Origin of the sequence: Streptomyces sp. NPDC046870, assembly GCF_040704595.1 — a bacterium.
GTDB lineage: Bacteria > Actinomycetota > Actinomycetes > Streptomycetales > Streptomycetaceae > Streptomyces > Streptomyces argyrophylli.
In genome coordinates, this window is sequence record NZ_JBEYXM010000012.1 from 115,343 (window position 1) to 226,104 (window position 110,762).

At 73.9% G+C, this 110,762-nt stretch carries 107 protein-coding genes and 2 pseudogenes (1 of these 109 cut by a window edge); 56 read left to right on the plus strand and 53 right to left on the minus strand.

Annotation, left to right across the window (positions count from 1 at the left end; translation table 11 throughout):
- Positions 1-137, plus strand: partial view of a nitroreductase family deazaflavin-dependent oxidoreductase gene (locus tag AB0946_RS24745; RefSeq protein WP_171150489.1) — the final stretch only. 313 nt of this gene lie to the left of the window's left edge; 137 of the gene's 450 nt are visible here — the last part of the coding sequence; the start codon falls outside the window, past its left edge; its stop codon occupies positions 135-137.
- Positions 138-215: 78 nt separating this feature from the next.
- Here the strand turns inward: AB0946_RS24745 and AB0946_RS24750 are convergent, their stop codons facing one another.
- Positions 216-1,142, minus strand: a complete 927-nt coding sequence (locus AB0946_RS24750) for a cation diffusion facilitator family transporter (protein ID WP_366762956.1) — start codon at positions 1,140-1,142, stop codon at positions 216-218.
- 530 nt (positions 1,143-1,672) lie between these two features.
- Here AB0946_RS24750 and AB0946_RS24755 point away from each other — a divergent pair.
- Together AB0946_RS24755 and AB0946_RS24760 are read left to right on the plus strand one after the other, a co-directional pair.
- On the plus strand, positions 1,673-2,689 hold the full coding sequence (locus tag AB0946_RS24755; protein WP_366762834.1) for a glutathione S-transferase C-terminal domain-containing protein: 1,017 nt from the start codon (positions 1,673-1,675) through the stop codon (positions 2,687-2,689).
- A gap of 28 nt (positions 2,690-2,717) precedes the next feature.
- Complete coding sequence (locus AB0946_RS24760; RefSeq protein ID WP_225810607.1) at positions 2,718-3,020, plus strand: DUF4235 domain-containing protein; 303 nt, start codon at positions 2,718-2,720, stop codon at positions 3,018-3,020.
- Positions 3,021-3,128: 108 nt separating this feature from the next.
- Here the strand turns inward: AB0946_RS24760 and AB0946_RS24765 are convergent, their stop codons facing one another.
- The 4 genes from AB0946_RS24765 to AB0946_RS24780 all read right to left on the minus strand — a co-directional run bounded on the left by AB0946_RS24765 (position 3,129) and on the right by AB0946_RS24780 (position 6,037).
- Positions 3,129-3,521 (minus strand): VOC family protein, encoded by a 393-nt coding sequence (locus tag AB0946_RS24765; RefSeq protein ID WP_366762835.1) that lies wholly within the window; start codon positions 3,519-3,521, stop codon positions 3,129-3,131.
- A 52-nt stretch (positions 3,522-3,573) separates the two neighbouring features.
- Positions 3,574-4,038, minus strand: coding sequence for a pyridoxamine 5'-phosphate oxidase family protein (locus AB0946_RS24770; RefSeq protein ID WP_366762836.1), 465 nt, complete (start codon positions 4,036-4,038; stop codon positions 3,574-3,576).
- A 127-nt stretch (positions 4,039-4,165) separates the two neighbouring features.
- Positions 4,166-5,020, minus strand: a complete 855-nt coding sequence (locus tag AB0946_RS24775) for a hypothetical protein (protein WP_366762837.1) — start codon at positions 5,018-5,020, stop codon at positions 4,166-4,168.
- 60 nt (positions 5,021-5,080) lie between these two features.
- Positions 5,081-6,037, minus strand: a complete 957-nt coding sequence (locus AB0946_RS24780) for a helix-turn-helix domain-containing protein (RefSeq protein WP_366762838.1) — start codon at positions 6,035-6,037, stop codon at positions 5,081-5,083.
- Positions 6,038-6,108: 71 nt separating this feature from the next.
- Between AB0946_RS24780 and AB0946_RS24785 the strand changes: the two genes are divergently transcribed.
- The 3 genes from AB0946_RS24785 (at position 6,109) to AB0946_RS24795 (ending at position 8,399) form a co-directional block, all read left to right on the plus strand.
- Positions 6,109-7,059, plus strand: a complete 951-nt coding sequence (locus AB0946_RS24785) for an NADP-dependent oxidoreductase (protein ID WP_366762839.1) — start codon at positions 6,109-6,111, stop codon at positions 7,057-7,059.
- A 127-nt stretch (positions 7,060-7,186) separates the two neighbouring features.
- Positions 7,187-7,567: an anti-sigma factor antagonist gene (locus AB0946_RS24790; RefSeq protein ID WP_366762840.1), complete on the plus strand. Its 381-nt coding sequence runs from the start codon at positions 7,187-7,189 to the stop codon at positions 7,565-7,567.
- Between the two features lie 181 nt (positions 7,568-7,748).
- A complete protein-coding gene (locus AB0946_RS24795; RefSeq protein ID WP_366762841.1) occupies positions 7,749-8,399 on the plus strand; it encodes a DUF4230 domain-containing protein in 651 nt (216 codons plus the stop codon).
- Here the strand turns inward: AB0946_RS24795 and AB0946_RS24800 are convergent, their stop codons facing one another.
- The 6 genes from AB0946_RS24800 to AB0946_RS24825 all read right to left on the minus strand — a co-directional run bounded on the left by AB0946_RS24800 (position 8,400) and on the right by AB0946_RS24825 (position 12,241).
- Positions 8,400-10,166, minus strand: coding sequence for a complex I subunit 5 family protein (locus tag AB0946_RS24800; RefSeq protein WP_366762842.1), 1,767 nt, complete (start codon positions 10,164-10,166; stop codon positions 8,400-8,402).
- A complete protein-coding gene (locus tag AB0946_RS24805) occupies positions 10,166-10,513 on the minus strand; it encodes a sodium:proton antiporter (RefSeq protein ID WP_366762843.1) in 348 nt (115 codons plus the stop codon). The genes AB0946_RS24800 and AB0946_RS24805 overlap by 1 nt, the downstream gene beginning before the upstream one ends.
- On the minus strand, positions 10,513-11,259 hold the full coding sequence (locus AB0946_RS24810; RefSeq protein ID WP_366762844.1) for an MnhB domain-containing protein: 747 nt from the start codon (positions 11,257-11,259) through the stop codon (positions 10,513-10,515). The genes AB0946_RS24805 and AB0946_RS24810 overlap by 1 nt, the downstream gene beginning before the upstream one ends.
- Entirely contained in the window at positions 11,256-11,516 is a 261-nt protein-coding gene (locus tag AB0946_RS24815) for a hydrogenase subunit MbhD domain-containing protein (protein ID WP_366762845.1), read from the minus strand. Before AB0946_RS24815 ends, AB0946_RS24810 begins: the two co-directional genes overlap by 4 nt.
- Before the next feature lie 81 nt (positions 11,517-11,597).
- Positions 11,598-12,050 (minus strand): MrpF/PhaF family protein, encoded by a 453-nt coding sequence (locus AB0946_RS24820; RefSeq protein WP_366762846.1) that lies wholly within the window; start codon positions 12,048-12,050, stop codon positions 11,598-11,600.
- Entirely contained in the window at positions 12,047-12,241 is a 195-nt protein-coding gene (locus AB0946_RS24825; protein WP_366762847.1) for a hypothetical protein, read from the minus strand. Before AB0946_RS24825 ends, AB0946_RS24820 begins: the two co-directional genes overlap by 4 nt.
- Before the next feature lie 231 nt (positions 12,242-12,472).
- Between AB0946_RS24825 and AB0946_RS24830 the strand changes: the two genes are divergently transcribed.
- Positions 12,473-13,081 (plus strand): VanZ family protein, encoded by a 609-nt coding sequence (locus AB0946_RS24830; RefSeq protein ID WP_366762848.1) that lies wholly within the window; start codon positions 12,473-12,475, stop codon positions 13,079-13,081.
- A gap of 134 nt (positions 13,082-13,215) precedes the next feature.
- Entirely contained in the window at positions 13,216-14,448 is a 1,233-nt protein-coding gene (locus AB0946_RS24835) for a family 16 glycosylhydrolase (RefSeq protein ID WP_366762849.1), read from the plus strand.
- Positions 14,449-14,466: 18 nt separating this feature from the next.
- Here the strand turns inward: AB0946_RS24835 and AB0946_RS24840 are convergent, their stop codons facing one another.
- Genes AB0946_RS24840 through AB0946_RS24850 form a run of 3 tightly spaced genes read right to left on the minus strand, consistent with a single transcriptional unit; the run spans position 14,467 to position 16,617 of the window.
- Entirely contained in the window at positions 14,467-14,712 is a 246-nt protein-coding gene (locus tag AB0946_RS24840) for a hypothetical protein (RefSeq protein ID WP_366748885.1), read from the minus strand.
- A gap of 35 nt (positions 14,713-14,747) precedes the next feature.
- Positions 14,748-15,773, minus strand: a complete 1,026-nt coding sequence (locus AB0946_RS24845; RefSeq protein ID WP_366762851.1) for a DNA topoisomerase IB — start codon at positions 15,771-15,773, stop codon at positions 14,748-14,750.
- A gap of 40 nt (positions 15,774-15,813) precedes the next feature.
- A complete protein-coding gene (locus AB0946_RS24850; RefSeq protein WP_366762852.1) occupies positions 15,814-16,617 on the minus strand; it encodes an SDR family oxidoreductase in 804 nt (267 codons plus the stop codon).
- Positions 16,618-16,780: 163 nt separating this feature from the next.
- On the opposite strand from AB0946_RS24850, the gene AB0946_RS24855 reads away from it, so the two are divergent.
- From AB0946_RS24855 to AB0946_RS24870, 4 genes are all read left to right on the plus strand, one after another.
- Positions 16,781-17,848: a PHP domain-containing protein gene (locus tag AB0946_RS24855; protein ID WP_366762854.1), complete on the plus strand. Its 1,068-nt coding sequence runs from the start codon at positions 16,781-16,783 to the stop codon at positions 17,846-17,848.
- 55 nt (positions 17,849-17,903) lie between these two features.
- Positions 17,904-18,560, plus strand: a complete 657-nt coding sequence (locus tag AB0946_RS24860) for an HAD family hydrolase (protein ID WP_366762855.1) — start codon at positions 17,904-17,906, stop codon at positions 18,558-18,560.
- A gap of 319 nt (positions 18,561-18,879) precedes the next feature.
- Entirely contained in the window at positions 18,880-19,911 is a 1,032-nt protein-coding gene (locus tag AB0946_RS24865) for an SDR family oxidoreductase (protein ID WP_366762856.1), read from the plus strand.
- A 45-nt stretch (positions 19,912-19,956) separates the two neighbouring features.
- On the plus strand, positions 19,957-20,196 hold the full coding sequence (locus AB0946_RS24870) for a hypothetical protein (protein ID WP_366762857.1): 240 nt from the start codon (positions 19,957-19,959) through the stop codon (positions 20,194-20,196).
- A 77-nt stretch (positions 20,197-20,273) separates the two neighbouring features.
- On the opposite strand, the gene AB0946_RS24875 is transcribed toward AB0946_RS24870, so the two are convergent.
- The 3 genes from AB0946_RS24875 to AB0946_RS24885 all read right to left on the minus strand — a co-directional run bounded on the left by AB0946_RS24875 (position 20,274) and on the right by AB0946_RS24885 (position 25,263).
- Positions 20,274-21,563, minus strand: a complete 1,290-nt coding sequence (locus AB0946_RS24875; RefSeq protein WP_366762858.1) for an ROK family transcriptional regulator — start codon at positions 21,561-21,563, stop codon at positions 20,274-20,276.
- Between the two features lie 93 nt (positions 21,564-21,656).
- A complete protein-coding gene (locus AB0946_RS24880; protein ID WP_366762859.1) occupies positions 21,657-22,061 on the minus strand; it encodes a hypothetical protein in 405 nt (134 codons plus the stop codon).
- A 22-nt stretch (positions 22,062-22,083) separates the two neighbouring features.
- Positions 22,084-25,263, minus strand: a complete 3,180-nt coding sequence (locus tag AB0946_RS24885; protein ID WP_366762860.1) for a cytochrome P450 — start codon at positions 25,261-25,263, stop codon at positions 22,084-22,086.
- A gap of 170 nt (positions 25,264-25,433) precedes the next feature.
- On the opposite strand from AB0946_RS24885, the gene AB0946_RS24890 reads away from it, so the two are divergent.
- A complete protein-coding gene (locus AB0946_RS24890; protein WP_366762861.1) occupies positions 25,434-26,081 on the plus strand; it encodes a PAS domain-containing protein in 648 nt (215 codons plus the stop codon).
- 608 nt (positions 26,082-26,689) lie between these two features.
- On the opposite strand, the gene AB0946_RS24895 is transcribed toward AB0946_RS24890, so the two are convergent.
- Positions 26,690-27,583, minus strand: a complete 894-nt coding sequence (locus AB0946_RS24895; protein ID WP_366762862.1) for a DUF3626 domain-containing protein — start codon at positions 27,581-27,583, stop codon at positions 26,690-26,692.
- 81 nt (positions 27,584-27,664) lie between these two features.
- Here AB0946_RS24895 and AB0946_RS24900 point away from each other — a divergent pair, with 81 nt between their 5' ends.
- The 4 genes from AB0946_RS24900 (at position 27,665) to AB0946_RS24915 (ending at position 32,042) form a co-directional block, all read left to right on the plus strand.
- Complete coding sequence (locus AB0946_RS24900) at positions 27,665-28,159, plus strand: FBP domain-containing protein (RefSeq protein ID WP_366762863.1); 495 nt, start codon at positions 27,665-27,667, stop codon at positions 28,157-28,159.
- A gap of 80 nt (positions 28,160-28,239) precedes the next feature.
- Positions 28,240-29,490, plus strand: a complete 1,251-nt coding sequence (locus AB0946_RS24905; protein WP_366762864.1) for an aromatic acid exporter family protein — start codon at positions 28,240-28,242, stop codon at positions 29,488-29,490.
- Between the two features lie 112 nt (positions 29,491-29,602).
- A complete protein-coding gene (locus AB0946_RS24910) occupies positions 29,603-30,682 on the plus strand; it encodes a hypothetical protein (RefSeq protein ID WP_366762865.1) in 1,080 nt (359 codons plus the stop codon).
- A gap of 244 nt (positions 30,683-30,926) precedes the next feature.
- A complete protein-coding gene (locus tag AB0946_RS24915) occupies positions 30,927-32,042 on the plus strand; it encodes a lactonase family protein (protein WP_366762957.1) in 1,116 nt (371 codons plus the stop codon).
- Here the strand turns inward: AB0946_RS24915 and AB0946_RS24920 are convergent.
- Positions 32,010-32,735 carry a DUF2470 domain-containing protein gene (locus AB0946_RS24920; RefSeq protein ID WP_366762866.1) on the minus strand — a complete coding sequence of 242 codons (726 nt, stop codon included), beginning with the start codon at positions 32,733-32,735 and terminating at the stop codon, positions 32,010-32,012. The genes AB0946_RS24915 and AB0946_RS24920 overlap by 33 nt on opposite strands.
- A 298-nt stretch (positions 32,736-33,033) precedes the next feature.
- Complete coding sequence (locus AB0946_RS24925; RefSeq protein WP_366762867.1) at positions 33,034-33,330, minus strand: GYD domain-containing protein; 297 nt, start codon at positions 33,328-33,330, stop codon at positions 33,034-33,036.
- A gap of 136 nt (positions 33,331-33,466) precedes the next feature.
- Here AB0946_RS24925 and AB0946_RS24930 point away from each other — a divergent pair.
- Positions 33,467-33,613 (plus strand): annotated as a pseudogene (locus AB0946_RS24930) (HEAT repeat domain-containing protein); the annotation flags it as partial.
- 163 nt (positions 33,614-33,776) lie between these two features.
- On the plus strand, positions 33,777-33,944 hold the full coding sequence (locus AB0946_RS24935) for a hypothetical protein (protein WP_366762868.1): 168 nt from the start codon (positions 33,777-33,779) through the stop codon (positions 33,942-33,944).
- Positions 33,945-33,975: 31 nt separating this feature from the next.
- Here AB0946_RS24935 and AB0946_RS24940 read toward each other — a convergent pair whose 3' ends face one another.
- On the minus strand, positions 33,976-34,584 hold the full coding sequence (locus AB0946_RS24940) for a TetR/AcrR family transcriptional regulator (RefSeq protein ID WP_366762869.1): 609 nt from the start codon (positions 34,582-34,584) through the stop codon (positions 33,976-33,978).
- Between the two features lie 120 nt (positions 34,585-34,704).
- Here AB0946_RS24940 and AB0946_RS24945 point away from each other — a divergent pair, with 120 nt between their 5' ends.
- Positions 34,705-36,279: a cytochrome P450 gene (locus AB0946_RS24945; protein ID WP_366762870.1), complete on the plus strand. Its 1,575-nt coding sequence runs from the start codon at positions 34,705-34,707 to the stop codon at positions 36,277-36,279.
- On the opposite strand, the gene AB0946_RS24950 is transcribed toward AB0946_RS24945, so the two are convergent.
- From AB0946_RS24950 to AB0946_RS24965, 4 genes are all read right to left on the minus strand, one after another.
- On the minus strand, positions 36,241-37,083 hold the full coding sequence (locus AB0946_RS24950; RefSeq protein ID WP_366762871.1) for a pentapeptide repeat-containing protein: 843 nt from the start codon (positions 37,081-37,083) through the stop codon (positions 36,241-36,243). The two genes, AB0946_RS24945 and AB0946_RS24950, sit on opposite strands and share 39 nt — an antisense overlap.
- Before the next feature lie 146 nt (positions 37,084-37,229).
- Positions 37,230-37,544, minus strand: coding sequence for a hypothetical protein (locus tag AB0946_RS24955; RefSeq protein WP_366762872.1), 315 nt, complete (start codon positions 37,542-37,544; stop codon positions 37,230-37,232).
- A gap of 442 nt (positions 37,545-37,986) precedes the next feature.
- Positions 37,987-39,288, minus strand: a complete 1,302-nt coding sequence (locus AB0946_RS24960; RefSeq protein WP_366762873.1) for an alpha/beta fold hydrolase — start codon at positions 39,286-39,288, stop codon at positions 37,987-37,989.
- Between the two features lie 162 nt (positions 39,289-39,450).
- Positions 39,451-40,482: a LacI family DNA-binding transcriptional regulator gene (locus AB0946_RS24965; protein WP_366762874.1), complete on the minus strand. Its 1,032-nt coding sequence runs from the start codon at positions 40,480-40,482 to the stop codon at positions 39,451-39,453.
- A gap of 484 nt (positions 40,483-40,966) precedes the next feature.
- Here AB0946_RS24965 and AB0946_RS24970 point away from each other — a divergent pair, with 484 nt between their 5' ends.
- From AB0946_RS24970 to AB0946_RS24985, 4 genes are all read left to right on the plus strand, one after another.
- A complete protein-coding gene (locus tag AB0946_RS24970) occupies positions 40,967-41,722 on the plus strand; it encodes a (Fe-S)-binding protein (protein ID WP_366762875.1) in 756 nt (251 codons plus the stop codon).
- Complete coding sequence (locus AB0946_RS24975; protein WP_366762876.1) at positions 41,719-43,197, plus strand: lactate utilization protein B; 1,479 nt, start codon at positions 41,719-41,721, stop codon at positions 43,195-43,197. Before AB0946_RS24970 ends, AB0946_RS24975 begins: the two co-directional genes overlap by 4 nt.
- Positions 43,194-43,835, plus strand: a complete 642-nt coding sequence (locus tag AB0946_RS24980; RefSeq protein WP_366762877.1) for a lactate utilization protein C — start codon at positions 43,194-43,196, stop codon at positions 43,833-43,835. Before AB0946_RS24975 ends, AB0946_RS24980 begins: the two co-directional genes overlap by 4 nt.
- A gap of 74 nt (positions 43,836-43,909) precedes the next feature.
- Positions 43,910-45,064 (plus strand): ATP-binding cassette domain-containing protein, encoded by a 1,155-nt coding sequence (locus tag AB0946_RS24985; protein ID WP_366762878.1) that lies wholly within the window; start codon positions 43,910-43,912, stop codon positions 45,062-45,064.
- Between the two features lie 6 nt (positions 45,065-45,070).
- Here the strand turns inward: AB0946_RS24985 and AB0946_RS24990 are convergent, their stop codons facing one another.
- The 4 genes from AB0946_RS24990 to AB0946_RS25005 all read right to left on the minus strand — a co-directional run bounded on the left by AB0946_RS24990 (position 45,071) and on the right by AB0946_RS25005 (position 48,604).
- Positions 45,071-46,012: an ABC transporter substrate-binding protein gene (locus AB0946_RS24990; protein ID WP_366762879.1), complete on the minus strand. Its 942-nt coding sequence runs from the start codon at positions 46,010-46,012 to the stop codon at positions 45,071-45,073.
- Positions 46,009-46,680 (minus strand): ABC transporter permease subunit, encoded by a 672-nt coding sequence (locus AB0946_RS24995; protein ID WP_366762880.1) that lies wholly within the window; start codon positions 46,678-46,680, stop codon positions 46,009-46,011. The genes AB0946_RS24990 and AB0946_RS24995 overlap by 4 nt, the downstream gene beginning before the upstream one ends.
- The gene (locus AB0946_RS25000; RefSeq protein WP_366762881.1) at positions 46,677-47,357 is read right to left on the minus strand and encodes an ABC transporter permease; all 681 of its coding nucleotides are present in this window, start codon (positions 47,355-47,357) and stop codon (positions 46,677-46,679) included. The genes AB0946_RS24995 and AB0946_RS25000 overlap by 4 nt, the downstream gene beginning before the upstream one ends.
- A gap of 674 nt (positions 47,358-48,031) precedes the next feature.
- Positions 48,032-48,604 carry a TetR/AcrR family transcriptional regulator gene (locus AB0946_RS25005; RefSeq protein WP_366762882.1) on the minus strand — a complete coding sequence of 191 codons (573 nt, stop codon included), beginning with the start codon at positions 48,602-48,604 and terminating at the stop codon, positions 48,032-48,034.
- Between the two features lie 136 nt (positions 48,605-48,740).
- Here AB0946_RS25005 and AB0946_RS25010 point away from each other — a divergent pair, with 136 nt between their 5' ends.
- The 3 genes from AB0946_RS25010 to AB0946_RS25020 all read left to right on the plus strand — a co-directional run bounded on the left by AB0946_RS25010 (position 48,741) and on the right by AB0946_RS25020 (position 52,046).
- A complete protein-coding gene (locus AB0946_RS25010; RefSeq protein ID WP_366762883.1) occupies positions 48,741-49,598 on the plus strand; it encodes a MoxR family ATPase in 858 nt (285 codons plus the stop codon).
- Positions 49,595-50,950 (plus strand): VWA domain-containing protein, encoded by a 1,356-nt coding sequence (locus AB0946_RS25015; protein ID WP_366762884.1) that lies wholly within the window; start codon positions 49,595-49,597, stop codon positions 50,948-50,950. The genes AB0946_RS25010 and AB0946_RS25015 overlap by 4 nt, the downstream gene beginning before the upstream one ends.
- 121 nt (positions 50,951-51,071) lie before the next feature.
- A complete protein-coding gene (locus AB0946_RS25020; RefSeq protein ID WP_366762885.1) occupies positions 51,072-52,046 on the plus strand; it encodes a D-cysteine desulfhydrase family protein in 975 nt (324 codons plus the stop codon).
- A 78-nt stretch (positions 52,047-52,124) separates the two neighbouring features.
- Here the strand turns inward: AB0946_RS25020 and AB0946_RS25025 are convergent.
- A pseudogene (locus AB0946_RS25025) lies at positions 52,125-52,259 on the minus strand (cupin); the annotation flags it as partial.
- A 157-nt stretch (positions 52,260-52,416) separates the two neighbouring features.
- Between AB0946_RS25025 and AB0946_RS25030 the strand changes: the two are divergent.
- Positions 52,417-53,016: an HD domain-containing protein gene (locus AB0946_RS25030; RefSeq protein ID WP_366762886.1), complete on the plus strand. Its 600-nt coding sequence runs from the start codon at positions 52,417-52,419 to the stop codon at positions 53,014-53,016.
- Positions 53,017-53,146: 130 nt separating this feature from the next.
- Here AB0946_RS25030 and AB0946_RS25035 read toward each other — a convergent pair whose 3' ends face one another.
- Complete coding sequence (locus tag AB0946_RS25035) at positions 53,147-54,292, minus strand: LysR family transcriptional regulator (protein WP_366762887.1); 1,146 nt, start codon at positions 54,290-54,292, stop codon at positions 53,147-53,149.
- A 140-nt stretch (positions 54,293-54,432) separates the two neighbouring features.
- Here AB0946_RS25035 and AB0946_RS25040 point away from each other — a divergent pair, with 140 nt between their 5' ends.
- The 6 genes from AB0946_RS25040 (at position 54,433) to AB0946_RS25065 (ending at position 59,594) form a co-directional block, all read left to right on the plus strand.
- The gene (locus AB0946_RS25040) at positions 54,433-55,128 is read left to right on the plus strand and encodes a type 1 glutamine amidotransferase domain-containing protein (RefSeq protein WP_366762888.1); all 696 of its coding nucleotides are present in this window, start codon (positions 54,433-54,435) and stop codon (positions 55,126-55,128) included.
- A gap of 172 nt (positions 55,129-55,300) precedes the next feature.
- Positions 55,301-55,747 carry a hypothetical protein gene (locus AB0946_RS25045; protein ID WP_366762889.1) on the plus strand — a complete coding sequence of 149 codons (447 nt, stop codon included), beginning with the start codon at positions 55,301-55,303 and terminating at the stop codon, positions 55,745-55,747.
- Positions 55,748-55,810: 63 nt separating this feature from the next.
- A complete protein-coding gene (locus AB0946_RS25050; protein WP_366762890.1) occupies positions 55,811-56,473 on the plus strand; it encodes a SigE family RNA polymerase sigma factor in 663 nt (220 codons plus the stop codon).
- Positions 56,470-56,811, plus strand: coding sequence for a hypothetical protein (locus AB0946_RS25055; protein ID WP_366762891.1), 342 nt, complete (start codon positions 56,470-56,472; stop codon positions 56,809-56,811). Before AB0946_RS25050 ends, AB0946_RS25055 begins: the two co-directional genes overlap by 4 nt.
- Positions 56,812-57,091: 280 nt before the next feature.
- Positions 57,092-57,937 carry an alpha/beta hydrolase gene (locus AB0946_RS25060; RefSeq protein WP_366762892.1) on the plus strand — a complete coding sequence of 282 codons (846 nt, stop codon included), beginning with the start codon at positions 57,092-57,094 and terminating at the stop codon, positions 57,935-57,937.
- A 436-nt stretch (positions 57,938-58,373) separates the two neighbouring features.
- On the plus strand, positions 58,374-59,594 hold the full coding sequence (locus AB0946_RS25065) for an alkaline phosphatase (RefSeq protein ID WP_366762893.1): 1,221 nt from the start codon (positions 58,374-58,376) through the stop codon (positions 59,592-59,594).
- Between the two features lie 31 nt (positions 59,595-59,625).
- On the opposite strand, the gene AB0946_RS25070 is transcribed toward AB0946_RS25065, so the two are convergent.
- Both AB0946_RS25070 and AB0946_RS25075 read right to left on the minus strand, forming a co-directional pair.
- Positions 59,626-61,308: an ATP-binding SpoIIE family protein phosphatase gene (locus tag AB0946_RS25070; protein ID WP_366762894.1), complete on the minus strand. Its 1,683-nt coding sequence runs from the start codon at positions 61,306-61,308 to the stop codon at positions 59,626-59,628.
- 130 nt (positions 61,309-61,438) lie between these two features.
- Positions 61,439-62,515, minus strand: a complete 1,077-nt coding sequence (locus AB0946_RS25075; protein WP_366762895.1) for a PP2C family protein-serine/threonine phosphatase — start codon at positions 62,513-62,515, stop codon at positions 61,439-61,441.
- A 291-nt stretch (positions 62,516-62,806) separates the two neighbouring features.
- Here AB0946_RS25075 and AB0946_RS25080 point away from each other — a divergent pair, with 291 nt between their 5' ends.
- The gene (locus AB0946_RS25080; RefSeq protein WP_366762958.1) at positions 62,807-63,034 is read left to right on the plus strand and encodes a hypothetical protein; all 228 of its coding nucleotides are present in this window, start codon (positions 62,807-62,809) and stop codon (positions 63,032-63,034) included.
- Here AB0946_RS25080 and AB0946_RS25085 read toward each other — a convergent pair.
- Complete coding sequence (locus tag AB0946_RS25085; protein ID WP_366762896.1) at positions 63,012-63,665, minus strand: response regulator transcription factor; 654 nt, start codon at positions 63,663-63,665, stop codon at positions 63,012-63,014. The genes AB0946_RS25080 and AB0946_RS25085 overlap by 23 nt on opposite strands.
- A 178-nt stretch (positions 63,666-63,843) precedes the next feature.
- Between AB0946_RS25085 and AB0946_RS25090 the strand changes: the two genes are divergently transcribed.
- Positions 63,844-65,232 (plus strand): HAMP domain-containing protein, encoded by a 1,389-nt coding sequence (locus tag AB0946_RS25090; RefSeq protein WP_366762897.1) that lies wholly within the window; start codon positions 63,844-63,846, stop codon positions 65,230-65,232.
- Positions 65,233-65,251: 19 nt separating this feature from the next.
- On the opposite strand, the gene AB0946_RS25095 is transcribed toward AB0946_RS25090, so the two are convergent.
- The 7 genes from AB0946_RS25095 to AB0946_RS25125 all read right to left on the minus strand — a co-directional run bounded on the left by AB0946_RS25095 (position 65,252) and on the right by AB0946_RS25125 (position 75,130).
- Complete coding sequence (locus AB0946_RS25095) at positions 65,252-65,653, minus strand: STAS domain-containing protein (protein ID WP_366762898.1); 402 nt, start codon at positions 65,651-65,653, stop codon at positions 65,252-65,254.
- 215 nt (positions 65,654-65,868) lie between these two features.
- On the minus strand, positions 65,869-68,790 hold the full coding sequence (locus AB0946_RS25100) for a hypothetical protein (RefSeq protein WP_366762899.1): 2,922 nt from the start codon (positions 68,788-68,790) through the stop codon (positions 65,869-65,871).
- A gap of 77 nt (positions 68,791-68,867) precedes the next feature.
- Complete coding sequence (locus AB0946_RS25105; protein WP_366762901.1) at positions 68,868-70,682, minus strand: peroxidase family protein; 1,815 nt, start codon at positions 70,680-70,682, stop codon at positions 68,868-68,870.
- A 55-nt stretch (positions 70,683-70,737) separates the two neighbouring features.
- Entirely contained in the window at positions 70,738-71,127 is a 390-nt protein-coding gene (locus AB0946_RS25110; RefSeq protein WP_366762902.1) for a hypothetical protein, read from the minus strand.
- A 110-nt stretch (positions 71,128-71,237) separates the two neighbouring features.
- Positions 71,238-72,401: a catalase family protein gene (locus tag AB0946_RS25115; RefSeq protein ID WP_366762903.1), complete on the minus strand. Its 1,164-nt coding sequence runs from the start codon at positions 72,399-72,401 to the stop codon at positions 71,238-71,240.
- A complete protein-coding gene (locus AB0946_RS25120) occupies positions 72,398-73,831 on the minus strand; it encodes a Dyp-type peroxidase (protein ID WP_366762904.1) in 1,434 nt (477 codons plus the stop codon). Before AB0946_RS25120 ends, AB0946_RS25115 begins: the two co-directional genes overlap by 4 nt.
- Before the next feature lie 24 nt (positions 73,832-73,855).
- The gene (locus AB0946_RS25125; RefSeq protein WP_366762905.1) at positions 73,856-75,130 is read right to left on the minus strand and encodes a hypothetical protein; all 1,275 of its coding nucleotides are present in this window, start codon (positions 75,128-75,130) and stop codon (positions 73,856-73,858) included.
- 853 nt (positions 75,131-75,983) lie between these two features.
- Between AB0946_RS25125 and AB0946_RS25130 the strand changes: the two genes are divergently transcribed.
- Entirely contained in the window at positions 75,984-78,386 is a 2,403-nt protein-coding gene (locus tag AB0946_RS25130) for a SpoIIE family protein phosphatase (protein ID WP_366762906.1), read from the plus strand.
- A 61-nt stretch (positions 78,387-78,447) separates the two neighbouring features.
- Here the strand turns inward: AB0946_RS25130 and yicI are convergent, their stop codons facing one another.
- On the minus strand, positions 78,448-80,718 hold the full coding sequence (gene yicI, locus AB0946_RS25135; RefSeq protein WP_366762907.1) for an alpha-xylosidase: 2,271 nt from the start codon (positions 80,716-80,718) through the stop codon (positions 78,448-78,450).
- Between the two features lie 281 nt (positions 80,719-80,999).
- Here yicI and AB0946_RS25140 point away from each other — a divergent pair, with 281 nt between their 5' ends.
- From AB0946_RS25140 to AB0946_RS25160, 5 genes are all read left to right on the plus strand, one after another.
- Complete coding sequence (locus AB0946_RS25140) at positions 81,000-82,274, plus strand: sugar ABC transporter substrate-binding protein (RefSeq protein ID WP_366762908.1); 1,275 nt, start codon at positions 81,000-81,002, stop codon at positions 82,272-82,274.
- An 11-nt stretch (positions 82,275-82,285) separates the two neighbouring features.
- Positions 82,286-83,239, plus strand: a complete 954-nt coding sequence (locus tag AB0946_RS25145; protein ID WP_366762909.1) for a sugar ABC transporter permease — start codon at positions 82,286-82,288, stop codon at positions 83,237-83,239.
- A 5-nt stretch (positions 83,240-83,244) separates the two neighbouring features.
- On the plus strand, positions 83,245-84,072 hold the full coding sequence (locus AB0946_RS25150; protein WP_366762910.1) for a carbohydrate ABC transporter permease: 828 nt from the start codon (positions 83,245-83,247) through the stop codon (positions 84,070-84,072).
- A gap of 33 nt (positions 84,073-84,105) precedes the next feature.
- Positions 84,106-85,503, plus strand: coding sequence for a GH1 family beta-glucosidase (locus AB0946_RS25155; RefSeq protein WP_366762911.1), 1,398 nt, complete (start codon positions 84,106-84,108; stop codon positions 85,501-85,503).
- A 106-nt stretch (positions 85,504-85,609) separates the two neighbouring features.
- Positions 85,610-86,599, plus strand: coding sequence for an NAD-dependent epimerase/dehydratase family protein (locus tag AB0946_RS25160; RefSeq protein ID WP_366762912.1), 990 nt, complete (start codon positions 85,610-85,612; stop codon positions 86,597-86,599).
- A 21-nt stretch (positions 86,600-86,620) separates the two neighbouring features.
- Here the strand turns inward: AB0946_RS25160 and AB0946_RS25165 are convergent, their stop codons facing one another.
- Together AB0946_RS25165 and AB0946_RS25170 are read right to left on the minus strand one after the other, a co-directional pair.
- Positions 86,621-87,730 (minus strand): HAMP domain-containing sensor histidine kinase, encoded by a 1,110-nt coding sequence (locus AB0946_RS25165; RefSeq protein WP_366762913.1) that lies wholly within the window; start codon positions 87,728-87,730, stop codon positions 86,621-86,623.
- Position 87,731: 1 nt separating this feature from the next.
- Positions 87,732-88,514, minus strand: a complete 783-nt coding sequence (locus AB0946_RS25170) for a response regulator transcription factor (RefSeq protein WP_366762914.1) — start codon at positions 88,512-88,514, stop codon at positions 87,732-87,734.
- Between the two features lie 123 nt (positions 88,515-88,637).
- Between AB0946_RS25170 and AB0946_RS25175 the strand changes: the two genes are divergently transcribed.
- The 3 genes from AB0946_RS25175 to AB0946_RS25185 are packed head-to-tail and all read left to right on the plus strand — an operon-like array spanning position 88,638 to position 90,735.
- Positions 88,638-89,342: a glycosyltransferase family 2 protein gene (locus AB0946_RS25175; RefSeq protein ID WP_366762916.1), complete on the plus strand. Its 705-nt coding sequence runs from the start codon at positions 88,638-88,640 to the stop codon at positions 89,340-89,342.
- Entirely contained in the window at positions 89,339-89,971 is a 633-nt protein-coding gene (locus AB0946_RS25180; RefSeq protein ID WP_366762917.1) for a DUF2064 domain-containing protein, read from the plus strand. Before AB0946_RS25175 ends, AB0946_RS25180 begins: the two co-directional genes overlap by 4 nt.
- A complete protein-coding gene (locus tag AB0946_RS25185) occupies positions 89,968-90,735 on the plus strand; it encodes a class I SAM-dependent methyltransferase (RefSeq protein ID WP_366762918.1) in 768 nt (255 codons plus the stop codon). Before AB0946_RS25180 ends, AB0946_RS25185 begins: the two co-directional genes overlap by 4 nt.
- A 313-nt stretch (positions 90,736-91,048) precedes the next feature.
- On the opposite strand, the gene AB0946_RS25190 is transcribed toward AB0946_RS25185, so the two are convergent.
- Positions 91,049-92,311 carry a molybdopterin-dependent oxidoreductase gene (locus AB0946_RS25190; protein WP_366762919.1) on the minus strand — a complete coding sequence of 421 codons (1,263 nt, stop codon included), beginning with the start codon at positions 92,309-92,311 and terminating at the stop codon, positions 91,049-91,051.
- A 113-nt stretch (positions 92,312-92,424) separates the two neighbouring features.
- Here AB0946_RS25190 and AB0946_RS25195 point away from each other — a divergent pair, with 113 nt between their 5' ends.
- Positions 92,425-93,774 (plus strand): hypothetical protein, encoded by a 1,350-nt coding sequence (locus tag AB0946_RS25195; protein WP_366762920.1) that lies wholly within the window; start codon positions 92,425-92,427, stop codon positions 93,772-93,774.
- A gap of 212 nt (positions 93,775-93,986) precedes the next feature.
- Here AB0946_RS25195 and AB0946_RS25200 read toward each other — a convergent pair whose 3' ends face one another.
- Positions 93,987-94,676, minus strand: coding sequence for a chaplin (locus AB0946_RS25200; protein WP_366762921.1), 690 nt, complete (start codon positions 94,674-94,676; stop codon positions 93,987-93,989).
- Between the two features lie 276 nt (positions 94,677-94,952).
- Between AB0946_RS25200 and AB0946_RS25205 the strand changes: the two genes are divergently transcribed.
- Complete coding sequence (locus AB0946_RS25205) at positions 94,953-96,611, plus strand: catalase (protein ID WP_366762922.1); 1,659 nt, start codon at positions 94,953-94,955, stop codon at positions 96,609-96,611.
- Positions 96,612-96,666: 55 nt separating this feature from the next.
- On the opposite strand, the gene AB0946_RS25210 is transcribed toward AB0946_RS25205, so the two are convergent.
- Positions 96,667-97,524 carry an MBL fold metallo-hydrolase gene (locus AB0946_RS25210; RefSeq protein WP_366762923.1) on the minus strand — a complete coding sequence of 286 codons (858 nt, stop codon included), beginning with the start codon at positions 97,522-97,524 and terminating at the stop codon, positions 96,667-96,669.
- Positions 97,525-97,788: 264 nt separating this feature from the next.
- On the opposite strand from AB0946_RS25210, the gene AB0946_RS25215 reads away from it, so the two are divergent.
- The 4 genes from AB0946_RS25215 to AB0946_RS25230 all read left to right on the plus strand — a co-directional run bounded on the left by AB0946_RS25215 (position 97,789) and on the right by AB0946_RS25230 (position 100,265).
- Positions 97,789-98,349 (plus strand): DUF2243 domain-containing protein, encoded by a 561-nt coding sequence (locus AB0946_RS25215; protein WP_366762924.1) that lies wholly within the window; start codon positions 97,789-97,791, stop codon positions 98,347-98,349.
- Positions 98,350-98,372: 23 nt separating this feature from the next.
- Positions 98,373-99,170 (plus strand): cytochrome c oxidase assembly protein, encoded by a 798-nt coding sequence (locus AB0946_RS25220; RefSeq protein ID WP_366762925.1) that lies wholly within the window; start codon positions 98,373-98,375, stop codon positions 99,168-99,170.
- A gap of 160 nt (positions 99,171-99,330) precedes the next feature.
- Positions 99,331-99,819: a MarR family transcriptional regulator gene (locus AB0946_RS25225; protein WP_366762926.1), complete on the plus strand. Its 489-nt coding sequence runs from the start codon at positions 99,331-99,333 to the stop codon at positions 99,817-99,819.
- On the plus strand, positions 99,816-100,265 hold the full coding sequence (locus AB0946_RS25230) for a MarR family transcriptional regulator (RefSeq protein WP_366762927.1): 450 nt from the start codon (positions 99,816-99,818) through the stop codon (positions 100,263-100,265). The genes AB0946_RS25225 and AB0946_RS25230 overlap by 4 nt, the downstream gene beginning before the upstream one ends.
- A gap of 74 nt (positions 100,266-100,339) precedes the next feature.
- Here the strand turns inward: AB0946_RS25230 and AB0946_RS25235 are convergent, their stop codons facing one another.
- From AB0946_RS25235 to AB0946_RS25245, 3 genes are read right to left on the minus strand one after another with little or no spacing between them, the layout of a single operon-like run.
- On the minus strand, positions 100,340-101,287 hold the full coding sequence (locus AB0946_RS25235) for a M56 family metallopeptidase (RefSeq protein ID WP_366762928.1): 948 nt from the start codon (positions 101,285-101,287) through the stop codon (positions 100,340-100,342).
- A 6-nt stretch (positions 101,288-101,293) separates the two neighbouring features.
- Complete coding sequence (locus AB0946_RS25240) at positions 101,294-101,692, minus strand: BlaI/MecI/CopY family transcriptional regulator (protein ID WP_366762929.1); 399 nt, start codon at positions 101,690-101,692, stop codon at positions 101,294-101,296.
- Between the two features lie 48 nt (positions 101,693-101,740).
- Positions 101,741-103,141, minus strand: a complete 1,401-nt coding sequence (locus AB0946_RS25245) for a PepSY domain-containing protein (protein WP_366762930.1) — start codon at positions 103,139-103,141, stop codon at positions 101,741-101,743.
- Positions 103,142-103,274: 133 nt separating this feature from the next.
- On the opposite strand from AB0946_RS25245, the gene AB0946_RS25250 reads away from it, so the two are divergent.
- Positions 103,275-103,919, plus strand: coding sequence for a peptide deformylase (locus AB0946_RS25250; protein ID WP_014676465.1), 645 nt, complete (start codon positions 103,275-103,277; stop codon positions 103,917-103,919).
- 8 nt (positions 103,920-103,927) lie between these two features.
- On the opposite strand, the gene AB0946_RS25255 is transcribed toward AB0946_RS25250, so the two are convergent.
- Positions 103,928-105,358, minus strand: coding sequence for an NAD(P)/FAD-dependent oxidoreductase (locus tag AB0946_RS25255; protein ID WP_366762931.1), 1,431 nt, complete (start codon positions 105,356-105,358; stop codon positions 103,928-103,930).
- A gap of 140 nt (positions 105,359-105,498) precedes the next feature.
- Between AB0946_RS25255 and trxA the strand changes: the two genes are divergently transcribed.
- Positions 105,499-105,906: a thioredoxin gene (trxA, locus tag AB0946_RS25260; protein ID WP_171150584.1), complete on the plus strand. Its 408-nt coding sequence runs from the start codon at positions 105,499-105,501 to the stop codon at positions 105,904-105,906.
- A gap of 40 nt (positions 105,907-105,946) precedes the next feature.
- Here the strand turns inward: trxA and AB0946_RS25265 are convergent, their stop codons facing one another.
- Complete coding sequence (locus AB0946_RS25265; protein ID WP_366762932.1) at positions 105,947-106,948, minus strand: LacI family DNA-binding transcriptional regulator; 1,002 nt, start codon at positions 106,946-106,948, stop codon at positions 105,947-105,949.
- Between the two features lie 150 nt (positions 106,949-107,098).
- Between AB0946_RS25265 and AB0946_RS25270 the strand changes: the two genes are divergently transcribed.
- A complete protein-coding gene (locus AB0946_RS25270) occupies positions 107,099-107,815 on the plus strand; it encodes a TetR/AcrR family transcriptional regulator (RefSeq protein ID WP_366762933.1) in 717 nt (238 codons plus the stop codon).
- Positions 107,812-108,963 carry an NAD(P)/FAD-dependent oxidoreductase gene (locus tag AB0946_RS25275; protein WP_366762934.1) on the plus strand — a complete coding sequence of 384 codons (1,152 nt, stop codon included), beginning with the start codon at positions 107,812-107,814 and terminating at the stop codon, positions 108,961-108,963. The genes AB0946_RS25270 and AB0946_RS25275 overlap by 4 nt, the downstream gene beginning before the upstream one ends.
- A gap of 309 nt (positions 108,964-109,272) precedes the next feature.
- Here the strand turns inward: AB0946_RS25275 and AB0946_RS25280 are convergent, their stop codons facing one another.
- Positions 109,273-109,947, minus strand: coding sequence for a helix-turn-helix domain-containing protein (locus AB0946_RS25280; protein WP_366762935.1), 675 nt, complete (start codon positions 109,945-109,947; stop codon positions 109,273-109,275).
- Positions 109,948-110,046: 99 nt separating this feature from the next.
- Between AB0946_RS25280 and AB0946_RS25285 the strand changes: the two genes are divergently transcribed.
- Positions 110,047-110,607, plus strand: a complete 561-nt coding sequence (locus AB0946_RS25285) for an NAD(P)H-dependent oxidoreductase (RefSeq protein ID WP_366762936.1) — start codon at positions 110,047-110,049, stop codon at positions 110,605-110,607.
- The last annotated feature ends 155 nt before the right edge of the window (positions 110,608-110,762 follow it).

Below are 110,762 nucleotides of genomic sequence, written 5' to 3' on the forward strand. Positions count from 1 at the left end.
CCCGCGAGGTCACCGGGGCGGAGAAGGCCGAGTGGTGGGAGCGCGCGGTGGCCGCGTTCCCGGCGTACGCCGACTACCAGACGAAGACGTCCCGGGAGATCCCGGTCTTCGTGCTGGAGCCGCTCGACGAGAGCTGATTCAGGCCGGGGACCCCCCGGATCCAGAAAAATCTGTTCCGGGAGGTGTGAACCGGCCTCCACAGGGGCACTCGTGCGTCAGGCCCCGCCGCGTTCCCCCGTCGCGGCGGGGCTCTCGCGTGCCTCCCCCGCCGGCCGGTCGGTCACGTCGAGGAAGATCTGGTCGGCCTCGGGGAACGTCCGCGCGAGGGACCGTTTGATGCGTACGGCGACCTCCTCGACGCGTTCGCTGTCCAGGCCCGGCGCGAGGTCGACGCGGGCGGCGACCAGCGTGGAGTCGAGGCCCATCTTCATCGTGAACAGCGCCACCACACTGTCGATCTCCGGCTGCGCCCGCAGCAGCGCGCGGATCCTGCCGCTCAGTTCCGGGTCGGCGGCCTCCCCGATCAGCTGGGCCCGGGCGTCGCGGCCGAGCCGGTAGGCGACGTAGACGAGGAGCAGGCCGATGGCCAGCGAGGCGGACGCCTCCCAGACGACCTGCCCGGTCACCATGTGCAGGGCCATGCCGATCAGGGCGAGGGTCACGCCGAGCACCGCCGTGCCGTCCTCGGCGATCACCGTGCGCAGCGCCGGGTCGCGCAGCGCGCTCAGGCCGCCGCCCTGCCTGCGCACCTGCTGCAGGGCCCGCAGCAGCGAGAGGCCCTCGGCGAGCAGGGCGACGCCCAGCACGATCAGACCCGCCACGTAGCCGCTGAACTTCTCCTCGGCGCCGTTGCGCAGGGCTTCGACGCCCTGGAAGACGGAGAAGCAGCCGCCCATGACGAAGATGCCGACGGCGGCGAGCAGCGACCAGAAGAAGCGCTCCTTGCCGTAGCCGAAGGGGTGCCGGGCGTCGGCGGGACGGCGGCTGCGGCGCAGGGCGGCGAGCAGGAACACCTCGTTGAGGCTGTCGGCGACCGAGTGCGCGGCCTCCGACAGCAGCGCGGGCGAGCCCGCGAGGACGCCGCCCACCGCCTTGGCGACGGCGATCACCAGATTGGCGGCGAGCGCCACGAGGACGGTGATCCTGGTGTGCCGGTCACCCTTGGCACCGGCTCGGTCACCGGCATCGCCACCGTCGCCACCGTCGCCACCGGCGTGATCGCGTGCGGCACCGGGTTCGCCGTCCCGGGCGTGTGCGGCCGACGCCTCCGGGCGCGACGCGTGGGGCGGCGACGCCGCCCGGTCGGTGGCACGTTCCGTGGCGTGTGCCCGCGGCTGCGCACCGCCAAAGGCGCGTGTCGGTGCCGGCGCGCCGTCCGCGGCCTCTGCCCGCGCCGGGGTGCCGTCCCGAGCTTCGGCCCGCTCCGGTACGCCGCCCGGGGCGTGCCCCCGTTGCGGCGCGCCGTCCGGAGCCTGCGCCCGCGCCCATGTGCCGTCCGGGGTGTCGGACGGGCGTGTTCCGTTGTTCTCGGCCGTTCGTGCGGCCGGCTCGTGTTCCGAGGATGTCCCGCTCATCTCTCGCCGCTTGCCCCCGACCGGGCCGCTCACACCGTGCCGGCCGGGCGAAACGGGGAACGCGGTGGCCAGGACCACCCGTTCGGCGAGGAGGAGACATGAGCGGCGACGGCAACCGCGCCTACGGACACCGGACCTTCAGCCGGTCCAGGAGCCACTTCCAGGACCGGATCACCGCCGACGGCCGGGACGGCTGGCCGGTCGAGGCGGGCCGCTACCGGCTGGTGGTCTCCCGCGCCTGTCCGTGGGCGAGCCGCGCGGTGATATCGCGCCGGCTGCTGGGTCTGGAGGACGCGCTCTCGATGGCGGTCACCGATCCGGTCCAGGACGACCGCAGCTGGCGGTTCACCCTGGACCCGGACGGGCGGGACCCGGTGCTGGGCATCCGGTTCCTCAGCGAGGCGTACGACAAGCGTGAGACCGGCTATCCCGGCGGGGTGAGCGTGCCCGCGCTCGTGGACGTCCCCAGCGGGCGGCTGGTCACCAACGACTACCAGCGGATCACCCTGGACCTGGCCACCGAGTGGACGGCCCTGCACCGCGCCGGCGCCCCGGACCTGTACCCGGCGGGCCGGCGCGACGAGATCGACGAGGTGATGGCCGAGGTCTACGAGGACGTGAACAACGGGGTGTACCGGGCCGGTTTCGCCACCCACCAGAAGGAGTACGAGGAGGCGTGCACGGCGGTGTTCCGACGGCTGGAACTGCTCGGCGAGCGGCTGTCCGGACAGCGGTATCTGGTCGGGGACACCCTCACGGAAGCGGACATCCGGCTGTTCACCACGCTGGTCCGCTTCGACGCGGTCTACCACGGCCACTTCAAGTGCAACCGCTGGAAGCTGGCGGAGCACCCGGTGCTGTGGGCGTACGCCAGGGACCTGTTCCAGACGCCGGGGTTCGGCGACACCGTGGACTTCGACCACATCAAGCGGCACTACTACCAGGTGCACACCGGTATCAACCCGACCGGCATCGTGCCGGTCGGCCCGGACCTCGGCGGCTGGCTGAGCCCGCACGGCCGCGCCGAGCTGGGCGGCCGGCCGTTCGGTGACGGTACACCGCCGGGTCCGGTGCCCCCGGGCGAACGGGTGGCCCCGCAAGGACGGCCCGCATGAGGGCCGGATGACGAGGAAGTAGTCACACATGGCCAAGAACAAGAAGAAGAAGCTCCCTCTCGTCTATCAGCCGGTGGGATTCGTGCTCAGCTGGGCGGGCGGCGCGCTGGCCGGTATGGCCTTCCGCAAGGCGTGGATGGCGATCCGGCACGAGGAGGACGCCCCCGACGCCCTGGACCCGGACCGCGGCTGGGGAGAAATCCTGCTGGCCGCCGCGGTCCAGGGCGCCATCTTCGCCGTGGTGCGCAGCGCCGTGGACCGCACCGGCGCGAAGGCCATCGCCCGGACGACAGGCGTGTGGCCTGCGGCCGACAAGGGCGGCCGGGACTGACCGGACCGCCCACCCCCCGCCCCGGCGTCCCGGCGGACCACCGCCGCGGCGCCGGGGTGCACTTCCGCCCCGGCACCACCGCGGCCGGTCCGCCCCGCTTCGCCTCGGTCAGCCCTGCTTCGGTGCCGTCGGCGGCACCAGGCGCAGGGTGAAGGAGTGGCCGGCCGGGTCGGCGTAGCCCCGTTCCTCGTACGGGCCCGCCGCGTCCCTCGTCTCGATCGGCCGGCCGCCGAGTCCCACCACGCGTCGCTCGGCCTCGTCCAGGTCCTCGACGAGGAAGTCGAGATGGGCCTGGAGGGAGTTCTCCGGGCGCGGCCAGCTGGGCGGGGTGGCGTTGACGTCGCGCCGGAAGGCCAGCCGCACGCCGTCGGCGCCCCTGATCTCCACGAGGTTGGCGGACGCGCTGATCCGCTCCCCCTCCAGCAACTCACGGTAGAACTCGGCGAGTTTCTCGGGTTCGGCGCAGTCCAGCACGACCACGCCCGCTTTCACCAGTGTCATGGGTCCTCCCGGGAAGTGTCCTCTTCCCAGCGGATATCCCCGGCCCCCCGATTCAGTCGGCGGGCAGCCACCGTCCGTCGCGCATCAACTCCCGCCCGCGCAGCTCGTTCTCCTCGCGCCAGGCCTGGATCCGCTCCGGGAAGACCCTGAAGTACAGGTAGCGGGCGGCCAGTCGGCGCGGGTCGAACCCGGTCTTCCCGGCGAAGACCTCGGCGTCCTCCTCGGGCAGGTCCTCGGGTGTCACCGCGCGGACTCCGCCGTCGACCAGGACGACGTCCCGGGTGGGGCCGATGCCGAGGCGGGCGCGGCCGGTGGCCACGAGATTGCGGCCGGTGGGGCTGTCCGCCGGGGTGGCGATCAGCAGACAGCTGCCGTCCCACACGAACGACAGCGGCACGAGGTACGGCGCCGCGCCGTCGGGGCCTGCGGTGGCGACCCACGCGTCGACGTCGTGGTCCAGCCGGTGCAGGGTGTCCTTCTTGCGCTGTCCGGCGCTGCGGGCGGGGGGCGGGGTCATGGCGTACGGCCTCCTCTGCGTGATCGTCCCGATCAGTGTGGCCGTGGGCCCCGGTCCCCGCACGGAGTTGCCCGGGGCGTGTCCGGGCGCGCCGGAGCGGGGCGGCGAGCCGGACGTTCCCGGCCGGTCAGTCGCACCCCACGCCCTGTCTCACCCGCGGCCACGCCTCCACCCCGTGGTCCGTGCGGACGTACGCCGTGTCCTTGTCCGCCGTCAGCCACAGCCGCCGGTCGCGGAAGCGGTACCCGGTGTCCCGGGCGTCGGCGGGCATGCGGACCTTCGCGCGGTAGGGCGCCCGGAGCAGTCCGTCCCGGCCCAGCACGCCCTCGGGGTCGCGTGCGTAGGTCCGGCCGTCCAGGGCGAGGAAGCCGGCGGACTGCCAGCCGCAGTGCTCCGGCCCCGCCGAGCCGTGCAGCCGGGACACCGGCACCCTGCGGCCCGCGCGGTCGGTCCAGATCTGCCAGTCCGTGGTGGCCGTGAAGCTCGCGGGCAGTTCGGCCGGGTCACAGGCGGCGTACGTCTCCGGGCCCCAGCCGGGCCGGTCCTTCTGGTCCTCGGCCACCACGACCGCCACCTTGGTGCGGCCGTCCACGTCGTAGGAGTACAGGACCCGGTCCGCCTCCCGGCGTTCCACGCGGTATCCGTGGTCGGGCACTTCGGGCTGCACCATGCGGAAGAACAGGGCCAGCCCCTCCTGCGGGGTGTCCCCCGCGTCGGACCCGCTCCACCCGTCGGGCCCGGCGCCCTCGAAGATCTGCCCGTCGCACTCCAGCGCCCGGCCGGCCGCCCCGGAGGCCAGGCGCAGCGCCCGGGGCGTGCTCTCGTCGAGTTCCCTGGTGGGGAGGGAGAGCGGACCGCTGTAGGGGGTCGCCGGCGGGCTGCCCTTCACCACCAGGCCGGGCCGGGGTCCGTCGTCACACCCCGCCACCGCCCCCACCGTCACGGCCGTCAGTACCGCCGTCGCCACGAACCCTGTGCGCATCGCCGCCCCTGTTCTCCCGTGCTCCGTGCGGTCCTTCGACGCCGGAGCCGGACGGAACGTTCAGCGGGCCCGCTGGAAGGTGCGCCGGTAGGCCTGCGGGGACACCCCGATCGCCGCGTGCAGGTGCTGGCGCAGCGAGGCGCCGGTGGCGAAGCCCACCTCGGCGGCGATCCGGTCCACCGGCAGGTCGCTGGCCTCCAGCAGGTGCCGGGCGCGGGCCACCCGCTGCTGGATCAGCCAGCGGCCGGGGCTGAGGCCGACCTCGTCGCCGAAGCGGCGGGCGAAGGTGCGCAGGCTCATCCGTGCGTGCCCGGCGAGGTCGGCCAGGGTGAGCGGCTGGTCCAGCCGTTCCAGCGCCCAGGCGCGGGTCGCGGCCGTGCCGGCGGCACTGCTCTCGGGGACCGGCTGCTCGATGTACTGGGCCTGGCCGCCGTCCCGGAACGGGGGCACGACACAGCGGCGGGCGACGGCGTTCGCCAGTTCGCTGCCGTGGTCGGTGCGGACGATGTGCAGGCAGACGTCGACGCCGGAGGCCGCGCCGGCGGAGGTGAGGATGCGGCCGTCGTCGACGAAGAGGACGTCCGGGTCGAGGTCCACCTGCGGGTAGCGGCGGCGGAACGGGTCGGTCACCTGCCAGTGGGTGGTCGCCCGGCGGCCGTCGAGCAGTCCGGCCTCGGCGAGGACGAAGGCGGCCGTGCAGATGGAGACGATGCGGGCGTCCGGGCGGATCCGGTCGAGCGCGGCGGTGACCTCCGCCGGCAGCTCGGTGGGGATGTGGGAGGGCGCCATGGAGGCGACGACCACCGTGCCGGCCGTCTCCAGCATCTCGGGGCCGTGGGCGACACCGATGGTGAAGTCGGCGTTGGTGCGCACCGGGCGGCCGTCGACCGAGCAGGTGAACACCTCGTAGTGGCCGTCGGCGGCGCCGAAGATGCGGCTGGGGATGCCCAGCTCGAAGGGGTAGACGCCGTCGAGGGCCAGGACGACCACGCGTTCGGGACTCGGTGTGCCATGCATGGCACGATCCTATCGAAGGTTGGCATTCATGCCATTTCCCGGCCGGGCGGACTTGGGCAGGCTGGGTGACCATGAGCGATGTGAACACGATGCGAGCCATCAGCCAGGACGTCCTCGGCGGTCCCGAGGTCCTGAGGGAAGTGCGGGTCGAGCGGCCGAAGCCGCGTCCGAACGAGGTGCTGGTCCGGGTGCGGGCCGCCGGGGTGAACCCCACCGACTGGAAGCACCGGGCCACCGGCGGTTTCCTGGGCCGGCCCCCGTTCGTCCTCGGCTGGGACGTCTCCGGCGAGGTCGCGGAGACGGGGATCGGCGTGGCCGCGTTCCGGCCCGGCGACGAGGTCTTCGGCATGGTGCCGTACCCCTTCGGCCACGGCTCGCACGCCGAGTACGTCACGGTCCCGGCGCGGGCGCTGGTGCACAAGCCGGCCTCCCTCGACCATGTGCAGGCGGGCGCGCTGCCGCTGGTGTCCCTGACCGCCTGGCAGGCGCTGACCGAGCACGCGGACGTCGGGCCGGGGCAGCGGGTGCTGGTCCACGCGGCGGCCGGCGGGGTCGGCCATGTGGCCGTGCAGATCGCCAAGGCGCGCGGGGCCTACGTGATCGGGACGGCGAGCGCGGGCAAGCACGGCTTCCTGCGCGAGATCGGTGTGGACGAGCCGGTCGACTACCACACGACGGACGTCACGGAGACGGTGCGGGACGTCGACGTCGTCCTGGACACCCTCGGCGGTGAGACCTCCGTGCGCTCGTTGCGGGTGCTGCGGCCGGGCGGGGTCGTGGTGTCGATCGTGCCGATGGGCTCCGCGGAGTTCCACGAGGAGGCCGAGCGGCTCGGGGTGCGGGCGGTGCGGATGCTGGTCGACGCCGACCGGGCCGGGATGCGGGCGGTCGCGGAGCTGGCGGAGTCCGGCCGGCTGAAGGCGACGATCGCCGGGACGTTCCCGCTGGCCGACGCGGCGAAGGCGCACGAGCTGGGCGAGACCGGGCGGACGACGGGGAAGCTGGTGCTGCTGGCGGACTGAGCGCGGCGCGCCGACACGCCACAAACTCGAAGACATATGTCAATCGAACATGCTCAAATTCCTTCCATCGAGGGTAACTTGACGATCGGGAAACGACGTCCGGGCGCGGGTGGGAGGTGGTGGCGAGGTGCGACACGAACCCGTGCCTCTCCCCCGGCAACTGGGCATGTACGCGTACCGCGGGCACACGGTGCTGGAGTTCCGCGGTGAGATCGACATCGTCTCGGCGACGGAGATCGGCCCGTTCGTCGACCGGGCCACCGACCGGCCCGGGGCCCGGGTCGTGATCGACCTGCGGCCCGTGGAGTTCTTCGACTGCTCGGGGCTGCGACTGCTGTACCGGGCGCGCGCCCGGGTGCTGGAACGCGGCGGGCGGCTGCACCTCGTGTGCACGCACCCGCTGACCCTGCGCGTGTTCCGGGTCACCGGTCTGGCCCGGCTGCTGCCCGCGCACCCCAGCCTGGACGCGGCCCTGGCCTGCTCCGGGGCCGCGTCCGGCTCGCTGTGACACCGGCTGCCGCCGGCCGCCGAGTCCGGCCGGGGCGGCGGGCGGCCGGTTCACCGCCTTCGCCTGTCCGGCTTGGCCGGCGCTGACCGCCGCGCCCGCGTCATGCGTGCGATTCGGCCGACGCGCCGGTCTGCTCCGGCCGTTGGCGGGCATGCGGTCAACAGGAAGGAGGACCGTCGCGATGACGACTTCCATGAGACGCCTGCCGGGGTGGGCCAAGGCCGTGGCGGCGCTCGTGCTGGTGCTCGCCGTACTGTTCGCCGGCATCCGGCTGGCCGTACTGCCCGGCATCAAGGACCTGTTCGGCACCGAGACCCACGACCGCTCCGGCCCGGCTCTGCTCAAGTCCATCCAGGACATGAGCCGTTACGACGCCGCGTCGGGCAACTTCCAGGTCGTCGTGGACCTGGACAAGGACGCGAAGTTCCTGCCCGACGCGATCCGCGGCACCCGCACCCTGTACGTCGGCGCGGGCACCGTGGACGCCTACGTCGACCTGGGCCGGGTCGGCGAGAAGGACGTGACGGTCAACGACGACCGCACGTCCGCCACCATCCGGCTGCCGCACGCGCGGCTCGGCAAACCGGCCCTCGACCCCGACCACTCCTACGCCGTGTCCAAACAGCGCGGGCTGCTGGACCGGCTCGGTGACCTGTTCTCCGACAATCCCAACAGCGAGCAGGCCGTACAGAAGCTCGCCGTCCGGCACATCGGGGACGCGGCGCGCACCAGCGGGCTGACCGCCCGGGCCGAACGCAACACCACCGGTATGCTCCAGGGCCTGCTGCGCTCCCTCGGCTTCACGGAGGTGCGCATCACGTACGGGACCTGATCAGGAACCCAGGATCCCCGGCAGGGCCAGCGCCCCCAGCATGGTCGCGCCCACCAGCAGCCAGGCCACGTAGTCGCCGACGTGCCCGGACTGAAGGCGTCTGAGGGGCGTGGCCCATTCGGGCGCGGCCACCCAGCCCGGTCGGGTGACGGCGAGGCCGGCCAGGGCCAGGGCCAGCACGGTGGAGGCCACGCCCAGCAGGACGCCGGGCAGGGCCCAGTGCGCCGGGGCGTGGGCGCCGCCCGAACCGGCCTCTGCGACGGAGCGGCCGACCAGGGCGCCGAAACCGGGGGTCACCCCGACGGCGAGGGAGGCGGCGAGCAGCACGGCGGGCACGGTGGTCATGGTGTCCGGGACGCGGCGCAGCGGGCCGGCCGTCTCGGGTTCCTCGCCGGAGCCGCTGGTCTCGTACTCGGCGTCCTCGGGGCGCGGTCCGAGGCCCAGGAAGACGCGGGCGGTGACCCGCAGGACCGCGCCGGCGGTGATCGCGGAAGCGGCCACGTACACCACGGTGAGCGGGCCGCCGACCGCCTCCTCGGTGATCGACTTGCCCAGCGCGGTACCGAACGGCGGCAGACCGGCCAGGCCGAGGGCGCCGACGGCGAACATCACCGCGGTGGCGCGCAGTTGCCCCCGGGCCCGGCCGTGCAGCGCGTGCTCGTCGACGCTGCCGAACCGGTCCAGCAGGACGCCCGCGCAGGCGAACAGGGCGGCCTTCACGCCCGCGTGGCCGAGGAGGTACAGGGCGACCCCGTCGTCGCCCTCGGGGGTGAGGACGCCCAGGCCGACGAGGAACAGGCCGGTGTGGGCGACGGTGGAGCAGGCCAGGAGCCGTTTGATGTGCCGCTGGTACCAGCACATGACGGCGCCGGTCACGGCCGTGAGGGTGCCGAGCGTGACCAGGGCGCGGGTCAGGTCGGCGGCGGGGATGCCGCCGGGTCCGGCGAAGACGGTGCCGTACACCCGCCACGCGCCGTAGGCGCCGAGTTCCACCATGACGCCGGACAGGAGCATGCAGACCGGGGTGGGGGCGACGGCGTGCGCGTCCGGGAGCCAGAAGTGGAACGGCACGGCCGCCGCCTTCACGAGCAGCCCGGTCAGCACCAGCACGAAGGAGGCGAGGACCAGCGCGTCCGGCCCGCCCTGCCCGGCGGCGTCGAGCCCGTCGCCGATCTTCGCCATGGCCAGCTCGCCGGTGCGGGCGTACAGCAGGGCGATGCCCGTCAGCATCGCGTACGCGCCGAGGGAGTTGACGATCCCGAAGGTCAGGGCGCCCTGTACCGCCTTGGCCTCGTCGATGCGGTAGCCGGTCAGGGCGTAGGCGACCACGCTCATCAGCTCGAAGAACACGAACGCGTTGAACAGGTCGCCGGCGACGGCGAAGCCGCACATGGCGCCCTGGAAGACCAGCATCAGCGCGGTGAAAGAGCCGGTGCGGTCGCGCGGGGGCTCGTCGAAGTAGCGCCAGGAGTAGGCGAGTGCGGCCAGGGTGAGCAGTGAGGCCAGTGCCGCCATGACGAGCGCCGGGCCGTCCCCGACCACGACGATGCCGACGCTCTCGCCGCCGACGGGCAGCCAGCCGCCGACCCACTCGGTCATCGGCGGCGCGGAGTTCAGCAGCAGCACGAGCGCGAGGGCGGCCGTGCCGCCGGAGAAGACGAATCCGGTGATCTCGGCGGCGATCCGGGGCAGGTGGCGGCCCGTGGCCACGAGCAGGGCGGCGCCCAGCAGCGGGACCGCGACGAGCAGCGGGATCAGGTGGTGCATCAGCCGCGCAGCTCCCGCAGTTCGTCGGGATCGACCGTGCCGTGCCGTTTGGCGATCTGCAGGACGAGGGCGAGCAGCAGCGCGGTGACGGTGGCGCCGACGACGATGTCGGTGAGGGTGAGGGCCTGCACCACCGGGTCGACCACCGGCCGGGAGCCGGGCTTCAGGTCGGAGAAGACGGGCGCGGTGCCGCCGTCGCGGTAGCCGACCGCGAGCAGCAGGACGTAGGTGGCGGACTGGCAGACCGCGAGGCAGCCGACGGCGTGGATGAGGTTCCGGCTGGTGGCGAGGCCGTAGCAGCCCGTCAGGAAGACGTAGACCGCCACCAGGTACGGCAGGACGTGCATCACGGTGTTCCCCTCCCGGGCTCTTCCTCGATCTGCACGGCCTGTTCGAGGAAGTGGGCGAGCAGGACGACGACCGCGCTCGCCACCTCCATGCCGACGGCAGCGTTCAGCAGGGGGACGGCGCCGCCGGACGACAGCGTGTTGAACGTGCCGTACGGCAGCAGGGTGTTGGCCAGGAACGCGGTGCCGGCCAGGACTCCGGCGGCGCCGAGCACGAGGTAGGAGCAGACGGCGAGCGCGTCGGTGGTCTCGAAGACGCCGAGCGGCCGGACGCGTTCCAGCGCGTCGTAGTCGGCGCCGAGGTAGAGCAGGTGCAGGGCGGTCGCGGCGACGACCCCGCCCTGGAAGCCGCCGCCGGGACTGAGCTGGCCGTGGGCGATGACGTACAGGCCGGTGACCAGGGCCACGGGCAGCACGAGCAGGGCGTAGCGCCGGACCGGACGGGCCACGTCGGTGGGTTCGGGCCGTGCCCGGTGCTCGTCGCGGGCCTCGCGCAGCAGCACCACGCAGCCGAGGACGGCGGCGAACAGGATGCTCGTCTCGCCGAGGGTGTCGTAGGCGCGCTGGTCGAAGTTGACCGAGGCGATGGTGTTGGCGGTGTGCCGGGAGAGGGAGGCGTGGACGGCGCGGTCGCCGTACGGGTGGCGGGACCCGCCGAAGCCGGGCAGGTCGAGGCAGGCGGCGGCGAGCAGGGCGGCCAGGCCCGCGCCGCCGACGGCCAGCAGCCACAGCCGCAGCCGGTTCACCCGCTCTCCTCCTCGGAGCGGCCCCGGCGTCTGACCTTGCGTACCGAGAGCATGATCAGCAGGGGGGTGAGGACGGACCCGACGGCGAGCTGGGACAGGCCGACGTCCGGGGCCTGGAGCACGGTGAACAGCGTGGCCAGCAGCACGCCCAGGAAGGACAGCACGAGCGCCTGGCGGGCGGGGTCGCGCTGGGCCACGGCCGCGGTGGCCGACCCGGCCACGAGCAGCAGGACGACGACGATCAGTGCGTCGGACACACGCCACCCGCCCTCGCCGTACGGGCCGGCGCGCGCCCGCCGCGCGGGGCGCACCGGCCACCGGCCGCCCCCGGCGTCCCGTCAGCCACCCCGCACCCCCCGGAATCCTCCCGCCAGGGCGCGGGAGGCGATCAGGTTGCCGCTGATCAGCAGGGCGCCGACCACCAGCAGCTTCACCGTCGCCCGGCCCGGGGCGCCGGCCACGCACAGGGCGAGCACGACCGCCGCGCCCAGGCCCGCCGCCGCCCAGGTCAGTGCCCACGCGCTCGGTCGTCGTCCGGCGAGGTCGTCGGAGAGCAGCCGGGCGAAGACGAGCGTGCCGACCGGGCCGAGCAGCGCCAGCAGCAGGGCGAGGTCGACGTAGGAGGGACGGCCGTAGCCCTGGGCGAGGAGCAGCAGGGCGGGGCAGACGGCGGACGTGGTCATGTTCTGGGCGATGACCCGGCGGGCCGGCGGGCCGGTGGTCACGCCCCACAGGGCGGCCGCGCCTGCCCCGCCCAGCTCGACGGTCGCCGCGAGGATCCAGCCGTTCACCGCCACGTCACCGCCCGCCGCCCGGCCCGGGCGAGGACCGCGCCCACGGCGGCGCAGCTCGCGCCGACGATCCGTTCCAGGGTGTCCACCGTGCTGATCAGCACCAGCCACAGCAGTGCGAGCACCGCCCACCAGGCGAGGAGTTCACCGGCGACGAGGAGGAAGGCGCGGGGTGCCGTACGACGGGTCATGCAGCACCTCCTCGACCGCTCTGCTCGGATACGCGGCGATGTGTCCGGAGTGCCGCTGGGGGCATCCAAGCACCACCGGAGCCGGGCGGGAGCGGCGGCACGCGGGCCCGCGCCCGGAGTGCCCCGCAGGCGTGAACGGAAACCACGGGAGGGAGCCGGGCGGCGGGCATCCCGGGGCGCGGCGCGGGTAACCGACGTTCACGACGCGGAGGTTGACTAGTGGAGGACCACATGGCCCGTACCGTGCAGCGCCTGCCGGGCATCCTGCGAGCTCCCCGGAAACAGCGGCCGGCCGGGGAGGCCCGCCCCGCCCGGGAACAGCGGCCGGCCGCGGACACCGGGGGGCGGACCCCCGCGGAGGGCCGTCCCCGGCACGTGTGGCCGCTGCCCGTCCGGCTGCTGGCGATCCTCGTCGCCTTCGCGTGCATGGTCGCGTTCGCCGTCGCCCTGGCCCGCATCACGCTCCAGCCGTCGCCCGCGTCGGTGCCGCTGACGCACAGCAATCTGCACCCGGGCCGCTCGCTCAGGGCCTATCTGGAGGACGCGTCGATGCGGGACGCGCTGAGGCAGCTCGGCGGCAACGTGTTGCTCGGCGTGCCGTTCGGGGTGCTGGTGCCGGTCCTCGCGCCGCGCGCCCGGGGTGTGCTCCAGGTCCTCGCGCTGACGGCCCTCGTGATGCTGATGGTGGAGCTGGTCCAGGGCGCTCTGGTCACCGGCCGGGCCTTCGACATCGACGACGTCATCCTCAACACGACCGGGGCGCTGCTGGGTTGGCTGCTGCTGGGGCGGCGGCTCGGCCGGGGTGTGCACCGGCGCGTGCGGGAGCCTTCCGCCGGCTGAGCGCGGGCGGCGGGCAGGCACCGGTGGGGTGACGGACCGTCAGCGGGAGGTCTGTACCAGAGTATTGACGCGCCCTTATCTCATTCCTTAAATCAAGAGGCGCATCGCTCACACCCCCACATGAACGGAGAGCCATGGCCTCCCCACGCCTGCTCCGCAGATGTCTCCTCGCCGCCCTGTCCGCCGCGCTGATCGGCTCGGCCGCCGTCGGCCCGGCCCGGGCCGGCACCGCCGCCCCCACGGCCGCGGCCGTCACCACCTTCTCCGACACCTTCGACGGGCCCGCGGGCGCCGCGGTCGACTCCTCGAAGTGGACCCTGGAGACCGGCGACAACGTCAACAACCACGAACGGCAGTACTACACCTCGGGCACGAAGAACGCGGCCCTGGACGGCCAGGGCCACCTGGTGATCACGGCCCGCAAGGAGAACCCGGCCGGCTACCAGTGCTGGTACGGCAGCTGCCAGTACACCTCCGCCCGGCTGAACACCGCCGGGAAGTTCAACGCCCAGTACGGCCATGTGGAGGCGCGGATGAAGATCCCGCGCGGCCAGGGCATGTGGCCGGCGTTCTGGATGCTCGGCACGCCGGTGAACTGGCCGGACTCCGGTGAGATCGACGTGATGGAGAACGTCGGCTTCGAACCCTCGACCGTGCACGGCACCATCCACGGCCCCGGCTACTCCGGCTCGGGCGGCATAGGCGCCCCCTACTCGCTGCCGAACGGACAGGCCTTCGCGGACGCCTTCCACACCTTCGCCGTCGACTGGGCGCCCGACTCGATCACCTGGTCGGTGGACGGCAACGTCTACCAGCGGCGCACCCCGGCCGACCTGGGCGGGAAGACCTGGGTGTTCAACAAGCCGTTCTTCCTGATCCTGAACCTCGCGGTCGGCGGCTACTGGCCGGGCGACCCTGACGGCTCCACGCAGTTCCCGCAGACGCTGGTGGTGGACTCGGTGTCGGTGACGACGAGCGACAGCGCCGCCGGCGTGCCGATCCGCGGCCTGGCGGGCAAGTGCGTGGACGTGGCCGGCGCGAACCCCGCGAACGGCACCCCGGTCCAGCTCTACGACTGCAACGGCACGGCCGCCCAGGCGTGGACGGTGGGCTCGGACGGCACGCTCCGCGCGCTCGGCAAGTGCCTGGACGTCAGCGGCGGCGGCACCGCCGACGGCACGCCCGTGCAGCTGTGGGACTGCAACGGCAGCGCCGCCCAGAAGTGGGCCCTCCCGGCGGCCCGCGACATCGTCAACCCGCAGGCGAACAAGTGCCTGGACGTCACCGGGAACAACTCGGCCAACGGGACCCGGCTGCAGATCTGGACCTGCACGGGCGCCGCCAACCAGAAGTGGACGGTCGGCTGAGCCTGCCCCCCGGGCAGGTCAGTGCAGCGTCCAGGTGTACTTGTCGCCGCCCACCCAGCGGACCGCGTCCGGGTCGTCCAGGTCGTGGATGGGGATGCCGTAGGAGGCGGCCGTCTCCAGCACGTCCGTGATGGTCCTGGCCTCACCGACCACCTCACCGTCGATCTCCATGATCCGGAAAGGCGGTTCGCCGTGCCGGCCCGGGCACACACCGAGGACCAGGATCCGCGGGCGGGAGATGTAGGGAGCTGCTTGTTCGGTCATGTAATCGAGGGTAGAACGCAACCCGCGCCGAAGGGTCATCCACCGGAGCCCGCGAGGAGATCGAGTACGGCCTCCTCGACGGCTCCCTGCGTGGCCGGACGCCCGAACTCCCCGTGTTCGCCCAGCCGGGTGAGCACGGGGGCGACGGTCACGCCCTGCTCGAACAGCTCGAAGACCTTCGGGTCGATGTAGGACGCCCGGCACACCGCGGGTGTGTTGCCCAGGTAGTGGCTGACCTCGCGCACCGCCCGGGCGATCTGCCGGCGCCGGGCGGCCTCGGTGGCCCGGGCGCCCCCCGCGGTCACGGAGACCGCCACGGCGGCCAGCACGGTGGCGTGCCAGGTGCGGAAGTCCTTGGCGGTGACGTCGGTGCCGGACAGCCGGCGCAGGGCCTCGTTGAGGTCGTCGCCGTGCAGGTCGTGCCAGGCGCCGCGGTCCCAGTAGGCGAGGAAGCGGTCGCCGCCGCGCGGGCGCCGCAGCAGGGAACGGGCGACCGCGTGCACCTGGTCGTCGACGAGGGCGCGGAGCATCTCGGTGCCGCCCTTGGCCGGGTAGCCGAAGGTGATCTCGCCGCGTGCGCAGCTGACGTGCTCGCGGAGCATGGTCGTCAGGCCGTAGGTCTCGCTGGTGCGGGTGTGCCGGTCGCTGCCGATGCGGAAGAAGCCGAGGTCGAGCAGGCGGACCGCGCAGGCGGTGACCCGGGCCCGGCTCAGTCCGCGCCCGGACAGGTCCTGCGCCACCTTGGCGCGCAGCTCGGGCAGGGCCCGCGCCACCTGCCGCACGTGCTCGTGCTTGGCCTTGTCCTGTTCCGCCCGGAACCGCTCGTGGTACAGGTACTGCCGGCGCCCGGCGTCGTCGGTGCCGACGGCCTGGAGGTGGCCGTTGGCCCAGGGGCATATCCACACGTCGCGCCAGGCCGGCGGGATGGTCAGGGCGCGGATGCGGGCGAGCTGCCCGGGGTCGGTCAGGGGCTCGCCGGTGGCGTCGAGGTAGCGGAAGCCCCGGCCGCAGCGGACGCGCCGGTAGCCGGGGCCGTCGGACGAACTGGTACGAAGCCTCACCGCGCTCTCCCCCCGGTCTCTTCTCGTCGTCCCCGCCTCCTCAGGGCCGCCGCCAGTCGTCGCTGGTCAGATGCGAACCGGCCTGCGGGCCCATGCGCAGCATGCCGCCGTCGACGCTCCACGAGGCGCCGGTGACGTAGGAGGCGTCCGGGCTCGCGAGGAACGCGATCACGGCGGCGACCTCGCGGGCGTCGCCGGGCCGGCCGAGCGGCACGCCGGGACGGCGCTCGGTGCGCACGTCGGTGTCCTCCTGGCCGGTCATCGGGGTGGCGATCTCCCCCGGGGCGACCGCGTTCACGGTGATGCCGTGCTCGGCCAGCTCCAGGGCCATGACCTGGGTGAGCAGGCCGAGGCCGCCTTTGGCCGCGCAGTACGGGGCCGCGCCGACCCGGGGCTGGTGCTCGTGCACGGAGGTGACGTTCACGATCCGGCCGCCGTCGCCCTGCCGGATCATGCGCCGCGCGGCCCGCTGACCGAGCAGGAAGGGGCCGACGAGATCGACGTCCAGGACCTGGCGCACATCCGCGAGCGTCAGGTCGAGGTAGGGGGTCATCGTGCCGGTGCCGGCGTTGTTGACGAGCACGTCGATCCGGCCGAGCTCCTCGCACAGCTCGTCCACGGCGTCGGCGGCCTCGGGCAGCCGGGTCAGGTCCAGCCGGCTCACGGCGGCCCGGCGGCCGTGCGCGCGGACTTCCTGCGCCGTCTCCTCGGCGCCCTTCTCGTCCGTGTGCCAGGTGATGCCGACGTCCAGGCCCGCCTCGGCCAGCCGTACGGCGGTCGCCCGGCCGATGCCGCTGTCTGCGCCGGTCACCACGGCCGTTCGCTGCGCATCCGGTACGGACATGACGAACCTCCTCACGGTGGGTCACGTGGACGGGTCACGCAGTACCCGGCGGCGGTGGGCACAAACGGACCCGCCACCGCCGGCACGGAAGGGGGGCGCGGGCCGCGGCCGGCCGTGTGGTTCCACGCGCCGCTCCGGGGCGCCTGGGGCACCCTTGGTTCTCATGGACCCCGTCGCCGCCCTCGACCGGATCGCGTTCCTCCTGGAGCGGGCGCTCGCCCCCACCTACCGGGTACGGGCCTTCCGCACCGCCGCCCGGACGCTGGCCGCGCTGCCCGAGGGCGAGGTGGCCGAGCGGGCGGCCGCCGGAACGCTGGAGGCGCTGAAGGGGGTCGGGCCGAAGACCGCGCAGGTGGTGCGGGAGGCGCTGGCCGGTGAGGTGCCCGGGTACCTGCGCAAGCTGGAGGAGGAGGCCGGGCAGCCGGCCGGCGCCGAGGGGCCGGGGGCCGGGCTGCGGGCGCTGATCCGCGGGGACTGCCACACGCACTCGGACTGGTCCGACGGCGGCAGCCCGATCGAGGAGATGGGGCGGGCGGCGGCCGGGCTGGGGCACGAGTGGACGGTGCTCACCGATCACTCGCCGCGGCTGACCGTGGCCCGTGGGCTGTCGCCCGAGCGGCTGCGCGAGCAGCTGGCGGTGGTGGCGGAGCTGAACGCGCGCTGGGCGCCGTTCCGGCTGCTGACCGGCATCGAGTGCGACATCCTGGACGACGGCTCGCTGGACCAGGAACCGGAGCTGCTGGAGCGGCTGGACGTGGTCGTGGTGTCGGTCCACTCCAAGCTGCGGATGGACGCCCGGTCCATGACCCGGCGGATGGTCGCCGCCGTGCGCGATCCGCACGCCGACGTCCTCGGGCACTGCACCGGCCGTCTGGTCACGGGCCGGGGGCGGCCCGAGTCGCAGTTCGACGCGGACGAGGTGTTCGCCGCGTGCGCCGAGTCGGGGACCGCCGTGGAGATCAACAGCCGCCCGGAACGGCTGGACCCGCCCCGGCGGCTGCTGCGCCGGGCGGTCGAGGCGGGGGTGCTGTTCTCGGTGGACACCGACGCGCACGCGCCCGGCCAGCTGGACTGGCAGATCCTCGGCTGCGCCCGGGCCGAGGAGTGCGGGGTGCCGCCCGAGCGCGTGGTGACCACCTGGTCGGCCGACGAGCTGCTGGGCTGGACGCGCGAGGGACGGCTGCCGGCACGCGTGGCGGGTTCCGGGCGTGGTACCCGCTCCCGGAGCTGACAGCGAGGACCCGGGGCCGGCGGGCAGGACCCGGGGCTGACGGAGAGGACCTGGAATGGACCGTGCCGCCGTGTTCGACGTCGACGGAACCCTCGTCGACACCAATCACCTGCACGTCGTGACCTGGTGGGAGGCGTTCCGGCAGGCGGGGCACGAGGTGCCCATGCACGCCGTGCACCGGGCCGTCGGCCTCGGTTCCACCGACCTCGTCGCCCATCTGCTCGGCGACGACCGGGACCGGGACCAGGACGCGGAACTGAGCGCCGCGCACACGGCGCTGTACGGCCAGTACTTCGACCGGCTCCCCGCCCTGCCGGGCGCCGGCGAGCTGCTGCGGCGGCTGCACGGGGACGGCTGGACGGTCGTCCTCGCCACGTCGGCGAGCGGCGCCGAGCTGGGGGCGCTGCGCCGGGCGATCGGCGCGGACGACGCCATCACGGCCACGGCGAGCGCGGACGACGTGCAGGAGGGCAAACCCGCCCCGGAGCCCGTGCAGCACGCGCTGGAGCTGGCCGGGGTGCCTGCCTCACGGGCGGTGTTCGTCGGGGACACCGTGTGGGACATGCGGGCGGGCAGCAAGGCCGGGGTGCGCTGTGTGGGCGTGCTGTGCGGCGGGATCCCCCGGGCCGACCTGGAGGAGGCCGGGGCGGAGACGGTGTACGCGGACCCCGCGGACCTGCTGGCGCGGCTGGCCGGGAGCCCGCTGGCGTGAGCCGTTCCCCGGTGACGCACGTCACGTGGGGGGCTGGAACACCTGAACGTGGTTGCCCGTTGAACAAACCGTGGGTGCGGATGGGACAGTGTCCCCGGGCCTCACCTTTTGCCCACAGGGACGATCGTCCGGCTGAAGCCCTGTGGAGCGTCTCGCCGAGAGGCGACCGCCATCCGCCCCCACCACCTGACCGCCCCGGTCGTGATTCCCCCGTCACGGCCGGGGCTTCCTCATGCCGCCCGTGCCGCGTGTGCGCACGCGGCGGCCGGGTACCCGCCGCTCGTCGCAGCCTCCGCCGCGCCGACGAGAGGAGCCGAAGGTGAGCAGCTCAGCGGGCAGCAGGGTCGTCGTGACGGGCGCCACCGGCAATGTCGGGACGAGCGTGGTGCGCCTGCTCTCCGAGGACCCGGACATCAAGTCCGTGCGCGGGCTGGCCCGGCGGACGCCCGAATGGTCGCCGCCGAAGACCGAGTGGTCCGCCGTCGACCTCGCCGGGGACCAGGCGAACCTCGCCGAGCGGTTCGAGGGTGCCGACGCCGTGATCCATCTGGCCTGGGCCTTCCAGCCCACGCACGATCCGGCCACCACCTGGCGGACCAATGTGCTCGGCAGCATCCGGGTGTTCGAGGCGGTCGCCGCGGCCCGGGTGCCGGTGCTGGTGCACGCCTCCTCCGTCGGGGCGTACTCGCCGGGACCGAAGGACCGCCCGGTGGACGAGTCCTGGCCGACGCACGGCTGGCCGGACGCCGCGTACTGCCGGGAGAAGGCCTACCTGGAGCGCACGCTGGACGTGTTCGAGCGCGACCACCCCGAGGTGCGGGTGGTGCGGATGCGCCCGGCGTTCCTGTTCAAGTGGGAGTCGGCGAGCGAGCAGCGGCGGATCTTCGGCGGGCGGTTCCTGCCCGGTCCGCTGGCCCGGCCGGACCTGCTGCCGTTCCTGCCGGACGTCCCCGGTCTGCGGGTCCAGGCGCTGCACACGGACGACGCCGCCGAGGCCTACCGGCTCGCGGTGCGCTCGGACAGCGCCCGGGGCGCCTTCAACCTGGCCGCCGACCCCCCACTGGACGCCGGTGTGCTCGCCGAGCTGCTCGGTTCCCGGGCGGTGCGGCTGCCGCGTACGGCGGCCCGCACGGCCATCGCCGCCGCCTGGGGGCTGCACCTGCTGCCCGCCTCGCCGCACCTCTTCGACGCCGTGCTGCGGCTGCCGCTGATGGACAGCGCGCGGGCGCGCGCCGAGCTGGGCTGGGAGCCCCGGCACACGGCGACCGAGGTGATCCAGGAGTTCCTGGACGGCCTGCGCAAGGGCGGGGGGGCGGAGACGGAGCCGATGCGCGGGCGCAAGGTGGGCTGAGCGCGTGGGGAGCGCCGAACGAGCCGACGAGGAGCGGAGAAGACCATGACGGTGCGGAAATCCGGGTCCGGTGCGGAACAGCGGCCGGTGCCCCGGGACATGCCCGACCAGCAGGCCCGGCCCGAGGAGGACCCCTGGGACGTGTCCACGAGGCGCGCGGCCGGCGAGGAGCCGGACCAGGACGCCGCGCCGGACACGGACGAGGCCGGCACCGGCCCCCGGGGCGCGTCCCGGCCGGGCACGGCACAGTCGGAACATCCGACGCCGGACGAGCCGTCGGACTGATCGCAGGGCCGGGCGCCTGACGCTCGGGGCAACGCTCTTCGCCGGCCCGGGGTCCGGGGCGCCGCCCCGGACCCCCGTCAGTGCGGGGCGCGTTCCTGGAGGGCGGTGCGCCAGGCGGGCAGGCGGTCCTCAGTGGCCGGTTCGGGGCGGCGGCCGCCGCTGGCGAAGAAGTCGGCGAGCGGCAGGATCGCGGCGCCGACGGTCACCGCGTCCGGGCCGAGCCGGCCGAGGTCGATCGTCACCTTGTCGGCCGGGTGCCGCAGCGCGTACGTGGCCGCGTGCCGCCGTACGGACGGCAGGAACCGCGTGCCGAGCTGGAGCCCGGCCCAGCCGCCGATGAGGATCCGCTCGGGCTGGAAGAGGTTGATCAGGTCGGACAGACCGGCGCCGAGGTACTCGGCGGTCTCCTCCAGGACGGCCAGCGCGACCGGGTCGGCGGTACCGCCCTCGGACGGGTACGCGGCGGCGAGCATCGCGGTGAGCGCGGTCTCCTCGTCGGTGTCCTCGGGAGGCCGGCCGCCCTCCTCGCGCCAGCGGGCGAGCAGCGACTCGGCGCCCGCGTAGGCCTCCAGGCAGCCGGGCGCACCGCAGCGGCAGCGCCGCCCGCGTACCCGTACCGTCAGGTGGCCCCACTCCACGGCCCGCCCGTGCTCGACCTCGGGGGTGACCAGGCAGGCGCCGACCCCGGAGCCGAAGAGCACGACGACGGCGTTGCGGGCGCCGCGTCCCGCGCCGAACCACATCTCGGCCTGGCCGAGCGTCTTGGCCCCGTTGTCGATGAAGTACGGCACCCCGTCGGGGAGCCGGGAGGCCGAGCGGAGCAGTTGCTCCAGCGGGACGGCGTCCCAGCCGATGGTCTGCCCGTGCACGACGGCGCCCCGGTCCGGGGTGTGCTCCACGATCCCGGGGACGCCGACACCGACGCCGAGCAGCCGGTCGGGGACGGCCTGTTCGGCGGTGAGGACCTCGGCGACGCCGTCGCGGATGTGGCCCGTGATGACGTCGACGTCGTAGCCCTGGGGTGTCAACGGGCGCTCGACGCGTGCCAGTTCGGTGAGGGCCAGGTCGAACAGCTCGACCCGGACGCGGGTCTCGCCGACGTCCACGCCGATCATCTGGCCGCTGTGCGGGGCGACGCGCAGCAGCGTGCGCGGCCGGCCGCCGTCGGAGTCGACGCTGCCGGCCTCCTCGACCAGTCCGTCGGCGATCAGGTCCGCGACCACGTTGCTGACCGAGCCGGAGCTGAGTCCGGTGGCCGGGCCCAGCTCGAACCGGCTGAGCGGGCCGTCGAAGTACAGCCTCTGGAGCACCGCCGTCCGGTTGCCTCGTCTCAGGTCGCGTACCGTGCGCCCGTTGCGCGCCGCCATGTGGCTCCCTTCACGAACCCTGCCCGACCTGCAACATACCCCTTCGGACAGCCGGGGCGCGACATTTTCCCAACCCTTAGTTCACGCTATGAGCTAAGGCGGAGACGTTTGATCTCGTCCAGCGCCACGACGCGTCCCGGTGTCGGCGACCGGGCCGCCCTGGCCGGTGCGGAGGCTACGGGCCACCTCGTCCACGGGGTACGGCACGTCGGCCGCGCAGTCACGGGCGTCGGCCGGCACGGCGTGGGTCATCACGGTGAACGCCGTCCGCCGGCCGGGCCCGAGGGCGCCGGACGGGCAGCCGAAGCCGGAGCCGTTCACCCGGTGCGGCCGGGCGACGTGGCCGCCCGGCTCCCGGCGCAGGGCGGACTGTTCGGCGGCGCGGCGGAACCCCTCCGCCGGGCGCGGCAGCCGGGACGCGTAGCGCGGTCCCGGCCGGGCGGGCGGCAGACCCGCCGTGGCCGGGAGTCGCCACGCCCGCTCCTCCGTGTCCCGCACCCCGCACCCCTCCCCCGCCGGCTCAGCCCGCCGCGTACACGTCCTCCACGTAACGCCCGTCCGCCACCAGCGTGTCGAGCCACCGTTCGGCCGCGGCCTCGTCCGCGCCGGGGGTCCGCTCCCGGTACAGGGTACGGAAGGCCGCGCGGACGCCGGGAGCCATCCGGGCGCCGTCGCCGCAGACGTACACCCGGGCGCCGGCGCCCAGCAGTTCCCAGACCTCATCGGCCTCGGCGGCGATGCGGTGCTGGACGAAGACGGCGCCGTTCTCGGGTGCGGCGCTGAACGCGGGCCGCAGCGAGACCGCGCCGGCCCGTTCGGCGGCCCGCAGTTCCTCGGCGTGCAGGTAGTCGGCGTCGGGCGCGTCGCAGCCGAAGTAGAGGAGCCCGGCGGGGAGCCGGGCGCCGGTGCGGCGGGCGGCCAGACGGTCGGCGACGGCGCCCCGGAACGGGGCGAGTCCGGTGCCGGCGGCGACCATCACGACCGGTGCCGCGTGGTCGATCCGGAACGCCTCGCGGCAGGGCTGGACACGGGCGTACACGGTGTCACCGGGCCGCAGGGAGGCGAGGTGTCCGGAACCGGTGCCCCGGTGGCGGCCCTTGCCGGAGCGCGCGGGGGCGTCGAGCACGGACACCATGAGGTCGGCGTGGCGGGCATCGGCCGACGGTGCGGAGGAGATGGAGTAGTGGCGGGGGCGCAGCGGGGTCAGCAGGTCGAGCAGGAGCGGCCAGTCCAGGGCGCCACGCAGGGCGGGGTGGTCCTCGGCCAGCTCCACGAGGGTGCGGGGGTCGTCGCCGGGCAGGGCGGCGAGCGCGGCCCGCTCGGGCGGGCACGGGTTGGCCGCGGCGAGGAGGGCCGCCTGGCGGCTGGTCGGGCGCTCCTGCAACTCGACGTACCAAGTTAGAAGTTGACGCACCGTCACCGGACGGTCCACGGCGAGGCCGTCGCGACCGGGACGGCTCCCGCGGATGTCCAGGACGGCGTCGGCGTCGAGGCCGAAGGCGGCGACGGCACGGTCCACCAGTCCGGGGGCGTTGGCGGGCAGCACGGTCAGGTGGTCGGCGGTGCGGTAGGTGACCCCCTCGGGCAGCGCGACGCGCAGGAAGCGCTTGGTGCGCGGATGACCGGGCGCGGTGAGGTCGCGTGCCTCGGTGACCGTCATCGGGACCAGCCCGTGCCGCTCGGCGAGGACGTCGAGCGGGCCACCGGTCAGGGTGCGGACCGTGTAGGCGCGGGCGGGCTCGTCCGTGGTGCCGTGGCCGGCGTCCGGGTCGCCGTACCCGCTCAGCAGCGCGGTGCGCATGCGGACGGTGAACTCCCTGACGGCGCCGGTGAGATCGCCGGAGGCGTCGGCGGCGGCGCGCCCGGTGAGCCGGGTGGCGCCGAGTTCGGCGAGGCGGGCGTCGATCCGGGCGGGGACCCGCTGGTAGGTGGCGGCCCAGTTGCGGTCGCCGACACCGAGGACGGCGTAGGTCACTCCGGTCAGGTCGGGGCTGCCGTCGAGCCAGGCGGTGAAGGCGACGGCGTCGTCGGTGGGGCGGCCGTTGTAGGAGGCGGCGGTGATGACGACGGGCCGGTCCGTGGGCAGGCCGTCGGCGTAGGCGTCCAGCGCGGCGACCTCGGTGGCGCAGCCCACGGCGGCGGCCTCGTCGGCGAGCCTGGCGGCGAAGTCCCGGCAGGTGCCGTAGTTGCTGCCGTGCAGGAACAGGGCGCGGGTGCCCGGGCGGACCCGGGCCGGGAGGGCGTCCGGGACGGGGGCGCCGGTGGCGGTCGCGGTGGCGGTGCCGGGCAGGGGTGCGTGCACACGGTCGGCGGGGGTGCGCGGGGTGAGCGTGAGGGTGAAGCCGTCGGGCTTGAGGGTGAGGGTCTCCTTCACGGTGAGCCGGTAGTCCGCGTGGTCGTGCAGCCGGTAGCGGTGGACCAGCAGGGCGAGCAGCATGGTCGCCTCGTGCAGTGCGAACTGCCGTCCGATGCAGGCGCGTTCGCCGGTGCCGAACGGCTTGAAGGCGTGCACCGGGCGGGCCGCCTCGGCCTCGGGGGTGAACCGCTCCGGGTCGAACAGTTCCGGGTTGTCGCCCCAGACGGGCTGGCGGTGCAGCATCGGGGTGAGCACGGTGACGGCCTGGCCGGCGCGCAGCGGGATCCGGCCGCCGAGCAGGGTGTCCTCGCGGGCGTGCCGGGCGAAGGCGGCGGCCGTCGGCCACAGCCGCAGCGCCTCGTTCAGGACCTGGCGGGTGTAGGTGAGCCGGCCGATGTCCTCGTACGACGGGTCGGGGTCGGCCGTGTCCCCCCACAGCGCGTCGGTCTCGCGTTGCACGAGCCGGAGTACGGCCGGGTGCTTGGCGAGGTGGTAGAGGGCGAAGGACATCGCGCCGGACGTCGTCTCGTGGCCGGCGATCAGGAAGGTGATGACCTGGTTGCGGATGTTGGCCGCGTCCAGGGTGGTGCCGTCGGCGGGGTGCCGGGCGCTGAGCATCAGGCCGAGCAGGTCCTCGGCGCCGCTCTGGTCGGTGCCGGTGCGGGCGGCGATGACGTCGTCCACGACCCGGGCCAGGTGATCGGCGTCGCGCCGGAAGGCCGCGTCGGCCGCCGTGTGGTCCGTACCGGGGGTGCGGGCCGGCCGGGTCATGCTCCACTCCAGGCAACGGACCATGGACTCCACGAAGGGGTGCGGCTCGGTGCGCTCGAACGAGCCGAAGTCGTAGCCGAGTCCGGCGAGTCCGATGGTGTCGAGGGTCATCCGGGTCATGTCGTCGGGCACGTCGACGGGCCGGCCCGTGCGCGCCGCACGGTCCCAGGCGCCGATGAGCCGCCGGGCCACCTTCAGCATCACCGGGTGGTAGGTGCGCATCGAGCCGAGCGCGAAGGCGGGCATCAGGACGTCGTGCGCCTTCGCCCAGTTGGGCTCGTCGTTGTACGCCGTGAACAGCCCGTCGGCGGCGAACTCCCGCACGTTCTCCAGGGCGGGCCCGACGTGCTTGGCGAACCGCTCCTCGTCGGCCAGATCGGCGACCAGAGCGGCGTCGGCGACGAACATCACGTCCCGCCCGTGCAGCCGTCGTACCAGCACCGGGCCGTGCTCCCGCATCAGCTCCATGATCTGCTGGATGGGCGTGCGGCCGGGGCCGGAGGCGGAGATGTCGACGACGGGGACGCCGGTCAGGGTTCCGGCCGGTTCGGGACGCAGTGCGGTGGGGGGCATGGCGCGGCAACTGCCTTTCGCGGTAACGGACGTACTGCGTTCCAGGGTGGTCGACGGGCGGAGTCCGCTGCGGCCCCGGCACTACACGATCGTGCAGTGGAAAGTGCCCGCCGGGGCTTGCGCGTGGCCAAGTTGCCGCTGACCTGGTCCTTCCCCTTGGATGAGATGCCATGGAAGCGGGACGGGCCGACGCGGTGGTGTGGCGCAACCGTGCGTTGATGGTGTTCGACCGGGTGGCGGTGCCGGTGGCCGTGTGCGATGTGTACGGGCAGGTCGTCCTGGCGAACCCCGCCATGGCGACGGAGTGCGGTTCGACGCCTGGGCGGCTGCGCGGCCGGCACGTGCTGGAGCTGTTCCGGCCGCAGAAGACCGGCCAGGTGGAGCGGATCGCCGAGGCGCTGCGGCTGCGGCACCGCTCCCGCTACCAGGTGTCGGTGTGCTGGCGGGCGCCCGGCGGGGCCGAGCGGCACGGGGAGCTGACGGCGGACCCGGTCAGTGACAGCGTGGAGGAGACACCGGCGCTGCTGGTGATGCTGCGGGTCCTGGGCGAGCGCCCCGCACCGGAACCGGAGCCGGTACGGGTCACGGACACCGAGCGACGGGTCCTGGCCCTGCTGGCGGGCGGCGCCACCACGGCCCGCGCCGCCCGCGAACTGGGCCTCACCGGGGACGGCGTCACCTACCACCTGCGCCGCCTGTCAGCCCGCTGGAACGCGAAGAACCGCACGGAACTGGTGGCCCGGGCCTATGCGGCAGGGGTACTGCCCACGGGGGTGTGGCCACCGGCAGCGGGGGCGGAGGCCGGGGACGGGGAGTAACGGGGGGTACGTCGGGAGCACGCGGGCCGTAGCCGGGGGCGGCGGGGCGAAACGGTTCGCCGGGGGGCGCCGAGCGCAGCCGGGACCGGCGGAGCGGAACGGTTCGCCGGGGGGCGCCGAGCGCAGCCGGGACCGGCAAGGCGGGGTCGGTGCCTGGGTGGGTGGGCACGTCGGCCGTGACTAGGGGAGGCGGGCCCAGGTGGTTCGCCAGGGACGCTGCCCGGGCGGGTGGTTGGTCGGGGCGGAACGGTCCACCGGAGCGGGCACGCCAGTCGCAGTCTGCGGGGCGGGATGGTCCGCCGGAAGGACGCTGACCGCAGCGGGGCCCGACAGGGCGAGGCCGGGGGCCCGGCGGGGCGGGGTCCGGTCCGGCGGTGGCGGTTGTGGGGGCCCTCGAGCAGCGGCACGCTGTTCGTGGCGGCACCCGCCGAAGCCCTGGCGGCCGCACCCCCCCGGCCTCGGCAAGCAGCACGCTCTCCGTAGCGGTCCGCCCAAGCCGTAGCGACAGCACTCCGCCCCGCCACGGCAACCGGCAGACTCCGCATGACGGCAACCGCCGAAGCCCCCGCGGCAGCACCCCGCTTCCGCCGCCGGGCCTCCCCGGAGCCTCAGCGGCCGCGCTCCCGCGGGGGCGTCCTCGCCGTTCCACCGCCCTCCGGGGAGCCGAAGCGGGCCAGGGTGTGCCAGACCATCTTGAGGGCCTGGAGGTCGTACCGGCCGCTGCGGGCCGCGTCCCCGATGACGCGGGGGGTGATGACGCCGCGCTCGGCGATGCGCGCGCCGAGGTCGGCGTACTCCGGGCCGCGGTAGTCGGCGTGCCGGCGCAGCTCGGTGACGGTGAGGCGGTATCCGGGGTGCCAGGCGAGCGGGAAGGGCAGGCGCCGGGCGGCCGTCTCCACCGGTGTGTCCCGGTAGCTCGCGTCCAGCACGAGCGCCTCCACGTCCCGTTCGAGCAGCACACCCCCGTGCACATGGGCCTCGACGTAGTCGTTGAGGGCGTCCTGCCGGTCGGCCTCGGCGAGGGCGATCAGCGGCATGGCGTCGGCCACGCCGAAGTCGCCGGGCCCGGTCGAGCTGTCCGGGTAGCAGAAGGTGGCCCGGGCCAGGACCGCTCCGCAGAGCCTGAGGTGAGAGGAACCGAAGCGGGGCGCCGCGCCGACCACCTGGCGCCGGAAGTCGAGCGCGCCGTACACCGGGCGCTCGGCCGGGTCGGCGTCGTCGTAGGCGCCGCCGAAGATGCGGCTCTCCCAGCGCGTCCGGTCGCCGCCCGGGTGGGCGGTGAGCCCTCCGTTGCTGGTCCCGGTGACGAACTGCGAGTGGTACGCCCCGTCCCGGGCCAGCGACTCCAGGATCGGCAGTCCGCCCGAGGTCCGGTCGGGGTGGAAGTTGAGCGTGATCCGCAGGTCCGGGTCGAGCGGCGGGCCGGACGCGGTGCCGGTGACGTGGTCCAGCGCCCGCCGGGCACGCCGGGGCAGCCCGGGCAGCCTCCGCCGGTAATCCATTGGCTCACCCCCGTGTGGCTAAATAGGATAGTTCTCAGCCTAGAGTCCCTAGGTTGCGACCGGAACATCGGAAGGACCCTCATGAGATCGCTCACCGAGCAGGACATCCGCAACTCGTTTATCAACTGCTCCAAGGGCGAGGCCAAGCGCCTGGCCGTCCCGCGCGATCTCGGTGACCGCCCCTGGGACCAGCTGGACTTCCTCGGCTGGCGCGATCCCGGCGCTCCCGACCGCAGCTATCTGGTCATGGAGCGGAACGACCGGCTCGTCGGCGTGACCCTGCGTTTCCCGCCCGCGCAGCGCGGCTTCCTGCACCGGAGCATGTGTTCGGTGTGTCTGACCACGCATCCCGGGGGCGGGGTGTCGCTGATGACCGCGCGCAAAGCGGGGGCGGCCGGCCGGGAGGGCAACTCGGTCGGGCTGTACATGTGCACCGACCTGGCCTGTTCGCTGTACGTGCGCGGCAGGAAGGTCCCCGAGTCCGGTGCCCGGTTCGAGGAGAGCCTGACGCTGGAGGAGCAGATCGCGCGCACGACGGGCAATCTGGCCGCCTTCATCGACAAGCTGTACGCGTAAGCACCCTGGCGCGAATCAGGCGCAACCAGTCCGCGAACGGCTACGTTCGACGCACCCGATGAGCGGGAACAGGCCAAGGGATGCGCGAACGAAAGTTGACCACGGGACTACTGCGACTGACGAAGCGCCGCCGGGAGCCGGTGGTCGTCCAGACACTGCGGTCGGCCACGGCCGCGACCATCGCCTACGTCATCGCGCTCCGGCTGAGCCCCGAGCCGGCCCCGCTCACCGCGCCGCTGACCGCGCTGCTGGTCGTCCAGGTGACCTTCTACGCCACGCTCACCAACGGCATCCGCCGGGTGAACTCGGTGGTCGCCGGCGTCCTGGTCGCCATCGCCTTCAGCGTGCTGGTGGGCCTGACCTGGTGGAGCCTCGCCCTGCTGATCGTCGCCGCGCTGGCCGTGGGTCACCTGGTCCGCGTCGACGAGTACGTGGCCGAGGTGGCGATCAGCGCCATGCTGGTGCTCGGGGTCACCACGGTCGGGTTCACCGCCTGGGCGCGGATCGTCGAGACGCTGATCGGCGCGGTCGTCGGCACGGCCTGCAACCTGCTGCTGCCACCGCCGGTGTGGGTGGACGAGGCCGGCCGGTCCATCGAGGACCTCGCCCGCCGGGTGCGCCAGCTGATGCTGCGGATGGGCGAGGAGGCCGGGGGCCGGATCCCCTGGGAGCGGGCGGCCGAGCGGCTGCACGAGGCGCGCCGGCTGGACCACGACATCGTGCGGGTGGACGCGGCACTGCGGCAGGCGGAGGACAGTCTGCGGCTCAACCCCCGCGTGAAGGAGGGACTACTGCACCGGGTGGTGCTGCGCACGGGCCTGGACACCCTGGAGATCTGCACGGTGGTGCTGCGGGTGCTGGCCCGCTCGTTCACGGACCTGGCGAAGGCCCGGGGGTCGCAGGAACTGTTCCCGCCCCGGGTGGGGGCGACCGTGGAGCAGCTGCTGTCGGAGATCGCCGACGCGGTGGTCAGCTTCGCGGTGCTGGTGACGACCCATCTGAGCGAGAACGCCGAGTCGGCGGAGGCGCGGCTGTCGGCCGAGCTGCACACCGCGGCCGGCACCCGGGACCGGCTGGCCGAGCTGCTCCAGGAGGAGATCCGCAAGGACTGGGCACACTGGCAGCTGCTCGGGGCCGTCCTGACCGAGACGACCAGGATCATCGACGAGCTGAACACCGAGCACCGCACCCGCCGCCTGCTGGAGGAGCTGGACCGGGTCTCGCGCGGGCAGCGGGCCAAGCTGCCCCGGATCGCCTGGATGCGCGACCGCCTCGGGGTACAGGAGGAGCTGTGGCGGAACCGCGCGGGGTTCGGTGGGCGTTATCGGTGAGGAGGCCGCGGGGGCGGTCCGGCGCCGCGACCGAGCGCGGGGGTGTACGGCGCCGCAGGAGACGGGGCGTCCGGATGCCCGCTGACGGCACCGGAGGAGACGGAGCGCACGGATGACCGCTGACGGAGTGCGGATCGACGGCAACACGCTGCGGTTGCCCGGCGGGGCGGCGGTGCGGTTCGTCCGCACGCTGCGCCTGCCCGAGAGCGGTACGCATCCGCTGCCGCCGGGGCTGGGCGAGTTCCCCGTCCGGCGGGTCGCCGACCACGCCGACCGGGTGCCCGAGTGGATGGGGGCGCGCGGCGGCGTCATGCTGCCGGTGTACCTGCGCGAGGCGATGTGGCTGAGCTTCGCCGCGCCGGAGCCGGCCGCGCTCCAGGTCGGTGTGGGCAAGGTGTGCGCGGTCTCCGGCGAGCCCTGGAGCGACCGGCTGTCCCGGCGTCCGCAGAACTACGTGGTGCTGCCCCGCCAGCCCTGGCTGGACGGCATCAACTCCGGCAAGGGCACGGTCCGCCAGTTCGTGGCCGTACCCCTGGGGCTGGGCGCCACCGTGGAGGGGCAGGTCACCGGCGAGGAGGAGTGGGGCGGCGTCCAGCTCCAGTCGTTCCCGCTGAAGGAGGAGGCCCTCGCCGAGTGGCGGCGCCAGGAGCGGGAGCGGCAGCGGCGTCTGGCCGGCGCGCGCGGCGGTTACGGCGCGGCCCTGCCCATGTCCGCCCCGGCCCCGGGCGGGCCCCCCGGATCACCGCCGTCCGCGCCCGCCATGGCCTTCGGCGGTCCGTCCGCCCCGGCCGCCGCTCCCCCGCGGCGTGCCACGGCCATGGGGCTCGGCGTCGGCGGCTCGATGCGGCAGGAGGTGTACCAGGACGACCGGCCGCTGGGCGACTGGTCCGAGCGGCCCGCCGGGCGGGTGTTCGTGCACCTGGTCACTCCCCCGCAGTGGCGCCGGATCACCGGCGAGGCACCGCCGCCGTCGCCGGTGGACCGGGCGGCGTACACCCGGGCGGGCCTGCCCTGGTACGACTACGACGACGCGGACGCCGAGGACCTCGCCCCCACGGGCACGCTGAAGGCGGTCGAGCCGGTCGGCGAGTGGCTCGGGGACGACCTGGAGCCGTGGCAGGCACCGTCCGCCGGGCAGGTGACGCACCTGAAGGACGCGCCGGGCGAGCCGGTGGCGGACGGGGACTGGTAGGGGCGCCGGCGTCGTGTGCCACGTGACGGCCGCCGCCCGGCTTGCCCCCGGTGACGTCCGCGGGCCAAGGTGGCTGTCACGAGCGGGACGACCGACGACCTGGGGTAGCGGCATGGGCACGGAGGCACAGACGGCGGGAGGGGCATCCTCCCTCCCCCGGCGGGACCGGGACCCGGAGCGGGAGCAGGGGGGCTGGACCAGACGCCGGTTCGTCGGCGCCGTGGCCGGTACGGCGGCGGTCGTGATGGTGCCGTCCCCGGCGGCCCCGCCGGTGGCCACGCCGGCCGGGCAGGACGAGCCGGAGGCCGCCCCGCCGCCCCGGAAACCGTCCGGGCCGCGCCCGCTGTACGTGGGCACCTACACCTCCGTCGAGGGCGGCGGCACCGGCATCGGTCTGGCGTCGTACGACCCGGAGTCGGGCCGGATCACCGGGTCGGGCACGCTCACCGGGGTTCCCGACCCGTCGTATCTCGCCGTGCACCCGGACGGCCGCACGCTGTACGCGGTGGACGAGCGGGAGGACGGCGGGGTGACGGCCGTACGCCTCGCGGACCGGCGCGTCCTCGGCGCCCGGAGCACCGGCGGCGCCGGTCCGTGCCACCTGTCGGTGCATCCCTCCGGGCGCTGGCTGCTCAGCGCGAACTACGGTTCGGGCAGTGTCGCCGTGCACCCGATCGGCGCCTCCGGCGCGCTGGGTGAGCGCACCGCGCTGGTCACGCACAGCTCTCCGCCGCCCGGCCCCGGCCAGCAGGGGCCGCACGCCCACCAGTTCCTCACGAGTCCGGACGGCGGCCACGTCCTCGCCGTGGACCTCGGCACCGACACGGTCTACACCTACCGCCTGGACCAGGCCAAGGGCACGCTCACGGAGGTGGCGCGGGCGCGCACCCGGCCGGGCGCGGGGCCCCGCCATCTGACCTTCCACCCGGGCGGCCGGCACGCCTACCTGGCCAACGAGGTGGACGACACCGTGGCCGTGTGCGCGTACGAGCCGGGGACCGGGCGTCTGACGATCGGTGAGCCGCAGTCGACGGGGTCCGGCGGCGGCACCAACTACCCGGCGCAGATCCTGGTGACGGCGAACGGCCGGTACGCGTTCCTCGCCAACCGGGGCCACAACAGCCTCGCGCGGTACGCCGTCGAGGACGGCGGGGCCCGGCTGCGGCTGCTCGGCACGGTGCCGGTGGGCGGGGACTTCCCCCGGCAGATCGCGTTCTCGCCCGACGGCCGGCTGCTGTTCGCGGCGAACCAGCGCTCGGGCACGGTCACCGTCTTCCGCGTCGACGCGGACAGCGGCGGACTGCGCCTGACCGGTGAGCCGTTCGCGTCACCCGTCGCCGTCTGCGCGCTGCCGCTGTAGCGCCCGGGGGCAGGCGGCGGCACTGGCCTGGGCGAGCAGGGCGTGCACGCGCTCGGTGAGCTGGGTCACGTCGTCGGCGGGTGTGTGGAAGGGCAGTCGTACGTCGCCGTGGGCGCGGGTGCGTTCGATACGCAGGGTGAGTCCGTGCCGGTCGACGGCGAGCGGTGCCACCCGGGTCGCGGCGAGCAGGTTCTCGGGCCGCACCAGGCGGGTGAGCCGCTCGACGGCTTCCGGGTGGGCGTCGGCGAGGTGGGTGAGCAACCGGGCCTCGGCTGTGGCCAGGGGGTCGGGCCGGGCGGCGCCGAACTCGTCCGGGTCGACCACCACGGCCCCGGCGGACCGGCGCAGCACCACGCGGGTGGGCCGGAAGAGGAGGGTGCCCTCGGACGGGGCGAACCAGCCGGACAGGAAGAGCCGGGCGCGGATGCGGTGACGCACCGGTACGGGTGCCACGTCGGCGAACTCCAGCAGGGCGGAGGGTTCTTGGCGCGGGGCGCTCAGCACCGCGCCGAACAGGGCGCTGTCGTCGGGCACCGCCAGCCGTACCGCGCCGTCCTCGGTCACGGTGTGCGCGCCGACGTACTCCTCGCGGACGCCGTTCGCGGTCACCGCGCACGACCAGGCGGCGGCCGCCACCGAGCGTGCCCGTTCCGCCGCGCCGGGAGCGGCCGTCCAGTCCTGAGTGTCACCCATCCAGGGCCTCCTTTAGGTTAGCCTCACCTAACCTATCGGAGCTGGAGGCGCACGCCAACCACGCCGGTGCGTACGTCGCCCCGTATCGCCGGCGCCCTGACCGCCCCCGAGAGGAGGAGGAAGTCATGCGCGCGCGAAGGATGGAACAGGCGCGGTGGAACGAGCAGTCCTGCTGTCCCACTCCTGCCCGCCGCAGAACCGGCCCGCTGCCCGCTGGAACCGGGCCACGCGAGTCCGACACGAACGTGGCCGCGGGGCCGGCCCGGCGGACGCCACCGCCCGCACCACGGGGTGTTCGTCAGCCGGCCGCCTTGGCTATGATGCGTTCCATCTCCTCCCGGCCGAAGGCCCGCAGGGTCGTGGAACGGACGTTGCCCACACCACCGAGCTGAAGGAGCGCCGCGGTGGCGGTTTCCTCGTCAGCCGCCTCGATGACGGCCACGAGGTCGTACGGGCCCACGGTCCAGTAGATGCTCAGGAGCTTCGCCCCGAGCTTCTGGACCGCCGCGCCGAAGGTCTCGGCGCGCTTCGCGGTGTCCTTGTAGTTCCGGACCCCTTGATCGGTCCAGTTCAGCAGGGCGACGTACGTCGGCATGTTCCTCCACCTTCACGAGAAGACTCACCCCGAGGTCAAGCCTGGGCACCCGGGCCGGAACGCGCACGAGGTACGCACCCGAACGAGCGGGACGGGCATGGCCCTCGTCTCCTGTTCGGGCGACCCGTAGCGCGCGGTGGCGGCGTACCGCGAACTGCTGAGGCGTGCCGAGCGCGCGCTGAGCGCCGTCCGTACCGGACTGCGGCACGAGGATCCGGCCGTCCGTGAAGGCTGCTGCCGCCTCCTCGACCACCTGGTCGACACCGACTCCATGGACGACCTCATCGCCATGGCCGACGACCCCGACGCCCGGGTCAGGATCTCCGCCTTCCACGCCCTGGCCTGCGACCGGTGCAAGGGCGACACCTGCGCACCTGGCGCGGACCGGGTCCTCCCTCCCGCACTGCGGCACCCGGCCTCCGACCCCGACCCGCACGTCCCGGGGCATGGCCGTCGAACTCGTCGGCAAGTTCACCCACACCGACGCCCGCGCCGTAGCGGCCCTGCCCACGTCCCACGCCCGGGACGCGAGCCCGGCGGTCCGCAGGAAGGCGGGCTGGTACGTGCCCGGCGGGACGATCCACGAACGCACCGCCCCACGCGCCCTCAGGTGACGGGGCGGCCCCGCCACCGGCACCACAGCTCTCAGCCGAGAACGCCCAGCAGGGCGCGGGCGCACAGGTCACGTACCTGCTCACGGCTCAGCTCCCCGTCACCGCGCAGCCATTCGAGACAGACGGCGGTGGTGAAGGCGAGCCAGCCGCGTACCGCCAGGCGCACCCGCGGGGCGGCCTCGACGGCGGGCCCGAACTCGGGATCGGCGGCGAGCGCGGCCAGGATCTGCTTCTCCTGGGCGGCCAGCGCCCGCTGGTATACCCGGCGCACGGCCTGGTCGCCGGCCGCGTCGGCGCGGTGGAAGGCGCGGAAGCCGTGGGCGTGCGCCTGGACGTAGCCGAGGTAGGTGTCGAGACCGGCGGTGAGCTGCTCGCGCACCGGCACCCCGGGCTCGGCCGCCGTCATACGCAGCATGCGCGCGCTCTCCCGCTCCACGACGGCGGCGAAGAAGTCCCGCTTGGTCGGGAAGTAGTGGTAGAGCAGCCCCCGCGAGACCCCGGCGATCTCGGCGACCTGCTCGATCCACACGTCGTCGTAGGGGCTCTCCGAGAACAGCTTGGCGCCGACCGACAGCAGTTGCTCACGGCGTTCGCCGGTGCTGAGTCTGCGCCGGGCGCGCTCCCCCTGGTTCGCGGGCATGGCGTCACTTTACTTGACGTCGGTTCAACAAGCGCAGCACACTGGAACGCGTTATTGAACTCACGTACAACACGCGCGCGTCACTGCTCAACCACCGGCTGGATCAAGGGAGATCGCGTCATGGCGGCGACGACGGAGACCATGGAGACCGGGCTGCCCAAGGGTTTCCGCAGCGCCGAACAGGGCTGGCCGGAGCTGCGCCGCATCCCCCGTCCGCCGCACCGGGTTCCGCTGCTCGGCGATGTGCTCGGCGCCGACCGGCACCGGCCGTTGCAGGACTCGATGCGCTTCGCGCGCGAGCTGGGGCCGATCTTCCGGCGCCGGGCGTTCGGCAAGGAGTTCGTGTTCGTGTGGGGGGCGCGGCTGGTCGCCGACCTCGCCGACGAGTCCCGGTTCGCCAAGCACGTCGGCCTCGGCGTCGCCAATCTGCGGCCCGTGGCCGGCGACGGCCTGTTCACCGCCTACAACCACGAGCCCAACTGGCAGCTCGCGCACGACGTCCTGGCGCCGGGGTTCAGCCGGGAGGCCATGGAGGGCTACCACGGGATGATGCTGTCGGTCGCCGAGCGGCTCACCGATCACTGGGACCGCCACCAGGCGGCCGGGCGCACGGTCGACGTGCCGGGCGACATGACCCGGCTGACCCTGGAGACGATCGCCCGCACCGGCTTCGGGCACGACTTCGGCTCCTTCGAGCGGGACCGGCCGCACCCCTTCGTCACGGCGATGGTCGGCACGCTGACCTACGCGCAACGGCTGAACAGCGTCCCGGGGCCGCTGGCCCCGCTGCTGCTGCGCGCCGCCGCCCGGCGCAACGCGGCCGACATGGCCCACCTCGACCGCACGGTCGACGGACTGGTCGCCGCCCGGCGCCGGTCCGGCGGTGGCGGCGAGGGTGACCTGCTGGACCGCATGCTGGCGACGGCGCACCCGGAGACCGGGGAGAAGCTGTCGCCGGAGAACATCCGCAAACAGGTGATCACGTTCCTGGTGGCCGGCCACGAGACCACCTCCGGCGCGCTCTCCTTCGCCCTCCACTACCTCGCCCTGCACCCCGCCATCGCCGCCCGGGCCCGCGCCGAGGTCGACCAGGTCTGGGGCGACACCCCGCGGCCCGGCTACGACCAGGTCGCCAAGCTGCGCTACGTCCGCCGGGTGCTGGACGAGTCGCTGCGGCTGTGGCCGACGGCGCCCGCCTTCGCCCGCGAGGCCCGGCGGGACACCGTCCTCGCCGGGGAACATCCGATGCGCCGGGGCGCCTGGGCCCTGGTGCTGACGCCGATGCTGCACCGCGAACCGGAGGTGTGGGGCGAGGACGCCGAACGGTTCGACCCCGACCGCTTCACCCCGGCGGCCGTCCGCGCCCGGCCACCGCACACCTTCAAGCCGTTCGGCACCGGTGCACGGGCCTGCATCGGCCGCCAGTTCGCCCTCCACGAGGCGACGCTCGTCCTCGGCCTGCTGCTGCGCCGCTACGAGTTGTCGGCCGACCCGGGCTACCGGCTGAGCGTGGCCGAACGGCTGACCCTGATGCCGGAAGGGCTACGGCTGCGCCTGGAGCGGCGGCCGGCTCGCACGGAGACCGGCGAGCAGCACCCCGAAAGGCCGCGGGACGGCGGCCGGCACCACCACCCTGCCGGACCGGCGGAGCCCCGCTCAGCGAGCCGCTGCCCAGTGCGCGGGGCGACCGACTGAAACCGGCAGACGAGTCCCCGCACTACCCCGCGCGGCGTCGAGCTGCGGCTGAGTGAGGAAGAAGGCGCCGGTGAGGTCCGCGTCGGTCAGGTCGGCGTCGCGCAGGTCGGCCCCGATCAGGTCCGCGCCGCGCAGGTCCGCACCGGTGAGGTCGGCGGCGATGAGATAGGCGCCGCGCAGGCTCGCCCCGCGCAGATCGGCGCCCCTGAGGCGGGCGCCCATGAGGTCAGCGCCCCTGCGGTCCTTGCCCCGGCCCTTCCCCTTGCCGCCGGCACCGGCCCGGACCAGCTCGCTGGTGCGCAGCAGGAGCACGTTGACCTTCTGCCGATGCGCGGCCACGTCCAGCGCGGCCAGTTCCTCGGGAGTCCGCCGGGTCAGCCCCTCGGTCTTCTCCAGCGCCCGGCGCAGCTCGGGGTGGACGGGCCGGGCGGCGGGCAGGCCCAGCGCCTCGGTCAGGTACCACAGCAGTTCGTGCAGCTGCCGTACGACCGGGAAGACGTCGAACATCCGGCGTGCGTGCTCCTTTGACCCCGTACGCCAGTCCTGTCCGCCGAAGGTGACCTGCGAGACCTTCTGGCCGGCGCCGAAGCAGTCGTAGACCGTGCAGCCGGTGAAGCCCTTCCGGCGCAGTCCGGCGTGGATGCCGCAGCGGTGGTCGCCCTGGAGATTCGGGCACGGCGTGCCCGCGGGCTTGTCCAGCGCGAAGTCGGCGGAGCGGGCGAAGGGAAGGGCGACACAGCACAGCCCGAAGCACCGGGCACAGTCGGCGCGCAGGTCGGAGGGGTCGGCTATCTGATCCGGCATGGGGTCCAGCGTACTGACCTGCGGGCACGCGTCCGCGCGCGTGCCGTGACGCGTGGCGGCGCCGGAGCCTTCCCGCACAGCGGAGCGAAGCCGCTCATGGCCGGGGTCTTCCGGCACGAGCGGCTTCCGGTCGTCAGCGAGCCGGCTCAGGTCGCGACCGGCGGCTGCCGGCGCTGCTGCTCGACCTGCCGGTTACGGACACGGCGGTGGTGGCGGAGCCTTTTGGCCTTTTTGAAGAGGACGACGCCCCAGCCACCGATCAAGGTTCCGAAGAACACACACGCAGCTGTGGCCGCAGGTTTCCCGGTTATCCCGCAATACGCAACCCCGCAGTAACATGTGACCGCGACAATCCACGTGGCGATCGCGGAACCGAACAGGATCCGCTCGTCCCGACGCTGTAACTGGTTCAGGTCGTCGAGCCAGAAGTCGACCTGTCGGCTGGTGAACGTGTTACACACGGTGGCTCCCGGCTGCGAGGCCGTGGCACACTACGTACGCACCAGCACACTGGTCTATGCCAGTGGCGTCCGCGTCACCGCGTGGCAAGGTGTTGGTGTTGATGGTCGACCACCTTTCGGTAGCGCTGTCAAATCCCATACGGCGGCTTCCTGTTGGCGCAGGGAGCCGTCGGCCTTTTGGGTCTCCAGGGCTCAGCGCCGCCTAGTGGATTCCTATGTACAGCAATGGATCGACTTACACCGCGCTCATCTCACCATGTGGGCCGGGGAAACAAAGCCGGGCAGACCGCCTGCATCTCCCCGCCCACCTGCGCTTTCTCTTGATCAAAGAAGCTGTCGCGATATCGTTCCCGGCGCATTTGTGATACAGGCCACCAATTTATATCGTTTCAATTACTCTAGGTGGCCTTCTGGCTACGGCATGAACATCCGCTTACCGCCCTCATACCTCGTCGCGCACCAGCGCCAGCAGCCGGTCCAGAACGCGGGGCGCGCCCGTACGCAGGCCGTCGTGCTCGTACTCGTTGGTGACCCAGGGACGCAGGCCGCGGATCGCGCGGGCCGTCTCCAGGGAGTGGCCGCTGTCGACGTACATGTCGTCGTGGTAGACGGCCGCGGCGACCGGGACCTCGTTGGCGGCGAGCCGTGCGGGGTCGTAGAGGGGGCGCCAGTCGGTGCGGGCGGCGAGCAGATCGGCCGTCTCGCGCAGGGGGCGCAGGGCAGGGTCGGTGTCGAACACCCAGGGGTGGACGGTCTCTCCGGTGAACAGGACCGGGCCGTCGCCGGTGAGCGTCTTGGCCGCGTCGAACTGCGGGAACTCGGCACGGACGCGCTCGGCCGACCAGGCGGTGGGGCGCGCGTCCTGGCCGTAGATCGACTCGTGGACGAGGGCGTAGAGAGGGTGGGCGGCGTACGACAGCAGGGACTGGGCCTGTTCCTGGAAGGCGTCGGACAGTTCCAGGCCGGCCGGGGTCACCACGAAGGCGTCCTCCAGGAGGTGGTGCAGCCGGTGGCTGCCGTCGCTCGTGCCGAGCATGTGGCCCAGGGACTGGAAGGCCTCGACGGTGAGGCGGTAGCCGTTCGGCAGGACCACGTCGTGGGTGAGGAGGTGGTCGGCGATCCGGCGGGCCCGCTCCACGTCCCGCGGGTAGCGGGCGTAGTGCGCGGCGACCTTGCGCTCGATGCGCGGGTAGGCGGCCCGGTAGACGTCGTCGGCGTGGGCGTGCAGGGAGGGCAGGCCGCCGGTGATGATCGCGGTGGCGATGCCCTCGGGGGCGAGGGAGAGGTACGACACCGTGCAGAAGCCGCCGAAGCTCTGGCCGAGCACGGTCCACGGGGCGCCGCCGGTGACCTGGGGGCGGATGGCCTCGCAGTCGCGGACGATGGAGTCGGCGCGGAAGTGGGTGAGGTAGTCGGCCTGGGCGGCGGGGCCGCCGCGCAGCGGGAGCGTCTGCCGGGTGGCGGGCGTGGAGCGGCCGGTGCCGCGCTGGTCGAGGAGGAGGACGCGGTACTCGTCCAAGGCCCGGTCGAGCCAGGCCTGACGTCCGACGAAACGATTCGCCCCGAAGCCGGGGCCGCCTGTCAGGTACACCAGCCAGGGCAGGTCCTGCCCGGCCTTGTCGCTCGCCACCGCCTCGCGGGCGTACAACTCGATGGTCTCGCCGCCCGGGTCGGCGTGGTCGAGGGGCACGGTGAAGTGGTGGTCGGTGAGCACGACGCCGGGCTGGCGGTAGCTGAGGCTCAACGGGTCTCCTGGGACGGACGGTCTGGACGTCTCCCAGTTGAGCACATGAGCCGGTGCGGGCCGAGCCCCGGGATCATGGATTGTTACTGAACTTCCGGTCAGCACCTCCGGTCGGCGCTTCCGGTCGGCGCGAGCCCCGGCGCGGCGGGCGCAGCGCGGGGCTCAGCGGGCGGCGAGGCTGGAGCGGCGCACCACCAGCTCCGGCCGGAGCACCGCCCGCCGGTGCTCGTGCGCCCGTTTCCCCTTGCCGTCGCCCCGTTCGGTCTCCTCCAGCAGCAGTTCGGCGGCGAGGGCACCCATCGTGACGGCGGGCTGCCGGACCGAGGTGAGGGGTACGGCGGCCGCGGCGGCGAACTCGATGTCGTCGTAGCCGACGATGGCCAGGTCGTCCGGGACGGTCACGCCCGCCGCGTACATGGCCTGGAGCACGCCGAGGGCGAGCAGGTCGTTGGCGCAGAAAACGGCGGTGGGCCGGCCGGCGAGGCCCAGCAGCCGGGCGCCCGCGTCCCGGCCGGCGGCCACGTCGAGCCGCTCGGTGGGCAGTTCGCGCAGCGCCTCGGGGCCGAGCCCGGCCTCGGCGAGGGCGTTCAGCGCACCGGTGCGCCGGTCGCGGACCTGGTCGAGCCCTGGCGGCCCGCCGACGTAGGCGATCGAGCGGTGCCCGGCGTCCACCAGGTGCCGGACGGCCAGCGCGCCGCCCGCGATGTCGTCCACCGAGACCGAGCACTCGGTGGTGCCCCCGGCGACCCGGTCGACCAGCACGAACGGGATGCCGTGCCGGCGGAAGGCGGCGATGTTGCGGCCGGTGGCGTCGGCCGGGGTGAGCAGCACGCCCCGCACCCGCTGTTCGGCGAAGAGCGACAGGTACTCGGCCTCCTCGGCGGCGTCCTGCGCACTGTTGCAGACCATCACGCCGAGCCCGGCGCCCCGGGCCGCGCGCTCGGCGCCGCGCGCCACGTCCACGAAGAACGGGTTGCCCATGTCGAGCACGAGCAGCCCCATGATCCGGCTGCGGCCCGCCCGCAGCTGGCGCGCCGACTCGCTGCGGACGTAGCCGAGCCGGTCGATCGCGGACAGCACGCGCGCACGGGTCTCGCCGGCGACGGTGTCCGGGCGGTTGATGACGTTGGACACCGTGCCCACCGACACTCCGGCGGCGCGGGCGACGTCCTTGATACCCACCGACTGGGCCATCGGGCTCGGACCTCCAGGGAACGGGGATGCGGCGGGAGACCTCGACATTACCGTCACGCCGGCCGGGCGAAGCAGGTCACGTGCGACGCCGAGGGCGTCGTGCGGGCGGCCCGCCGAGTCGGTGGACCGGGCGGTGCCGGAGCCGTGCTCGGCGGTGCGGGTGCCGGTGCACTCCCCCGGCGCGGTCCCTCGCGAACCGCCGGATCCGGCGCGGGCGTTGCGGCCGTCGCCGGGGACACCGGCACGGCAGCCGAGCGCGATCCGGCCCCGGGCGTGGTGACGAACCGCGGGGCGGGCGCCGGCCCGTCCAGGGTCGTCCCCGCGGCGCCGGACCCAGCCGCTCACCCGGTACACGCCCCGCGGCGACACCGGCCCGTGGCGGGCGGCCCAGGCCCGGTTCGCCACGCGGTGGGCCGCGGTCTCCCCTCGGCGCGGCCCGCCGATTACTCTGCACTCGTCCGATGACCGACACCGAGGAGCCGCGATGCGTGTCGCCCTGTTCCTGACCTGCGTCAACGACACGCTGTATCCGGACACCGGCCGGGCCGTGGTGAAGCTGCTGACCAGACTGGGTGTCGACGTCGACTTCCCGATGGCGCAGACCTGCTGCGGGCAGGCCCACTACAACACCGGCTACCGGCATGAGGCCGAGCCCATGGCCCGTCATTTCTCCGATGTCTTCGGGGAGTACGAGGCCATCGTCACCCCGTCCGGGTCCTGCGGGGCGATGGTGCGGGAGCTGTATCCCCGCATGGGCGAACGGGCCCGGGCCGAGGGCCGCGGGGACGCGCTGGCGCGGACGCTGGCGCCGGTGGTGCCGAAGACGTACGAGCTGACGGAGTTCCTGGTCGACGTGGTCGGGGTGACGGACGTCGGCGCCTACTACCCGCACACGGTGACCTACCACCCGACCTGCCACGGGCTGCGCGGGCTCGGGCTGGGCGACCGGCCGCGCCGGCTGCTCCAGGCCGTCAAGGGGCTGGAACTGGTCGAGCTGCCCGGCGCGGACGAGTGCTGCGGGTTCGGCGGCACGTTCGCGGTGAAGAACGCGGAGGTGTCGGCGGCGATGGGCGCCGACAAGGTGCGCAACGCCGAGTCGACGGGCGCGGAGGTGCTGTGCGCGGCCGACAACTCCTGCCTGATGCACCTCGGCGGCACGATGAGCCGGCTGCGGACGGGCATGCGGCCGGTGCACATCGCGGAGATCCTGGCGAGCACGGAGGAGGAACCGGCGCTATGACCGGAACGTATCTCGGCATGCCGGCCTTCCCGAAGGCCGCGCACGACGCCGTCCACAACCCCGTCCTGCGGGGCAACCTGCGGCACGCCACCCACACCATCCGGGCCAAACGGGCCAAGGCGGTGGGCGAGTTGTCCGACTGGGCGGCGCTGCGGGAGGCGGGCCGGCGGATCAAGGACCACACCCTGCGCCACCTGGACCGCTACCTCGTGCAGTTGGAGGAGTCGGTCACCGCCGCCGGCGGTACGGTCCACTGGGCGGTGGACGCCGAGGAGGCCAACCGGATCGTCGCCGGGCTGGTCAAGGAGACCGGCGAGTCGGAGGTCGTGAAGGTCAAGTCGATGGCCACGCAGGAGACCGGCCTCAACGAAGCCCTGGAGGCGGAGGGCATCCGCGCCTACGAGACCGATCTCGCCGAGCTGATCGTGCAGTTGGGCAAGGACCGCCCCTCGCACATCCTGGTCCCGGCCATCCACCGCAACCGGGGTGAGATCCGGGACATCTTCCGCACCGAGATGGGCGAGTGGGGCCGCCCGGCCCCGGAGGGCCTGACGGACACGCCCGCCGAACTCGCCGAGGCAGCCCGGCTGCACCTGCGGGAGAAGTTCCTGCGCGCCAAGGTCGGCGTCTCCGGCGCCAACTTCATGGTCGCCGAGACCGGCACACTGGTCGTCGTGGAGTCCGAGGGCAACGGCCGGATGTGCCTGACCCTGCCGGAGACGCTGATCTCGGTCGTCGGCATCGAGAAGGTGGTGCCCACCTGGCGCGACCTGGAGGTCTTCCTGCAGACCCTCCCCCGCTCCTCCACCGCCGAGCGCATGAACCCGTACACCAGCATGTGGACGGGCACGACGGACGGCGACGGTCCGCGCGCCTTCCACCTGGTCCTGCTCGACAACGGCCGCACCGACACCCTCGCCGACCGGGTCGGCCGCCAGGCGCTGCGCTGCATCCGCTGCTCGGCCTGCCTGAACGTGTGCCCGGTGTACGAGCGGGCGGGCGGGCACGCGTACGGCTCGGTCTACCCGGGCCCCATCGGCGCCATCCTCAGCCCCCAGCTCAGGGGCACGGCGAGCGAGATCGACGCCTCCCTGCCGTACGCGTCGAGCCTGTGCGGGGCCTGCTACGAGGTGTGCCCGGTCGCCATCGACATCCCCGAGGTGCTGGTGCACCTGCGGGAGCGGGTGGTCGAGGGCGGTCCGGCGGTGCGGCAGGGCAACACGGTGGTGCTCCGGCCGGCGAAGGGGCACGCGGCCGAACGGGCGGCGATGCGGGCGGCGCGCTGGGCGTTCACGCACCCCGGCGCCCTGCGCACCGGCCAGCGGCTGGCCTCCCGCACCCGCCGGCTGCACCCCCGTACCCTGCCCGGCCCCGGCCGGGCGTGGAGCGGCACCCGGGACCTGCCGGCCGTGCCGCCCGAACCGTTCCGGGACTGGTGGCAGCGCACGCGCGGCGGGAAGGACGGTGCGAAGTGAGCAGCAGGGAGCGGATCCTGGGCCGGGTGCGGCGCGCGCTCGCGGACGTGCCCGCGGACGAGGTGCCGTACGAGGAGGCCGTGCCCCGGGACTACCTGCGCGAGCACGGGCGGCGGACCACCGGGGAGACGGTGGAGCTGCTCGCGGAGAACCTGGTCGACTACCGGGCGATCGTGCACCGCTGCGACGCGGAGGAGTTGCCGCTGCTCGTCATGCGGCTGCTGGCCGAGCGCGGCTCCCAGGAGGTGCTGGTTCCGCCGGGGCTCCCGCCGGAGTGGCTGTCCGCCGCCGATCCCGTGCGGATCCACGACCGGACGGCGGTCACCGCCCAGCGGCTGGACCGGGTGGACAGCGTGGTGACGGGATGCGCCGTGGCCATCGCCGAGACCGGCACCATCGTGCTCGACGGCTCGCCCGACCAGGGCCGCCGGCGCATCTCGCTCGTCCCGGACCACCACATCTGTGTCGTCCGCGTCCCGGACCAGGTCGTCTCCTCCGTCCCCCAGGCCCTCGAACGCCTCGACCCCACCCGCCCGTTGACCTGGATCTCCGGCCCGTCGGCCACGAGCGACATCGAGCTGGACCGGGTGGAGGGCGTCCACGGCCCCCGCACCCTGGAGGTGATCCTGCTCGGCTGACCGCACCTGCCGGGCGTCCGCCGGTCGGGGCACCACGGAATGAGGCGGGCCGCGCCCTGCCGTACGTTGGGGAAATGATCCGGCTCGAGCAGGTCACCAAGCGGTATCCGGACGGTACGACGGCCGTGGACGGCCTCTCCTTCGAGGTGGCCGAGGGGGAACTGGTCACGCTCGTCGGGCCCTCCGGGTGCGGCAAGACGACGACCATGATGATGGTGAACCGGCTCATCGAACCGACCTCGGGCCGGATCCTCGTCGGCGGCGAGGACGTCGCGGCCGTCGACCCGGTCCGGCTGCGCCGCCGGATCGGGTACGTCATCCAGCAGGTGGGCCTCTTCCCGCACCGCACCGTCCTCGACAACACCGCGACCGTGCCCGTGCTGCTCGGCTGGAAGCGGTCGAGGGCACGGGCCCGGGCGGCCGAGCTGCTGGACCTGGTGGGGCTGGATCCGAAGACCTACGGGCCGCGCTATCCGCAGCAGCTGTCCGGCGGGCAGCGGCAACGGGTCGGTGTGGCGCGGGCGCTGGCCGCGGACCCGCCGGTGCTGCTGATAGACGAGCCGTTCGGCGCGGTCGACCCGGTGGTGCGGGAGCAGTTGCAGGACGAGTTCCTGCGGATGCAGGCGGCGGTGCGCAAGACGGTGCTGCTGGTCACGCACGACATCGAGGAGGCCGTCCGGCTCGGCGACCGGATCGCCGTGTACGGGCAGGGCCGCATCGAGCAGTTCGACACGCCGGGCGCGGTGCTCGGGGCGCCCGCGACGCCGTACGTCGCCTCCTTCGTGGGCGCCGACCGCGGGCTGAAGCGGCTGTCGGTCACCGCGATCGAGCCGGACGACCTGGAGCAGCCGCCCGTCGCCCGCCCGGACGAGCCCGCCGGGCGGGCCCTGGAACGGCTGCGGTCCGCGGGCGCCCGGTGGGCGGTGGTCCTGGACGCGGGCGGTGACCTGCACGGCTGGGTCGGCGTGGAGGAACTGCCGGCGGGCGGCACGGTCGGGGACCTCGCCCACCGCATGACCTCCTGGGTGCCGGTCGGCGCGCCGCTGAAGCAGGCGTTCGGGGTGATGCTCCAGCACGACGCCGGGTGGGTCGCCGTGCTGGACGGGTCCCGGTTCCTCGGCGTGCTGACCCCGGCGAAGCTGCACGAGGCGCTGCGCCGTTCGGTGGACGCCGACGCGCGCGGGGTGGCGCGGGGGCAGGTGCCGTTCGACTCGGTGGCGGACGCCTGACCCGGGTCACTTCAGCAGGCCCTTGTCCTTCAGATAGGCGCGGGCCACGTCGGCAGGCAGCCGCCGCCAGCTGTCGACCTGCCGGTTCATGGCGGCCAGGTCGGCGGTGGTGAGCACGTCGTCGAGTCTGCCGAGCGCCTTCGCCACGCCGGGGCCGCCCGCACGGGAGCGGTTGACGACGGGGACGACGTAGTCGGCGTTCTGCAGCCGTTTGTCGTCGGCGAGCAGGACCAGGCCGAAGGCGTCGAGGGTGGCGTCGGTGGTGGTGGTCAGCACCATCTGGTCGCGTCCCTCCTGCACGGCCCGCTTGGCCTGGGTGGTGCCGACGCCCTTGGGGTCGATGCCGGTGACGTGGATGCCGTAGACCTTCTTCAGCCCGGGCGCGCAGTACGGCCGTCGCACGCATTCGTCGCCCGCCGCGAGCCGTACCCTCAGTCCGGAGGCGCCGAGGTCGCTGAGGGTCCTGAGGTGGTGCCGGCGGGCGTAGGCGGCGGTCACCGCGAAGGCGTTCTGGTCGACGGCCCGGCCGGGCGGGAGGACGGTGAGCCCGCGGGGTGCGGCGAGGGCACGCAGGGCCTTCATCGTGCTGCCGAGGTCGGGCGAGCCGGCCGGGGGCGCGTTCGCGCCGTGGGTCTTGGCGCTCAGCCAGTCGGCCAGGGTCGCCGCGTACTCGGGTACGACGTCGATCTGGCCGGACTCCAGGGCGGGTTCGTACAGCTCCCGGTTGGCGACCGTGAGGAGGGACGTCCTGTAGCCGGCCTGGTCGAGCAGCTGGGCGTACATCTGGGCCAGCAGGTCGCTCTCGGTGAAGCCGGCCGAGCCGATGGTCAGATGACGGCTGTCCCCGGGGGGCGCGGTGACCTTCCCGCGGTCCTCCAGGGACGGGCCGGTGGCGCAGGCCCCCAGGGCGAGCAGGGCGGCGGTGGCGAGTGCGGTGCGGGCTCTCATCGGCCGCCTCGCACCCAGGCCGGTGCCACTCGCTCGGCGATCTCGAAGACGCCCTCGACGAGCAGGGCGAACACCGCGACGAGCAGCGCGCCCGCCACCACCTGGGGCGTGCTGGCGAGGTTGAAGCCCGCCGTGATGATCCGGCCGAGGCCGCCGCCGCCCGCGAGCGCGGCGATCGTGGCGGTGGCGACGAGCTGGACGGCGGCGATCCGCACGCCGTTCAGCAGCAGGGGGAGCGACAGGGGCAGCTCCACGCGGAACAACAGCTGACGGCCGGTCATGCCCATGCCCCGGGCGGCCTGGACGACGCCCCGGTCGACCTCGCGCATGCCGACGTAGGCGTTGGTGAGCAGCGGGGGTACGGCGAAGAGCACGAGGGCCACCACCGTGGGGCCGTCCCCCCACCGTCCGACCGGGGTCAGCAGGAGCAGGACCAGCACGGCGAAGGTGGGCACGGCCCGGCCGACGTTGGAGATGTTCACGGCGAGCGCGCCGCCTTTGCCGAGGTGGCCGAGGACGAGCGCGACGGGCAGCGCGATCAGACAGCTGAGGACCAGGCAGCCGACGGTGAGCAGGAGGTGCTGGAGCAGCCGGTGCCGGATGCCGTCGTCGCCCGGCCAGTGGGCGGCGTCGGCCAGCCAGTCCCAGGCGGCGGTGAGGGTGCTCACGTGCGGGCCGCCCGCGTCCAGGGGGTGATCAGCCGTTGCACGCCGAGCAGGAGCAGGTCGGCGGCGACGGCGATCAGCACGCACAGGACGGACGCGGTGAGCACCTGCGCCTTGAAGTAGGTGTTCATGCCGGCGTAGATGAGGTTGCCGAGACCGCCGAAGCCGACGATCGCGCCGACCGTGACCAGGGAGACCGCCGAGACGGTCGCGATGCGCAGGCCGGCCATCGCGGTGGGCAGGGCCAGGGGCAGCTCCACGGTGAGCAGCAGGCGCACGGGACCGTAGCCGAGACCCCGCGCGGCCTGCCGGGTCTCCTCCGGGACCGCGCGCAGGCCGGCGAGGATGTTGCGGACGAGCAGGGTGAGCGAGTACAGCACGAGCCCGGCGACGACCAGGGTGGCCGAGAGGCCGTAGAGGGGCAGGAGCAGGGAGAACATGGCCAGCGACGGGATGGTGTAGAGGATCGTCGTCACGGCGAGGACCGGTCCGGCCGCCCAGCCCCAGCGGCGGGCCGGCACCGCCAGCGGCAGCGCGACGGCCAGGCCGATGAGGACCGCGAGGAAGGTCAGCTGAAGGTGCTGGACGACCGCGTCGAGCAGGATCTGGCGGCGGGTGCTCAGATAGGCGCCGCAGATCCACTCGTTGCGCGCGAGGCAGTCGTCCGGAGGCGTGATCACGGCTCCATTGGACCGGGCGGACGAGCACGGCGGCGCGTTGTGGTGGCCCGGACGGGGGGAGCTCCGGTACCGGGGGGGGCTGTGCCCTGACGATCCGCGCCGGGAACCGTGCCGTGGCGGCCCGGGCCTGGGCCGCCTGCCGGCCGCACCCGGGAGCGCGCGTGCCTGCCGACGTGCGCCCCGCCGATTTACGGCCCCAGCCAAGCGGCACATGGCCTACGTCCAGGGCCACGGACGCACCCGACCAGCCGGCACGAGCCCCGTCGCCCCGCGCCGGGACGCGCCCCCAACAACCCCCACCGGCCGCCACGCGCCCCGCCGACGCACAGACAAGCAGCACGTGGCCTGCGGCCAGGGCCACGGACGCACCCGCGACGCACCCGATCAGCCGGCACGAGCCCCATCGACCCGCGCCGGGCGGCACACACCCCGCCGACCCGCCCCGGGACGCGCCCGCAACGACCCCCACCGGCCGCCACGCGCCCCGCCGACGCACAGACAAGCGGCACGTGGCCTGCGGCCAGGGCCACGGACGCACCCCGCGACGCCCCCGGCCAGCCGGCACGAGCCCCGTCGACCCGCGCCGGGCGGCACACGCCCCGCCGACGCACAGACAAGCGGTACCCGCCCCGGCCAAGCGGCACGTGGCCTGCGGCCAGGGTCACGCGTCCGTGTCAGTGGACTCCCGCCGCGTCCAGCAGGGCCGTCGCGGTCGCCGTGGCGAGTCCGTCGTCCAGGTGTTCCACCCCGGCGCCGGCGCGGGCGCTGGCGCCGTCGAAGACGAGCAGGAGCTGGCGGGCGAGCAGCTCGGGGTCCCGCGCGCCACCCCGCTCGGCGGCCTCGCGGAAGGCGCTCAGCAAAAAGCCCTTGGCCTCGCGGGCGACCACGCTCGCCGGATGCTCGGGGTTCTTCACCTCGACCAGCACGGCCAGGTACGGGCAGCCGTGGTACTCGGGTTCCACGGAGCCCTTCTCCACCTGTTCGAAGACGTACAGGATGCTCTCGCGCGGGGTCACGGACGCCGGATCGGGGTGGGTCAGCCGGGCCTCGTACGCCGGCATCCGCCGCACCAGGCTGGCGGCCAGCATGTCGTCCTTGCTGTCGAAGAGCTGGTACATCGACCGCTTGGAGACGCCCGCCTCCCGGCACAGCGCCTCGATGCCGATGGAGACGCCGTCGCGGTAGGTGAGCCGTGCGGCGGCGTCGAGCAGCCGGTCGCGGGGGGACGCCTTCTCATTGCTGGTCATACCGCGAGGTTACCGCGACGGCGCACGAAGGACACCGATCGGTGTATAGCATGGCGCCGAAGGTGAACAAGCGCTTAGATAGGAGACCGGCAACCGCTTCTCACGGACCCCGTCCCCGACCTCGCCGGAGGCCCCGTTGTTCACGTCCGTCGACGACGTCTCCGCCCGCCTCGCCGAGACCGGCTACCTCGCCTCCCCCGCCGTCGCCACGACCGTGTTCCTCGCCGCCCGGCTGGGCAAGCCGCTGCTGGTCGAGGGCCCCGCCGGGGTCGGCAAGACCGAGCTGGCCAAGGCCGTCGCCCAGGTGGCCGGGGCCCGGCTGGTCCGGCTCCAGTGCTACGAGGGCGTGGACGAGTCCCGGGCGCTGTACGAGTGGAACCACGCCAAGCAACTGCTGCGCATCAGCGCGGGCCGCGGCGAGAGCTGGGACGAGGCCCGCACCGACATCTTCACCGAGGAGTTCCTGCTCCCCCGCCCGCTGCTGACCGCCATCCGCGGCGACGAGCCGACCGTGCTGCTCGTCGACGAGACCGACAAGGCCGACGTGGAGATGGAGGGGCTGCTGCTGGAGGTGCTCAGCGACTTCCAGGTCACGGTCCCGGAGCTGGGCACGGTCACCGCCACCCGCCGCCCGTTCGTCGTCCTCACCTCCAACGCCGGCCGCGAGCTGTCCGAGGCGCTGCGCCGGCGCTGCCTGTTCCTGCACATCGGCTTCCCCGAGGAGGAGCTGGAGCGGCGGATCGTACGGCTGAAGGTGCCGGGCCTCGGCGCGGCGCTGGCCGAGTCGGTGGTCCGGGTGGTCGGGGCGCTGCGCGCGATGGACCTGCGCAAGGCGCCGTCCGTCGCGGAGACCGTCGACTGGGCCCGCACCCTGCTCGCGCTGGGCGCCGGGACGCTGGACGAGACCGTCGTACGGGACACCCTCGGGGTGATCCTCAAGCACCAGGACGACATCCAGAAGGCGGCGGCCAAGCTCGACCTGGACGCGCTGTGACCGCCGTCGCCGACCGGATCACCGGCCTGGCCGCGGCGCTGCGGGCGCACGGGGTGCGGATCGGCACCGGGGAGACCGTGGACGCGGCCCGGGCGGTGGAGGCGCTGGGCCTCGCGGACCGGGAGTGCCTGCGCGAGGGGCTGGCGGCGACGCTGCTGCACGGGCCGGGCCAACGGGCCCTGTTCGACTCGGTCTTCGACCTCTACTTCCCGCGCGGAGTCGGTGGTCCCGAGGACGCCCCCCGGGACCGGGAAGCCCTGCGCGACCGGCTGGCCGAGGCGCTGGCCGCCGACGACCGGGCGATGATGGCCCGGCTGGCGGCGGAGGCGGTCGACGGCCTGGGCGGGTACGGCAGTTCACCCGGCTCGGACGGCTGGTCGGCGTACCAGACCCTGGAGCGGCTGCGGCCCCAGACCCTGCTGGCCCGGGTGCGGGCCGACGTCCGGGGCCGGGACGGCAGCGGTGGCACCGGGTTCGCGGACCGGCTGCTGGACGACGAGATCCGGCGCCGCATCGAGGAGTTCCGGCGGCTGGTGGGGGCGGAGGCCAGGCGCCGGGTGGCCGAGCGGCGGGGGCGGGACGAGATCGCCCGGCGGGGTGTGCGGCCGACCGCCGACCGCGTCGACTTCCTGATCGCGAACCGGGACCAGCTGACCGAACTCCGCCGCGCGGTCCAGCCGTTGGCGCGCAAGCTGGCCACCCGGCTCGCCGCGCGCCGCCGCCGGGCCGCGCGCGGCGCGATCGATCTGCGCCGCACCCTGCGCTCCTCGCTGTCCACGGGGGGCGTGCCGATGCGTCCGGTGCTGCGGCGGCGCCGCCCGGTCCGGCCCGAACTGGTGCTGCTCTGCGACGTGTCCGGCTCGGTGTCCGGGTTCTCGGACTTCACGATGCTCCTCGTGCAGGCCCTGCACGACCAGTTCGGCAAGGTGCGCGTGTTCGCGTTCGTCAACCGGCTCGACGAGGTCACCGGCCTGCTCGACCACGGCCGTGCCGACCCCGACGGGCTCGGCGCCCGCATCCGCGCCGAGGCCACGCTCACCGGCTGGCACGGCAGCAGCGACTACGGCGTGGCACTGGGCGAGTTCGCCGAGCGGTACGGCGGTGCGGTGGGGCCGCGTACGACGGTGTTCGTCCTCGGTGACGCCCGCACGAACATGAGCGACCCGAACCTCCCCGCCGTACGCGAGCTGGCCCGGCGGGCCCGGCGCGTCCACTGGCTCAACCCCGAGCCGCGCGACCGCTGGGGCACCGGTGACTCGGCCGCGCCCGCGTACGCCGAGCTGGTGGAGATGCACGAGTGCCGCACGGCCGCCCAGCTCAGCGCGCTGGTCGCGGGGCTGCTGCCGGTGTGAGGCAGGACGTGACCACGGTCGGCCGGCCTGCTCCTCGCGAAGGACTCGTCCCTGTCACCACACCGGGCGTCCGGCCGTGATCCACTGGCCCCGACACCGACACCGATTCGAGGACACCACCATGACCCACCCGCCCGTGCCGCTGAGCACCTTCCCGACCCCTCTGGAACCGGCGCCCCGGCTCGCCGCCGCGCTCGGGCTCGGACCGGAGGACCTGTGGGTGAAGCGCGACGACCTGACCGGCCTGGGCGGCGGCGGCAACAAGATCCGCAAGCTGGAGTGGACGGTGGGCGCGGCCCTCGCCGAGGGCGCGGACACGCTCGTCACCACCGGTGCCCCGCAGAGCAACCACGCTCGGCTGACCGCCGCCGCGGGCGCCCGGCTGGGGCTGGACGTCGTCCTCGTCCTGCGCGGCACCCCGGGCGCCTCCCGCTCCGGGAACCTCGCCCTGAACGGCCTGTTCGGGGCGAGGATCGCCTGGGCCGGCGAGGTGGACCAGGCCGGGCTGGACGCGGCGGCGGCCGAGGTCCGCGCGCGTCTGCGGTCCGGTGGCGCCCGCCCGGCACTGATCCCGTTCGGCGGCTCCGGCACGCTGGGGGCCCGGGGGTACACACGCTGTGGCACCGAACTGCGCGAGCAACTGCCGGACCTGCGCACGGCGGTCGTGGCCCTCGGCTCGGGCGGCACGATGGCCGGGCTGGTCGCGGCCCTGGGCAGCGGGTCGGTACTCGGCGTCGACGTCGGCGCGCTGGCCGACCCGGCGGCGGCGGTCGCGGAGTTCGCCGCACCGCTCACCACGGAGGCGGTCACGCCGGACACCCTGCGGATCCGCCGGGACCAGGTGGGCGCCGGCTACCCGGTCCTCACCGCCCCGGTAAGGGAGGCCCTGCTCCTCGCCGCCCGCACCGAGGGCCTGGTCCTCGACCCCGTCTACACCGGCCGCGCCCTGGCCGGTCTGCACGCCGCGGTGCGCGACGGCACCGTCCGCCCGGGCGAGCGGACGGTCTTCGTCCACACCGGCGGCCTCCCGGGCCTGTTCGGCCACACGGACACGATCGCCTTCGCGGAGGAGGAGGTGCGGGTCTTCGACGCGTAGAGCCGCCCCCGCCGGGCCGCTCCGGGGCCGGCCGGCGCGGCGAGCGGACCAGCGGACGGATCCCGCGTCCGGCTGACCCTTCGCGTACTCGTTCGCCATCGCCCCGGCGAAGTCGTACACCCCGTCCTGCTCGTCGCCGACCACCCACGCGTCGTGGCCGGGCGGGCAGACGAAGACGCCGCCGGGGCCGGCCTCGCTCTCGCCGCCGTCGTCCCCCGGCGGCCTCGGACGGCACCGGCGCTGCGGCGGCGGCCGTACGCCACGGCACCATCGTCGGCCCGCGACCCGGCACCGCCAGGGGGCGGGGACGAGGACGCCGGCCGCTGCGGCCCGCCGACCGCCGACGCGCGCCACTCACTACCCTGGCACGATGACAGCCGGCGACACACCGTCGATCGCGACGGCCGACCTCGACGACCCGCCCCTGCGCCCCCTGCCCGAGCGGGTCGCCCTGCTGCTGGAGCGGGTCGACGCACCGCCCCGGCTGGTGGCCCACCTGCGAGCGGTGCACGATGTCGCGGCACAGCTCCTGGCCTGGGTCGGGCTGCACTGTCCTCGGCTCGAAGCGGACGCGGAGGCGGTGCTGTTCGGTGCCGCCACGCACGACATCGGCAAGGTTCTGCACCCGGCCGAACTGTCCGGTCCGGGCGCACGGCACGAGGCCGCGGGACGGGAGTTGCTGCTGGAGCACGGTGTGCCCGCCGCGCTTGCCCGGTTCGCCGGCACCCACGCGTCCTGGACGGCTGCCGGGACCGGTGTGGAGGACCTGCTGGTGAGCCTGGCCGACAAGGTCTGGAAGAACAAGCGCGTCACGGAGCTGGAGGACCTGGTGGTGGCGCGGCTGGCCGAGACCGACGGACGGCCCGCCTGGCAGTGGTTCATGGAGCTGGACGAGGTCCTGACCGCGGTCGGGGAGGGCGCGGACCGCAGACTGGCGTACCAGATGTCCCACCCGCTCGGCCGAGGGTGACCGTGTTCGCGGCCCCTCTCCCTGGCGACGGGCCCGGACCGGGGCTGCCCGGCCCTGCCAGGCCGAGGAGTTCGTCGCCCGTGTGCACCGGGGGCCCGGAGTTCCGCCCCGCAGACACCCCGACCACCGGTCACCACCTGCGCGCCGCCCGCAGCAGGAGGGCGCGGACACGGGCCACGTCGGGGTTGTCGGACGCACCGGGGCGCTGGACGAGGAAGCCGGTGTTGATCGGCGGGTCCTCCGGTTCCAGCAGCGCGACGAGGGCGCCGGACGCCAGGAACTCCTGGCACAGGTAGCGGGGCAGCACGCTGAACCCGGCGCCGGCGGCCACGGCCGCGAGCACCCCGCGCAGATCAGGGACGGTCACGGCGGCGGTACGCGACAGACGCCGGCCGAAGACGTGCCGCCAGTACCGGCGGGCGATCGGCAGGTCCTCGGCGTAGGTGACGAGCGGAACGTCGTGCAGGACAGCGGGGTCGAAGGAGCCCGGCGCGGCGACCGCGGCCCCTTGGGCGCCCCGCGCGGCGGGGTCCGGTCCGTGGACCTCGCCCTCGGTCTCGGAGACGGCGCGCCCGCCGGCGTCCGTGTCCCGCACGGCGCGTCCTGGGCGCTCGACGCCCTGCGCGGCGGACCCTCGCCCCTTGGTCTCCTGCCCGGCGGCACCCTCGGCGGCGATCTCCCGCGCAGGGACGCGTCCCCTCAGCCGCTCCGCCCAGACCGGGGCCGCGACCAGTACGAACTCCTCGTCGGTGAGCGGGACGGCCTGCACCGTACGGCCGCGTGGGCGGGTGGTGGCGATCACCAGATCGTGGCGGCCGGCCCGCAGTTCGTCCAGCAGCGGATCGGTCAGCCCGGTCGCCACCCGCAGCCGTACGCCCCCGGCGACCAGCGGCGCGAGGGCCGGCAGGACCCTGGCGCACAGGAGTTCCGCCGGGCCGGCCAGATGCACGGGCTCGGCCCGGGTGCCGGCCGGCGGGGTAGGGCCGGCGACGGCGGCCAGCTCGTCCAGGGGCGCGGCGATCCGGGTCGCCAGTTCGTCGGCCACCGGGGTGGGCGTGACCCCGCGCGGCAGCCGTTCGAACAGCTCCCGGCCGGTCTGCCGTTCCAGTGCGCGCATCTGCGTCGTCACCGTGGGCTGTGACAGTCCGAGCAGCCGGGCGGCGCCGGTGAAGGAGCCGGAGCGGTACACCGCGAGGAAGGTGCGCAGCAGGTTCAGGTCGAGGGATGCGGTCTCCACGGGTCCGAGTATGGCCGCCGTGTATTCCCGCACCGCCATAGGAAAACCGATGTCAGCCATTCGGTGCTTCATTGGATGTCTATGGGTCGTCTCGCCTACGTTCGTGTCCGCGGGCCCGGGCCGCCGCACGCGCGGCCCCGAACCGCCCGTGGACGCAAGCCTTCTGGAGAGAGAACCCCATGTCGAAGATCCTGTTCGTGATGACCGGCGCCGATCACTGGACGCTCGCCGACGGCACCGCGCACCCGACCGGCTTCTGGGCCGAGGAGGCGGTGGTCCCCTACCGGGCCGTCAAGGCCGCCGGTCACGAGGTCGTCGTCGCCACGCCGGGCGGTGTGGTGCCGCCGGTCGACCGGGCGAGCCTGGCCGCCGAGGTCAACGGCGGTCAGGAGAAGGCCGACGAGATCGCCCGTGCGCTGGAGGAGATGACCGAGCTGCGGACGCCGGTGAAGCTCGCGGAGGTGGACCTCGCCGACTTCGCCGCCGTGTTCTACCCGGGCGGGCACGGCCCCATGGAGGACCTGGCCGTGGACGCCGAGTCGGGCCGGCTGCTGGTGGCGGCCCTGGACTCGGGCAAGCCGCTGGCCGTGGTCTGCCACGGTCCTGCCGCCCTGCTCGCCGCGGTCCGCTCCGACGGCGGCAACGCCTTCGCCGGCTACCGCGCGGCGGCCTTCACCAACGAGGAGGAGACCCAGGGCGGCCTCGCCGGACAGGCCAGGTGGCTGCTCCAGGACCGGCTGACCGAGGCGGGGGTCGAGGTGCGGGCGGGTGAGCCGTGGGCGCCGCACGTCGTGGTGGACCGCAACCTGATCACCGGCCAGAACCCGGCCTCCTCGGCCCGGGTCGCCGAGGAGCTGCTGAAGCGGCTGGGCTGAGACACCTCCGGCGGGGCGGGCGGCCGCTCGCCGGTGGCGGAAACGGGTCGCGGAGACGGGTCGCGGAGAATTCGCCGGAGGTCACCCGCAACCTCGCCCGGGGTCGGACGTCTGTCGGGGTGGAGGCCTCCACCTCGTCCAGTTGTCCGACTCTGAGCGACCGAAGGAACACATGTCCGTACACCGTGCCCCGCGCCCGAACCGCACCCACCGGCTGCGCGCCGCCCTGGGGGTCTCCGCCGTGGGCGCCGCCCTGGCCGTCGCCGGCACCCTGACCGCCCAGGCGGCCCAGGGCGACGGCCCGACCACGGCCGACAGCCGCGCCGCCCACCCCACGGCCCGTTCCCAGGGTGCCGCCACCCCGTCCCCGGTGCCGTCGCCGGCGCGCACGGGAACCCCGTCCCCCGTCCCCTCCCCCGTCCGTCCGACGAGTCCCGCACCGGCACCCGCCACGCCTTCCCCGGTGCCCTCCGTCCCCGGACCGGCCGCGCCGAGCCCGGTGCCGTCCACCGCCGCTCCCGTGCCCCGGCACCCGGCCCCCGCTCCGGAACACCCGCGTCCGGTGCCCGTACCGCACCACCGCCACGCCACGCCGGCGCCCGTTCCGCAGCAGCACTGAGGCAGGGCCGGTGCGGGGGAGCCGTCGCGCGGCGGCTCCCCCGCACCCGGTCCCGGGAGATCCATGACGACAGCGACACCACCGGCGACGGCCCTGCCCTGGGAGCGGCCCGCGCCCTGGCGGCGCCTGACCGCAGCGCTGCGGGCCCGCGTCCTCGCCCGCACCCGCACGGGGGCGGCACCGGCCGCGCCCGGCGCCGGACCCCCTGCCGGCACCCGTACCGCCGTGGACGCCGGGCGGCCACCGGGCATCGAGGAGCTCTACCACCACCGCCGGCTGTCCCTGGTGCGCCTGGCGGTGCTGCTGGTGGACGACCTGCCCACGGCCGAGGACGTCGTACAGGACGCGTTCACCGCGCTGTTCCGGCGGCACGGACACCGGCTCGCGCGGCTGGACGACCCGGAGGCGTATCTGCGGACCAGCGTCGTCAACGCGGCCCGCTCGGTGCTGCGCCGGCGCAGGACCGCACGTGCGCACACCCCCGAGCCCGAGGGACACGCGCCCGCCCCCGAGGAGGACGTGCTGCTGCACGAGGACCACCGGGAGGTGCTGGCGGCGCTCGGCACGCTGACCCGGCGGCAGCGGGAGGTGCTGGTGCTGCGCTACTGGTCGCATCTGACCGAGGCCGAGATCGCGACGACGCTCGGTCTGTCGCGCGGTGCCGTCAAGTCCACGGCCAGCAGGGCGCTGGACGCCCTGGGCCGGCGTCTGGAGGGGCTGCGATGAACGAATCCGGTACGGGGACCACGGCGACGCCGGTGGAGGAGCGGCTGCGGGCCGCACTGGCCGCGCGGGCACAGCGCGTCGGCCCGGCCGACCTGCGCCCCCTGCGCCCGCCGACCGGGCCGGTGCGGTCCCGGCGGGTGCCGGTGCGCCGGGCGGTGGCGGGGGTGCTGGTCCTGGCCGCCGTGGTGGCGCTGGTGTTCCTCTCGGTGCGCCACGAACCGGCCCGCCCGGTCGGACCGGCCCGCTCCCCGCATCCGCCGATCGGCACGCCGGCCCCCGTCCCACGTCCGGTGATCCCGTCCACCCCCCAGCCGTCCCCGAGCGCGCGGCAACCGTGAGTTCACCCGGCGTGACGTGGCCGCGGTGCTCAACGCCGTTGGCACGTGAGGGTGTTGGGGTATGGTCACCGTCCGCGCCGGTCTTCCGGCGGACCCGGCCGTCACGGGCTGCCGCTCCGCGTGCGGGTCGGTCCGGCGCGTGGCACATTGGGCGTGTGGGCCGCGCAGTGCCAGGCCCGTGGCCGCCGGTGCCCGGGGATCTCGGATGACACCGCTCAGCCGGTCATTGCTCCTCCCGCAGCCGGTGCGGCGGTCACCTCCCTGCTGAAGAACTGTGGGTATGGGTATGCACCGAACGCACTCGTTCCGTTACGCGGCTGCCGCGGCCGGCGTCTCGTTCGCCGTCTCCGCGCTCCTCCCGGCGCACGCCTCCGCCGCGGGCCTGCCGGCGACAGCCTCCCCGGCCGCCGCCAAACCCACCATCGTGCTGGTCCACGGCGCCTGGGCCGACGCCTCCAGCTGGAACGGCGAGGTCAAGATCCTGCGCGGTGAGGGGTATCAGGTACGCGCCGTCGCCAATCCCCTGCAGAACCTGACCACCGACTCACAGACGATCGCCGACTTCCTCAGGACGGTGCGGGGTCCGGTGGTCCTCGTCGGACACTCCTACGGGGGCAGTGTCATCACCAACGCCGCCGCGGAGGCCAAGAACGTCAAGGCACTGGTGTACGTGGACGCCGCCGCGCCCGCCGTCGGCGAGACCAACGGCTCCCTGAGCGGTTCCACGTCGGCGCTGAACGCGCCGCCCAGCACGCTGTTCGACACCGCGGCATACCCTCAGGCGCCGTCCGGGGCGAAGAACCTGTATCTGAAGAAGAACGTGTTCGTCAAGGACTTCGCCAACGACCTGCCCACCGAGCAGGCCGAGAACCTGTGGGCGACACAGCGAGCCGCCTCGACGGCCGCGTTCGACACGCCGTCGAAGCACGCCGCGTGGAAGACGATCCCGTCCTGGTACTTCATCAGCACAGGCGACCGGATCATCACCCCGCAGTCGGAACAGCGCATGGCTCGTCGCGCCCACGCGAGGACGACCCTCTTCAAGGGGGGGTCCCACCTCACCCTCATCTCACACCCGGACGCGGTGGCCAAGGTCATCGACTCAGCGGCCCGCTCAGCCGGCTGACCCGTCACTTCACACGAGCAGATCCGGGACCGGGAACTCCGTAGCGCGGTCCGGGCACGTGGTGCGGCCGAACAGACGCGTCACGCGGTCCGCGGCACCCAGAAGGCGCGCGTCGGGGTCCCGCCGACGCGTGCCCGGCCGCTCGCGCGCGAGGTCGGCCGCCAGGGCCAGTGCGCAGACAAGCTCATGGAGTTGCTGTTCCTCCACTCGGTCATGCGCGCCATTGTCGCCACACGGCCGTCGGGACAGCGCAGGGGACGGACGCGGACTGTTGGCGTACACGTCAGTTGTGGTTCGGCTGTGGCCGGTCGTCGCCCCTCTAGATTGCAAAGGAAGGACTTTGTGATACCCATGGGAGAGTTTTGTGAACAGAAACGTGCGGGGTCTGCGTTGGGGGGCGCCTGTCGCGGCGGCGTCCGCGGCCGTGGTGGCGACCATGGTGCTCAACCCCACGCCGGGCGCGTCCGCCAGTGCTCCGCAGAGCACGGCGAAGGCGAAGGCCCCCACCGCGAAGAACGTCATCTTCATCAACGGTGACGGCATGGGTGCCGCCGCGCGGGAGGCGGCACGACTGCATCTCGCCGGGCTCCAGGGCCGGCTGACGATGGATCGTCTTCCCGTGTCGGGTCAGCTGACCACCACGCCGGACGACCCCAAGGCGGTGGTCACGGACTCGGCGGCGGCCGCCACCGCATGGGCCACGGGCCAGAAGACGTACAACGGCGCGATCAGCGTCGACACCGACGGCAACCCGCTCCCCACACTCGGGGTCCAGGCCAAGGCGGCGGGCAAGGCCACCGGCCTGGTCACCACCGCACAGGTCACCGACGCCTCGCCCGCGGCCTTCTTCGCCAACACCGCCGACCGCGGCAAGCAGGACGAGATCGCCCGCCAGTACCTCGACGTCAGCAAGCCGGACGTCATCCTGGGCGGCGGCGAGGACTGGTGGCTGCCGGCCGGCACCGCGGGCGCCTTCCCCGACAAGCCCGCCGAGGACACCGGCGAGGGCAGCCGCGGCACCAAGGGCAACCTGATCGCCAAGGCCCAGCGCTCCGGCTACAGGTACGTCACCAACGCGAAGGACCTGGACAAGGCCACCGGCGGCAAGCTGCTCGGTCTCTTCGGCAACGAGGAGATGTTCCAGCAGCGCCCCGAGGGTCAGGGCGACGTGTACGCCCCGGTCGTCGACCTCGCCACGATGACCGGCAAGGCACTGAAGACGCTGGACAAGAACAAGAAGGGCTTCTTCCTCATGGTCGAGGAAGAGGGCGTCGACGAGTTCGCGCACAGCAACAACGGCACGCGCGTCCTGCAGTCGATGCGGCAGCTGGAGAAGGCCGTCGCCGTCGCCCGTGCCTACCAGGCGACCCACCCGGACACCCTCCTCGTCGTCACCGGCGACCACGAGACCGGCGGCCTGGCGGTCGAGGAGAACGACACGGCGGACGAGTCCGGCACCGGTGTCTCCGCCGAGGACGGCCCGTTCACGATCCACGGCAGTGACCGGACGTTCACGATCGACTGGACGACTTCCGGGCACACCGGTGTCGACGTTCCCGTGACGGCCGCCGGCCCGCTCGCGAGCCGGTTCACCGGCAAGCACGCCAACACCTACGTCCACGACGTCCTGTCCCAGGTCCTGGCCACCCGCCACTGACCGGTGCGGAGGTCCGCCGTGCCGGCCCGCGTCAGCGGGGGAATCCGCCCGGCGCGTCCGGCGACGGCGCGCCGGGGAGCGGTGTCGCCCGGCCGGAGGCGCTCCCCCGCCCGGGTGGACGCCGGCCCTCGCAGGCCGGTCCCGCCGACGTGCCGGGGTCGTCGGCGGGGGCCGCCTCGTCTGTGTGCGGTTGTTGTACCGCCCAGATGGTCTTGCCCCGGGAGTCATGACGTGTGCCCCACCGCCGGGCGAGCTGGGAGACGATGAACAGGCCCCGTCCGCTCTCGTCGAAGGTGTTGGCCTGCCGTAGGTACGGGGAGGTGCTGCTGTCGTCGGAGACCTCGCAGGTCAGTCGCGCCCCCTGGAGGATCAGACGCAACCGGACCGGGGGCCGGGCATGGCGGATGGCGTTGGTGACCAGCTCGCTGACGATGAGCTCCGTGGTGGGTGCGGCGTCCTCAAGGCCCCACTCGGTCAGCTTCGCCCCGACGTGCCTGCGGGCCTGGGAGACGGCGGCGAGGTCGTCCCCGAGCTCCCATGAGGCGACGTTGTCGCCGTCGAACGTGCGTGTGCGGGCCGCGAGCACACCGGCGTGGGTGAAACGCCCCTCGGACAGCAGGAAGTCGAGCGCCGACCGGCTGAGAGCCGGCAGGCGGGACGGCGATCCGGGGCCCGCGGTGAACAGCGCGGCCGGACCGGTCCCGGCCGCCGGGCCGGGTGTCCGGGGCGTGTGCGCGTGCAGCAGGAGAAGACTGCGGTCCGGCAGATCGATCTCCGTGGCCTCCATGGGCGGTGGCGCCTGTCCCAGGAGGGGGTGGGACGGGACGTCCAGCGTGCTGAGCGCGCCGTCCGGCCGCAGGACGGTCAGCGCGGGGTGGCCGGCGCCTGCGAGGGTGCAGCGGCCGGAGACGGGGTCGTAGACCGCGTACAGGCAACCCACGGCCACACCGGACGCGTCCTCGCCGTGCGGGCTCGGCTCGCCGTCGGACCGCAGTCGGTCCAGGACGTGCGCCAGGCGGGACAGGAGCTCTTCGGGTCGCAGGTCCATCTCGGCCAGCGTGCGTACGGCGGCGCGCAGTTCACGGGCGAGGGTGGGCGCGGGAGTGCCGTTCTCGGCGACGGACCCGGCGACGAGCGCGACCCGGGCGCCTGGCAGTGCGATCGCGTCGAGCCAGTGGGCTTCGGCTCCCGCGGTGCCGTGGGCGGCGGCGCGGCAGCCGGCGAGTTCCAGTGCCGCGGGCCGCGGCAACGGTCCGACATGTATGCCGGTCGTCGAGAACGCGGGGGTGCCGCCGGGGACGTCGTCGGCAGCCTGCTCGCCGTCCGGACCGGTCCGTGTGCTGTCGATGTCCGGCACGAGCCGCTGTGCCGGGGTCCGTGCGCCGTGGTGCGGGGCCAGGCGCGTCCGGCACATGACGAGGCTCAGAGCGAGTGAGAGCCCGGCCGCGCAGATCACGACCGTGCGGCCTCCTTCGGACACTCCGCGGATCGCGAAGCCGTAGACGGCCACGCTGGCGGCCAGCGTCGCCACCCCGATGGCGAGGGTGCGCCGCAGGGGAAGCAGACCGGCCGCCACGAGGGGCGCCAGTACGGAGTAGGCGGACCAGCGGACCAACCCGCCGCCGGATGCGGCCAGCTGAACCGCACAGGTCGCGCCGAGGTAGGCGACCAGCAGCGAGCAGGGTCGCCGGGACAGGCGTCGTACAGTGGCCATCCCGGTCACTGTCCTTTCATGATGGGCGTGTTGACAGGGCACGGAAGACCGTGGATCGCGCGCCGGCGGGTCCGTCCGTGTCCGGGGTGCCGTCGTGTCGTGCGTCGGCACGTCGCACCGGCACCGCGGGTCAGGCGGGTGCCTGAAGGGGATGGGACGAACGGGCAGGGCAGTGCACGGCCACCAGGGCGAGGTCGTCGTCCAGGCGGGGACCCGCATGGCTGCTGAGGTCCTGGCTGATGTGCTGCAGGAGGTGCTGCGGGCACCTCCAGGCCCAGGTGGCGGCGCGTTCGAGGACGGGATAGAAGGCGCCGCTGCTGTCACGCGCCTCGACGAGTCCGTCGGTGTAGAGCAACAGCGTGTCGCCGGGAACGAACGCGAAGGCGTGCAGGGGAAAGGCGTCCGTCGTGCTTCCGGCCAGTCCGAGGGGCGGGGCCGGCCGGCTCACCCGCAGGAGGCTCACCCGGCCGCGTTGCTTCAGCAGGGGCGGTGGATGCCCGCAGCTGACGATCCGGACGGTCTCCTCCCCGTCGGGAAGCTCGGCCAGCAGAGCCGTGATGAAACGCTCGGCGCTGTCGGGGTCCCGCTCCGCCGTCTCGGCCAGGTGCCTGCGGACGCTGCGTTCCAGGGCAGCCGCCAGCTCCGGCAGCGTCCCGTGTTCATGGGCGGCCTCACGGAAGGCACCGAGGAGCGCGGAGGCGTCCTCGACGGCGGGCAGGCCCTTGCCGCGGACGTCCCCTATGAGGATGCGGGTGGTGCGGCCGGTACGGGCGGCGGCGTACAGGTCGCCGCCGACCAGCGCGTGCGCGGTGGCCGCCCGGTACAGCGACGCGATGCGCAAGGAGCCCAGTGCGCGGGGCAGGGGCCGCAGCACGACCCGCTGGGCCGCTTCCGACACCGCCCGTACCTGCGTGAGCTCTCTCAGATCGCGGTCGTGCAGGGCGCGCGCGACGACGACGCAGCCGGAGACCGCGAGCAGGGCGCCGATGTGGATGGGCAACAGAGCCGAACGCAGCAGACCGTCGTGCCAGTCGACGAGGACCAGGGCCGCACTGGCGATCAGGGCCATGGCGACCGTCACCGGCGTCCGTGCGAACGCCGCGGTGCACGTGGGGGCGGCCACGAGGAGCGGGGAGAGGTGGATGGCCAGGGGGGCGAAGGATGCCGCGAGGGTGATCGCCGCGATGAGCAGGAGCGGCAGTACCACCTGCGCCCGGATGCTTTCGGCCGGTGGTCGGCCGCCAGGGAGTGCACGGTCGTCGGGACCGGGCGGCGGGAGACCGCGAGCAGGGAATTTCATGAAAGGCTCTCTTACCGCAATCTTGTCACATTCTTGCCGCATTCCGAAAATGCATTTCCGCTACGCGGATTTCCAATATGCGGGACCGGTTGCGCCCGCGTCAAGATCTCACGTCCGTCCCTTCATTACGGAATTCGAACGTCGAATTCCTCCGGCCAGCGGTAATGCCGGCCTGGTTTCCGCGTGCGGCCGGACGTGGTGCTGGTGGATGTCGGCCTGGGTGCCGAAAGCGGCTTGGAGCTGACCCGCCGACTGCACGGTGCGACGGGCCCCTCCCCTCCCCCGGTCGTCCTTGTCTCCAACCACGCGGAGGAGGACTATGGTGAGCTGGTTCAAAAGAGCCCGGCGGTCGGATTCCTCGCGAAGTCCGGCCTGTCAGGCGGTGCCATCCGGGGCGGCTCGGTCATCGAGCCTCGAGAAAGGTGATGACGGCCCGGACACGGCGGTGATCGTCGTCGGTCTCCGGCAGATTCAGCTTCGTGAGGATACTGCGCACATGTTTCTCCACCGTTCCCTCGGTGACCCACAGACGGCGGGCGATACCGGCATTGGAACGGCCCTCGGCCATCAGTTCCAGTACGTCGCGTTCGCGCGCGCTGAGGGTCGCCAGCGGATCCTCCCTGCGACGGGCGGACACGAGTTCCCGTACCAGTGCGGGATCGACCACTGACCCGCCCCTGGCGACCCGGTGCACCGCCTCCAGGAAGTCCTGCACATCGCCCACCCGGCTCTTGAGCAGGTAACCGACGCCGTGACCGCTCTCCAGGAGTTCCAGCGCACGGTCGACCTCGGCGTACGCCGACAGGACCAGGATGCCGACGTCGGGGAACTCCTGGCGGATGGTGCGGGCCGCGTCCAGCCCTTCGGTGGCCTGCCCGGGCGGCATCCGGATATCGGTCACGACCAGGTCCGGCCTCGCCGCCCTGACGACTTCGAGCAGTTGGACGGCGTCGGCGGTCTGCCCCACCACCGCGCAGCCCGCACCCCGGAGCAGGCCGGCGAGCCCCGCGCGGAACAGCACGTCGTCCTCGGCCAGGACGACCCTCAGGTCCGTCATGGCCGGTCCGTTCCGGCTCGGGCCGTCCCCAGGGCGGGACGCCGAGCCTCCTGGCGTCACATCCGCCATTGTCCTTGGGTCTCGTCCGGTGGGCATCTGCCCGAGGCCCGCGCGAACACCTGTTTCACAACAGGGAGGAAACGTGCGTCCGCTCGCCTCCCGTGCCCGGGGAACCAGCGTGACCGGCGATCTCGTGCGCCGCGTGGTCGTCGCCAGTGGGTTCCTCGTGCTCCTCATCAGCCTGGCCTTCGCCCTCCTGTTCCGCTCGAGCGTCAATCTGCGCGCCTCGCAGCGGCTCGCGCAGCGATCCCAGGAGCTGCTGCTGGCGGCCAACCAGGTGCGGAACAGCGTCGTCAGTCTCCAGACGGACATGCGCGGCTACGAACTGACCGGCCACACGCGGTTCGTCAAGCGCTGGCAGGCGGCCCAGGCCGCCCTGCCCAAGGAGATCGAGACGCTGACACGCCTGGCCGACTCCGCCCAGCGGATCAGGACGGAGCAGGTCCGCCGAGCGGGCTTCGCGTACGTCGGCAAGGCGTACTCCATGCCCCTGCCCGACGTCGTGAACCACGGCCTCCCGGCGATGCGGCCCACGGCCACGGGCGCGGAACTCGACCGACGCGTGGAGGCGATACGGATCGAGTGCCACCGCATCGTGGTCACCGAACGGACGCTCGCGGCGACCCGGGAGGAACGCGCCGCCGCGGTCGCCGACCAGGCGGTCGTCGCGACCATCGGAGGTCTGACGGGAACGGTGGTGCTCGTCGTCGGATTCGCGGTCTACGTCACCCGGGCGGTCGTGCGTCCCGTGCGACGGGCGGCCGCCATGGCCGGCCGGCTGGCGGGCGGCGACCTGACCGCACGCACACCGGAGACGGGGGTCGGTGAGATCGGCGTGCTGGAACGCAGCTTCAACCGGATGGCCGACTCGCTGGAGGAGAGCCATGCCGAACTGTCCACCTCGCGGTCCAGGATCATCGCGGCCGCCGACCAGGCCCGGCGACGCATCGAACGCGACCTGCACGACGGCGCCCAGCAGCGGCTGCTCTCCCTGGTGCTGGAACTGCGGGCCGCCCAGAACGCCGTCCCGGTGGATCGACCGGAGCTGAGGGCCCGGGTGGTCCGGGTCGGCGAGACGCTGCTGGCGGCGCTCGACGACCTGCGCGAGCTCGCCCGCGGCATCCACCCGGCCATCCTGTCGGAGGGCGGGCTGCCGCCCGCGCTCCGGGCCCTGGCTCGTCGCTCACTCGTACCGGTGGAACTCGACGTCGATGTCCCGCGCCGACTGCCCGAGCCGGTCGAGGTGGCGGCCTACTACGTCGTCTCGGAGGCACTGGCCAACACCGCCAAGCACGCCCGCGCGTCCTGCGTTCGCGTCCGTGCGCACGCCGGCGACGACGTCCTGCTCCTGTGCGTTCACGACGACGGAGTGGGAGGGGCCGTTCCGGGGCAGGGCTCGGGCCTGGTGGGTCTGAGCGACCGTGTCGGGGCCCTGGGCGGGACGCTCACCCTCCACAGCCCGAGCGGTCACGGGACGACCCTCCGGGCGCGCCTTCCCCTGACGTGACGAACGCGGGCGGTTTCCGTCAGCGTTCCCTGGCGAGCGCACGACAGCGGTGGTCGCAGTGATGCACCGCGATCGGGTACGCGGGGAGGTGCCGGGCCGGCTCGGCGCCCCCGGCCGGCGCCGCTCCGTCGGGCATCAGATTGTTGAAGCGCAGGACCCTGACGACCATGGGGTGACCGGCCAGCAGGGTCAGCGCGCCGCCCGCCTCGTGGACTCGGCGCGCGGCGGCCGCCAGGGGGCGCACTCCCGCGCAGTCCAGGAAGGTCACCTGTCTCAGGTCTATGACGACCTCAGGATGTGTGCCGCTGGTCGCGGCGGTGAGGATGGCATCGGTGTGGACGGCGGTCGCGATGTCCAATTCACCGGCGACACTCACCACCATGGGCTGGGTTCCCACGAAGACGGTGCAGACAGCTCTCACGTGCGTTTCCCGTTCTCATAGGGGGTTCGAACCGTTGTCGGCTCGGCGAGGCGAGCCCGGGTCCGGCCGGATCGGCCGACGCGTCAACGCTAGGAACGCGACCACGGCGACGTCATTGCAGCCAGCCCCCACCGCGCACCTCCCGCCAGCCACCAGGCCGTCGCGGGAGACCGGGGAACCCCCCCGCTCAGGGCACCCCTCCGCCCGGCCTCCCCTCACGCGCCGGTTCCCGCCGGCCGGCGCGCGCGCGGACTTCCGTCACCCCGGTATCCGGGCCGGGGCGGGCAGCTCCCGGGCGGGAGCAGTTTCGCGACGCGCTCACCGATCCAGTGGCCGAGTGCCTGGTAGGCGTCGAAGCGCCGGCTGTCGAACCACTGGTCGCTGGTACCGTCGTGCGGAAACGCATGGTTGGCCTGGGCGTACGCGAGGAGTGCGTAGGGCATGTCGGGGGTCAGCGTGGCCCGGGCGACGATCAGCCGTCCCTTCGTCCCCAGTTCTCGGCCGTGTTCGTCCACCCGTGGCCGCGGATAGACGATCTCGCCCACGACCACCGCGTCGGCCGAGAGCCGCAGGTCGAGGGCGGCCAATGGGTTCGGCGGGGGTGGCTGTGCGGGCTGGTTCGGCTGCGACGGCTGGGGCGGCTGCGGTGTGAGGGGAGGCGCGCTGCCGGGGACGAGCTTCTGCCAGTCCTCGCGGGCGATCCTGATCTCGACGCCGAGTTCCTCCTTGGCCAGCGCCATGGCCTCGCCGAGAGCGGGGGCGAAGGCGCCGGAGCCCCCGCTGGCGTCCACGCACACGGCGGTGTCGACGCCGTGCCGGAGCAACTCGACCAGGCCGAGGTTCTCGTAGTGCCCGCCGTCCGTGACCAGCAGCATCCGGTCGTCCAGCGGGTAGCGGCCGGCCACCTCCCGCAGCAGGTACGGCAGGCGGCGGATGCCGGGCAGCGGAGGCAGCCCCCAGTCGGCGTGCTCGTCCCAGAGGGCCCCCAGCACGCCGGGGTTGGGGAGCCAGGTGCCGAGCCGGGCGTTGGAGAGCGCGAACAGCGTCTGGAACGCGCGTGCCTGGCGTCCCATGGCCGAGGCGAAGGCCGCGCCGGAGACGGCGACGGCCGACTCGACGGTCAGGTCCTTGCGGATGACGGGTCCGGTGCGCTGCCACAGGACGTCCGTCCGGGCGTACCCGACGTCCGGACCGCCGACGTAGTCGTGCGACAGGGTGAACGACACCGCGTGCCGCCCCGGCGGTGTGCGGTCGTCGCCGGACAGGTTGGCCGCCGCCGCGAAGACGACCTGGGGGAAGCCGGGGTGCCGCCTGCCGTAGCAGGCGAGCGGGGTCGGCTCGTCGAAGTCGTAGGGCACCGCCAGCTGTTCACCGTCCTCGTCGGTCTTGCGGCGGACGGCGAAGGCCGTGGCCAGACGGGCCCGGTAGAAGGGGTGGAGACTCGTCCACGTCTGGTCGAGGCTCAGCGCGACCGCGCACAGGACGACGGGAAGCCCGATCTGGACCGCCACGGGCCAGGTCCGCCCGGCGTGGATCGCCCCGCCGAGGACGAGCAGGGAGGCCACCGCCACCACGACGAGAACCGCCCACACCATCAGGTACTTGCCGACAAGAGGCACGGCGCGCACCAGCCGCCCGCGCCGGGCGGACCGGACGGCGTGCTCGGTGGACTCGACGCGCCGCCAGGTGGTGCCGGCCAGCACGGTCAGGTAGGTGAGCAGCCCCACGACTCCGCCGCTCACCGCGGTCCCCGGGCCGTGGAGGGTCCACAGACGCGCCGTCACCCACTCCAGCGCGGGGAGGATCACCACCACGACGGCCAGCAGCAGGCCCGCCGCCACGAACGTGAGGAAGGCCTTCTTCAGCACGCCCGACAGGAACCGGATGGCGAGGAACAAGGACACCAGCCACAGGAACCAGAACACGGCCGCGCCGCACAGGAGGGCCAGGACGGCCCACAGCGCGGGCGCCTTGAAGCCCGGGAGCCGGTCCGGGTCCGCCAGCGGGACGAGGCGGTAGCCCCAGCTCAGGGCGAGCCCCAGCACCAGCAGGGCCGCGGTGAGCAGCCCCAGGGAGGCCAGCAGGCCCCGCAGGACGGCCCCGACGGCGGCCAGCCACTGGCCGGTGCCCTCCGCGACGTACTTGGAGTGCCGGCGGGTGTGGTCCTCTTCCGGCGTACCGGGCATGAAGACGTCGCGGGCGGTGCAGGTCCCGCTCCGGTCGCTGCCCTGGCCCTGGTCCGTCCCGGCCAGCGCCAGTTGCAGGGCACCCGCGGTGTAGCCGCCCCCGGAGACCGACACCAGGTACCGGGCCCGGCGCAGCTGGGGGCGCAGGGCCTGCAGCGCGCCCAGGGCGACGCAGGCCGAGCGGATGCCGCCGCCCGAGACGCAGAAACCGAGGCCGCCCTGTTCCCGGCCGGGCGGCACCCGGCTGCCGTTCTCCCAGCGCGCCTCCCTGGAACGCGCCTGCCTGGAACGCGCCTGCCTGGAACGCGAGGATCCATCACGCGCTGTCCCCGGCCAGCGCGTCCGGCCCCACACCATCACGGGCCAGGGCGGGACGACGTCGGGGCCGGCGGGGGTCGTGACACCCCCGTGTCCGTTCCCGCAGACGCATGTCCGGCGGCGGGTGCGCTCGCTTGCGAACCGGCGCCGGGTACGACCGTGGAACGCGGCCCGTTTGAGGATGATCACGACGAGGACGGCGGCGACCGGAACGGTGAGGACGAGCAGCAGCCACTTGACCGTCGCGAAGCCCGCCGCCCACGCGAACGCCCAGTCCGCGCCGCTCAGCCCGTGGAGAAGCAGCAGTTTCTCGGTCACGGCGCACACGCACGCCGCGACGGCCGCGCCGATCCCGTACACGACCAGGCAGCGATGCCGCATGCGCACCGCTATGGTGCGGCTGCTCAGCCAGAACACGAGCACCATGCCGGCGGTGTAGGTCCCTGTGAGGACGAAGTCGGCCCTCAGTGCCGTACGGAAGTCGGCCGTCCGGTCGCCGACGAGGGTGTGCGCCGCACGCGCGCCGCCGGCCAGTTGCAGCCCCACGTCGTCGACGGCGGGCGCGAGGTGGCGGATCCAGAGCCCCGCGCCGGCGACGGCGACGGCCACGACGGCCAGGACGCAGCTGCGCACGCGCGACAGCGTGCCGGGGCCCTCGTCCCGCGGTGGGGCCGGCGGGCGGCGCGTCGCGTCGTCATCCGTTTCGTGTCTCACCGCGCGCCCCCGGCCGCGGTCCACGGGGCGAAGGCGTTGTCCACCGACCGCAGGGACGCCCGCAGCCCGGGGAAGTGCCGTAGCAGCACGCTGGTCATGGTGTTGTCCTCGATCCAGTCCAGGCCGGTCCGGGTGTACACCTGCGGTGTGTAGTCCCTGGTCAGGAACCGGTCGCTGTTGAGGCGGCGGGAGGCCATCAGGACGAAGACGCGGAAGGCCGTGTCGCTGAACGCGAAGCCCTGGGGGCGGGGCTCGGCGAACAGGCCCACCGAGAGGTCCACGCGCTCGATGTCCCCGCCGTAGACACGGCGCATCTCCTCGGCCCAGACGGGGTTGTCCGTGAGGGTGTCGAAGTCCTCGGCGGGGCGGAGGTGGAGCTGGCGCCGGAACTCGTTGTAGCGGGGCACCCCCACCTCGCGTGAGCGCAGGATGTCGACGGCTCCGAGGTCCATGAGCTTGCCGTCGGGCCGTTGGAACTCCTGGAGGGCCCGGGGGTAGTTGTGCAGGGTCACCAGACCCGGGTGCGAGGTGCCGAAGGAGTAGAGCAGGTCGCTCAGGGTGTGCTTGCCGAGGATCTCGTACGCGTGCCACCCCGTCAGTTCGCGGAAGCCGGCCTCCTGCAGGAGCGAGTCGTCGGCGGCCGACCGGAAGCTCCAGTCGTCCGGGATGAGGGGGTGCATGCGGTAGACGGCGACGAACTCCTCGGTGAGCGAGTACGGGACGCCGAAGTGGTCCGTGCGCCCGCCCACGATGCCGCTGAGCACCTCGCCGCCGCCGACCCGGCCGAGCAGCCTGTGCAGGCGCCGGCCCAGCAGGCCGTACCAGTTGGCGTGCAGGGCGGTGACGGTCGTCGGGTGGCTGATGACGGCGGGGGTCCACTCCACGGTGTGGATCTTGGCGATGAGCGCCGCGTTGACGAGCCGTGCCCGCTGGAAGAGCTCCTCGTCGGACCAGGTCGGGTAGGCGTCGTGCAACGCCCCGCAGATGGCGTTGTGCTCGAGCAGGAAGACCAGGTGCATCATGGCCAGTCCGACCCAGAAGCCCGGGATCGCCGCCGGGTCCTTGTCCGGGTCGTCGGGGAACAGCGGCCCGTCGGGGACCCGGAGCCTGCCGCCCTGGCCGGTGCGCAGCGACCGCTGCTCGTCCAGGTTGTTCCCGTACAGCTGGGACGCGTCCCACCAGGGCGAGTTCTCGTTGAGGAAGGTCGGCGGCAGACCGTCGGTCCCGTCGGGGCGGGTGGGGTCCGGGATGGTCCGCGGGATGAGCATCGGTGGTGCGGGCCACGGGTCGTCGTCGGTCAGGTCGATGTGCCAGGGGCGGTCCATGGTGCCCTGCCCGTGACTGACCCAGTCCCTGACCATGAACTGGAGCCAGGCGGGGACGAGGGCGTTGACGGACTCGGCGGGGACGAACGCGTCCCGGGTCAGCAGGGCCCGGCTCACCTCGCGGGGGCTCGGGGAGAGCAGGCGCGGCTCGGGTTCGGGAAAGGCCCGGTCCGGTGGCACGTTGCGGCCGAAGCGCGAACGGGCCATGCCCATGCGGGGATCGGTCAGGTCGTTGTAGGTCCCGTCGGCCGTGCGCTCCGTGGAGTACCGCGCGTTCGGGGGGCCGACGTCCGGCAGGCCGTACGACGGGTAGGAGCCGGTGTCGAAGAGGTTCTTGCGGCGCAGGTTGTCCCGCAGGCCGACGAGGGTCAGCAGACCGAGGGGCTTGGGCAGGCGCTGCCAGCCGATCCTCTGGTCGACGGCGACCGCCAGCCGGTCGTGCAGCCGCACGAACCACGGGGCCCGGCCTTGTGGTGCTGTGCTCATGAGGGGATTCCTTCCGGCGTCCCATCCCGGGAGGCCCGGCGCGGCGGCTGCGGCATCAGCGGACGTCCGGCAGCCGGCAGGACCCTCCCCGGGCGACGAGTGTCAGGGCGACGTTGAGCGTCGAGATGGCCGTGGCCGCGGTGGCCATGCGGCGCGGCAGCAGGCCCTCGCGCCCGGCGCAGGCGGCCGCGAGGGCGTCGCTCGCGTGGATGAGCGTGCCGGTCCGCAGCTCGCGGTCGCGTTCGTCCGGGTCCGCGGGGCAGAGGAGCCGGGCGCCGATGACCACGGTGCGCACCCCGAACATGCGGAGCACGTAGACCAGGGCGGGCTGTGCGGGGTCCGCGCCCAGACGGCGGGCCATCACTCGCGGGGTCAGCAGCGCCGCTGCGCCGTTCACCAGTCGGATGACGGCCAGAGAACGGCGCGCGGCTGTCCGCACGTCCATCTCAGCGTCCCTTCCAGGCGTGCATCCGGAGGATGTTCGCGCCCTCGTTTCCTACGATATGGGAAGCGGTCCCGATGTGCGCGTCGGGGCCGCGGGCGGCCGCCGGCCCGTCATTCCTCCTCTCCGGGCTCCTGGTGCGGCGTGCCGTTCATGGACTGTCTGAGCCGCGCGAGCCGCAGGTAGATCGTGCGGCGGGCACGGTTCTGGTTGCCCAGCGGCCGGTGTTCGGGCACGGCGTGCCAGGGGTTGAAGGACAGCCGGTCGGCGCGGGCGAACTGGCCGGCCGGATCGCACTCCTGCCGGTGCAGGCGCAGGGTGGCCACCGGCACGAACGGCGAGAGGCGTTCGGGCCATACGACGGACGCGTTCTCGACCGGCATCCGGTGGGCGTCGGTCTGCACCTGGACCAGGAAGTCGAAGCAGACGTCGCGTTCCCGCAGTGCGGCGGCCAGGGCCTGCCGCAGGTAGTCGTCGGGAGGGTGCCGGGGCACCCGGCTGCGGGTCGCCTCGCGGGGCACGAGGGAGTACTGCATGGCCTGGCCCGCCCCGAGCAGATACGGTGCGCAGCTCCAGTAGCGGGCCTCCAGCGGGCTGGTCTGGGTCTTCGCGTAGAGCCCCTGCATGATCATGTCGCAGAGGTGCGGGTGGGAGGGGTCGAGGAAGTACAGGACCGGGGTGCCCGCGAAGACGTGCCGTTGGAGCCGGAGGTTCTCCACGACGTCGGGCGTGGTGAAGGTCGGCGCGCTGATGCCGGTGAAGTCCTGGGTCCACCGCTCGTCGTCGAGCAGCTTCTCGCCGTCGACGCCGAGGAGTTTGACGCCGATGCTGAGGATGCCGTTGTCCTTGATGTCGGGCGGCGCGAGGGGGCCGGGACCCGCGAAGCGGACCCAGGCGCGGTAGGTGGCGGGGGTGCGGAACACGCCGTGGCGCAGCCGTGCGGGCAGGTCGTCGCGGACGGTGAAGTCCGCGTGGACGACCCCGTAGGTCTTGGTGTTGCCGGCCCGTTGGGCCTGACCCGGCCGGTACTGGCGCCGGACGAAGCGGGCCATCTGCTGGGCGATGGCCTCGGCGACCGCCGCCTCGCCCGGCACGGCCCGCTCTTCGGCGAGGCCCAGGTGTTCGTCCCGGCGGCGTACGTTGACGCACCACTGCACCGCGGCCTGGAGGGGACGCAGCAGCGTCCGGTCGAACAGGGGGCGCACGTAGGGGTCGATGCGCCGCTCCAGCAGGACGCATCCGAGGACCGCGTCGTTGAGGCGCTGCCCGGCGTTCACTGCCGTCCGTCCTCGGGTACGGCCGTGCAGAGGTAGTGCAGTGCCTTCAGCCCCGGCAGGAAGAAGTAGGCGCCGCCCCGCACGGTGACGAACTGCGGCAGGCCGACGTGGCGGGTGCGGAAGGGCCTGCCCTGTTCGGTGAAGGTCGCGCGGCGTTCCTGGCGCGGCGCGACGATCGGGTCGGGGCCGTCGTGCAGTCCGTTGAAGTTCGGGTTGTCGAGCCAGGTGTGCTGGATGAACTCGAACTGGCGGGAGATGTTGGCGTTCAGTGCGAGGAAGTGCAGCCCGTGTGCGTCCGGGCCGTCCCCCGCGCCGTCGGGGCCGTAGGGCCGGCCGCGGCGCAGCAGCCGGTGGCGGCGTCCGACGGCGACCGAATCGGCGGAGCCGGGACGCGGGTCGAGGGAGTCGCGGGGGTTGGCGCGGCGGATGTGGGCGCCGAGCGGGCAGCGCAGACCGGCCGGATCCGTGGCGTGGTAGCCGAAGCCGTTGTCCGTGGCCAGTGCGGGGTCGTCGTGCTCGGGTGCCCGGACCAGGGGGGCGCCGCCGGGCCAGCGTCCCACCATGCGCGCGGCGAGCGCCTCCTGTGCGGCGGGGTCGCTGCTGCCGTCGGGACGGCGTGTCTCCGCTTCGAGGTAGTCCCGGAAGGCCTCGACGTCCTGGTGGAGCTGCCGGAAGACCAGGTAGCTGCCGTTGCGCCCGAAGTCCGCGCCGCCCTCGGGGGCGCGGGGCAGCACGCCGAGGGGGTCGCGGCGGGTCGGCAGCAGCGGGCGGTCCGTCAGCAGCCCGTACTCGTTGGGGTAGCCGAGGAGGAACTCCCCGGCCCTGACGACCTGCTGTCCGGGGTCCGTGTCCGCGTCGCCGGCTGCCGCCGTGGCCTTGGGCAGACCTTCGACGAGGGGCTGGGAGATGCCGTCGCGGAAGCCGAAGGGCTCGTGGTCGGTCAGCTCGGCGGTGCCCAGCCGTACGGTCTCGGTGAACGCGCCGGGCGTCAGGACCTCGTGGCGTGTCTCGGCCTCCAGTTGCCGCAGCCGCTGCCCGTCGCGCGCGTAGAGCATCACCAGGACGTGCACCGGCGGGCCGGCCGGGCCGCCCCACCGCCAGTGCCGGGGCGCGTTCTCCCCGACGTCCCCGAGGAAGCGGCTGCGGTCGGGGTCGGTCATGCCTGCGACGAACTCGTACGGGAACCCGTCCGGCTCCGGTGTCTCCACTCCGAGGCGCCGCAGGCCGTCCGAGGTGAGGGCCACATGGACGGCGGTGTCCGCCGGGTCGGAGCAGCTGTTCGCCACCCGGGGTGCCAGCCGGCCCAGTGCGGCACGGGCGCCGGCCGCCGGCCCGGCGGCGGCGAGCACCAGGAAGCAGGCCGAGGCCAGGGTGCGGTAGCCGCGGGTGACCAGGCCCTGGATGTCGTCGAGTTCCAGCGGCGGCGTCATGGTGTCACCCTTCCTTCGAGCCCTTCAGAACAGGGCCAGCCAGGCCTCCGTCTCGGCGGGGCCGAGGTGCCCGAAGAGGCCCGCCCGGATGCGGGCGTTGATGTCGAGGTCGTGGGCGGTGGAGGTGTCGTACGCGGAGTACCAGACCTGCGTCGGCACCTGGTGGCACCGCAGGTAGTTCTTGAAGGCCTGCTCGTCCCTGGCGCCGTCCAGCACGAGCCACCGGGTCCGCGGATAGCCGCGGCCGTTGCTGAAGACGGCGTTGAGTCCCCAGGCCACCTTGTCGATGAAGTCGTCCATGTAGCTTTCCAGGCTGCCGTCGTAGTTGCTGGCGAAGATCACGCGCCGTTTCCCGTCGACGAACAGCCAGCGGGCGAAGTGGATGGTCTTGACCCCGGCGAGGTTCCCCCGGTCGAAGACGTGGCGGACGCCGTAGTCCACGGCGAACAGGACGGCGGTGAGCGTGAGCCGCCGGAACGGGCCGGCCTTGACGGAGCCGACGGCGGTGAACGGGTTCTGCGCCACGAAGTCCTCGCAGCCCGCCAGTTCGCGTATGCGGTCGTGGCTCGGGCGGGCGCGGTCGGGGACGTCGCGGCGTTCGTGCCGCCTGAGCAGGACGGCCCAGACCGGCAGGGCGACCGCGAGCGGCGGCAGCAGCGCCAGGGCGGCCAGCGGAACCCCGACCAGGTGGGCGGCCCGGCGGATCCGCCACCCGAGCGGGGGCGGCGGGGGTCCGGTACGGGCCCAGGCGAGGTCCTCGCGGCCTTCGACGTACTCCTGGACGGCGGCCCTGATCTCCACGGGGCTCCTGCCGGCCAGAGCCGGTCCGTTCCGGTCGAGGAAGTCCTCGATCACCTCGCGCAGCAGGGCCTCCTGTTCGATCTGCTGCCGCCCCCTGCCGACGGTGTTGACGTAGAACGCGGCGCAGGGCACCGCATGGGCGCGCAGCCAGTCGGTCCGCGCGGCGTCCGGGGAGCCGCCTGCCGGGTATCCGGCGCAGTGCCCGAACACCCGGTCCAGGCCGTCGCCCGCCGCGCGGACGAGATCGGCGAGGTGCGCCTCGGCGGGCCCGTCCACCTCGCTCATGTACACGACGCTGGGCGGCATGCCCGCCGTGGCCCCGCCGGGTCCCCCGGGTACGAGGACGACGCGCGCGAAGTGCACGCCGGGTATCTCGGCGAAGGGGAACAGCTCACCGGCCGTGGTCTTCCGCCCGGCCTCGTGCAGCAGTTCCCGCACCTCGGCGACCCGGTCCGGCGGCAGGGCGGCCTGGACGGTGACCGCCGTCTGGTACGGCATCTTCAAGCACCTCCGCCTCGGCTCGGGACCTTCGGGTCCGCGTGTCCCGGAACGTCAGGCCGGGATCGAGGAGTTCGCGCCGTCGCCGGCAGACGTCGCCGGGGCGGACCCCCTGCCCGGCACCGCGGATCCCGTGCCGGATCCGGTGGGCCACGAGCGAGGTGCGCGAGCAGCCGGGGACGGTGCGCACGCCCCTGTCCGACCGGCGGTCCCCGCCGAACTGAGGAGCCGGTCGGGGTGGATGCCGGTGGGGTCGCTCATCGTGCACCTCCAGGCCCACTGCCGTGGACACGCGGTTCCGTGCACCGTCGCTACGGCCATCCTATTTCCACCCGTCCGTCCCCGGCATCCCGGCGGTCCTGCGGTCCGGCACATGGCTGAATAGTCAACAAAAGACGGAAACGTTCCGCGAACAACCCCGCAACCGACAGCGAGGACGGTGACGGTCCTCTCGTAACGGCGGGTCAACCCGCGCGGGTCACCTGGGCGGTTGACGCGGCGCCTGGCGCGGTCGCCCCCCGTTGGGCTCGCGGTCCGGCACTCACCAGGCCGGACCGCACGCGACCACCAGCCGGCCCCGGTCCGGCACGTCCGGTTTCACCGTCGTCCGGGCCGGCCGCCGCGCCGCTCAGGTCGGCGAGGCCGGGTACCCGCCGGCCCACCTCGTCCTCGGCTGCGGCCACCCGGTGACGGCCGTCCGGAGCGGGCGTCCGGGTCCACGCCCGCCCCGGCGGACGGCAGAGCGCCTGCGGGCCGCGGCCCGGACCGGCCGGCGGCTCCGATGTCGCGGACGCCCGTCCGGGAGGAGACTGAGGGGCGTACCGAGCTCTGGGGCAAGTGAGAGCCGAGGACCATGGGCGCATCTCGTGCCACCCACCACGGTGACCCCCACGACGGCGTCCCGGCGGAGAACCGGGCCCACATGGTCATGGACCAGCGGGGCACGGTGGTCGAGTGGAGTCCGGCGGCCGAAGGGCTGCTGGGCTACCCGGCCGGTGCCGTGGTGGGCCGCCCGGTGGCCGACCTGCTCATCGGTGCCGGCACCACCGCGCACCCCTTCGGTGACACCGCCGTACCACTGCGCTGCCAGGACGGTGGCATCCTGCCCTGCCGGCTCACCGTCCGCCGCGCGCGCGAGGACGCGGCGGGGAGCCAGTGGGCGGTGACCCTCACCCCCGTGGAAGAGGCGAGCCCGGCCGCCGCACTCGACCACGCCCTCCTGGAGACGCTCTTCACCGTCTCACCCGCGGGTCTGTACCTCCTCGATCCCGATCTGCGGATCGTCCGGTTCAACCCGGCCGCGGAAGGCATGCGGGGCGTCCGTGCGGCGGAAGCCGTCGGCAGACGCCCCACGGAGGTGTGGCCCGACTTCCCCACGGAGTCGGTGGAGGGCGTGATGGAGAAGGTGCTCGCCACGCGCCGGCCGGTCATCGGTGTCGAGAAGCGCCTGCGCCCGCCGGGGGATCCCGAGCACGAGCACGTCTATTCGGCTTCCGTCTTCCCCCTGCAGGACGAGCACGGCCGGCTCCTGGGCGTCGCCGACGCCACCGTCGACGTCACCGACCGCCACCTGGCGCAGGAGCGGCTGGAGGTGCTCGCGCGCGCCGGCACACGGATCGGCTCCACCCTCGACGTGCTCGACACCGTCCGGGGTCTCGCGGAGGTGTCCGTGCCCGGGCTGGCGGACGCCATGGCCGTGGAGGTGGTGGAGCCTGTCCTGGCGGGAGAGGACCTGCGACCCGGTCCCGTACGGGGCGACACCGTGCTGCGCCGGGCGGCCTGCCGGTCCCGGGACGACCCGGAACCCTGGACGGCCTGCGACGAGGACGACGCCCTGCCTCCGGTGGCCGCCGCCGAGGCCCTCACCGATCTCCAGCCGCGCATGGTCGATCCGCTCAGCCCCCTCGGACAGCGGGCGCTGCACAGCCTGCGGGCGCCCGCGGAGAAGGTCCACTCCCTGATGCTCGTACCGCTGCTCTCCCAGCACCGTGCCCTCGGGCTCGCCACGTTCTGCCGCTGGGGGCGGCGCAGGACGTTCGAGCGCGACGATCTGACCCTGGCCGGAGAACTCGCGCTGCGTACGGCGGCGTGCCTCGACAACAGCCGCCGGTACCTGCGGGAGCGCCATTCCCTGACCGCCCTGCGGCACGCCCTGCGTCCGGGCGGACTCCCCCCTGACCACGCCCTCGACGTGGCGCACGAGTACGTGCACGCGGGCTCCGGCGGCGACTGGGTCGACGCGATCGCGCTCTCCGGGGCGCGGGTGGCCCTCGTCGCGGGCCGGGTGCCCGGCCACGGCGTACAGGTCGCCGCCGCCGCGGGACGGCTGCGCGCGGCGGTGCACACCCTGTCGGACCTGGACCTGGAGCCGGACGAACTGCTCGCCCGGCTCGACGACCTGGTGCGCCGGCTCGACGCCGCCGACGGCACCGGGGCCGGGGACGGGCGGGCGCGGGACGTGCCGGGCTCCGCCGGGGGCGACGAGACGGGCGCCACCTGCCTGTACCTGGTCTACGACCCCGTGTCGCGGCGCTGCTCCGTCTCCAGCGCGGAGCACCCCGGGCCCGTGATCGTGTGCCCCGACGGCACGACGGTGCCGCTGGACCCGCCGCTCGGCGCCGCCCTGGCCCGCGCCGGTGAGCCGTTCGAGAAGGCCGACATCGGCCTTCCCGAGGGTTCGCTGCTCGCCCTGTACACGCCGGGCCTCTTCCAGCGGTGTCCGGGGGACCCTGGCCGCGCACGCCTGGCCGGTCTCCTCGCCGGGTTCTCCGGCTCCGCCCGCCAGGCGTGCGCCAGGGTGACCGAGGCACTGATTCCCCGCACTCCCCAGGAGGACGCCGCCGTCCAGATCGCGCGCACGCACGCGCTGGGGCCGGACCGGGTCGTGTCGTGGGACCTGCCGGGCGATCCGTCCGTGGTCGCCAGGGCCCGGTCGCTCGTCGCCCGGCAGCTCACGGCGTGGGGCATGGCGGAGGCGGCGTTCACCACCGAGCTGATAGCCAGTGAGCTCGTCACCAACGCCATCCGTTACGCCGGGCCCCCGGTGCGGCTGCGCCTCATCCGCGGCCACGTACTGACCTGCGAGGTCTCCGACGGCAGCAGTACCTCGCCGCGCTTGCGGCACGCCCGCACCACCGACGAGGGCGGCCGGGGGCTGCTGCTCGTCGCCCGCTGCTCGGAACGGTGGGGCACCCGCTACACCGAGGACGGCAAGACCGTCTGGGTCGAACAGAGCCTCCCCGGGCACCCGGAGTGACCCGGCGGCGGTGGCCGCTGTCCGGGTCACCGCCGCCGTGGATCCGCCCGCGGCGCGCCGCTCAGCGCAGCGGGACCGTCACCTCGCCCGTGCCCGCGGCGCCGGCCCCGCCGGCGACGCGCACGGTGAAGGGGCGGTCGGTGCCGTCCGCGGTGACACGCAGCAGGTCGCCGTCCCGGCGGACGTGGAACACCGCGGCCGTCGCCCCCGTCAGGTCGGGGACGCTCACCTGGCGGGTGTACGTCTGCGTGTGCGACGGGTGGACCAGCAGGACCAGGTCGTCGAGCCAGTCGCCGTCGGGGCGCTGGTCGTCGGTGGCCAGCGGCAGTACGGCGCCCTCGCGGACGTAGAGCGGGAGGCTGTCGTAGCCGTGCCGTTCGGTGCGCCACACCGGGCCGGTGACCCGCTCGCCGCTGAGGAGGTGGGTCCAGGTGCCCTCGGGGAGGTAGACCTCCACCTCGCCGTCCTCGCTGAACACCGGGGCGACCAGGAGGTCGGCGCCCAGCATGTACTGGCGGTCGAGCGGGCGGCAGGCCGGGTCCTGCGGAAACTCCAGGACCATGGGCCGCATCACGGGGACACCGGTGCGGTGGGCCTCGGCGGACGCGCCGTACAGGTAGGGCATGAGGCGGTGCTTGAGCAGGGTGAACCGCCGGGCGACGTCGACGGCCTCCTCGCCGAACGCCCACGGCACCCGGTAGGACGACGATCCGTGCAGCCGGCTGTGGGAGGACAGCAGGCCGAAGGCCAGCCAGCGCTTGAAGACCGCCGGGTCGGGCGTGCCCTCGAAGCCTCCGATGTCGTGGCTCCAGAACCCGAAGCCGCTCAGCGACAGCGACAGGCCGCCCCGGAGCGACTCGGACATGGCCTCGAAGGACGACCAGCAGTCGCCGCCCCAGTGCACGGGGTACTGCTGGCCGCCCGCCGTCGCGGAGCGCGCGAAGAGCACGGCCTCGCCCTGTCCGCGCTCCTTCTCGAGGAGTTCGAACACGGTCCGGTTGTACAGGTGGGTGTAGTAGTTGTGCATCCGCTCCGGGTCGGAGCCGTCGTGCCAGACGACGTCGGTGGGGACGCGCTCGCCGAAGTCCGTCTTGAAGCAGTCCACGCCCTGGTCCAGCAGGGGCTTCAGCTTGGACTGGAACCAGGCGCGGGCGTCGGGGCTGGTGAAGTCGACCAGGCCCATGCCGGCCTGCCACAGGTCCCACTGCCACACGTCGCCGTCCGGCCGGCGCACCAGGTGCCCGAGCGCGGCGGCCTCCTCGAACAGCGGGGACTTCTGCGCGATGTACGGGTTGATCCAGGCGCTGACCTTCAGGCCCCTGGCCTTCAGCCGGGCGAGCATCCCCTCGGGGTCGGGGAAGACCTCGGGGTCCCACTGGAAGTCGCACCACTGGTACTCGCGCATCCAGAAGCAGTCGAAGTGGAAGACGGACAGCGGGATGCCGCGCTCGGCCATGCCGTCCACGAAGGACGTCACCGTCTGCTCGTCGTAGTCCGTGGTGAAGGACGTGGTCAGCCACAGGCCGAAGGACCAGGCGGGCGGCAGCGCCGGGCGGCCGGTGAGGCCGGTGTAGCGGGTGAGCACGTCCTTCGGGGTGGGGCCGGCGACGACGTAGTACTCCAGCGTCTGGTCCTCGACGCTGAACTGCACCTGCCCGACGGCCTCGGAGCCGACCTCGAAGGAGACCGCGCCGGGGTGGTTGACGAAGACGCCGTAGCCGCGGGAGGAGAGGTAGAAGGGAATGTTCTTGTAGGCCTGCTCGCTGCTGGTGCCGCCGTCGGCCTGCCAGATGTCGACCACCTGGCCGTTCTTGACGAACGGCGTGAAGCGCTCGCCGAGGCCGTAGATCTGCTCGCCGACGCCGAGCGCGAGCTGGGTGAGGACATGGTGGGCGCCGTCGTCGGTGGTGGCGAACGCGGTGCCCTTGCGGCCCGCCCGGGTCAGCTCCCGCCCGTCCGCGTCGTGGAAGGTCAGCGACCACGGGGCGGCCCGGTCCAGGCGCAGGGTCAACGGGCCGCTGGTCAGCTCGGTGACGGCGCCGTCCCGGCGGACCTCGCCCGCCCCGCCGGGCTCGGCCGCGAGGGCGAAGTCCGGTCCGGGACGGCGTGTGCCGGCGTGGTGGGTGACCCGCACGCCGATGACGCCCTCGGCGGGTGAGAAGCAGTCGACGGTGAGGAGCGGCGCGTTGAGCGTGTCCCCTCTGCGCGTCACCTTCTGCACGGAGGCATAGGCAGTGAAGCGCTTCGATTCGACGCGCACGTCACGCGCCTCGGTGGCGTACGCGACCTGGACACCGTCGCGGATGCGCCAGAACCCGTTGGTGAACTTCATGGTCTTCCTCGGGGGAGCGGGGCTGTTCGGCGGGGACGGCTGAGGCTGTCGCCCGGCGGGTTGATCGTACACAGCGGAAATTGCCGTCACACGGCCGTCGCACGGCAATCACCAATCGTGACCTGCGTTTTCTCTGCCGAGCAATCGCATGTGACTTCATTGCGTAACCGAACGAACACGTGTGGGGGTCTAGCGTGACACAGCGGGATTGACGTATTAGTCATCAGGCCAAACAAAAGACCCGGCGACGAAGCCGGGCACACGACAGCAAGGGCCGCAGCATGTCGAAGCGCTTCAATCGCATTCCCGAGAGGTCCCCGGTCGCCCGGCGCCGGGGACGCTCCCGCAGGGCCGTGGCACCACTCACCGCCGTGTCGGTCCTGGTCGCCGGGGCGGCCCTGACCGGATGCGGTCAGCAGCGTGACGGCGACGTCTTCACCGTGATGAACTCGTCGACCGACGAGACCTACCACCGCTGGGACGCCGAGGCGATGGGCCGCTGCGGCGAGCAGCTCGGCGTCACCATCGAGCAGCAGAGCGTCCCGGCCGCGCAGGTGATGACGAAGGCGCTGCGCATGGCGTCCTCGAAGTCGCTGCCCGACATCGTCCAGTTCGACGCCTCGGAGATGCCGACGTTCGCCGAGGCGGGCGGCCTGGTGGACCTCAGGACGCTCGGCCTGAGCACCCGGGACATCCCCCAGGGCATCGTGAACTTCGGCTCGTACAAGGGCACGTACTACGGCGCGGCCCGGTCGGTGAACACCCTGGCGCTGTTCTACAACAAGGACGTCCTCGACCGGGCCGGTGTGAAGGTCCCCACCACCTGGGACGAGCTGCGCGAGGCCGCAAGGAAGCTCACCGGCGGCAAGCGGTACGGGCTGGCGCTCAGCGCGGGCGGCGCGGAGGACGGCGTCTTCCAGTTCACGCCGTTCATGTGGTCCAACGGCGGCGACGAGACCAGGCTGGACAGCCCGCAGGTCGCCGGCGCGCTCGACTACTGGAAGACCCTGCTGGCGGACGGCTCGCTGTCGAAGTCGACGGTCAGCTGGACGCAGGCGGACGTCAACGACCAGTTCATGGCGGGCAACGCGGCGATGATGATCAACGGCCCCTGGCAGGTAGAGACGCTCAACACCAAGAAGTCGCTGCACTGGGGCATCGCGAAGATCCCGGTCCCCCGGCCGGGCGCGCCCTCCGTCGGCCCGCTCGGCGGTGCCGTGCTCACCGTGCCCAACACCGGCGACGAGGCGCGGGAGAGGCGGGCGGGCGAGATCGTCGCCTGTCTGGCGAGCCGGAAGGAACAGCTGACCTACGCGCTCAACAGCTGGATGGTCCCGGCCAACGCCAAGGCCGCCGCCGTGTGGCGCACCCGGGTGCCCGAGCTGGACGCGCTCGCCGACCAGGTCGCCGCCGCCCGGTCCCGGACCGCCAAGCTCGGCGCCGGCTGGCCGAGCGTGTCGCTCGCCCTGCAGAGCGCCTTCCAGTCCGCCCTGACCGGCCAGTCCAGCGAGGCCGCCCTGAAGCGCGCCCAGCAGCGGGCCACGAGCGGGAACTGAGGTAAGCCACCATGACCACGTCCATCGTCACCGCCCAGGCGCCCGGGACGGCGTCCCGGACGGCCACCGCGCCGGACCCGGCCCGGCTGCGCCGCCGCCGCAGACTGGCCCAGTGGGGGTTCGTCGCCCCCGCGGTCGTCTTCATGCTGCTGTTCTTCGGCTACCCGCTCGTCCGCAACGTCGTGATGAGCTTCCAGCACTTCACACCGAAGACGTTCTTCACCGGCGACGCGCCCTTCAACGGCGCCGACAACTGGTCGAACGTGTTCCGGGACCCGCTGTTCGGCAAGGCGCTCTGGCACACCCTGGTCTTCACCGCCGGGTCGCTGCTCGGCCAGTTCTGCATCGGGCTCGCGCTCGCGGTGTTCTTCGGCCGCCGCTTCCCGCTGAACGGTGTCCTGCGGTCGCTGATCCTGCTGCCCTGGCTGGTGCCCATGGTGGTGTCCGGCATCGTGTGGCGCCGCATCCTCGACCAGGACACGGGCGTCCTGAACTCGTTCCTGGACACGCTCGGCCTCGGCGGTCACACCCCGTGGCTGACCAGTCCCGGCATGGCGCTGCTGTCGGTGATCCTGGTCAACATCTGGATCGGCATCCCGTTCAACATGGTCATCCTCTACGGCGGTCTCCAGGAGATCCCCAAGGAGCTGTACGAGGCGGCCGCCCTGGACGGCGCCTCGGCCTGGCGGACCTTCCGCTCCATCACCCTGCCGCAGCTCAGGCCGGTGATCACCGTCGTCCTCGTGCTCGGCTTCATGTCGACGGTGAAGATCCTCGACCTGATCCTCGCGCTCACCGACGGCGGTCCGGCCGACGCCACCCAGACCCTGGGCACGCTGACCTACCAGAACTCCTTCGTACGGCTGGACTTCGGCGCGGGCGCGGTCGTCGGCAACGTACTCATCCTTGTCTCCGCGGTCTTCGCGGTGTTCTACCTGCGGGCCAACCGCACCGAGGGGAAGTGACGTCCATGGCCGCTCGCACGCCCACGACATCCGGGCGCCGCTGGGGTTCCACCCTCGCCGGTGTGCTCATCCTGTGCGTGATGCTGTTCCCGCTGTACTGGATGCTCAACACCGCGCTCCAGCCCGCCTCGGGTCTGCTCCAGGTCGACCCGGTGCCCGCCGGCCTGGACCTGTCCGGCTTCTCCAAGGCCCTGGACGACCAGGGCGGTCACCTGCTGACCTCGCTGGCCGTCTCGCTCGGCGCGGTCGTCATCTGCCTCGCGGTCTCCGCCCCGGCGGCCTACGGGCTGGCCCGGTTCGGCCTGCGGGGCTCCCGTACGATCGTCTTCGGCACGCTGATCACCCAGATGGTGCCGGGCATCGTCATCGCCAACGCGCTCTACAACTCGTACGTCGACCTCGGCCTGGTCAACTCCTACTTCGGGCTGATGCTGGCGGACGCCTCGCTCGGCATCCCGTTCTCGATCGTGCTGATGCGGTCCTTCATGGTGTCGATCCCGGGTGAGGTGATCGAGGCCGCGCAGATGGACGGTGCCGGACCGGTGCGGACGTTCCTGCGGGTCGTCCTGCCGATGAGCCGCAACTCGCTGATCACGTCGGGGCTGTTCGCCTTCCTCTTCTCGTGGAGCGACTTCATGTTCGCGCTCACGCTGAACACGACCGACGACGTCAAGCCGGTCACGCTGGGCATCTACCAGTACATCGGGGCCCACGTCGGCGACTGGGGCTCGGTGATGGCCGCCTCCGTGCTGTCCGCGGTGCCGGCGGCGATCCTGCTCGTCCTCGCCCAGAAGTACATCGCCGCCGGCATCACCGGCGGTTCCGTCAAGTGACCCGCCCCCCCAGCATCCCTGGAAACGGCCTCCATGACTGACTTCCCCGACACAAGCGGCTTCCCCGGCTTCCCGCCCGGCTTCGTCTTCGGCGCCGCGACCGCCTCGTACCAGATCGAGGGCGCGGCCCGGGAGGACGGCCGCGGGCCGTCGATCTGGGACACCTACAGCCACACGCCGGGCCGGACGGCGAACGGCGACACCGGAGACGTGGCCTGCGACCACTACCACCGCTACCGGGAGGACGTGGCGCTGCTGCGCGACCTGGGCGTGGACTCGTACCGCTTCTCCATCGCCTGGCCGCGGATCGTGCCCGACGGCTCCGGCCCGGTGAACCCGAAGGGGCTGGACTTCTACTCCCGGCTCGTCGACGAGCTGCTCGCCGCCGGCATCGAACCGGCCGCCACCCTGTACCACTGGGACCTGCCGCAGGCGCTCGAGGACCGGGGCGGCTGGCGGGTGCGGGAGACGGCGGAGCGGTTCGCCGAGTACACCGCCGTCGTGGCCGGGCACCTGGGCGACCGGGTGCCGCGCTGGATCACCCTCAACGAGCCGTGGTGCAGCGCCTTCCTCGGCTACTCCGTGGGCCGGCACGCGCCCGGCGCCCAGGAGGGCCGGGGCGCGCTGGCCGCCGCCCACCACCTGCTGGTCGGCCACGGCCTGGCGGTCGGGGCGCTGCGGGCGGCCGGGGTGCGCGAGGTCGGCATCACCCTCAACCTCGACCGCAACCTGCCGGCCGGCGACTCCCCCGCCGACCTCGCGGCCGTGGTCCGCGCCGACACCCAGCACAACCTGGTGTGGACCGAGCCGATCCTCGCGGGCCGCTACCCGGCCACCGAGGAGGAGACCTGGGGCGAACTGATCACCGGGGCGGACTTCCGGCGGGACGGCGACCTGGAACTGATCTCCCGCCCGCTGGACTTCCTCGGCGTCAACTACTACCGGCCCATCGTGGTCGCCGACGCCCCGCACCGCGAGGCCGACCCGGCCCGGCGGGTGGCCACGGACAACCGCTACACGGAGGTCGGGCTGCCGGACGTGCGGCGCACGGCGATGGGCTGGCCGGTGGTCCCGGGCTCCTTCACCGACCTGCTGGTCCAGCTCAAGGAGCGGTACGGCGACGCGCTGCCGCCGGTCCACATCACGGAGAACGGCTCGGCGGAGGACGACACGCCCTCCGCCGACGGCGCGGTGCACGACACCGACCGGGTGGCCTACCTGCGCGACCACCTCACCGCGCTGCGCGCCGCGATGGACGCCGGCGTCGACGTCCGCGGCTACTACGTCTGGTCGCTGCTGGACAACTTCGAGTGGGCCCTCGGCTACGACAAGCGCTTCGGGATCGTCCGCGTCGACTACGACACCCAGCGACGCACGCCGAAGGACAGCTACCACTGGTACAAGGCGATGATCGCCGCGCAGCGGGGCTGACGCGGGTTCCCGGTTCGACGCCGGCCGTTCCGCGCCCGTCTTACGGAGTCGTGACGTGCGGGCGCGGCCTTGCGGCCCGGTGCGGCCGCGGGCCTAGCGTGGGGGCATGCGGGTACTGGTCACCGGCGGCGCCGGGTTCATCGGGTCTCATGTGTGCGCGGCGCTGGCGGCGCGCGGGCACGAGGCGGTCGTGTTCGACGTGCGCTCGGACCCGGCCGCCGACGTGCGTGACCCGGCGGCGGTCGCGCGCGCCGTGGCCGGTGTGGACGCCGTCTGTCACCAGGCCGCGATGGTCGGGCTCGGAGCGGGGTTCGCGGACGCGGCGGAGTACGTCTCCCGCAACGACCTGGGCACCGCCGTGCTCCTCACGGCCATGGCCGGGGCCGGGGTACGGCGCCTGGTGCTGGCCGGGTCGATGGTCGTGTACGGCGAGGGACGGTACGTGTGCCCGCGCGACGGGGTCGTACGGCCGGGCCCGCGGGCCGTCGCCGATCTGGACGCGGGCCGGTTCGAGCCGCGGTGCCCGGTGTGCGGCGCGGAGCTGACGCCCGGGCTGGTCGGTGAGGACGCGCCGGCCGACCCGCGCAACGTGTACGCCACGACCAAGCTGGCGCAGGAGCACCTGGCCGCCGCCTGGGCCCGGTCGACCGGCGGCTGGGCCGTGTCGCTGCGCTACCACAACGTGTACGGACCCCGGATGCCCCGCGACACCCCGTACGCCGGCGTCGCCTCCTTCTTCCGGTCCGCGCTCGCCCGGGGTGAGGCGCCCCGCGTCTTCGAGGACGGGCGGCAGCGCCGGGACTTCGTGCATGTGCGGGACGTGGCCGCGGCCAACGTCGTCGCGCTGGAGGCGGGGTCCGCGCCGGGCGCGCTGACCGCGTACAACACCGGCAGCGGCGAGCCGCACACCGTCGGGGAGATGGCCCGCGCGCTGGCCGGCGCCCACGGCGGTCCCGCGCCGGTCGTCACCGGGGAGTACCGCCTGGGCGACGTACGGCACATCACCGCCGACTCCTCCCGGCTGCGGGCCGAACTGGGCTGGAAGCCGGAGGTCGGCTTCCAGGAGGGCATGCGCGAGTTCGCGGCCTCGCGGTGAGCGGGGCCGGTGCGGCTCTCCCTAGAGGGCCGCCGGGAGTGTGACCTCGAAGCGGCAGCCGCCGGGGATGTTGTGCACGGTGGCCCGGCCCCGGTGGGCCTCCACGATTCCGCGCACGATGGCGAGGCCCAGACCCGCGCCGGCCGGCGGGGTGCGGGCGTGGGTGCCGCGCCAGCCGGTGTCGAACACGCGGGGCAGGTCCTCCTCCGGGATGCCGCCGCAGCCGTCCGTCACGGAGAGCACCACACCGTCGGGCGAGCGCCCGGCGGCGACGGCGACGGTGCCGTCGGCGGGCGTCCGGCGGATGGCGTTGACCAGCAGGTTGCCCAGGACGCGGCTCATCTCCTTGGCGTCGACCTCGACCGGGACCGGCTCCACCCGGTCGCCGACCAGCCGTACGCCGTGGGCGCGGGCCAGCGGGTCGGCTCCCGCGAGGGCGTCGCCGACGAGGTCGTGGAGCGAGATCCGGGACGGGCTCAGCGGGAGCGTGCCGGCGTGGATGCGGGAGAGTTCGAAGAGGTCGCCGACCATGTCGTTGAGGCGCTCGACCTCGGTGCGGATCTGCTTCAGATAGCGGCCGGGGTCGTCGGCGACGCCGTCCTCCAGGGCCTCCGACATGGCGCGCAGACCGGCGAGCGGGGTGCGCAGGTCGTGGGAGATCCAGGCGACGAGTTCCCTGCGCGAGGTCTCCAGCAGGCGTTCCCGTTCCCGGGACTCGGCGAGTCTGGCGCTGGTGGCCGCCAGTTCGCGGCTCAGTCCGGCCAGTTCGGCGGTGGCCGGGCCCGCGGGGGCGGCGAAGTCGCCGGCCTCGCCGAACGAGCGTGCCGCCATGGCGAGTTCATGGCTGCGGGCGACGACCCAGCGGCCCAGTACCAGTGCGGTCGCCAGGGAGACCACGGCCGCCATGGCGACGACCATCGTCACCACGCTCAGGTCGTGGGGGGACAGGAACATCGCCCGGGCGACGGCGAGGGTGCCGGCCAGCACGCCGCCCACGCCGACCGCCGCGATCACGGCGAGGGACACGGTGAGCGAGCGGCGCCGCAGCATGCGCAGCGCGGCCGCCCCGGCCAGACCCGTGACGGCGGCCCCGCCGAAGGCGAGCAGGGCGATGAGGACGGTGTCGCGCACGTCAGCCCTCTCCTTCCGCGCCGCTCGGCTCGAAGCGGTAGCCGACGCCCCACACGGTCTGGATCAGGCGCGGCCGGGCGGGGTCGTCCTCGACCTTGCCGCGCAGCCGGCGGATGTGGACCGTCACCGTGGACAGGTCGCCGAAGTCCCAGCCCCACACCTCGCGCATCAGGTCCTCCCGGCTGTAGGCCCTTCCGGGGTGTCGCAGGAAGAAGGCGAGGAGGTCGAACTCCCGCAGGGTGAGCGCGAGTTCGGTGCCGTTCCGGGTGGCGCGGCGAGCGGCCGGGTCGACGGTGACACCGGCCGCGGCCAGCGGACCGGTGCCCGTGCCGGGCAGCGCGCGGCGGAGCACCGACCGTACCCGCAGGACCAGTTCGCGGGGGCTGAACGGCTTGGTCACGTAGTCGTCGGCGCCGACCTCCAGGCCCGTGACGCGGTCGTCCTCGTCACCGCGGGCGGTGAGCATGACGACGGGGACGGGGGCCCGTGCGCGCAGCCGCCGGCAGACCTCGAGTCCGTCCATGCCGGGCAGCATCAGGTCCAGCACCACCAGGTCCGGCCAGTGGGCGGCGGCACGGGTGAGGGCGGCCGGGCCGTCGGCGGCGCGGTCGACCACGTAGCCGGCGCGGCCGAGGTATCCGGCGACGATCTCGGCGACGGTCGCGTCGTCGTCCACGACCAGGATCCGGGCGGTACCGGGGAGGGACACGGGATCCGGTGCGGCGGGGCGGAGTGCGGTCCCGTCCGTGACCGGGCGCCCGGCGGGCAGGTGCGGCTGCTGCATGCCTCCAGCCTGGCACCGGCCGCGTCGGGCGTCGCGCCCCTGGCCCGGTCCCGGCCCGGACGTCCGCGTTTCGTAAGCAGCGCCGGCCCGATATGCCCGGTTCGCATTCGTAGGGTGAACGGCGTGACCCCCTCATCCCCCTCATCGGCGGCGAGCGTGGACGTGGTGCTGCCCTGCCTGGACGAGGCCGAGGCCCTGCCCTGGGTGCTCGCCAGGATCCCGGCGGGCTGGCGCGCCCTCGTGGTCGACAACGGCTCCACCGACGGCTCGGCGGACCTCGCCCGCGCCCTCGGCGCGACCGTCGTGCACGAGCCGCGGCGCGGTTTCGGCGCCGCCTGCCACGCCGGGCTGACCGCCGCCACCGCCGACGTCGTCTGCTTCTGCGACTGCGACGCCTCCCTCGACCCCGGGCACCTCGTGCCCTTCGTCCGGGACGTCCTCGACGGCCGGGCCGACCTGGTCCTGGGACGGCGGCGGGCGCGGACCCCGCGCGCCTGGCCCGCGCACGCCCGGGCCGGCAACTTCGCGCTCGCGCGGCTGCTGCGCCGCCGCACCGGGCTGCGGCTGCACGACCTCGGCCCGCTGCGCGCCGCCCGCCGGGAGCCGCTGCTCGCGCTCGGCCTGAGCGACCGGCGCAGCGGCTATCCGCTCCAGATGGTGGTGCGCGCGGCCGACGCGGGCTGGCGGATCGCCGAGCACGACGTGCCGTACCTGCCCCGCGCAGGCGCCTCCAAGGTCACGGGCACCTGGCGCGGCACCTGGCAGGCGGTGCGGGACATGAGCCGCGTCCTGGCCGAGCCGCCGGCCGGCGGGAGGACCGCACCGTGACCACGCTGCTCGTGATCGCCAAGGAGCCGCTGCCGGGTCGCGTCAAGACCCGGCTCACCCCGCCGTTCAGCCCGGCGGAGGCCGCGGCGCTCGCCGAGGCCGCGCTCGCCGACACCCTGCGGGCCGTCGCGGCGGCCCCCGCGACCCGGCGCGTCCTGGTGCTGGACGGCAGCCCCGGTCCCTGGCTGCCGCCCGGCTTCGACGTCGTGCCGCAGTGCGCGGGCGGGCTGGACCTGCGGCTGGCCGACGCGTTCGCGCGGTGTTCCGGTCCCGCCCTGCTCGTCGGCATGGACACCCCGCAGGTGACCCCGGAGCTGCTCACCGTGGACTTCGCGGGATACGACGCGTACTTCGGTCCGGCGGAGGACGGCGGCTTCTGGGCGCTGGGACTGGCCGAGCCGGACCCGGCGCTGCTGCGCGGCGTGCCCATGTCGACGCCGTGGACGGGTGCCGTCCAGCGGCGGCGGCTGGAGGCCGCGGGACTGCGGGTGCGCGCACTGCCCCGGCTGCGGGACGTGGACACGGCCGCCGACGCGGTGGCGGTCGCCGCCCGGGCGCCGCACGGCCGGTTCGCCGCCCGGCTGGCCCGGTGCACCACGCACACCACCGGGTCCGGGACCGGGCGATGAGCACCCCGCCGGTCGTGCCCTGGGGCGGGCCCGGTCCCTACGCCGCCGCCCTGCGCACCGGGCGCGGCCCGCTGTTCCTGCGCCGGACCGACGGATGGCTGCTGCCGCTGGAGGTCGAGCGCTGGTGCGCGCGGGCGGACCCGGTCGACCGGGCGGTGCTGGACCGGTGCGAGGGCGCCGTGCTCGACGTCGGCTGCGGACCGGGGCGGCTGGTGGCGGAGCTCGCCGCCCGGGGCCGTACCGTCCTCGGCATCGACGTCAGCGAGGCCGCCGTCGACCACACCGTGCGGCTCGGCGGCCAGGCGCTGCGGCGCTCGGTGTTCGAGCCGCTGCCCGGCGAGGGGCGCTGGGACACCGTGCTGCTCATGGACGGCAACGTCGGCATCGGGGGCGACCCGCGCGCCCTGCTGGACCGGGTGGCCCGGCTGCTGCGGCCCGGCGGCCTGCTGATCGCCGAGACGGCCGCGGTGGACGTCGACGAACGGTCCGAGGTGCGGGTCGTCGACGGCACCGGCATGGAGACGGGCGGCGACGGCGCCTTTCCGTGGGCGCGGCTCGGTACCCCGGCCCTGCTGCGGTACGCGGGCCGGGCCGGCTGGCGGACCGTCGGTCAGTGGACGACCGGCCGGCGCCGTTTCGCCGCCCTGCGCAGTCGCAGCCCCCGCAGCGCGAGCAGCAGCGCCGAACCGGCGAACAGCACCGCGCTGATCAGCAGCCAGCGGGCGAGGAAGCCGTCCGCCGACAGACCGGTGGCGGACCGGTAGGGCCGGTCCACCATGCCGGTGATCAGCGGGAACCACACGAGCAGCAGCAGGCCGGACAGGGCGGCCGGGACCCGGACGTACATGGTCCGCTCCCGCCGCCCGGCGGCGCCCAGGGCGCGGACGACCGCCCGGTCCGCCACCGCGTACAGCGGCAGCAGCACGAGATCGTGCAGCAGGGCGGCGCCCACCAGCCAGAGCGCCACGGCCTGCCAGTCGCCCGCGAACAGCCGCACGCCCGCATAGCCGGCCAGCGCGAACGAGCAGGCCAGCAGCAGGATCTGCAAGGGGCTGCCGAGGGCCGGGCGCGGGCGCATCACAGCGCTCCGAAGGTCAGCCGGGCCACCCACTTGGTGTTGAGCACCCCGGGCGCCGCGGGCACGATGATCCGCGCCGGACGGCCGTGGTCGGGGGACAGCTCCTCGCCGTTGACGTACAGGGCGAGCAGGGAGCGCGGGTCGGCCACCTGGTTGGCGCGCAGGGCGGCCCGGCGGAAGGCCCCGCGCCGCTGGAGCGACTCCACGAACAGGTCCGGCGGATCGTCGTACCCGACGAGCGCGGCCAGGTCGCGCAGCCGGACCCCGCGCCACCACTGGTCGTCCGTCGACCAGCCCTCGACGCAGGCGATGGGCAGCGCCGAGCTGTGCAGCGGCATGCGCAGCAGCTCGGCGCGGCTGAGACGGACCGTTCCGGTGCGGCCGGTGACGACGAGCCGCCATGCCTCCTCGGCGGTCTCCGCCGCGTCGATCCCGGCGTAGGCGGCCGTCTTGTTGATCTGGAAGCCGTTCGGCCCGCCGCCGGGGTCGGCTCCGCCGTGCGGCGCGAGGAGGGCGGTGCGCCGCAGCACGCCCCCGATGCTCTGGCCGGCGGTGGTGACGAGGAGCAGCAGCGAGGCACCCCCGACGAACCACAGTGCCCCGCGCCGGGACACGGTCGGCGGCAGCGGGCGGGGGGACACCAGCTCCCCCGGCTCCGGCGCGCGGGACACCCGCTCCCCGCGCTCCTCGCGCCGCCGGCGGAGGCTGCGTACGGCGGTCGGCAGTTTCAGCGCAGCGTGCGCCACGAACGCGGCGAAGAAGACCCAGGCGCCGTAGAAGTGCAGCGGGTAGAAGGAGCCGGGGAAGACGTAGTCGAGCTGGACGTTCAGGACGCCGGTGGTGAACTCGAACAGCCCGCCGCCGACGAGCAGGAGAAGGGAGATCCGCTCCAGGGCGTGGGCGAGCGAGCGGGCCGGGGGCAGGGCGAACAGCCTCGGCACGACCGACCAGAGCTTGGCCAGCAGCACCGGGATCAGGGCGATGCCGAGGGTGACGTGCAGGCCCTGGGTGAGCCGGTACAGCCAGTACGGGTCCGTCGGCCAGGCGAAGAGGTAGAACCCCAGGATCCCCTTGTCCGGTGTCTGGTCGTTCACCCGTGCGAGGCCCGGGTTGTAGGCGGCGTAGGACACCAGACCCGTCACGAACAGCACCGTGATGCCCACCAGCAGCACGACGCCGAGCACCGAGGTGAACCACGGACCGCGCAGCGGGCTGCGCCAGAAGCCGGGCGAGGAGGGAAGCCGCGGGTCGTCGTCTCGCATGGTGTCGACGGTAGGCCGGAACCACCGCCGAGCGGGGGCGCGACCCATGACGAAACGCTGACGTCGGGCCGCCGGTGTCCTCGTTCCCCCGGTCGCCGCCCTAGCGTTCCGGTGTGACCCAGCCTCCCCTCCGTGACCGGTACGCCGGCCTGCGCGCCGATCTCTGTGCCGCGTCGGCCGCCGCCCTGCTCGTCCTCGTCGCCGTGCTGGTCGGCCGGCACATCCAGGACACCCGGCGCACCCTCTTCGTGCACTGGCCGCCGCTGCTCGCCGAGTGGGACCCGCACGTGGGCCCGGGCACCCCGGCCGCCGTCCTGGTGGCGGTCGCCGTGGTGGTGTACGGGCCCGCCGTCGCCGCACGGCTGCCGTGGCGGGGGCTGCTCCTCGCGGCCTGGGCCGCGGCACTGGCCTGGACGTGGTCGCTGGCACTGGTCGACGGCTGGCGGCGGGGTGTGGCGGAGCGGCTCACCACCCGCAACGAGTACCTGACGGTGATCGGCCGCTTCCACGACCTGCCGGCCGCGCTGCGGGACTTCACCCACCACATCGTCAGCGGCTCCCCCGGCCCCTGGCCCGCGCACGTCGCCGGGCACCCCCCGGCGGCCACCGTCACCTTCGTCCTGCTGGACCGGGCCGGGCTGCGCGGCGGCGGCTGGGCCGGTGCCTGGTGCGTCACCGTGGGCGCGACCGCCTGCGTGGCGGTGCTGGTGGCGGTGCGGGCACTGGCCGACGAGCGCCTGGCCCGGCGGGCGGCGCCGTTCCTCGTCCTCGCCCCGGCCGCCGTGTGGGTGGGGGCCTCGGCCGACGGCTACTTCGCCGCGGTCGCCGCCTGGTCGGTGGCCCTGCTGGCCCTGGCGGTCACCGGACGGTCCGTGGCCTGGGCGGCGGGCAGCGGGCTGCTGTACGGCCTGACCTGCTATCTCTCGTACGGCCTGACGCTCTTCGCGCTGATCGGGGCGGCGGTGCTGGTGGCGGGACGGCGCCGGCCGCGACCGCTCCCGGTCGTCCTCTTCCTGGCCGGGCTGGCGGTCGTCCCGACGGTGTTCACGCTGGCCGGGTTCGACTGGTGGGAGGGGTACCGGCTGCTGGTGACGCGCTACTACCAGGGCGTCGGCGGCATCCGCCCCTACGGCTACTGGGTGTGGGCCAACCTGGCCTGCACGGCGCTGATCACCGGTCTGGCCACGGCGGCGGGGGTACGGCGGACGGGCGTGTCCCTCGCCCGCCGCCGCGCGGCCGCCTCCGCCGAGTCCCGGCTCGCCCTCCTGGTCGCGGCGGCCCTGGTCGCCCTGCTGGTCGCCGACCTGTCCGGCATGAGCAAGGCGGAGACCGAGCGCATCTGGCTGCCCTTCGCGATGTGGCTGCTCCCGGCCTGCGCGTTCCTCACCCGCCCACGCGGCTGGCTCACCGCCCAGGCGGCGCTCGCACTCCTGCTGAACCACGTGCTGCTCACCGGGTGGTGAACCGGCCCGCGGGGGCGTCGGCCGTCCCGGAGGGCGCGGCCACGGTCCCCGCGGCGCCCGAGCACACGGGCCGGACGGCCACCACCCGCCGGCCCTCCGACCGCGCGGCGCACGCGTCGACGGCCCCCGGGCCCGCCCGGCCGTCACCGGTCCGAGCGTGGCCGGGGACGGCCGCCGGCCGGGCGCCCGGCCGGGCCCCGCCGCGTCCGGGCTCAGGCCTCCGGGCCGGGCCTCCTCGTGCGGAAGCGGCGGTACAGCAGCGTGCCGCCCATCACCGAGGCCAGGCTCGCGGCGGCCGCCGCCCAGGTGTTCTCCGCTCCGGTGTGCGCCAGGGTCCCGGGCGGCTCGTGCCGTACGACGGGCGGGGTCGGCCGCGGCGCCGGGTGGGTGGCGGGCGGTTCCTGAGGCCGCGGGGGCTCGGAACGCACCGGCGGCGGGGTGACCCGCGTGGGCGGCTTGGGCGGGGTGGTCCGGCCGGGCTCCTCGGGGGCGTTCACGGACGTGTTGCCGAAGACGGGGTTGCCGACACCGACCACGTTCACGCTGTTGCCGCTGACGTTGACGGGCACGTCGACCGGCAACTGGATGCCGTTGCCGGAGACCAGGCCCGGCGAGTCCTGTGTGCGGCCGTGGGCCGTCGCCCCGCTCGGCTCCGCGGCCTGCTCCTTCTCCCCGGCCTGGCCGCCGCCCTTGTTGGCGCACGTGTTGCCCATGGCGGGGTTGAGCAGCCCCGCCACGTTCACGGTGTTCCCGCAGACGTTGACCGGGAGGTGCACCGGCAACTGGATGCCGTTGCCCGAGATCAGCCCGGGCGAGCCGCCCGCGGACCCGTCCGCGGCGGAGTCGGCGTGCACCGGTCCCGCCACTGCCATCGCGCCGGACGCGGCGGCGATGGCGATCACACTGTTTCGGGTAGCCCGTTTCATCGGTTCCCAGCCCTTCCAGACACGGTTGCGGGCACTCACCCGCACGGAAGGAAACGGCGCCGTAAACATGCAAGTTATGGTTTTTCAGCCTTTTGCCCTATACGGCGGTCCGGTGGGCGTGTCCGCGCCTCTTTCGCGCCCGAGAGCCGTACGGGGGTTCGGCACGGGCATGGCCGCGCGCCTTCGGGTACTCGGCCGGTGGTCGTGGCGACGCTTGTCGTACCGCCTTTCCCGTCTCTAGGAGCCCTCGACATGACTGACGTAGCAGGCACGGGTCCCGCCCCCGGGGACGACCGGAGGATCCTGACCAACCGGCAGGGCCACCCGGTCCACGACAACCAGAACCAGCGCACTGTCGGCGCCCGTGGGCCCGCGACGCTGGAGAACTACCAGTTCCTGGAGAAGATCAGCCACTTCGACCGCGAACGCATCCCGGAACGGGTGGTGCACGCCCGCGGCGTCACGGCGTACGGCTTCTTCGAGGCGTACGGCGCCTGGGGCGACGAGCCGATCGCCCGCTACACACGCGCGAAGCTGTTCCAGGAACGCGGCAAGCGCACCGACGTCGCCGTGCGCTTCTCCACCGTCATCGGCGGCCGTGACTCCTCGGAGGCGGCGCGCGACCCGCGCGGCTTCGCCGTCAAGTTCTACACCGAGGACGGCAACTGGGACCTGGTCGGCAACAACCTGGGCGTCTTCTTCATCCGGGACGCCATCAAGTTCCCGGACGTCATCCACGCCCTGAAGCCGGACCCGGTGGACTTCGAGCAGAAGCCGAACCGGATCTTCGACTTCATGTCGCAGACGCCGGAGGCCATGCACATGCTGGTCAACCTGTTCAGCCCGCGCGGCATCCCCGCCGACTACCGCCACATGCAGGGCTTCGGCGTCAACACCTACAAGTGGGTGAACGCCGAGGGCAACACCGTGCTCGTCAAGTACCACTGGATGCCCAGGCAGGGCGTGCGCTCGATGACCGAGGAGGACGCGGCCAACGTGCAGGCCGGCTCCCTCGGTCACGCCACCAAGGACCTGTACGAGGCCGTCGAGCGGGGCGAGTACCCCGAGTGGGAACTGCTCGTGCAGGTCATGGAGGACCACGAGCACCCGGAACTCGACTTCGACCCGCTGGACGACACCAAGACCTGGCCGGAGCAGGAGTTCCCGCCGAAGCCGGTGGGCCGGATGGTGCTGGACCGGATGCCGGAGAACTTCTTCGCGGAGAACGAGCAGATCTCCTTCGGCACCGGCGTGCTCGTCGACGGCCTGGACTTCTCCGACGACAAGATGCTGGTCGGCCGGACCTTCTCCTACAGCGACACCCAGCGCTACCGGGTCGGCCCGAACTACCTCCAGCTGCCGGTCAACCACGCGAAGAACGCCCACGTGCGCACCAATCAGCGCGACGGGCTGATGACGTACCACGTCGACGGCGGCGGGGAGAATCCGAGCGTCAACTACGAGCCGTCGATCCGGGGCGGCCTGCGCGAGGCGGAGTACCCGGCGCACGACGAGCAGGGCCCGGAGATCCGCGGCCGGCTCACCCGCAAGCGCATCCCCCGTACCAACGACTACCTCCAGGCGGGCCAGCGGTACCTGCTGATGGAGCAGTGGGAGCGCGACGACCTGGTGCGGAACCTGACCGGTCAGCTCTCCCGGTGCGACCGGTCGATCCAGGAGCGGATGGTCTGGCACTTCCTGCTGGTGGAGAACGACCTGGGGCTGCGCGTCGGCGAGGGCCTCGGCATCCGTCCGGAGGACGTCGCCGACCTGGAGCCGCTGGCCAGCCAGGACCTCACCGAGGAGGACAAGGAGCGGCTGGCGAACCTCGGCAAGAACCCGCCGCGGGACGTCGAGGGCCTCACCATGACGCACTGCGTGGCGGACGCGCGCCACGAGGTGACGAGGTGACCCGCTGAGGCCGCGCCCCTGACACTCCGGGGCGCCCGGCGCCCCGGAACGCCGGTCAGCCGACGACGGGCGCCGCGCCCGGCTCGGTCGCGAGCCGGGCGTGGTGCCCGCGCGGGCAGTGCACGATCCGGTCGCCGAGGCCGAGCCGGCCGGCCTCGGCCAGGAAGGCGGACAGGGGCGAGCGCATCACCGTGTACTCCTCGTAGTGCACGGGCAGGACGGTGCGGGGGCCGAGACGCCGGGCCAGTTCCGCACCCTGCCGGCCGTCCATGGTGACCAGGAAACCGCCGGGCAGCGTAGTGCCGCCCAGGTGCAGGACGGCCAGGTCGGCGGCCGGGAAGCGGCGGGTGATCTCGTCGAGACCGTCGTAGGGCAGGGTGTCGCCGGAGACGTACAGCCGGAGCCGCGGCGGGCCGCCCGCGGGACCGAGCTCGATCATGCTGCCCATCACCGGGGGCAGCAGTCGCCGCAGCACCGGATGTCCGGCGTGCCGTCCGGGCAACGCCGTGACCGCGGCCTGGACCGGGCCCTGCCGGAGGGTGAGCCCCTGCCAGGTGCGCAGTCCGGCCACCCGCTCGCGCCCGTGCAGCACCTTCAGGCGGCGCGCGGCGTGCGGGGTGCTCAGCACCGGCACCGAAGGGTCCAGGTGGCGCCGGGCCCGGCGGTCCCAGTGGTCGCCGTGCAGGTGGGACAGCACGATCCCGTCGAGGCGGGGCAGGTCCTCCGGTTGCAGGGCGGGTTCGGTCAGGCGCCGGCTCAGCAGACCGTTGCCGAGGTAGGCGTACTGGCCGAGGTGCAGGAAGTTGGGGTCGGTGAGCAGGGTCAGCGGCCCGTAGCGCAGCAGGACGGTCGCGTTGCCGAGGAAGTGCAGGTCGACCGTGTTGTCGGTGGGTGTGTCCGTGGTAGCGGGCATGGGTTCCGCCGCCCTTCCGTCCGAGGCGTCACAGGCGCCCGCACCGTCACGGGCGTGCCGGGTTCCTCCTGTGGCGGGCGGGTACCCCTGGCGGGCGGACGGCATGAGAGGAACTGTTCCGGCCGGCCGGTTCCGGCCCCCTGCCGCCCGAGTCCGCACAGATGGCCGAGCGTGCCGCAGCGGCGGAGCCGGGGAGCTGGTAGCTCTCGTAGGGCAGCCGCTGCCGTACGCGCCCGAGCGAGGTACCGACCGAGACGAGGAGCGATGACGACCACCGTGCGCGAGACCGGAGCCGAGAACACGCCGCCCAGCCTCCGGCTGCCCGGCCTGCTGCTGGGGGTGGGGCTCGGCGGATTCGTCGACGGCATCCTGCTGCACCAGCTCCTCCAGTGGCACCACATGCTGACCAGCACCGACCACGACCACATCGGGGTGAAGTACTACGACCCCCACACCGTCTCCGGGCTGGAGATGAACACCGTCTGGGACGGGGTCTTCCACACCGTGTGCTGGCTCGCCGTCCTCGGCGGCCTCGCCGTCCTGTACGCCCGGGTGACCACCGGCCGGCGGCAGGTGTGGGCCTCGCGGGTGCTCTGGGGCTGGGTGCTGTCCGGCTGGGGGCTGTTCAACCTCGTCGAGGGCGTCCTCGACCATCACGTTCTGAGCATCCACCACGTCCACGGCGGCCCCTACCAGGTGTGGTGGGACATCGGCTTCCTCGTGCTCGGCGCCCTGCTGCTGGCGGCCGGCCTGCTCCTGCGGCGCGGCGCCCGGCCCTTCGATCCGGCCGCGCCGAGCGCCGCGCGGCCCGGACACGCCCTCTGATGCCCGACGGCACCCACACGCACATGCATCACGCCGAGAACGGCGGCGCGTGGGAGGCCCTGCTCCCCGTCCTGGCCCTGCTGGTCTGCGCGGGCGGCTATCTGCTGCTGGCGCGCCGGGTCCGCCGCCGGAACCCCGTCCGGGGCTGGAACCCCTGGCGTACGGCCGCCTTCTGCGGGGGCCTCCTGCTGCTGGCGGCCGCGCTGCTGCCGCCCGTCGCCTCCCTCGCCCACCGTGACTTCCGCGGCCACATGGCCCAGCACATGCTCATCGGCATGTACGCCCCGCTCGCCCTGGTGCTCGGCGCCCCGACGACCCTCGTGCTGCGCGCCCTGCCGGCGTCCCGCGCCCGCCGTCTCACCGCGCTCCTGCACGGCGGCCCGGCCCGCCTGCTCGCCCACCCCGTGACCGGTCTGCTGCTGTCCACCGGCAGCCTCGCGCCGCTGTACTTCACCCCGCTCTACGACGCGGTCGCGGCCCGTCCGGCGGGCCACTGGCTACTGCACGCGCACTTCCTGCTGGCGGGCTGTCTGTTCGCGCACGCCGTCGCCGGACCCGACCCCGCCCCGGGCCGCCCCGGTGTGCTCGCCCGGCTGGTCTGCCTGGGCTGCGCCGTCGCGGTGCACGCGAGCGTCGCGCAGCTGATGTACGGCGGCTACTGGGTGGCCGTCCACGCTCCGGTCCCCCAGGTCCAGGGTGCTGCGGAGATCATGTACTACGGCGGTGACATCGCCGAACTCCTGCTGGCGGCGGCACTGGTCGCCACCTGGCGCCCGGCACGCGGCACGGTCACGGGGCACGCGGTCCGCTCTGCGCGGTAGGACGCGCGGGAGGCGTGGGGGCCGGCACGGCCGGGGGCCGGCACCCCCGGGCGGTCAGCAACCGCGGGCGGTCAGCAACCGCGGGCGGTCAGCAACCGCGGGCGGTCAGCAACCGCGAAAATAGTAGCCATGGACATAGTAGCCATGTACTCTATTCGGTATGAGCAAGGTGTCCGAAGGGGCCACGCCCGGTTTCCTGGTGTGGCGGCTGTCGATGAAGTGGCGGGTCGCGGTGGACCGTGCGGTGGCCCCGCTCGGTCTGACCCACGCGCAGTACTCCCTGGTGGCGTCGTTGTACGGCATGCAGCGCTCCGGGGTGCGTCCCAGCCAGCGGCGCCTCGCCGACCACACCGGTCTCGAGGCCCTGTACGTCTCGAAACTGGCCCGTGGCCTGGAATCGGCCGGCCTCCTCGAACGCACCCGGGACCCGGCCGACCCGCGGGCGGTTCAACTCGCCCTCACCGAGCGGGGCCGCGAGACCACCCGGAAGGCGATCGACGTCGTCCAGGGACTGCTGCGCCAGCTACTGGCGCCCCTCGGCGGGCCCGACAGCCCGCGCGCCCAGGAGTTCACCCGGGACCTGACGGCCCTGCTCGACGCACCGCTTGACCCGTTCGGCACCACCGATCACGAGACGGAGCAGTCATGACCACCACCGCACCCCGCGTCGACAGCCGCGTCATCGGCCTCGCCCACCACGCCCTGCGCGCCGTGCTGGGACGCGTCCTCGCCCCGCACGGCATCTCCTTCCTCCAGTCCGTCACCCTGCGGCTCGTGTCCCTCGCGGACGGGCCTGTCGAGCGGGCCGCGCTGGTGGCGAGCATCGTCGGCACGGTGAAGGTCGCCGAGAGCGACGCCGAGCGCGCCGTCGAGGACCTGGCGGCCGCCGGCCTGCTCGCCCCCGAGGGCGCCTCCCTCCTGCGGCTCACGGACGCGGGGCGCGCGGTGTACACCACCAGCTCCACCGAGGCCGCGACGGTCTCCGCCCGGCTGTACGCGGGCGTCTCCGAGGAGGACCGGGCGGTGACCGGCCGTGTGCTCGCCCTGCTCACCGAACGCGCGGACGCCGAGCTGGCCGGCCTGCGGAAGCAGTAGAGGCGCCCGGCCCCGGCGATGACGCCGGCCGTCCCCCCACGCGGCCCGGACGCAGCCGCCCGGCCGCCGCGTCGTCACAGCGGTGTCGCCGCGTGCAGGATCAGGAACAGGGTGACGACGGAGTTCGCCGACGACATCGCCGAGACCAGCGCCCCGGCCGCGGCGCCCCAGGCGGCCAGGCCGACCGAGGTGAACGCCGACGGCCAGGTACGGGCCGCGGGGGCGGGGGCCAGCAGCGCGGCCACCCGGCGCGGCACGGGGCCGGTCGCCGCGAGCGCGGCCACGGTCGGCACCGGTGTGCGCGGGGACAGCAGGGCCGCCTTGCCGATGGCGCGGGCGACCGTGCGCCGGTCACCGACCGCGCGGGCCGCCTCCTCGTCCGCCCACCGTTCGGCGGTGTAGACGACGGCGGTGCGCAACGGTCTCAGGAACGGGTTGGCGCGGGCGGCCAGGTGCGCGGCGAGCAGATGGCGGTGGTGACGGGCGGTCAGATGGGCGCGCTCGTGGGCGAACAGGGCGCGCCGCTCGGCGGGCGTGAGCCCGGCCAGGAGCGCCGTGCTGACGACGATCCTTCCCCGGCTCCGGCCGTGGCTCCGGCTCCCGGGGAGGGTGTACGCGTACGGCGTGCCGTCGGGGAGGACCGCGACCGTGGACCCCGGCACCCCGGTGAGCGCGCGGTGGGCGCGGCGGGTGACCCTGCGGTGCCGCCACAGGGTGCGGGCGCAGGCGGCGGCGACGACGGCGAGCGCGGGGATGGCGGCCCGGCCGGCCACCTCGTCGTGCGGGACGGCGGCCCGCACCTCCGGGTCGGACCAGCCGTCCGGCAGCGGGTTGCCGGGCAGTTGGGCGGTGCCGACCACCATGAGCAGGGCCAGGCAGAGCGTGCTGCACCCGGCCATGACGACGGCGACCGCGGTCAGCAGCCGGGTGGCGGTGCGCGGGTGCAGCCGGGTCTCGGCGAGGCGGGCGACCGGCCACGCGGACAGCGGCAGCACCAGCGGCAGGAAGACGAAGACCCCCATGAGCGGTCAGCCCTCCGTGCCGCCGGCGTCCGGGCCGGGGATGTCGAGCAGGGCCCGCAGCACCTGTTCGTCGCCGGGCGGCAGGGCGGTGACGAAGCTGGCCAGGACCGCCTCGCGGTCCCGTTCGCCGTCCAGCAGGCGGCGCATGCGCAGCGCAGCCAGCCGGGCCACGTCGGCCGTGGGCGTCCACAGGAACGACCGCCCGTGCCGTTCGCGGGAGACGACGTCCTTGGCGAGCAGCCGGGTCAGGATGGTGACGACGGTGGTGTAGGCGAGGTCGCCGCCGAGGCGCTGCTGCACCCAGGCCGCGGTGACCGGTCCGTCCGCCTCGCGCAGCGCGCCGAGGACCTGTCCCTCCAGCTCTCCCTGACCGCGCCGCCGGCCCCGGCCGTCTTCCCTCGTCATCCGTGGCTCCTCCCCCGTCACCCTGCTCCGCTCACCCGCCGTTCCACGCTACTTCACGCCACTGACACCCCCGTAGGCGCGGCGCCCGCGACGGTGCGCGATCTCGCCGAGGAGGACGTCGACGGCGAGGAAACAGGCCAGCGGGATGCCGAGCAGCGGCACGAACCAGCCGAGCACGGCGACGGCCGCGAGCGCCGGCACGAGCAGGTACGGCGGCACGTCCGCCCAGGCGCCGCGCGGGATCGGCCGGCCGAAGGCGGAGCCCCGGCCCCGCTGCCACCACATGCGGTAGCCCCAGACGATGAGCAGGATCAGGGCGAGCGCGAGCAGCGCGAGGGCGATCTGGTTGACGAGCCCGAACAGGACGCCGGTGTGCAGGTCGATGCCCCAGCGGGTGAGCTTGGCGAGCACCGGGTGATCGGCGAACCGCAGTTCGTCGGTGACCCGGCCGGTGGCGGGGTCGACGGCGACGGCGTCCTGCTTCTCGGGCCAGCTCCGCTGGATCTGCCGGACGACGTAGGCGCTGTCCGCGTCCGAGGGCGGCACGATCTCCACCGGGTCGCCGAGCCCCTTTTCGCGCGCCGCGGCGAGGACCCGGTCCAGGCCCACGCCGGGCTCGGCCGTGCCGCCGGCGGACGCGGCCGGGCCGTGTCCCGCGTGGTCGCCGCCGGCCGTGGCCGTCGAGACGGACGGGGTGGCCTGGCCGAGCGAGGTGCGCAGCTCGTCGATGTTCGCGCCCGCGTACGCCGACCAGGTCAGGCCGGTCGCGGACAGGAACAGGAACCCGGCGGCGGTCCAGACGCCGACGGTTCCGTGCAGGCCGAGGGTGCGGCGCCGGCCGCCGGTGCCGCGCACCCGGCGCAGGGCGCGGCGCCGGGAGAACCACAGCACCAGGCCGCCGCCCGCGATCACCCACAGCCAGCTCGCGGCCAGTTCGCTGTAGAGCCGGCCCATCTCGCCCAGGTGCAGATCGCGGTGGAGCTCGTCGATCCAGGTGCGCAGGGGCAGGGCGCCCGTCGCGCCGTACTGTTCGAGGGCACCGCGGACCGTGCCGGTGTACGGGTCCACGAACACGGCGAGGGTGTGCTGCGGGCCGACGCCCTCGACCCCGGAGAGCAGCACCCGGGTCGTGGCGCCGGCCCCGGGCGCTGGGCGCACGGCCGCGACGGTGCCCTCCGGGTGGGCCTTGCGGGCGGCGGTCACCTGGGCGGAGACGGGCAGCGCGCGCCCGCTTGCCGGAACGGTCAGCTCATGGCCGTAGACGAGCTTCTCGGCCTGGAAGGAGCCCGCGTACAGCAGTCCGGTGACGGCGGCGACGAGCAGGAAGGGCGCGACGAGCACGCCGGCGTAGAAGTGCAGGCGCAGCACCAGGGGGCGCAGGGGCGCCCAGCGGCCGCGGGCGGCGGGGCGGGACGTCTCGGCCGGGGTGGCCGGGGGAGCTGTGGTCATCGGCGGGGCTCTCCGGGGCTCGGGGCGAAAAGCGAGGGCGGTCCAGTAGTCGGACCGCGAAGGGGCTGAGTTCCCCGGGGTGTTGGTGACCTGGGCCACAGGGGACGGCGGGCGGGCGTGGCATGCTGACGCGATGGCACCTCCCCGTGATCACGCACCGCTCGCCGAGCGGGTCGAGGAACTCCTCGCCGCCGGCGGCCCCCTGCCCATCGTCGCGGCCGGACAGCCGGTGCTGCGGCGCGGCACCGAGCCGTACGACGGCCAGCTCGGCCCCGCGCTGCTCGCCCGGTTCGTCGAGGCCCTGCGCGTCACCATGCACGCGGCCCCCGGTGTGGGTCTCGCCGCCCCGCAGGTCGGTGTGCCGCTGCGGATCGCGGTCATCGAGGACCCGGCGCAGGTTCCCGAGGAGGTGGCGGTGGCCCGGGGCCGGGTGCCGCAGCCCTTCCGGGTCCTGGTCAACCCCTCGTACGAGCCCGTCGGCACCGCCAGGGCCGCGTTCTTCGAGGGCTGCCTGAGCGTGCCGGGGTGGGTCGCGGTGGTGGCCCGGCACGCCGAGGTACGGCTGCGCGGCGCGGACGAGCACGGCCGCGCGCTGGACGAGGTGTTCACCGGCTGGCCGGCCCGGATCGTCCAGCACGAGACGGACCACCTCGACGGCACCCTGTACCTGGACCGCGCGGAGCCCCGCTCGCTGTCCACCACCGAGGCGGCGCTGGCCCTGTGGGCCCAGCCGACGCCGGAGGCGGCGGCCGAGGCCCTGGGCTTCGAACTGCCGTAGCCCGCCGCTCAGTTGTCCCGGTACGCCTCCAGCAGCCGCAGCCACACCTCGCTCAGCGTCGGGTACGACGGGACGACGTGCCAGAGCCGGCTGACCGGGACCTGTCCGGCGACCGCGACGGTGGCCGAGTGGATGAGTTCGCCGACGCCGGGGCCGACGAAGGTGACCCCGCGCAGGATCTCGTCCTCCAGGTCCACGACCATCCGGGCGCGGCCCTTGTAGCCGTCGCCGTACAGGCCGGCGCCCGCGACGGAGGAGAACTCCACGTCGACGGCGCGGACGCGGTGGCCGGCCTGTTCCGCCTCGGCGAGGGAGAGCCCGACCGCGGCGGCCTCCGGGTCGGTGAAGACGACCTGGGGCACGGCGTCGTGGTCGGCGGTGGCGGCGTGCGCGCCCCAGGGCTCCTCCGCGACCGTGCCGCCGGTGGCGCGGGCGGCGATGGCGGCACCGGCGACGCGGGCCTGGTACTTGCCCTGGTGGGTGAGGAGGGCGCGGTGGTTGACGTCGCCGACCCCGTACAGCCAGTCGGTGCCGGTCACGCGCAGGCTGTCGTCGACGTCCAGCCAGGAGCCGGGTTCCAGGCCGACCGTCTCCAGGCCGATGTCGTCGGTGTGCGGGACGCGGCCGGTGGCGAAGAGGATCTCGTCGCCCTCGATCCGGTCACCGGCGGAGGTGACGACCACGACCGTGCCGTTCTCACGGCTGACGGACTCCACGGAGGTGCCGGTGCGCACGTCGACGCCCGCCTCGGTGAGGGCCTCGGCGACCAGTTCGCCGGCGAACGGCTCCATGCGGTTCAGCAGGCCCTTGCCGCGCACCAGCATGGTGACCCGGGAGCCGAGGGCCTGCCAGGCGGTGGCCATCTCGGTGGCGACGACACCGCCGCCGACGACGATGAGCCGGCCCGGGACCGCCTGGGCGCTGGTGGCCTCCCGGCTGGTCCAGGGCCTGACCTCGGCGAGTCCCGGCAGGTCGGGCAGCTGGGCCCGGGTGCCGGTGGACACGGCGACGGCGTGCCGGGCGGTGAGGGTGGTGACCGTGCCGTCGGAGCCGGTGACCGTGACCGTGCGGGGACCGGCCAGCCGGCCCTGGCCGCGGTACAGGACCGCGCCGGTGCCCTCCAGCCAGCCGACCTGGCCGTCGTCCTTCCAGTCGGCGGCGAAGTAGTTCCGGCGGGCCAGGACGGCCGGGGCGTCGAGCGGGCCCTGGACGGCCTGGGCGAGGCCGGGCAGGCGGCGGGCGTCGGCCTGCGCTATGACCGGCCTGAGCAGGGCCTTGCTGGGCATACAGGCCCAGTACGAGCATTCGCCGCCGAGCAGTTCGCTCTCCACGAGGGCCGTGGTGAGGCCGGCCGCGCGGGTGCGGTCGGCGACGTTCTCCCCCACGGGACCGCCCCCGATCACCACGACGTCGTAAGCGATGGATTCCGTTTCCGTCATGGAGTCAGTCTGGTGGGTGGTGTGCGCCGTGGCCACACGGGTACGCGCGCGGAACAGGGGCGTGCACGGGCGGAATAGGCGGCCGGGCGGCCGTGTTTCCGCCGTCGGCACACCCCACACCAGGAAGAGGGAAACACGCCATGAGCAGCACTGTGGAGCTGACCAAGGAGAACTTCGACCAGATGGTCTCCGAGAACGAGTTCGTTCTCATCGACTTCTGGGCGTCCTGGTGCGGGCCGTGCCGGTCGTTCGCGCCCGTCTACGAGAAGGCCGCCGAGGAGAACCCCGATCTGGTCTTCGCGAAGGTGGACACCGAGGCGCAGCCGGAGCTGGCCGCCGCCTTCGACATCCAGTCGATCCCGACGCTGATGATCGTGCGCGACCAGGTCGCGGTCTACGCCCAGCCGGGCGCCCTGCCCGCGCCGATGCTCGCCGACCTCATCGGGCAGGCCCGCAAGCTGGACATGGACGAGGTCCGCAAGGACATCGCCGCCCAGCAGGGTCAGGCCCAGGAGGGGCAGGAGCAGCCGGGTCAGGCGCAGCAGTAACGCGTGCGGGGCCGCGGTGACACCGGGGTGCGGGTCCGGATCAGCTGGACTCCCGCCGGATCACCGAGGCCCCCAGCACGGTGCGCACCTCGGGCTCGCCGCCCGGGTCGCGCACGGCACGGTCGACGAGTTCGGCGAGGTCCTGCCCCGAGGGCAGTTCGATGCGGACCGTGCTCAGCCGGGGCCGCAGCAGCCGGCCCAGCATCAGGTCGTCGGCACCGATGACGGCGACGTCCTCGGGAACGCGCACGCCCTCGTCCTGGAGGGCGCGCATGAGCAGCATCGCGTACTCGTCGTTGTAGGCGAACACCGCGTCCAGACCGGACCCGGACCAGCGGGAGGCCAGCGCGGCCGCGGCCTCCTCGGTGTAGGCGAGCGGCAGTTCCGTCACGGTGGCGTCCGTGCCCCGCAGCGCCTCGCGCACGCCCGCGAGCCGGGGCCGTGAGTACGCCTCCAGTCCCGGTTCCCCGGGCAGCACGACACCGATCCGGCGCCGGCCCCGGGCGTACAGGTGGGCGCCCGCGCAGTGACCGACGGCGTCGTGGTCCATCTGCAGGGCGTGCGCTCCCTCCACGCGGCCGGGACCGAGGGTGACCACGGCCCGGGCGCCGGACCGCTTGAGGACGGCGACGCCTTCGGGGCCGAGACCGGCGCCGGGCACCAGGACGGCGACCGGCCTGAGCTCCGCCCAGGCCCGGACGGCCTCGTCCCCCTCCAGACCGACGCTGCCGTACTGGACGACGGTGTAGTCCAGCCGGCCCAGCGCCCACTGGAGTTCGTTCAGGAACCGGCTGTACAGGGGGCCCACCGGGATCGCCGGGGCGGGCATGAGGACCATACGGCTGCGTCCGGCGCGCAGGCTGCGGGCGGCGGCGTGGGGGACGTACCCCAGTTCGCGGGCGGCCTCGTGCACGCGCCGGCGGGTCGGTTCGCTGATCCGTACGGCGCCGGTGTTGTTGAGGACGTAGGAGACGGTCGCGCGCGAGACGCCGGCCAGGCGGGCCACATCGGCGCTCGTGGGCGTGTTCGGTATCTGCACCATGACGGACCGCATCCTGGCAGAGGGGCGGGGACCGGGGTCGGGCGGGGCAAGGTGGTTCATCGTTTGACAAAGAGGACCTCCGCGCGACCGATGACGAACATGTTCGCCCCGAACTTGTTCGTAACGAACATGTTCGTTACGGTGTCGGGCATGAACGCTGCCCCCCGCTCCCGCCGGGAGCGTCCCGCCAAACCCGCCCTGACCCGGGAGGGCATCATCGCCGCCGCCGTCGCCGTCCTGCGGGCGGAAGGGCTCCGCAAGGTGACGATGCGACGGCTCGCGCAGGAACTCGACACCGGCCCGGCCTCGCTCTACGTGTACGTCCGCAACACCGACGAACTGCACGCCGCCGTCCTGGACGAACTGCTCGGCACCGTCGGCCCGGCACCGGCCGGGGGCACCTGGCGGGAGCGGCTGGAGCGGGTGCTGACCGGCTACACCCACATGCTCCTGGAGCACCCCACCCTGGCTCGCTCGGCGCTGACCGCCCGGCCGAGCGGCCCGCACTACCTGCGCCTGGTCGAGACCCTGCTGGAGCTGCTCCACGAGGGCGGGGTGCCGCTCGACCAGGCGGCCTGGGGCGTGGACCTGCTGCTCCAGCACGCCACGGCGACCGCCGCCGAGCACGCCGGGGAACAGCCCCAGGGCGACTGGCAGGCGGCGGCCCGGGCCCTGCGCGAGGCGCCCGCCGCCACCCATCCGCACATCGCGGCCGGCGCTGGCGCGCTGCTGTCCGGCACGCCCGAGGCCCGCCTGTCGTGGGCCTTCCAGACGCTGATCACCGGCATCGAGCGGACCGCCGTGCCGACCCCGGCACCGACCGACGTGCCGACCGACGTGACGATCGACGGCCAGGAGGCCACATGACGACCCCCGGTTCCCTCCCCCACCACCCCGTCGCCGTCGTCGGCGCGGGCCTCGGCGGGCTCACGCTCGCCCGGGTGCTGCACGTGCACGGCATCGAGGCCGCGCTGTTCGACCTGGACGCGTCGGCGGACGCCCGGGTCCAGGGCGGCATGCTCGACATCCACGACGACACCGGCCAGGAGGCGCTGCGGGCCGCCGGCCTGCACGGGGAGTTCCTGACCCGGGTGCACTCCGGCGGCCAGGCCGTGCGGGTCCTCGACCGGGACGGCACGGTCCGGCTGGCCGAGCCCGACGACGGCTCGGGCGGCCGGCCCGAGATAGACCGGGGCGACCTGCGCGACCTGCTGCTCCGCTCCCTGCCCGCCGGCACGGTCCGCTGGGGCGCCAAGGTCACCGGCGCACGCCCGCTGGACGACGGCCGGCACCGGGTGACGCTCGTGGACGGCACCGAGTTCACCACCGGCGTGCTGGTCGGGGCGGACGGCGCCTGGTCGCGTATGCGGTCGCTGGTCTCCACGGCCCGGCCCGCGTACACCGGCGTGTCGTTCGTGGAGGCCGACCTGTGGCAGGCCGAGGCGCGGCACCCGGTGAGCGCGGAGGTGGTCGGCGACGGCATGCTCTTCGCGCTCGGCCCCGGCCGCGGCTTCCTCGCCCACCGGGAGACCGACGGCAGCCTGCACGTGTACGCCGCCGTGGTGGCGCCGGAGGACTGGCTGGACGGCATCGACTTCACCGACACCGAGGCGGCGAAGGCGGCCGTGCTGAAGGAGTTCGACGGCTGGGACGAGAGCCTGCGGGCGCTGGTCGCCGACGCGGACGGCGCGCTGGTGCCGCGCCGCATCCACGCCCTGCCGGCCGGGCACCGCTGGGAGCGGGTGCCCGGGGTGACCCTGCTCGGCGACGCGGCGCACCTGATGTCGCCGTTCGCGGGCGAGGGCGCCAACCTGGCCCTGCTCGACGGCGCCGAACTGGGCCTCGCCCTGGCCGCGCACCCCGGGGACACGGAGGCCGCGCTGGCCGCCTACGAGTCCCGGATGTTCCCCCGCGCCGAGGCCTGCGCGGCGGACTCCGCCCACAGCCAGTCCCTGCTGTTCCGCACGGACGCGCCGCAGGGCCTGGTGAACATGTTCACCGGCCAGGAGGAATGACCGGACGGGCCCTGGTCCGCCCTGGCCGGGCGAGACGGCCCGAGCAGGCCCGGGACTTGGACGGCCGGGGTTGAGGACGGGGCCTGGGCGACATGGCCGGGCGCCGGGGCGATGCGGACGGGGCCTGGGCGACCTGGCCGGGCGCCGGGAATCCCGAACGGGCCGAGGGGACGTGGCCAGGCGCCGGGAATCCCGAACGGGCCGAGGGGACGCGGCCGGGCGCCGGGGCGATGCGGCTCCACGCCACCACGTCGGCTTCGCGTGGGTCCGGTCCGCCCGCGGGGCCCGGCGCGGCTCGCTCGGCCCTGGCTAGGGCTCCGTGCCGGTCACCCGGGCGACCAGGTCGAGCCAGCCGGATTCCAGGCGCTCCATGGGCATGCCGCACTGCCGGGTCAGGTGGTGGATCAGCGCGGGGTCCAGCGAGGCCAGGAGGGTGTGGGCCAGCAGGTCGCAGTCGGCGTCCGGGACGATCTGGCGGAGCAGCATCGTCACGTGCATGCGCAGCGACCCGGTGGCCGGGTGCGCGAACCGGCGGGTCGGCTCCGGCTGGGCGGCCAGCTGGAGGTCCAGCTGCTCCGCCGTGCGGTACAGCAACGCCACCCCGAACGCCCGCAGCCGCTCCAGGGGCGGCGAGCCGGGACCGAGCGGCGGCGGTCCGCTCAGGAAGTCGGCCTGGAGCTGCCTGGCCGAGTGGTCGAGCAGGGCCATCAGCAGCCCGGTGCGGTCGCCGAAGCGGCGGAAGACGGTGCCCTTGCCCACGTTGGCCGCCGCCGCCACCGCCTCCATGGTGACCCCGGCCACCCCGTGCTCCGCGATCAGCCGCGCGGCGGCCTCCAGCAGCCGGGCCCGGTTGCGGGCGGCGTCGGCACGCAGGAGCGGCTCTTCGGACGCCGGGCCGACCTCCAGCAACCAGGGCGTGTCGACGGGCTCCTCAGGCTTCGGGAAGGGCGGCAGAGCGCTGGACATGTCGACAGCGTAAAGCATCGGGAACAAAACTGGACCGCGGTCCGGTTAGGGTGATACACAATTAAACGGACCCCGGTCCGGATCGTGACAGCGATGTTTCAGCCCCTTGGAGTTCCCATGTCTGTTCGCATCCTCGCGCTCGTCGGCAGCCTTCGCGCCGGTTCGCACAACCGCCAGCTCGCCGAGGCGGCCGTGAAGCTCGCGCCGGAGGGCGCCGAGGTCGAGCTGTACGAGGGCCTGGCCGACATCCCCTTCTACAACGAGGACATCGACGTCGAGGGCCAGGTGCCGGCCGCCGCCGCCAAGCTGCGCGAGGCGGCCCAGGCCGCGGACGCCTTCCTGCTGTTCTCCCCCGAGTACAACGGCACCATCCCGGCCGTGCTGAAGAACGCCATCGACTGGCTGTCGCGCCCCTACGGCGCCGGCGCCTTCGGCGGCAAGCCCGTCGCCGTGGTCGGCACCGCCTTCGGCCAGTACGGCGGCGTGTGGGCGCAGGACGAGGCCCGCAAGGCCGTGGGCATCGCCGGCGGCAAGGTGATCGAGGACATCAAGCTGTCCATCCCCGGCTCGGTCACCCGCTTCGCGGAGACCCACCCGGTCGACGACGCCGAGGTCGCCGCCCAGCTGACCGAGGTCGTCGCCCGTCTGCACGGCAACGTGGGCGCCGCTGCCGCCTGAGCCCGTACCGCCGACCCTGCGGGGGCCGGCGCCGTACGTTCCCGGTGAAGGGCCGGAGCCGCCACGGCTCCGGCCCTTCGCCGTGCCCGCCACCCGCGCCGGAGCGCGCGAGCGGACCTGGGGCTGACCAGCACGCTGAGGGGTAGACGGCTCAT

Bases quoted from the DNA above. Each gene is read 5' to 3' on its own strand.
- AB0946_RS24945 (WP_366762870.1), top strand. From the start codon at position 34,705: ATGGCGGCGACGACGGAGACCATGGAGACCGGGCTGCCCAAGGGTTTC.
- AB0946_RS24885 (WP_366762860.1), bottom strand. From the start codon at position 25,263: ATGCCCCCCACCGCACTGCGTCCCGAACCGGCCGGAACCCTGACCGGC.
- AB0946_RS24760 (WP_225810607.1), top strand. From the start codon at position 2,718: ATGGCCAAGAACAAGAAGAAGAAGCTCCCTCTCGTCTATCAGCCGGTG.
- AB0946_RS24795 (WP_366762841.1), top strand. From the start codon at position 7,749: ATGACGACTTCCATGAGACGCCTGCCGGGGTGGGCCAAGGCCGTGGCG.
- AB0946_RS24775 (WP_366762837.1), bottom strand. From the start codon at position 5,020: ATGCGCACAGGGTTCGTGGCGACGGCGGTACTGACGGCCGTGACGGTG.
- AB0946_RS24840 (WP_366748885.1), bottom strand. From the start codon at position 14,712: ATGACCGAACAAGCAGCTCCCTACATCTCCCGCCCGCGGATCCTGGTC.
- AB0946_RS25110 (WP_366762902.1), bottom strand. From the start codon at position 71,127: ATGGACGTGCGGACAGCCGCGCGCCGTTCTCTGGCCGTCATCCGACTG.
- AB0946_RS25205 (WP_366762922.1), top strand. From the start codon at position 94,953: ATGACTGACGTAGCAGGCACGGGTCCCGCCCCCGGGGACGACCGGAGG.
- AB0946_RS25005 (WP_366762882.1), bottom strand. From the start codon at position 48,604: ATGACCAGCAATGAGAAGGCGTCCCCCCGCGACCGGCTGCTCGACGCC.
- AB0946_RS24860 (WP_366762855.1), top strand. From the start codon at position 17,904: ATGGACCGTGCCGCCGTGTTCGACGTCGACGGAACCCTCGTCGACACC.
- AB0946_RS24755 (WP_366762834.1), top strand. From the start codon at position 1,673: ATGAGCGGCGACGGCAACCGCGCCTACGGACACCGGACCTTCAGCCGG.
- AB0946_RS24855 (WP_366762854.1), top strand. From the start codon at position 16,781: ATGGACCCCGTCGCCGCCCTCGACCGGATCGCGTTCCTCCTGGAGCGG.
- AB0946_RS24900 (WP_366762863.1), top strand. From the start codon at position 27,665: ATGAGATCGCTCACCGAGCAGGACATCCGCAACTCGTTTATCAACTGC.
- AB0946_RS25155 (WP_366762911.1), top strand. From the start codon at position 84,106: ATGACTGACTTCCCCGACACAAGCGGCTTCCCCGGCTTCCCGCCCGGC.
- AB0946_RS25190 (WP_366762919.1), bottom strand. From the start codon at position 92,311: ATGCGAGACGACGACCCGCGGCTTCCCTCCTCGCCCGGCTTCTGGCGC.
- AB0946_RS25085 (WP_366762896.1), bottom strand. From the start codon at position 63,665: ATGACGGACCTGAGGGTCGTCCTGGCCGAGGACGACGTGCTGTTCCGC.
- AB0946_RS24765 (WP_366762835.1), bottom strand. From the start codon at position 3,521: ATGACACTGGTGAAAGCGGGCGTGGTCGTGCTGGACTGCGCCGAACCC.
- AB0946_RS24895 (WP_366762862.1), bottom strand. From the start codon at position 27,583: ATGGATTACCGGCGGAGGCTGCCCGGGCTGCCCCGGCGTGCCCGGCGG.
- AB0946_RS25280 (WP_366762935.1), bottom strand. From the start codon at position 109,947: ATGCTTTACGCTGTCGACATGTCCAGCGCTCTGCCGCCCTTCCCGAAG.
- AB0946_RS24940 (WP_366762869.1), bottom strand. From the start codon at position 34,584: ATGCCCGCGAACCAGGGGGAGCGCGCCCGGCGCAGACTCAGCACCGGC.
- AB0946_RS24975 (WP_366762876.1), top strand. From the start codon at position 41,719: ATGACCGGAACGTATCTCGGCATGCCGGCCTTCCCGAAGGCCGCGCAC.
- AB0946_RS25270 (WP_366762933.1), top strand. From the start codon at position 107,099: ATGAACGCTGCCCCCCGCTCCCGCCGGGAGCGTCCCGCCAAACCCGCC.
- AB0946_RS24770 (WP_366762836.1), bottom strand. From the start codon at position 4,038: ATGACCCCGCCCCCCGCCCGCAGCGCCGGACAGCGCAAGAAGGACACC.
- AB0946_RS25150 (WP_366762910.1), top strand. From the start codon at position 83,245: ATGGCCGCTCGCACGCCCACGACATCCGGGCGCCGCTGGGGTTCCACC.
- yicI (WP_366762907.1), bottom strand. From the start codon at position 80,718: ATGAAGTTCACCAACGGGTTCTGGCGCATCCGCGACGGTGTCCAGGTC.
- AB0946_RS24920 (WP_366762866.1), bottom strand. From the start codon at position 32,735: ATGGGTGACACTCAGGACTGGACGGCCGCTCCCGGCGCGGCGGAACGG.
- AB0946_RS25230 (WP_366762927.1), top strand. From the start codon at position 99,816: ATGACCACCACCGCACCCCGCGTCGACAGCCGCGTCATCGGCCTCGCC.
- AB0946_RS25020 (WP_366762885.1), top strand. From the start codon at position 51,072: ATGACCCACCCGCCCGTGCCGCTGAGCACCTTCCCGACCCCTCTGGAA.
- AB0946_RS25060 (WP_366762892.1), top strand. From the start codon at position 57,092: ATGGGTATGCACCGAACGCACTCGTTCCGTTACGCGGCTGCCGCGGCC.
- AB0946_RS25225 (WP_366762926.1), top strand. From the start codon at position 99,331: ATGAGCAAGGTGTCCGAAGGGGCCACGCCCGGTTTCCTGGTGTGGCGG.
- AB0946_RS25275 (WP_366762934.1), top strand. From the start codon at position 107,812: ATGACGACCCCCGGTTCCCTCCCCCACCACCCCGTCGCCGTCGTCGGC.
- AB0946_RS25255 (WP_366762931.1), bottom strand. From the start codon at position 105,358: ATGACGGAAACGGAATCCATCGCTTACGACGTCGTGGTGATCGGGGGC.
- AB0946_RS25250 (WP_014676465.1), top strand. From the start codon at position 103,275: ATGGCACCTCCCCGTGATCACGCACCGCTCGCCGAGCGGGTCGAGGAA.
- AB0946_RS24925 (WP_366762867.1), bottom strand. From the start codon at position 33,330: ATGCCGACGTACGTCGCCCTGCTGAACTGGACCGATCAAGGGGTCCGG.
- AB0946_RS24990 (WP_366762879.1), bottom strand. From the start codon at position 46,012: ATGAGAGCCCGCACCGCACTCGCCACCGCCGCCCTGCTCGCCCTGGGG.
- AB0946_RS25215 (WP_366762924.1), top strand. From the start codon at position 97,789: ATGACGACCACCGTGCGCGAGACCGGAGCCGAGAACACGCCGCCCAGC.
- AB0946_RS25065 (WP_366762893.1), top strand. From the start codon at position 58,374: ATGGTGCTCAACCCCACGCCGGGCGCGTCCGCCAGTGCTCCGCAGAGC.
- AB0946_RS25130 (WP_366762906.1), top strand. From the start codon at position 75,984: ATGGGCGCATCTCGTGCCACCCACCACGGTGACCCCCACGACGGCGTC.
- AB0946_RS25170 (WP_366762914.1), bottom strand. From the start codon at position 88,514: ATGCAGCAGCCGCACCTGCCCGCCGGGCGCCCGGTCACGGACGGGACC.
- AB0946_RS25070 (WP_366762894.1), bottom strand. From the start codon at position 61,308: ATGGCCACTGTACGACGCCTGTCCCGGCGACCCTGCTCGCTGCTGGTC.
- AB0946_RS24970 (WP_366762875.1), top strand. From the start codon at position 40,967: ATGCGTGTCGCCCTGTTCCTGACCTGCGTCAACGACACGCTGTATCCG.
- AB0946_RS25210 (WP_366762923.1), bottom strand. From the start codon at position 97,524: ATGCCCGCTACCACGGACACACCCACCGACAACACGGTCGACCTGCAC.
- AB0946_RS25220 (WP_366762925.1), top strand. From the start codon at position 98,373: ATGCATCACGCCGAGAACGGCGGCGCGTGGGAGGCCCTGCTCCCCGTC.
- AB0946_RS25145 (WP_366762909.1), top strand. From the start codon at position 82,286: ATGACCACGTCCATCGTCACCGCCCAGGCGCCCGGGACGGCGTCCCGG.
- AB0946_RS25035 (WP_366762887.1), bottom strand. From the start codon at position 54,292: ATGGCGGTGCGGGAATACACGGCGGCCATACTCGGACCCGTGGAGACC.
- AB0946_RS24870 (WP_366762857.1), top strand. From the start codon at position 19,957: ATGACGGTGCGGAAATCCGGGTCCGGTGCGGAACAGCGGCCGGTGCCC.
- AB0946_RS24905 (WP_366762864.1), top strand. From the start codon at position 28,240: ATGCGCGAACGAAAGTTGACCACGGGACTACTGCGACTGACGAAGCGC.
- AB0946_RS24850 (WP_366762852.1), bottom strand. From the start codon at position 16,617: ATGTCCGTACCGGATGCGCAGCGAACGGCCGTGGTGACCGGCGCAGAC.
- AB0946_RS24935 (WP_366762868.1), top strand. From the start codon at position 33,777: ATGGCCGTCGAACTCGTCGGCAAGTTCACCCACACCGACGCCCGCGCC.
- AB0946_RS25040 (WP_366762888.1), top strand. From the start codon at position 54,433: ATGTCGAAGATCCTGTTCGTGATGACCGGCGCCGATCACTGGACGCTC.
- AB0946_RS24780 (WP_366762838.1), bottom strand. From the start codon at position 6,037: ATGCATGGCACACCGAGTCCCGAACGCGTGGTCGTCCTGGCCCTCGAC.
- AB0946_RS25120 (WP_366762904.1), bottom strand. From the start codon at position 73,831: ATGACGCCGCCGCTGGAACTCGACGACATCCAGGGCCTGGTCACCCGC.
- AB0946_RS25050 (WP_366762890.1), top strand. From the start codon at position 55,811: ATGACGACAGCGACACCACCGGCGACGGCCCTGCCCTGGGAGCGGCCC.
- AB0946_RS25240 (WP_366762929.1), bottom strand. From the start codon at position 101,692: ATGACGAGGGAAGACGGCCGGGGCCGGCGGCGCGGTCAGGGAGAGCTG.
- AB0946_RS25185 (WP_366762918.1), top strand. From the start codon at position 89,968: ATGAGCACCCCGCCGGTCGTGCCCTGGGGCGGGCCCGGTCCCTACGCC.
- AB0946_RS25245 (WP_366762930.1), bottom strand. From the start codon at position 103,141: ATGACCACAGCTCCCCCGGCCACCCCGGCCGAGACGTCCCGCCCCGCC.
- AB0946_RS25285 (WP_366762936.1), top strand. From the start codon at position 110,047: ATGTCTGTTCGCATCCTCGCGCTCGTCGGCAGCCTTCGCGCCGGTTCG.
- AB0946_RS25265 (WP_366762932.1), bottom strand. From the start codon at position 106,948: ATGGTGCAGATACCGAACACGCCCACGAGCGCCGATGTGGCCCGCCTG.
- AB0946_RS24950 (WP_366762871.1), bottom strand. From the start codon at position 37,083: ATGCCGGATCAGATAGCCGACCCCTCCGACCTGCGCGCCGACTGTGCC.
- AB0946_RS24800 (WP_366762842.1), bottom strand. From the start codon at position 10,166: ATGCACCACCTGATCCCGCTGCTCGTCGCGGTCCCGCTGCTGGGCGCC.
- AB0946_RS25140 (WP_366762908.1), top strand. From the start codon at position 81,000: ATGTCGAAGCGCTTCAATCGCATTCCCGAGAGGTCCCCGGTCGCCCGG.
- AB0946_RS24965 (WP_366762874.1), bottom strand. From the start codon at position 40,482: ATGGCCCAGTCGGTGGGTATCAAGGACGTCGCCCGCGCCGCCGGAGTG.
- AB0946_RS24835 (WP_366762849.1), top strand. From the start codon at position 13,216: ATGGCCTCCCCACGCCTGCTCCGCAGATGTCTCCTCGCCGCCCTGTCC.
- AB0946_RS25125 (WP_366762905.1), bottom strand. From the start codon at position 75,130: ATGCCGTACCAGACGGCGGTCACCGTCCAGGCCGCCCTGCCGCCGGAC.
- AB0946_RS24985 (WP_366762878.1), top strand. From the start codon at position 43,910: ATGATCCGGCTCGAGCAGGTCACCAAGCGGTATCCGGACGGTACGACG.
- AB0946_RS25235 (WP_366762928.1), bottom strand. From the start codon at position 101,287: ATGGGGGTCTTCGTCTTCCTGCCGCTGGTGCTGCCGCTGTCCGCGTGG.
- AB0946_RS24915 (WP_366762957.1), top strand. From the start codon at position 30,927: ATGGTGCCGTCCCCGGCGGCCCCGCCGGTGGCCACGCCGGCCGGGCAG.
- AB0946_RS25045 (WP_366762889.1), top strand. From the start codon at position 55,301: ATGTCCGTACACCGTGCCCCGCGCCCGAACCGCACCCACCGGCTGCGC.
- AB0946_RS24875 (WP_366762858.1), bottom strand. From the start codon at position 21,563: ATGGCGGCGCGCAACGGGCGCACGGTACGCGACCTGAGACGAGGCAAC.
- trxA (WP_171150584.1), top strand. From the start codon at position 105,499: ATGAGCAGCACTGTGGAGCTGACCAAGGAGAACTTCGACCAGATGGTC.
- AB0946_RS24785 (WP_366762839.1), top strand. From the start codon at position 6,109: ATGAGCGATGTGAACACGATGCGAGCCATCAGCCAGGACGTCCTCGGC.
- AB0946_RS25160 (WP_366762912.1), top strand. From the start codon at position 85,610: ATGCGGGTACTGGTCACCGGCGGCGCCGGGTTCATCGGGTCTCATGTG.
- AB0946_RS24890 (WP_366762861.1), top strand. From the start codon at position 25,434: ATGGAAGCGGGACGGGCCGACGCGGTGGTGTGGCGCAACCGTGCGTTG.
- AB0946_RS25055 (WP_366762891.1), top strand. From the start codon at position 56,470: ATGAACGAATCCGGTACGGGGACCACGGCGACGCCGGTGGAGGAGCGG.
- AB0946_RS24910 (WP_366762865.1), top strand. From the start codon at position 29,603: ATGACCGCTGACGGAGTGCGGATCGACGGCAACACGCTGCGGTTGCCC.
- AB0946_RS24825 (WP_366762847.1), bottom strand. From the start codon at position 12,241: ATGACCCGTCGTACGGCACCCCGCGCCTTCCTCCTCGTCGCCGGTGAA.
- AB0946_RS25030 (WP_366762886.1), top strand. From the start codon at position 52,417: ATGACAGCCGGCGACACACCGTCGATCGCGACGGCCGACCTCGACGAC.
- AB0946_RS25105 (WP_366762901.1), bottom strand. From the start codon at position 70,682: ATGAGCACAGCACCACAAGGCCGGGCCCCGTGGTTCGTGCGGCTGCAC.
- AB0946_RS24830 (WP_366762848.1), top strand. From the start codon at position 12,473: ATGGCCCGTACCGTGCAGCGCCTGCCGGGCATCCTGCGAGCTCCCCGG.
- AB0946_RS24805 (WP_366762843.1), bottom strand. From the start codon at position 10,513: ATGCACGTCCTGCCGTACCTGGTGGCGGTCTACGTCTTCCTGACGGGC.